The organism is Leifsonia sp. Root4, from assembly GCF_001425085.1.
Taxonomy (GTDB): Bacteria; Actinomycetota; Actinomycetes; order Actinomycetales; family Microbacteriaceae; genus Microterricola.
Window position 1 is genome coordinate 57,049 of sequence record NZ_LMDN01000005.1, and the last position, 112,530, is coordinate 169,578.

Genomic DNA, 112,530 nt, shown 5'->3' on the forward strand with positions numbered 1-112,530 from the left:
GCTGGCTCTGCGCGTCGTTCCTGCTCGTGCCGCTGGCCTGGCTGATCGAGCGCGTCTCGTGGCGGCGGGCTCTCGCCGAATGGCGACTGCACGCGGTGCAGTCCGCGCTCGGCCTGGTCGGATTCACCCTGTTCATCTACTGGGCGCTGGGCTTCACGACCCCGATCAGCGCTGCCGTGATCAGCGCGACGAATCCGGCCGTGATCGCCCTGGCCGCCGCACTGTTCCTCGGAGACCGCCTGTCGGGCAGTCGCATCCTGGGGCTCGTGCTCTCATTCGCCGGCGTGCTCGTCGTGCTGAGCGGCGGCAGCCTCGCGCGGATCCTCGAGAGCGGCTTCAATCCCGGCGATCTGCTGGTCGTCGCCGCCATTCTGGTCTGGACCGCGTACTCGCTCATCGGCCGGCGTGTGACGACGCCGCCCGTCACCGCCACCGCCGTGCAGGCGGTGTTCGCGATCGTGCTGATGCTGCCGTTCGTGCTGGCGTTCGGGCTGCAGCTGCCGACGGATGCCGCCGGCTTCACCGGTCTGGCCTACATCATCCTGTTCCCCTCCGTCGCGTCGTACGCGCTCTGGAACATCGGGGCCGGGCGCATCGGGCCGGCACGCGCCGGGATCTTCCTCAACCTGTTGCCGGTGTTCACCGTGCTCATCTCGGTGCTGCTCGGCGCCGAACTGAGCCCTGCACACATCATCGGAGGCGCGCTCGTGCTCGCCGGCGTCTACCTGACGAGCAGGCGGAGGCCTCCGCCGACGGAGTCACCGACGCCCGCCGTCGCGCAGGCGACTCCCTAGTCGCGGGCGGGCGGATTGTCGAGCGCGGCGGCCTGGCCGAGGTAGTCCCGAATGGCGTCGTCCTGCAAGTCATCCGCCGAGGTGAGCTTCAGGTGCCGGGTGTTGAACCCCGTTCCTTCCAGCAACCAGTGCTCGTCGGTGAAGGAGGCGCCGCGCTCGAACAGGACGGTCAGATGAGTGGGGGTCGCGCTGACGGTCGCGAGGATCCGGTGACCCTGCCAGGCGGGGGAGCCGCCGCTGATCACCTCGTGCGCGGTCGGGACAGTCTCCTCGACGATCCGCCGCAGCGTCTCGAAGATCTCCCGCTGCTCGGGTGTGAGCCGGGCCTCGGCGAAGACATCGACGTCTTTGTTGCGCATGGTTGCCTCTCCTGCTTCCGCTGGCGCGGGTTGTGTGAGGTTACTGCGCGGCATCCGCGGGCGTCAATCATTCCCGCAGGGAAGTGCGGCGGCAAAAGGTAGACTGTCCCACCGTGGCTCTTACAATTGGAATCGTTGGTCTGCCCAACGTCGGCAAGTCAACCCTTTTCAACGCTCTGACGAAGAACCAGGTTCTCGCGGCGAACTACCCGTTCGCCACGATCGAGCCCAACATCGGCGTCGTCAACCTCCCGGATTCCCGGCTCGACACGCTCGCCGAGATCTTCGGCAGCGAGCGCATCCTGCCCGCAGCGGTGTCGTTCGTCGACATCGCCGGCATCGTGCGCGGCGCCAGCGAGGGTGAGGGTCTCGGCAACAAGTTCCTCGCGAACATCCGCGAGGCCGACGCCATCGCGCAGGTCGTGCGCGGCTTCGCCGACTCCGACGTCGTGCACGTCGACGGCAAGGTCAACCCGGCCGGCGACATGGAGACCATCAACACCGAGCTGATCCTCGCCGACCTGGAGACCCTCGAGAAGGCGATCCCGCGCTTCGAGAAGGAGATCAAGGGCAAGAAGCTCGGCCCGGAGGTCCTCGTGGCCGCCACCGAGGCGCGTGACGTGCTGAACGCCGGGACTCCGCTGTCGGCGGCATCCGTCGACCTCGAGCCCATCAAGGAGCTCGGCCTGCTCACCGCGAAGCCCTTCATCTACGTCTTCAACGTCGACGAGGCCGTGCTGCAGGATGACGCCAAGCTCGCCGAACTGGCGGCGCTCGTCGCCCCGGCCAAGGCGATCTTCCTCGACGCCAAGCTCGAGTCCGAGCTCATCGACCTGGACGATGAGGATGCCGCTGAGATGCTCGCATCCACCGGCCAGACGGAGTCCGGTCTCAACCAGCTCGCCCGCATCGGTTTCGACACCCTTGGTCTGCAGACCTATCTCACGGCCGGCCCGAAAGAGACCCGCGCGTGGACCATCCCGCAGGGTGCCAAGGCCCCGCAGGCGGCCGGCGTCATCCACACCGACTTCGAGCGCGGCTTCATCAAGGCCGAGGTCATCTCCTTCGACGACCTCGTCGAGACCGGCTCCGTCGCCGAGGCCCGTTCCAAGGGCAAGGCCCGCATGGAGGGCAAGGACTACACCATGCAGGACGGCGACGTCGTGGAGTTCCGCTTCAACGTCTAGGTCTTTGAGGCGATGTGATGTCAGGTGATCGGCAGATCTCGAGCCGCGCGTGTTCGAGTTCACGTTTCAAAGCAACTGACGTTTCCGCCCTCGCCGCCGCATTCGGTCACGTCCACCGCGTGCGAGTCGAAACGATGGATGTCACCGTCCGCCTCCCGTCGCTGGCCGCAACGCGGTAGCCTGCAACATGGGCAATGGCGAGCGACGGTCATCCGCGAACGAAGCCGGGCGTCGGGTGCGCAAGCGTCTACCGCGGCGGAGTTTGGCCGAGCTGGTCCTTCCCGTCGACCGGGATCCCCTCGGCATCCTTGAGGAACAGCACGCGTCGAGACTGAAGGACCTCGTGCCTGTGCGGGTTGGACGGATGCTGCAATCCCCGTTCTCGTTCTATCGGGGCACGGCGGCGGTCATGGCGGCCGACCTGCGTGGGGCACCTACCACCGACCTCGAGGTCGTCTCCTGCGGGGACGCCCACATCTCAAACTTCGGCTTCTTCGCCTCGCCCGAACGCGCGCTCGTCTTCGACCTCAACGACTTCGACGAGGGCGGTGTCGCGCCGTGGGAGTGGGACGTGCGCCGGCTCACCGCGAGCGTGTACATCAGCGGACGCGATATCGGCTTGAGCGAGGACGCATGTCGCGCCGCGGCCTTCGCCTCGGCCGACGCCTATCGCGAGACGTTGCGGGCATACTGCCGCCTCTCGACCCGGGAGCGCTACTACACCCGGGTCGACACGTCCTCGGTCGCTCGCCACCTCGGGGAGAGAGGAGAACGAACGGTTCACAAAGCGACCAAGAAGGCCCGCGCACGCACCTCCGAACGGCTCTTGCATCGCCTGACGACCATTTCGGTCGACGGCGGCATTCGCATAGTCGATCAACCTCCCGTCCTGCGCCACGTCGACCACGCGACCTTGGGTGAGGTCACCGATCTCTTCACCCAATACCGCGCGACCCTGCGCGAAGATATCGCGTTCCTATTGGAGCAGTACCGCGTTGTCGACTTCGCCCTGCGGGTCGTGGGTGTCGGCAGCGTCGGCACCCGCTGCTACCTCATCGCCGTCGAAGGCCCCACTGGCGACATCCTTTTCCTCCAGGCCAAAGAGGCTCCGCCCTCCGTCTTGGCGACTTATGGGGGCCGCCGGTCGATCATCCCGGGTCGCCCCGGCGTGACGGACTTCATCGAGGGTCACCGCGTCGTCGCCGCCCAGCGGATACTGCAGGCCAATTCCGACCTTTTCGTCGGTTGGATGCGCGGCTGGGCCGGTGACTCCGCGGACCGGTACCGGGTGGACTACTACTGGAGGCAGTTCCGCGATATGAAGGGGTCGATCGAGCCGGCCACGCTCGACGCCGACCAGTTCTGTTCATACGGTTCGCTGTGTGCCGCGCTCCTGGCTCGGGCGCACGGGCAGTCCCCTGCCTCGGCCGCGGTCGTGGGCTACCTTGGCCGATCCGAGGAGTTCGCCGAGGCGACGGCGGCATGGTCGGCCGCCTACGCCGATATCGCCGAGGCCGATTTCGAGCAGCTACGTCGGGCCGTCGCGTCCGGACGCCTCCAGGCGGAGACCGGCGTCTGACCCGGACCCGGGTGGCGGTGGCGCAGTACTTCAAGCACGATGGCGACGTGGTGGAGTTCCGCTTCAACGTCTAGCCTCATTCCGTTTCAACGTCTCGGTCTTGAGTTGTGAACGCGTCGCCCGGTCATTCATGAGGGAGAGTGAGAGATGAGCGGTGACACTGGGCCCAACTTCGTCTGCTTGGCCTCGAACCGACTGTTTTGGAGAGTTGGGGATCCCTACGTCTACCCGTATGCGGTGGATATCGATTTTAGGGAGACCCCACCCGCCATCTGGGTTTCGGAAGGCGTGACATTCAGCGCGGTCGGCGCGAAGCTCACCGTTGCGGAAGCGCTAGCCCCCGCGTGGGAGCTGCATTTTGGGAACGCTGAGGCAGAGTGGCTGCGCCCCTACCTGACGCGTATGTCCCAGGGCGAAACTGTCGCGGAGGAGGAGCTGGTCACACATTTCCTTCACCTGCACGGTCGAGCCCCCGAGACGATTGCGTGATTCAGCTCGCACAACAACGCCGCTCAGTCGATCGAATTCGACGGAGTGGCGTTGTTCATATCTGCACAACAGTGAGCCGATTACTCGTCCGCGACGGTGCCCACCTGTTTCGCCGGCACCCCAACGACGATCGCCCGCGCCGGCACATCCTTGATGACGACGGCTCCCGCGCCCACCACGGCCCCATCTCCGATGTTCACGCCCGGGAGCACCGTCACATTGGCCCCGAACCAGACGCCCCGCCCGATCACGACGCGGGCCGGGTGCATGTCGGCCCGTCGGCTCGGCGCCATGTCGTGATTCAACGTCGTGATGACGGCGTTGTGGCCGATGAGGGAGCCGTCGCCGATCTCGACTCCGCCCTGGTCTTGGAAGCGGCAGCCACTGTTGACGAACACATTCTCCCCAAAACGGATGTTTTTGCCGAAGTCGGCGCTGAAGGGCGGGAAGAGCTGAAAGGACTCGGGGACCTCGTGCCCGGTCAGCTCACTCATCAGCGCGCGCACCTCGGTCGGGGAATGATAGCGGCCGTTGAGCTCGGCGGTGATGCGCAGCGATTCCTGGCTCGCGGCGTGCATGGCCTCGTGATGCGGCGAACCTCCGGGGATCGTCTCTCCGGCGTTCAGCGCGGTCAGGAGGGCATCGAGTCCTTGAATATCGGCCATGGGTAAACGCTAGCGCGCGGTCGCCGGACAGGCACCCTTGCTACATTTATCTTGATGTCAAGATAAATGGGAAGGGGGTGGGGCATGAAGCTCCATCATGTCCAAGTCTCCATGCCGCGCGGTCAGGAAGATGAGGCGCGTCGCTTCTATGGCGAAGCACTCGGCCTGCACGAGGTCCAGAAGCCGCCATCCTTGGTCGGCCGCGGTGGCTGCTGGTTCCGTGCTTTCGACGGCGAAGTCGTCGTTGCGGAGATCCATCTCGGCATCGACGATCCGTTCGTCCCTGCCGCAAAGGCCCATCCAGGCCTCGTCTGTGCATCGCTCGGTGAGCTGGAGGCGACGGCAGACCGCATCACCCTCGGCGGGTACGAGCTCTCCTGGGCGGAACGCGATACGTTCGAGGGGTACATCCGCTTCCATGCGCGTGACGGTTTCGGGAATCGCGTTGAAGTGATGACCCCTCTAGCGAGGTAGGGGCCCTGCCGTTCAGCCCAGTTCACGGTCTAGCCCTAGCGTGGACGCCGTACGGCGGTGATGAGTCCTTGCTTGCGTACCCCGGGATCGGAGCGTGTGTGGGTTCCGGTGACTGCGAATCCGCACGCCTCAACGCGCGCGGACAAGAGCTCCAGTGGCCAGTAGTACGCCGTCGTGACGGCGTGGTCGAACGGGATGAGTTCAGGCCCCTCGAAGAAGCCGAGCGCTAGGCTGCCGCCCGACCGAAGGCACCGCGCGAACTCGGTCAGGGCGGAGTCGATGAGCTCTGGATCGGTGTGAATGAGGGAGTACCACGAGAGGATGCCGCCGAGGCTTTCGTCATCGATGTCGAGGCGCTCGGCCCGTCCGATCCGGAAACGAATGCCGGGATATCGACGCTGCGCGGCGGCGATGAACTCCGGAGTGGGATCGATGCCCTCGATCTGGAGGTCGTGCTCGGACAGAAAGTGCGTCCATTGCCCCGGGCCGCAACCAACATCGATGATCGGTCCGGTGAGTCCGCGCGCCCAGGCGAGAACACCTTTCCGGTCTGCTTCGGCGGCGGCGTCGATCCTGCCGAACAGCTCGATGTACTCCGCAGATCGCGCACCGTACGCGTCGCTCACCTTCGAAACGGTCATGGTGACCACCCTTCCGGGACCAGGTCTAGCCGTTCGCCCCGTTGAAGCAATGAACGCACATCTGGCGCCGAATCTCCTGTTTTCAGGGCCATTTGTGCGTTTGGTTCGAGCGGAGTCTCAGACGAGCTCGTCGATGAAGCCGCGCACCGTCTCGACGACCAGACGCGCGACCGTCGGGGCGTCGAGCGGTGATGACTTCAGCACCGTCATCGAATGATCGGCGCCGGGCACAGCGGTCACGCGGATGTCGCGGGTAGCGGCCGGATCGCTGGCACGCGTGGCCTCGACGATCGCCGCTGACACCTCCTCCGCGTTGCCGAAGGTGTCCCGCTCGCCCTGCAGCACCAGCACCGGAACGGTCGGCTGAAGCAGTTCGTCGATCCGGGACTTCTCTGGCCGTCCCGGCGGGTGGAGCGGGAACGCGAGGCAGACCACGGCGACGGCGCCGACGTCACCCGCCGTCCGGCAGGCGACGCGAGCACCTGCGCTGCGGCCACCGACGATGAGGGGGAGTCCTGCGGCGATCTCGGCGACCTGTGGCGCCGCGGCCATCCAGCCCACGTCGAGTGCGGCGGGCCGGGGAGCGACACTGCGCCCGGCCAAACGCCATGGCTGCTCGAAGCGCACCACGGTGATGCCGAGACCGGGCAGGGCGGCCGCGAGCGCGAGCGTGTCGGCAGCGTCCTTCCTGCCACCTGCGCCATGACCGATCCAGAGCACCGCGCGCGGTTCGTCTGCGGCGTCGATGACGAGCCGTCCTGGTCCAAGCGGTGTTGGGACGTCGAGATCCATGTCTTCGACGGTACCCGAGTCGCGGCCGTTCGGTGATGACGAAATGGGGCGGCCGGCTGACACGGGGACCTCAAGCTCCCTGATCGGAGTCTCGCGGAACGCCTACCGGGGCATTGCCCGATGAGCATTCCGCGAGACGGTACCAATCTCTAGAGGTAGGGCCTGGTGATGAGTTCGATGGCGTGCCCTGAAGGGTCCTTGAAATAGACCCCGCGTCCGCCGTGTTCGGTGTTCGTCTCTCCTGAACGGGTCATCTGCGGGTCTGCCCAGTGGGACACACCCCAGTCGACCAGGCGCGAGTATGCGCGATCGAAGAGTTCGTCATCGACCAGGAATGCATAGTGCTGCATCTGGATCTCGACGGGCGGCTCCGCGAACTGCAACATCACGCCATCCTCGAGCGTGATGTTGGTGAACGGGCCCCAGGATGGGGCTTCCGTCGCTTCGATGAGTTCCCGGTAGAACCTGGCGGACTCGTGACGATCCGTCGAAGCGATGATGGTGTGGTTGAACGATGCTGACACGGTGATTCTCCTGTTCTCTGGCTCTTTCTGACGCGTCGCTGGTGTCGTTCGATGCGTGGGCATCCGAACGACACGCCAGATGGCGGTGCCCGCGAGCGACGAAACGAGGGCTCGAGCGGGGAGAATCGTTGCCGCGGTCGGGACGACCGGCGACCCGTCAGAGAACTACCGGTTTGCCCAACTGTGCATGGCATCGAGCCGATCCGGTAATCACGGTCTCATGGTATCGGAGAAGTTCCGTTGCAGGACGAGTGGAGACCTCTCAGCTGAGTGCTTGGGCAAGCCCGACGAGGATGCCCTCCGGCCCGCGCACGTAGCAGAGCCGGTATGAGTCTTCGTACTGGACGACGTCGTTGCTGACGAGCTCCGCGCCGTTCTCGCGCAGGCGCTCGAGCGTGGCATCGATGTCGTCGACCGCGAACATCACGCGCAGGTAGCCCAGGGCGTTCACGGGGGCGTTGCGGTGATCGGCGATGATGGCCGGCTCGAGGAAGCGTGAGAGCTCGATTCGGCTGTGGCCGTCAGGCGTGCGCAGCATCGCGATCTCGACGCGCTGATGCCCCAAGCCCGTCACGCGCCCGGCCCACTCGCCCTCCACGATCGTCTGCCCCTCGAGTTCGAGTCCGATCTCGCGGAAGAAATCGATCGCCGCGGCGAGATCCTCGACGACGATGCCGACGTTGTCCATCCTCACAGTCATGGCGCCATCCTAGGATGCTGTTGCTCCGACTGCTACGGTGGGCCCGCATGGGGAGAGTTCGCGTGTTCGGCCTCGCTGCGGTGCTGCTGCTGATGAGTCCGGCGCTGTCGGGGTGCGCCGTGGCCTGCCCCGCCATCGGCTGGGTGAACGCCGTCAACGTCGAACTCGGCGGGAACGCGGATGACGCGGCAGCTGTTCAGCTGTGCGTCGACGGCGTCTGCGCCGAGTCGGCTCCCGTGCTCCCTGTGACCGACGAGCCGCTGCGCCTGTCGACGGCCCTCCCGGACCTTGCGACGACCGCTCCGTCGGAGAGCCCGCTGCTCTTGTCCACCGCGCACCTCGACGAGCGCACCTGGCGGATCACCTTCACGACGGAGGCGCCTGACTCGATCACCATTCGCGCCGTCACCGCAGCCGGCGACGTCCTCGCCGAGCGGGACGCGACACTCCAGTGGCAGCGCGTAGGCGGGAGCGAGCGGTGCGCCGGCCCGCTCGAAGCCACGCCGATCGGCCTCGACATCCCGTCCTGAGCTCGGGAGTGCGCTCGCCGCATCGGTCACCGAGGAATGCTGGATGCCGCGCGTGAGGCGAGATCCGCTCTGCGCGAGGAAGCCTGGCCGATCTGCGACAATCGGCACATGACCGCGACGCCCCTCTCCGATCTCGCCGTGCACTCGTGCGTGCTGCTGACGACCTTTCGACGCAACGGTGAGGGCGTGTCAACTCCGGTCTGGGTTGCGCCGGATGGCGAGCGACTACTGATCACGACCGATCCAGGCTCAGGCAAGGCGAAGCGCCTGCGGCACACAGGGCGAGTGCAACTCGTGGCGTGCTCGGCGAGCGGAGCCGTGCGCGAAGGAGCGTTGCCTGTCACGGCCGTCGCCGCCGTGCACGACGACGAGGAAACGCTCGCTGTGCTGGACAAGGCCCTGCTCAGCAAGTACGGCCTGCAGTACCGGCTGATTCGCGCGGGCAAGAAGTTGCGCCGCAGAGCCGCGGCCTCCGTCGCCGTCGTGGTGACCGCCGCCTGAACGGACGGCGGCGCTCGCGGCGGGCGGTCGGATTCACGCTGGCCAAGGGGATGGAGGTGCCGGAGGAGTTGGCGCCGCACTTCACATTCGCCCGTCAGGAGTCGACGTTGGCCAGGCGTCATCCGCGGCTCCTGCTTCGTGATCAAGGGCGAGTACTGATCCTCCTCGCCCACTTTCAGCGAATGTGTGGCATCCGTGCAAGATGCGCGGCGGATGTGACACATTCATGGTGTGAAGACTGACAGCGCCGCAGCCGCCCCCGACGCGACCGAGGGGGAGACCCCGAGCGACGGCGCCGCCGAGCACCAGACCGCTGAGCCCGTGCTGACCGATGTCGGTGAGAACCCTGCAGCCGCCGATGCGGCGTGGTTCACGGCGGAGGTGCACGCGAATTCCACCGCGCTGGTGCGCTACTTCGCCCGCCGCGGCCCCCGCCAGGACGCCGAAGACCTCGCCGCCGAGGTCTTCGCTGTCGCCTGGCGTCGCCGCGACGACGTGCCACGGGATGCCGTTCTGCCCTGGCTCTATCGCACCGCCGGTTTCACGCTGGCCAATCATCGCCGCAAGCACGTCGACCTGCCCGTCGACATCGTGCCGGAGACGGGCACCCCACGGGTGAGCGATGACCCGGAGCTCAGCGCGCTGTTCGATGCCGAACTCCGTGGCGCGCTGGAGAGCGTCGGGGAGCGCGACCGCCAGATCCTGCTCCTGCACGCCTGGGAGGGCCTGGACGGCGACGAACTCGGCGCGGTGCTCGGCATCTCGCGGTCCGGGGCGGATGCCGCCCTCTCCCGTGCCCGCAAACGCCTGCGCGAGGCGTGGCAGGAGCGGCTCGCCTTCTAGCGCGCCGGCCCGGGTCACCGGTCGCAGCTCGGCTCCGCGGCGTTCGGTTCCATCGCCCGTGCAAGGTTCCGCCCGCCCGGCACACATACATCAGTGAAGCCCCTTCACGTGAGGAAGATCGACATGAACGACGACAACGAACTCGACCCGCTGGCGCGACTGCGCGCCGCCGACCCGGCAGCCGGCGTCGAACCCCGCGCGGGATTCGCGGATGACGTCGTCGCCCGGGCGATGGCCGAGGAGCCCGCCGAGGAGCCCGCCGCGACCGCCGCAACCGCAGGGGCGCCGGCCGTGCAGTCCGACGCCGCCGTGACCGACTTGGGCACCGAGCGCGCCCGCCGCCGCCCGCGCTGGCTTCCCTTCGCCGCCGTCGCGGCCTCACTGGCGATCGTCGGCAGCGCCGGATACGGAATCGGCGCAACAGCCGGGGGAGGCACGAGCACCATCGCCGACGGCGCCGCCCCGCCCATCTCGCTGCAGTCCGGCGAAGGGCTCGGGGCTCCGGCTCCGGATGGTGGCGCGGCGCAGGAGGGGCCGACGGGAATTGCCGAGATGCAGTCGAAGATGTCGGCGGGCGGGGTCTCCGACATGATGTACCCCGTCTTCGGGCGCAACGTCTTCAGCTCCTCCGGCCTGTCGACGGCCGCGGGGTCGGCGGCCGCGTACACCTACGACGCCCGTGCGGCATCGAACGCCGAGGACGTCGCGGCACTCGGAGCGGCGCTCGGCATCGAGGGCACGCCCGTGCTCAAGGACGGTTCGTGGCAACTCGGACCCCAGGACGGCAGCGCGTCGTACCTTTCGGTGAGCGTCGACGGCACGCTGAGCTTCTACTACAACGACCCACTCATCAACCCCTGGCTGTGCGCGGATGGCGCAGACAGTTGCGCACCTCCGGCAGATCTTCCCAGTGCGGATGCCGCGATCGAGGCCTTGCGCTCCCTGATCACCTCGGTCGGGCGCGATCCCGGGTCCTTCGAGTACACCTCGGAGACGTGGGAGGGATCGTTCACCCGCCCCGCCCAGGCCTGGCCCGTCGTGAATGGCCAGCGCCTTGACCAGTCCTGGAACCTGGAGCTCACGGCATCCGCTGTCGTCAGCGCCTCCGGCAGCCTCGCAGACATCGTCGCGCTCGGCGACTACCCGATCGTCAGCGAGCAGGAGGCGTTCGAGCGGCTCTCCGATCCGCGCTTCGGCGCGCAGATGACGGCGATGCCGATCGCGTTCCGTGAGGCAGAGGCCACCACCTCCACCGAGTGGGTGCCCCCGACAGAGCCGCCCGCGACGCCGACTGCGGGCGCGATGGTCTCCTGGCCGGTGAACATGGTCGACATTCTCAGCGCACGCCTCGGCCTCTCGAGCCAGTGGCAGCCGGACGGCAGCGTGCTGGTCGTCCCTGCCTACGAGTTCACGGATTCCGACGGCGGCACCTGGTCGGTCATCGCCGTCGCCGACTCCATGCTGGACTTCGCGAGCGAGTAGCCGCGACCCATCGTCGGGCACGCGTGCGGGGGCGCGCGTGCCCGATGGCCCTCGGGCCGAGAGCCCTGCGTCTGGGCGGCCGCCCACCTTCAAATACGGCGGAAGGCGTTCGGCGCCGCTCAGCGCTCCACAGCGGCGAGGATCATCGCACCCAGTTCGTCCGGCTTCGTGAACTGCGGCCAGTGCCCCGTCGGCAGGTCGACGTACTCGGCATTCTTGAGTCGGGCGAGCTCCGCCACGAACGGCAGGCCGGCTCCCACCCAGTCGCTGAGCTGGGCCGCGGTGAACTCGCACGCGATGACCGTCGTCGGCACGTCGAGGCGGCGCTCGTCGTGCAGCTCCATGGCGTCGTAGGCGACCCCGCGCGGCTCCGGGATTGCGCGGGTGCGGAAGGCGGCGCGCAGATCGTCGTCGAGGTCGACGAGATCGGCATCGTCGAAGAACTCCCACGGTGGCAACGGAATATCGTCGCCTTCGTAGGGCAGGTTGTCGTTGATGGACTCCCCGGGCCCGAGCGGGCCGGAGTCGACGTAGATCGCACGTGCGATGCGGTCGGGCCTGGCATCGGTGACCCCGTAGATGACGGCGCCGCCGCCGGAATGGCCGACCAACACCACCGGCCCATCGATCCCGTCGACGACGGCCGTGACCGCGTCGATCTGTTGCCGCAGCCCGATTCCGGCGCGCGGGGCGTCGGCCGACTCGAGCCCCGGCGGGGTGAGCGGATGCACGCGGTGCCCCGCCTCGATGAGGGGCGGAAGAATCTCCGTCCACGATGACGCGTCTAGCCAGAAACCGGGAACGAGCACGATGTCCATGACGGCAGACTACCGAGCACGGCCGAACCCGGCCAGCACCCGGCCCGATACCCTAGAGCGGTGACTGATTCCCTGCCGCTCTGCCCCGAATGCTCCAGCGAACACGCCTACGAGATGGGCGCGCTGCTGGTCTGCCCGATGTGTGGGCACGAGTGGGCCGCCGGCTCCGATGACACGGATGCCGAGGCTCCCGCCGCCGTCATCAAGGACGCCGTCGGCAACGTGCTCGCCGACGGTGACACCGTCACGGTGATCAAGGATCTCAAGGTCAAGGGCAGCTCAACCGTGATCAAGGTCGGCACCAAGGTGCGCGGCATCCGCTTGCTGCAGGGCGTCGGCGACCATGACATCGACTGCAAGGTCGACGGCGTCGGGCCGACGCAGCTCAAGTCGAGCGTCGTCAAGAAGGTCTAGCCGGGGCTCGCCGCCACGATACGGCGGCGCAGCCGAGCATCGCTAGGGTTGTCGGATGCCAGAAACTGCCAGCACCCCGGGCCGCGCCGTCGCGTGGGAGCGCCACGAACTCGCCGTCGGCGACGTGACGATCAGCTATCTGCTGGGCGCAGCGGACGCGGAGGAGCCGGGCGCTCAAGCCCGGCCGACCGTCGTGTTCCTGCACGGCCTCGCCGGCAGCGCGGAGGAGTTCGTGCCGAGCGCGGAGGCGATCGGGCCTGGCTACCGCGTCGCGCTGATCGATCTGCGCGGGCACGGCCACAGCACGCGGCATCCGGATGACGCATCGCGCGAGGCCTATGTGCGCGACGTCATCGCGGTGATCGAGCAGCTGGAGGCCCCGGAAGGCGTCGCCCTGATCGGGCACTCGATGGGGGCGCACACCGCCATGCTCGTCGCCGCCGCGCGCCCGGAGCTCGTGCGCATGCTCGTGATGCTCGAGGGCGGGGTACAGGGCGCACCGCCCGAGGCGTCCGAGGGCATCGGCGCATACTTCGGCTCCTGGCCGGTTCCGTTCGCGGATGCCGACGCCGCCGGCCGCTTCCTCGGTGACGGCCCGATCGCGCTCGCGTGGGCCGCGGACCTCGAGCAGCGGGCAGACGGCCTCTGGCCGCGCTTCGACCCGGCATTCCTGCAGGCCTCCATCGCCGCCGTGCACGCGCACCCGCGCTGGGAGGAGTGGGAGGCGCTCGAGCCCGCGACCGCGCTCGTGTTCGCGCCATCCGGCATGTTCGATGCCGATGGCAAGGACGCACTCATCGAGGCGCGCCCGGCGACTCTCCGCGTCGACCTCGGCGACGGCAGCCACGACGCCCACCTCGATGCCACGGCGGAGTGGACGGCCGTGCTGCGCGATCTTCTCGGTCGGCTGGGGGATGGCCCGGTGCGCTGGGACTGGTGAAGGGCACGGGCCCTGCCTAGGCTGGCCGCATGAAATTCACACTCACCGTTGACATCGACGCGCTCGCCGGTGACCCGCAGGAGGAGCTCGCCCGGATCCTGCGGTACTGGGCCGGCAACCTCAAGCACTACGAGGTCGCCGAGGGATCCGCGGAGACCATCAGGGACTCGGCGTACACGGCGGTCGGCAGCTGGCAGTTCGCGCCGGCATCCGGCTGAGCACCCGCCCGAGCGGTGATCAGGCCCAGGCGAGGTAGTGGGGCAGCACGGTGCCGTCGGGCAGCTCGAGCAGCACCCGGTACTCGCTGAGCCCGGCGTCATCGCCGGCGCCCACCGAATCGAGTGCGCGCAGCTGCGGACGAGTGGTGTCGGCGGTGAGGGTGCCGCCCATCCCGGCCACGGGAACGCTCGGGTAGCTGACCCCGGTGATCCCGGCGATGAGCCCCGCGAGGCGTCGCTGCGGCACATCGGCCGGAGTCTGCCCGTGATTGTCGACGGTGAAGCGCGGCACGTCGGCAGCGGGAGGCGGCAGGAGTTTTGCGGTGGGGTCGAGCGCGACCAGGTTGAAGCTCGCCGTCTCACCGAGCCGGATGGGCACGCCGCAGCATGCCTGCTCCCAGCCGTCGACCACCACTTCGATGCGCACGCGCTCAGGGCCCCGCCGGCACGGCTGTCGGTGCGTCATCCGCCCGCGAGCGATCGGCCGCGCGCAGGCCGAAGCCGAAGGCGAGCGCGATGAAGAACATCAGCACACCGTAGACGGCGGCGGGCAGCGAGAGCTCGATGCTGTCGAGCACGGTCTGGGCGATGACGATCGCGAGGGTCGCATTGTGGATGCCGATCTCGAAGGCGCTGGCGACCGACTGGCGTCGCTCCACCCGGAACAGGCGCGGCACGAAGAAACCGATGCTGAGGCTGAGCAGGCAGAACAGCGTCGTGATGAGCGCGAGCTGGCCGAGGTTGGCCAGCAGGATCTCCCGGTTCGAGATGATCGCGCCGACGATCACGACGATCAAGATCACGATGGACGCGATGCGCACGGGCTTGTCCATCGCGTCGGCGAAACGTGTGCGCCAGCCACGCACCAGCATGCCGAGCGCGACGGGGGCCAGCACGATCACGAACACCTCGACGGTCTTTGACAGCTGCAGACCGAGCGACGCATCGCCGGGCAGGAAGTAGGCGATCGCGAGGTTCGTGATGAGCGGCAGCGTCACCACGGCAATCACCGAGTTGATGGCGGTGAGCGAGATGTTCAGTGCCACGTCGCCGCGGAACAGGTGGCTGTAGAGATTGGCCGTCGTGCCGCCGGGGGAGGCGGCGAGCAGCATCATGCCGACCGCGAGCACGGGCGGCAGCTGGAAGGCGAGCACCAACCCGAAGCACACGAGGGGTAAGACGAGCAGCTGGCAGACCAAGGCGATGAAGACAGCCCTCGGGTGCTTCGCCACGCGTGTGAAGTCGCGGGGCGTCAGGCTCAGACCGAGGCCGAACATGATGATGCCGAGCGCGACGGGCAATCCGATGGTGGTCAACGTTGATCCCATCGCATCAGTATGGCCGATACCCAGCCAGCGGGCGTGAGCCTCGCTCTAGACTCCATCAGGTGGACGATGAGCAGAGGCGGGCGGCGGCGGCCATCATCGACGCAGCGCTCGCGGACGCCGTTCTGCAGCTGACAGCGGCGGGTTCCCGCACGGAGGCCATCGCCCGTTTCGAGCCGGCGCGGCGGCGGGCGCTGTTGTTCACCGCGGAACCGCGGATGGTGCCCCTCGGCCGTGTGTGGCGCCTCGGCGTCTTCCTGCTCGGCATCGACGGGCAGCTCTACGCGACCGGGCACACGACGCGGGCCGTCGATCCACGCCATCCCGGCTACCAATCGGTGTCGGCCGAGGAGCGCCGTGGTTACCGGGCGGCGGCCTTCCGCGGACCGTTCGAACGCGGCGAGACCGTGAACTTCGACGCCGAGCGGATCGCACTCGGCGAGGAGCCGACATCCGCCGCATCGCCCCTCGTCGTGCGAGACGGGCAGCCGTTCGTGCGCTGGAGCGCAACGGCATCCGATGACGCGCTGCGCCCATTCGCCGACTATCTGGCAGAACGCGTCGAGCTGCTGCGAGGATGAGGGCACCGCACCTCACGCGGTTCGAGAGAGGGGCCGCGGATGTCGAGAGCTGAAGTCGAGCACTACCTGAGCGCGCTGCAGCACCCGCTCGCCGGCGTGCTCACCGAGCTCTGCACGCTCGTGCGGCAGAGCGACCCGCGAGTCGACGAGACGATCAAGTGGAATGCGCCGAGCTTCTTCATCAGCGACCACTTCGCGACGACCGGGGTGGTGCCGAAGGGTGGGATCCGCCTCGTGCTGCACACCGGCGCGAAGAAGCGCGCGGTTCCGCTGGTGGTCACGATCGACGGCGCGGACGGGCTCCTGGAGTGGAAGGGCACGGATCGGGCGGTCGTCAGCTTCGACGGCGACGAGCAGTTCGAGGCATGCCGGGAGCGCCTCGCCGCGGTGCTGCCGCAGTGGATCGCCCAGACCCAGCTGCGGGACTAGGCGGCGCGCGTTCAGACCGCGAGGAACGGTTCGAGCGCCTCGAGGATCGGGCGGCGGCCGAGTTCGATGTGGGCGTAGGCCTGCGCCGCCGCGAGCTCAGCCTTGCCGCCGACGATCGCATCGAGGAGCTGGCGGTGCTCGAGCGAGTGTTCGCTCTCGCCGCGGGCTTCGTGGGTCAGCCGGAAGATCCACTCCATGCGGCCGAGCATGGGCTCGAGGCTGCGCACCAACAGACTGTTGCCGGAGAGCCGCACCATCTCGGCGTGGAATTGCACATTCGACTCGATGCCCTCCGCCGTCTCGCCCGCCGCGAGGTGCCGCTCCGAGCGAGCGAGGAGTTCGGCGAGACGTGCGGCGGAGGCGAGCCCGGCGTGCACGCGGAGCGCGGCCTGCCGGGTCGCGAACGGCTCGATGCAGAGCCGTGCGTCGAAGAGTTCCGCGATGTCGTCGGCCGTCACGGACCTCACCACCGCGCCACGGTGCGGTTCCGTCACCACGAAGCCCTCGGATTCCAAACGCTGCAGCGCCTGGCGCACGGGAACGCGGGAGACCTCGAACCGTTCGGAGAGTTCGCGCTCCTTCAGCCGCGCACCCGGAGCGGGTTCGCCGGAGATGATGGAGCGCAGCAGCGCGCGGTAGACGCCGTCCGCGAGCCCCTCGCGGTCGGTGCCCTCGCCCTGCGTCGTGTGGTCCTGCTGCATCGCTGCTCCCTGCGCTCCGGCATCACGTGCGCTCGCGCGCTCGCGCGCTCCGCTTCTGGTATTCCAAATCTACCGCATGGCCAGAATCTGGGAACGAAGTGTCGCATCATTACAGTGAAGTTCTGAGGCTCACAGAAGCAAGAAATTGCTTTGGTATACAATTATGTGGATACTCGTGCGGCGAAAGGACGATCATCCATGCTCATTCAGGACGTACGACCGTGGGGCGGGCCAGCCGTCGATGTCATCGTCAGCGACGGCAGGATCAGCGAGCTGCGCCCGCGTGGCGCGGGCGGATCCGCCGACACCGGGGCGGCGGCATCCGCACGCCCCGATGCCGCACAGGCCCTCGAGCACGAGATCGTCGACGGGCGCGGGCGACTGCTGCTTCCCGCCTTCAGTGACGTGCACGTGCACCTCGACTCGAGCAGAATCGGGCTGCCGTTCCGTGAGCACACCGGGGCGCCCGGGGTCTGGGCGATGATGCTGAACGACCGGAACAACTGGCGCGACGCCGAGGTCGGACTCCCTGAGCGAGTCGCGGGCACGCTCGAACGGATGATCGCCAGGGGCACGACCCGCGTGCGCAGCTACGCCCAGGTCGACGTCGACTGCAGGCTGGAGAAGCTCGACGCGGTGCTCGCGGCCAAGCAGACCTTCGCGCAGCACGCGGACGTGCAGATCATGATCTTCCCCCAGGCCGGAATTCTGCGGGAGGCCGGGACGGTGGAGGTGTTGGAGGAGGCACTGAAGCAGGGCGCGGACGTCATGGGCGGCATCGACCCCAGCCAACTCGATCGCGACCCGGCACGTCACCTCGACATCGTCTTCGGCTTGGCCGAGAAGTACCAGGTCGAGGTCGACATTCACCTGCACGAGCCGGGCGAGCTGGGGGTGTTCAGCACGGAGCTCATCCTCGAGCGCACGCGCGCTCTGGGCATGCAGGGTAAGGTCACGCTCTCGCACGCCTACGAACTCGGGGCGGTCTCGGATGCCGTCAGCCGACGCCTCATCGACGACTTCGCCGAGCTCGACATCGCCATGGCGACCGTCGCGCCGGCGGCGCGGAACCAGTTGTCACTGCTCCAGCTGGTTGAGGCCGGGGTGCGCGTCGGACTCGGTGAGGACGGTCAGCGCGATTACTGGAGCCCGTACGGCAACTGCGACATGCTCGATCGCACGTGGCAGTTGGCGTTCACGAACGGCTTCAGGCGGGACGATCACGTCGAACTCGCGCTCGCCGTCGCGACGATGGGCGGCGCGAGCATCATGTCGCACGAGTCCCCGCGCCTGAGCGGCCTCGGCGATCGGCCCGGCATCGCGGTGGGGGATCGCGCCGACCTCGTGCTCGTCGACGGTGAGACCCCGACGAGCGCCGTGATGGACCGCGGGCTCGACCGCACCGTCATCCACGATGGCCGTGTCGTCGCCGACGGGCTGCATGTCCTCGGACACTGAGCCTCGTACCGCCAGCCGCACGCGCAGCCGCTCGACCCGCAGACGCTCTGCCCGAAGCTACGGTTCCGCCATCGGCCTCGCCGCGGCGCTGCTCGTCGGCATCAACCTGCGGCCGGCGATCACCTCGGTCGCCGCTCTGCTCGATGAGGCGAGCGCACACTTCGGGCTGAGCGCGGAGCTCTCGAGCGTGCTCGTGACCTTGCCTGTGATCGCCTTCGGCCTCACGGCTCCGATCGGGCCGTGGCTGGCGCGGCGCACCGGTGTCGCCGGGGCGCTCGGCTGGGCGATGGTCGCCCTCGCTGTGGCTCTCGCGCTGCGCGTTCTCGCGCCGGCCCTGCTGCTGCCGGGCACGTTCCTGGCCGGAGCCGCAATCATGGCGGCCGGCACCCTGCTGCCGCAGTACCTCAAGTCGTTGAACGCGAGCGGTCTCTGGATCGGGCTCAGCAGCATGTCGTTCGGCGTCGGCGCCGCGCTCGGCGCCGGTCTCGTCGTGCCGATCCACCGCGCGACGGGCGAGAGCGTCCCCGTGGCGCTCGGACTCTGGTCGGCGCTCGCCGTCGTCGCGGCCGTGGCGATCATCCTCGTGGCGCGCCGGGGCGATACCTCCAGGAATCATCACCGACCACGCCTGGCGATTCCCGCCGGTGGCGGCGGAACGATCTCGCTCGTGACCGCGGTGTTCGGCTTGCAGGCCCTGCTCTACTTCGCGGTGACGGCGTGGATGCCGCAGTTCCTGGCCGATCGCGGCGTCGCGGCCGAGGAGCGCGGCTGGCTGCTCGCCTGGTTCAGCGTCGCGGGATTCCTGCCGACGCTGCTCACGCCGATGATCGCGCGCAGACCCGCGGTGCTCCGCTGGTTCGGCCCCGGCCTGGGCGTCGCCGTGCTGCTCGGGCTCGGCTGGCTCGCCGTCGCGAGCACTGGGCAGTACGTCTGGGTGGTCGGTGTGCTCGGTGCCGTGCAGAGCGCGGCGTTCGGGCTCGCGATCAGTCTCATCGTCGGTCTGTCGGCGAACCCTCCGACGGCCGGTGTGATGTCCGCGGTCGGGCAGGGCGCTGGATACGCCGTCGCGGGGACCGGGTCGCTGCTGATCGGCGTCGTGCACGCGGCATCCGGAGGCTGGGCGCTGAGCTTCGCACTCATGAGCGGGCTCGCCGCCCTGCTGAGCCTCGCGGTCGCGCTGGTCATCAGGCGGAAGCCGGTAGACCTCCTCGATCACGCCTCCGCGCGGCCCGAAGCGGCGGAGCGCCCGACCCACCCGGCATAGGGTTGACGGGTGACTGCAACACTCGTGGCCCAGGGCCTTGCCGGCGGATACGCCCACCGCACCCTTTTCGAAGCGCTCGACCTCACGGTCGCTCCCGGGGACGTGGTCGGCGTGGTCGGCGCCAACGGCGCGGGCAAGTCGACGCTGCTGCGCATCCTCGGTGGCGAGCTCGAGCCACAGGCTGGAACGGTGAGCCTCTCGCCCCGCGACGCCTTCGTCGGCTGGCTGCCGCAGGAGCACGAGCGAGTCGCCGGCGAGAGCATCGCCGCCTACATCGGCCGTCGCACGGGGTGCACGGTGGCGACGGAGCAGATGGATGCCGCAGCGGCCGCCCTCGGCGATCCAACGCTCGCGGCTCCGGGAACCGACCCGTCCGACGTCTATTCGGTCGCGCTAGAGCGCTGGCTGGCCAGCGGAGCTGCCGACCTCGACGAGCGGCTGCCCGTCGTGCTGGCCGAGCTCGGCATGAGCATGAGTGCGGGCGCCGGCAACGACGATGCCGCTCAGACGGAGCACACGCTGAGCCCCGAGTCGCTGATGACCTCCCTCTCCGGTGGGCAGGCGGCCCGCGTCGGCCTCGCCGCCCTGCTGCTCTCCCGCTTCGACATCGTGCTGCTCGACGAGCCGACGAACGACCTCGATCTGGATGGACTGGAACGGCTGGAGGCCTTCGTCAGCGGAATCCGGGGCGGCGTCGTACTCGTCAGCCACGACCGTGAGTTCCTCGCCCGCAGCGTCACGAAGGTGCTTGAGCTCGACCTCGCGCAGAACGCCAACCGCATCTTCGGCGGCGGCTACGACTCCTACCTGGAGGAGCGTGAGACGGCCAGGCGACACAAGCGTGAGGACTACGAGGAGTTCGCAGCCAAGAAGGCCGACCTCGTCGGGCGGGCCCGCACCCAGCGCGAATGGTCGAGCCAGGGCGTGCGCAACGCGATGAAGAAGTCGCCGGACAATGACAAGATCCGCCGCAAGGCCTCGGTGGAGTCCAGCGAGAAGCAGGCGCAGAAGGTGCGCCAGATGGAGAGCCGCATCGCGCGCCTCGACGAGGTCGACGAGCCGCGCAAGGAGTGGCAGCTCGAGTTCACGATCGGTGCGGCGCCGCGCTCCAGCTCGGTGGTCAGCACCCTGAACGCCGCCGTCATCCAGCAGGGCGACTTCACCCTCGGCCCCGTCTCACTGCAGGTGAACGCCGGCGAGCGCATCGGCATCACCGGGCCGAACGGGGCGGGCAAGTCCACCCTGCTGCGTGCGCTGCTCGGGCGTCAGACGCCGGATGCCGGCAGCGCCAGCCTCGGTGCGAACGTCGCCATCGGCGAGGTCGACCAAGCGCGCAGCCAGTTCACCGGCAGCGCGCCGCTGGCCGAGGCCTTCGAGGCGCTCGTGCCGGAGATGGCGGCCGCAGACGTGCGCACACTGCTGGCCAAGTTCGGGCTGAAGGCCGACCACGTGCTGCGCCCGGTCGAGGCGCTCTCGCCGGGCGAGCGAACCAGGGCCGGGCTGGCCCTGCTACAGGCGCGCGGCGTGAACGTTCTCGTGCTCGATGAACCGACGAACCACCTCGACCTGGCCGCGATCGAGCAGCTGGAGCAGGCGCTGGAGAGCTACGAGGGCACGCTCCTGCTCGTCACGCACGACCGGCGCATGCTCGACACCGTGCGGATCGAGCGGCGCTGGCACGTGGAATCCGGAACGGTGACGGAGCTCTAGCCCGCCGCCCCGCGCGACGCTCGTCGACCTGCGCTGCAGAAACTACACGTTCGCGCCCGAACTACCCACCGCGAAACAGCGGTTTCTGTAGCGCGAGGCGCTCGGCGTCTAGCGGGACTGGCGCTTCTTGTACGGAAGCGGCTCGCCCTTCACCCGGGGAGCGCGGCCCTTGCCCTTGTTGGCCTTGGCCTTGCCGCCGGCCTTGGGCGCCGGTGGCTTGTTCGCCGCTTCGTAGGCCGCGATCTCGTCGTTCGCGGTCACGAGGAAGAGTTCGCCGGCGTCGGTCAGGCTCATCGTGCTGGTGGCGCGGTTGACGAGGTGGGCGCCGACGAGGGCCTCCACCTGGTTGAGCGATCCGCTGAGCGTGGCGTGAGAGACGCCGAGCTCGGTTGCGGCCTTGGCGAGGTCGAGCTCATGCGCCACGACGACGTAGTGACGGAGCAGGGAGATGTCCACGGGTGCCTTTCGATGAGCCGCACAGTTGCGCGGTCGACCCCAGCGTACGCGCTCGCCCTGTGTGCGGGCCGCCTACGCGGTCCCGAAGCGCACCGCGGCGCGCGCCTGGGCCTTGGCCGCCTCGACCTCGCGGTTCTTCGGCGGGGCTGCACTCACGAGGTCCTCGAGCAGATGCCGCGTGATGTGGGCGATCTCGGCGACGGCGCGCTCGAACGCCGCCTCGTTCGCCTGCGACGGCTTGGTGGAACCGCTGATCTTGCGCACATACTGCAGGGCGGCGGCGTACACCTCATCATCGGTGGCTGCCGGTTCGAAGTTGTGCAGGGTATGGATGTTTCGGCACATGCTTCAACGCTAGCCACCGGCATCCGGCCCCGAAACCCCCTTACTTCCTCACAGTCCGTTGAGAGCGGTCAAATGGCCACTTCCGGAGCACCAAAGCGGCCATTTGGCCGCTCTCAATGGAATCGAGAGGAGGGGGGAGCGGCGCGTAAGCTGGAGTGTCGTCCGCCGGAGCGGTGCGGCCGCAGTGGGATCGACAGGGCTTGTCCGAATCCGTGACAAGAAAGGCGCTGTCGGCGTGAGCATTCACAGTGCAGAGCACGAGAAACACCTCGCACGACGGGGGACCATCGGCGCCGCAACGCAACTCGGCACCGAGGTGAGCATCAACCTCGGCTCGGCGCTCGCCGGCGTGGTCATGCCCGTCGTCGGGGCGACCGTCGTCGTTGCCGTTCGACAGATCGTGATGACGCTGGTGCTGCTGCCGGTGTACCGCCCGAAGCGCGCCGAACTCAGCTGGGCCCGGCTCTGGCCGGCCGTCGCACTCGGCGTCGTGCTCGCCGTGATGAATCTCAGCTTCTACGCCTCCGTGCACATCATCGGGCTGGGCCTCGCGGCGACGATCGAGTTCCTCGGCCCGCTCGCCCTGGCGCTCGCCGTGAGCAGGCGGCTGCTCGACGTGCTCTGTGCGCTGGCCGCCGGCGTCGGCGTGGTGCTGCTCACCGGCCTCGACGGCACGGTCGACCCGTGGGGCATCGCGCTCGCCCTCATCGCGGGAGCGGCCTGGGCCGGCTACATTCTGCTGACCCGCACGGTGGCACTCGGGCTGCCGGGCCTGGAAGGTCTGACCGTTGCGAGCATCGTGAGCCTCGTGCTGCTGATCCCGGCCGCGGCGTTCGCCTTCGACCCCTCGGTGCTGACCCTCGGTGTCGTCGGGCTGTTGATCGCGATCGGGGTGCTCTCGTCCGCGCTGCCGTACAGCCTGGACACGTTCATCCTGCGCCGGGTCGACACCCGCGTCTACGCGATCATCACCGCCTGCGGCCCGGCCGTCGCCGCGCTGTTCGGCTGGATGATCCTCGACGAGCAGTTCAGCGGCATGCAGATCTTCGCCATCGCCCTCGTCTGCGCCGCGGCCGCGACGGCCGTCGCCACGCAGCGTCGCCGCCCGGCCTCCGAGCTCGAGCGCACCGCCGAAGCACAGCACTAGCCAGCCGGCGTCGCAGCGGGAACGACAAACGGCCGGCACTGAATGCTCAGCGCCGGCCGTCGTCGTACTCAGTACAGTCAGTGCCCGTGCGGGGCGCCGCCCTCCATGTCGGCGGGCTTCTTCACGAAGAAGGCACCGACGATGGCGAGGAGCGAGATGATCGCCCCGACGGTGAACGCCGCCTGTGTTCCGCCGGCGGCTGCGACGTCCTCGGACGCCCCGCCTGCCACGAGCTGCGCGGTCTGGGTGGCGAGCACCGTGATGAACAGCGCGGTTCCCGCCGCTCCGGCCAGCTGCTGCAGGGTGGAGAGCATCGCGCTCGCGTGCGAGTAGTAGCGCGGCGTCACGGCGCCGAGAGCCGAGGTGAACAGCGGCGTGAAGATGAGCGCCAGGCCGAGGCTCATCACGATGTGTGCCGCGAGCAGGAACCAGACCGAGGTGTTCTCATTGACGGTCGTCAGCACCCACAGCACGGCGCTGACCAGAATGCTTCCCGGCACGAGCAGCGGGCGCGGGCCGAAGCGGTCGAAGAGTCGGCCGACGAACGGTGCGATGACACCCATGAGGATGCCGCCGGGCAGCAGGATCAGGCCGGCCGTGACGGGGTCCAGGTGCAGCACACCGAGCATGAACAGCGGCAGCACGATGATGACGCCGAACAGCGACGCCATCATGACGAGCATCATGCTGAGTGAGATCGTGAACTGCGGGAAGCGGAAGGTGCGCAGATCGAGCAGCGCCTTGTCCTGGCGCTGCAGGTATAGCTGCCGCAGCACAAAGAACAGCAGCGCGATGCCGCCACCCACGAGGCCGATCGACGCGAGGTTGACCGCGCTGTCGTACTGTTCCCCGACCACACTGAGGCCGTAGATGAGGCCACCGAAGCCGAGCGCGGAGAGCACAACCGAGAGGATGTCGAGCGGCACCTTCTTCGGCTCGCTGACGTTCTGCACCTTGCGCATCCCGTAGAAGAGCATGGCCAGTCCGATCGGCAGCATGACGCCGAAGATCCCGCGCCAGCCGAAGCTGTTGAGCATCAGACCGGAGAAGGTCGGGCCGATCGCGGGGGCGACCGACATGACGATCGAGACGTTGCCCATCATCTTGCCGCGGTGGTGCGGCGGAACGAGCGTCATCAGCGTCGTCATTAACAACGGCATCATGATCGCCGTTCCGGATGCCTGCACGACCCGGGCGAGCAGCAGAATGCCGAAGCTCGGAGCGATGAAGGCGATCGCGGTTCCGATCGTGAACAGCGTCATGGCGGCGATGTAGATCGGGCGGGTGTTGAAGCGCTGCAGCAGGTAGCCGGTGATCGGGATGACGACGGCCATCGTCAGGAGGAACGCGGTGGTCAGCCACTGGCCGGCGCGCTCGTCGACACCCAGGTCGTCCATGATCGGACGGAGGGCGACGCCCATCGTCGTCTCGTTGAGGAAGACGACGAAGGTGGAGGCGACGAGCAGCCAGATCACCTTGTTGTTGCGGCGTTCGGTTGCGGGATCGAGTTGCAGGGGAACCGAGCTCGTGTCGAGAGCCTCGGCGTCGGATGTAGTGCGTTCAGTCACAGTCAGTTTTCGTTTCGGTGAAGGTAGAGAGGGCGTAATGCACGATGCGGCACCGTGTCTGAGACGGTCGGCGGACTCGGCAGAGGAGCCGCTAGGGACGAGGTCGACGTCTCAGGGGCGTCAATGGATGCCAGGCCAATGGATGCCGGAGTCGAGATCGCTCCTGCCACCCAGATCTGGTGGAAAGCACGATCCGACGGAGCGCACCATCGCTCAGCACACGGTCGGTCAGCAAACAACGGTCTGTCTGCAAACGAGCTGCATGCAAACAACGGTCTGTCAGCGAATACAGACCTGACAGATCAGCTCAGCGCTGACGGGAACGAATATATTCCCGACCACCGACAGAAGATTTCGGGGGCGATGAACTGCTGTGGCGAACCCGGATGTGCGGATGCGCCGTCAACGGCGGGGCTCAGGGAGCGGGTGCCGGGCCATCGGTCGGAGTCGGCGTGGGCAGCCACCCCTTGAGGATCGACTCTTCCGGCGCAAGAAACTCCTCGTCCGAGAGGTCGTGGTCATCTCGGCCCGTGTGCGATTCAGGAGTGCTCATGCGTTCACCCTATCGAGCATCCCAGCGGAGGTAAACCTCGATTCCCGCCCGGTTGCTCTCATTCGGAGCGGTTGCCGTGGCTGCCGCCGTGCTCGTACGGAGTCGTGATGCCGCGGTAGCGCATGGCCATCATCATGCCCTCCGCCGCGTGGTCGAGGTTGTGGCAATGGTCCATCCAGATGCCGGGGTTGTCGGCCACCACGGCCACCACCCAGACCTCGCCCGGCCGCACGTCGAATGTGTCGAGCCAGCTTTGCGCACCGCTCGCGGCCACGCCGTTGCGTGAGAGCACCAGCACATGGTGGCCGTGAACGTGCATCGGGTGCGTCTCCCAGCCCCGATTGGCGACGGTGAGTTCGACGACGTCGCCCTCGTTCACGGTGATGCTCGGGATCCGCGGGTACACCGCCCCATTCACGGTGTAGCCGTTGACCGGCACGCCCTGCAGGAAACGGGGGTTGCGATCGAGCACCATCTCGGCGCGCACGAGCGGCCCGTCCGGCAGCACCGCTGCAGGCCCGCCGCCGTAGCCCAGAAGATCCAGTTCGGGCTCATCGGAGCGGTCAGGTGGGCGCTCCGTCGTCCCCACGGATGCCGCGGCGCCCGGGCTGAACGCGAGCCACGCCGTCCTGCTGGCATCCGTGGTCAGATACACCGGTCCATCCGGCATGGTGAACGCCAGGTCGATGCGCCCGCCGGCCGGAATACGGATTGCCTGCTCCCGCACCTCCGGCGGGGCGGCGAGCTCGTGACCGTCTGCGGCGACGACGGCGAACGGGGTGCCGTCAAGATGGAAGGTGCTCGGAAGCCCATCGGTGTTCATCAGCCGCAGCCGCACGGTCTCTCCAGCCGGGATGGCCGTCGCCGTCGGCAGATCGCTGGCGCCGAGCAGCACGGAGCCGCCGATGCTGTGCAGCGGAACGACCACGTCGTGCTGCTCGGCGATGCCCCCGCTCGGTTCGACGATGAGGGTGCCGTAGAGGCCGCGCTGCACGCCGCGGGAGGCGCTCTGGTGGGTGTGGTACCAGTAGCTGCCCGGCTGATCGGCGACAAAGCGGTAGTCGAAGCCCTCGCCGGGCAGCACCGAATCCTGCGTCACGCCGGCGACGCCGTCCTCACCGTTGGGTACGTCGTAGCCGTGCCAGTGGATCGTCACGCCGGCCGCGACGTCGACATTCTCCAGGCGCACCTCGACCACGTCACCCTGCTGCACCCGCAGCTCGGGGCCGGGCAGGGAGCCGTAGTTCCAGCTCTGCACGGTGTCGCCGGAGGCGAGGGTCACGCTCTCCGTCGCCGCACGCAGCGTGAACTGCCGGCGCGGGCCCGGCACGTCCTCTGGCGTGCGGAGATCGTCGACGGAAACGGCCGCCGCAGCGGTGCCGGCGGCGAGGTCCGCGTCGATGCCGGGCGAGGCGGCCGCAGCGAGCGCGCTGTCATGACCGCCCGTGTGCGCCGCCTGTGCTCCGGCAAAGTCGGGCGGGGCCATGCTCGTCATCCACGACAGGGCGACGGATGCCACGAGCACGAGCGTCCCGAGTGCGGAGAAGCCGACGACCAAGCGGCGGCCGGCCCGCGCGAACAGGGCGTAGCCGAGGCCCGTCGCGAGCACCGCGAGCAGGGTGAGCACGGCGGCGGCGGCGAGTTCGAGCGGGTAACCGATCAGCGTGCCGGCAACGACGGACGCGACGGCCGCACTGGTGGCAGCGAGGAGCGCGGTCGGCACGCGAGCGGGTAGCCGCCGCGTGGTTGCGGCAGCTGGCAGGGCAGCCCCGCGAGCAGCCGGCCGGGACGGCGGACCGGGTTCGGCGGCATCCGACGACACCGACAGGGCCCTGGCCTGCCGGAGCAGCGGCGGGGCGGCTATGAGCGTGACGACCACAGCGGCGGTCAGCTGCATCGGCAGCGCGAACAGTAGCTTCTCCTGCGCGAACCACCAGCCCTGGCCGAGGAGCATGAGCACGAGAGGCAGCTGGGCGAGGGTGGCGAGCGCAGCACCGCCCGCGAAGATCAGCGCCCGTCGTGCCCTGGTTGCGGTGATCGGGCCCGCGGCGATGATCGTGGCGGCGCACCACAACCCCGCACCGATGATGGTCAGCGCGAGGTTGATGGCGAGCAGAGCGGCCGTGCTCACCGGCCGCGAACCAGTGCGCGAGGTGACCGCCCTGGCTGCGGTGCGGAGGGTGCGGTGGTGCGCATGTCACTCACGACGACCATGTCAGAGCCGGGCGGAGACGTTCTCGTCGGAGGCGTTTCCGACGGGAGCCTGCCTCGGCGCGGTGCCCTGTCCGCGGGCCAGTCGCCAGCCCTTCTGCGCGAGGTAGAGGCTCACCAGGATGATGGCGAGTCCGTTCAGCGCGTGCAGCGAAACGAAGAGTGTCGCGGCCAGTGGGGGGCTCTCGTGCGAGTCGGGACCGACGCCGAAGAGCACACCGGTCAGCACGAAGATGCCGGTCTGCAGCAGGATCAGCACGAGCGGCAGTGCGCTCAACCAGATCATCCGCTTGCCAAGGCGGGCGATGGCGGCGCAGATGAGGGTGAGCAGGGCGAGGATCGGCAGAACGATTCGGCCGTTCATGCCGTGCACCGCGAAGAGTTCGTCGTCGGGGTTGCTGAAGACTCCGACCGCTGCAAAGTACAGCTGGAGCATGACGGATGCCGTCAACAATGACGCTACAACGGCGTAAAGCGTGCGCATGAGGGATGAGTTCCTTTCGGTCCGCTCGGGAAGGCGGGTAACCCGACTGTGCCCGGGTGGCGGATGCGACGGCATCCGTGTCACCACCGAGAGTGCACCGGCAGTGCCCCTGAACCCGTTCTCCGGGCGTAGCGCAGGCGCGGGTGTTGCTTCAGCGCCGCGCGATGCCGGCCACGGCGGCCACCGAGGCCGTGACGGCTGCTGCCGCCACGCTCAACTGCTCGGCACTCGTTCTGCTGGACAGCGAGAAACGCACGGCCGTCTGCGCGAGCTCTGCGGGCACGCCGATCGCCGTGAGCACGGGGGATGCCTCGTCGGATCCGGCCGCGCAGGCGGATCCGCTGGAGCAGATCACGCCGCGCCGCTCAAGCTCGAGGAGCACCGCTTCGCCGCTCGTGCCGGCGAAGACGAAGGAGGCGGAGCCGGGCAGCCGCGCGCTCGGGTGCCCGGTGAGGCGCGCCTCGGGAACGGAGCCCAGCACGCCGGCGATGAACTCGTCGCGCAGCGCGCTCGTGGCTTCGGCAGCCCCGGCGAGGCGTTCGGCCTCTGCCAGCCGCAGTGCGGTCGCGAGCGCGACGGCTCCCGCGACGTTCTCGGTTCCACTGCGGTGGCCGCGCTCCTGTCCTCCGCCGTGCAGCAGAGGCTCCAGCGGCAGCCGCCCGCGCACGAACAGCGCGCCGATACCCTTGGGGGCGCCGACCTTGTGGCCGGAAATGCTGAGCGCATCGACGCCGAGCTCGGTGACGTTCAGCGGCAACGAACCCGCGGCCTGCACGGCATCCGTGTGTAACGGGACTCCGCCGGCCCGTGCCACGGCGGCGAGCCGCTGCAGGGGTTGCACGGTGCCGATCTCATTGTTGGCGTAGTGCACCGAGACGAGTGCGGTGTCCGGGCGCAGCCGCGCGGCCAGCTCGTCCGGGTCGAGAAGGCCTGCGGCATCCGGGCTCAGCAGCTCGATCTCGAAGCCGTGCAGGCGACGCAGGTAGTCCAGCGATTCGAGCACGGCCTCGTGCTCGAGCGGCGAGCTGATGATGTGCCTGCCGCGGGCGGATGCCAGTGCGATGCCCTTGACCGCGAGGTTGTCGGCCTCGGTGCCACCGGCCGTGAACACCACCTCGCCCGCTCGGCAGCTCAGCACGGCCGCCACCTCGCGGCGGGCCTGCTGGATGGCCACCGCCGCTGCCTCGCCGGCGCGGTGGTGGCTGGATGGGTTGCCGAACTCGCCGCCGGGGCCGCCGAGCCACGGCCACATGGCCTGCAACGCCTCCGGACGCACCGGGGTGCTCGCCGCATTGTCGAGATAAATCGCGTCGAGATAAGTCGCGTCGTGGTTACCGGCGTCGTTGTTCTGGCTCATGGCTGGTCCGCCGTGCTTCAGGGCGTGGCAGCGGTGACGTCGACGCTGATGTCGAGGCCGAGGTCGAGTGCGCGCACGCTGTGGGTGAGAGCGCCGACCGAGATCACATCGACGCCGGTCTCGGCGATCGCCCTGACGGTGCCGAGGCTCACGCCGCCGCTGGCCTCAACCACGGAGCGTCCCGCGATGTGGGCGACGCCGGCGCGCAGCTGCTCCGGCGTGAAGTTGTCGAGCATGATCGTGTCGACGCCGGCAGCGAGCACGGCGTCGATCTGGTCGATCCGATCGACCTCGACCTCGATGTGGGTGGTGTGCGGCAGCCGGGCGCGGAGGCTGAGCAGCGCATCGGTCACCGAGATGCCGTTCGCGGTGAGCACGGCGAGGTGGTTGTCCTTGGCCATCACGGCGTCGCTCAGGCTGAAGCGGTGGTTGTGGCCGCCGCCGTCGCGCACGGCCTGGCGTTCCAGGGCGCGCAGGCCGGGGGTCGTCTTGCGGGTGTCGGCGATGCGGGCGCGCGTTCCGGCGGTCTCGGCCACGTACTCGGCGGTGAGTGCGGCGATGCCGCTCATGCGCTGCACCAGGTTGAGGGCGACGCGTTCGGCCTGCAGGATGCCGCGGGCCGAGCCGCTGACACGGGCGAGCACGTCGCCGGCGGCGAAGGGGGCGGCATCCGCGACCAGCAACTCGACCGTCACCGAGGGGTCGGTGAGCGCGAAGGCGGCGCGGAACACGGCGCCGCCGCTGAACACGGCGTGCTCGCGTGCGACCAGCTCGGCCGTGGCCATCGCCTCGGCGGGGATCAGCAGCTCGGAGGTGATGTCACCCCAGGGGGCGTCTTCGTGCAGGGCCGCCGAGACGACGGCGGTGATGGTGGCGGTGGTCAGCATGCGAGGGCATCCTCTCGAGTGGTTGCAATTGTTCCAGTGCCGTCGGCTGCCGGGAAGTCGCTGCGGAAATGTGCGCCGACCGACTCCGTCCTGGCGCTCGCCGCGGCCACGAGCAGGCGGGCGAGGTCGAGCAGATTGGCGTCTTCGATGTCGCGGCGGCTCGCGCCGGGCGTCGTGCTCGGCCGGGGGAGTGCGGCGAGCTCCGATGCGGCCGCCTCGAGCGTCGCGCCGTCGCGCTCAAGCCCGGCGGCGTTCCACAGGAGGGTCTGCACGGTCGTGCGGAGATCGGGCGTTCGGAGCGGGGCATTCAGTGCTTCGTCAGAGCTGCGCGGCACGCCATCGCGTAGCTGGTTCGCGGATGCGGCAGGCGACACGCCGACAGCGCGGGCGTCAGCCGCGGCGTGTCGCGGAGCATCTCCGCTGACCGGCATATGTGGCGCGTCGGTTGCGGGCCGGGCGGGGGCGGATGCCGCATCCGCGCTCAGCGCCTGCACGGCCCGTTCGGCGAACACCGCCGCCTCCAGCAGCGAGTTCGAGGCCAGCCGGTTGGCGCCGTGCACGCCGGTGCAGGCGGCCTCGCCGACGGCGAAGAGCCCCGGCAGCGATGTGCGGCCCCAGAGATCGGTGGCGACGCCGCCCATCCAGTAGTGCGCGGCGGGCGTCACGGGCACCGGCTCGAGCGCCCAGTCGTGGCCGGAGGCCTCGCACGCGGCCGTGATCGTGGGGAAGCGGGCGGCGAGCATGGCCCGGTTCGCGGCGGGATCCTGTGCGAGCGCGGTCGCGTCCAACAGCACGGGCGCTCCGCCCTGCGCCGCCATCTCGCGGGCGATCTCACGGGCGACGACGTCGCGTGGAGCGAGCTCGGCCTCTGGATGCCGCTCGAGCATGAATCGCTCGCCGGAACGGTTCCGCAGCACGGCGCCCTCGCCGCGCACCGCCTCGGACACGAGCGGGGTGCCGGGGACGGCCAGCGCGGTCGGGTGGAACTGCACGAACTCCAGATCCGCCAGTCGGGCTCCGGCCCGCCAGGCCGCTGCTACTCCGTCTCCGGTGGCGATCGCGGGGTTCGTGGTGTGCAGGAAGAGCTGCCCCGCGCCACCGGTGGCGAGCACCACGGCGTCGGTGAGCACCCGCTCGCGGCCGCCGTTCGGCAGGGCCAGCTCGGCGCCGATGACGCGGGGTGCGGTATCCGCCCCCGAGCTCGGGCCGGCGGTCGGCGCAGCGGAGTCGGCGGCGGGCTCGGTGAGCAGCTCCACCAGCATCGTCTGCTCGCGCACCGTGATCGGGCGGCGGGCGAGGGCATCGAGCATGGCGCGTTCGATCTCGGCGCCGGTGGCATCGCCGCCGGCGTGCAGCACTCGGGCACGGACGTGGGCGGCCTCGAGGCCGCGGGCGAGCCCGGACTCGTCGCGGTCGAAGTGCGCGCCGAAGCGGATCAGGTCGCGTACCCGGGCCGGGCCGTCGTCGCAGAGCACCTGCGCGGCGGCGGGATCGCTCCGGCCGGCGCCGGCACGGAGGGTGTCGAGCAGGTGGGCGTTGGGGGAGTCATCGGGGAAGAGCGATGCGGCGATGCCGCCCTGCGCGTGGCTGGTGTTGCTCTCGGCCAGCCCGCCCTTCGTCACCAGCGTCACCGTGTGCCCGGCATCGGCGGCCCGCACGGCAGAGAACAGGCCGGCCAGGCCGCTGCCGATCACCAGCACGCTCGCCATGTCAGGCTCCCGTGGGAACGGCGGCCGGTACAGCGCGGGGCGCAGTGGGTGCTGTACCGCCGCCGTTGGCGGGCGGCTTGGCTGCCAGCATCCGCTCGAGGGCGAGGCGGGCGGGAACGGCCACGTCGGCGCTGACCGAGATCTGGTTGACGACCTCGCCGGCCACGAGCGACTCGAGCACCCAGGCGAGGTAGCCGGGGTGGATGCGGTACATCGTCGAGCACGGGCAGACGACGGGGTCGAGGCAGAAGATCGTGTGCTGCGGGTACTGCGCGGCGAGGCGCTGCACGAGGTTGATCTCGGTGCCGATGGCGAAGGTCGATCCGGCCGGGGCCGCCGCGATCGCCTTCGTGATGTAGTCGGTGGAGCCGTACTCGTCGGCCGCATCCACGACGGGCATCGGGCACTCGGGGTGCACGATCACGCGCACGCCGGGGTGGCTGACGCGCGCCTGCTCGATCTGATCGACGGTGAAGCGCTTGTGCACGCTGCAGAAACCGTGCCAGAGGATCACCTGGGCGTCGTGCAGCTCGGCCTCGCTCGAACCACCGAGGGGCTTGCGCGGGTTCCACATCGGCATCCGGTCGAGCGGAACGCCCATCGCCTTGGCCGTGTTGCGGCCGAGGTGCTGGTCGGGGAAGAACAGCACGCGCTGGCCGCGCTCGAACGCCCACTCCAGAACGGTCTCCGCATTCGAGGACGTGCAGACGATGCCGCCGCGCTCGCCGCAGAAGCCCTTCAACGCAGCGGAGGAGTTCATGTAGGTGACGGGGATGACGGGCACTCGGCCGTCGGCGTCCGGCTCGGTGCCGTAGAGCTCCTCGAGCGCCTCCCAGCACTCGGTGACCGAGTCGATGTCGGCCATGTCGGCCATCGAGCAGCCGGCGGCGAGGTTCGGCAGGATGACGGCCTGCTCCGGTGTCGAGAGCAGATCGGCGGTCTCGGCCATGAAGTGCACGCCGCAGAAGACGATCGCCTCGGCATCCGGGCGGGACTTCGCGGCACCGGCCAGCTGGAAGGAGTCGCCGATGTAGTCGGCGTGTGCCACGACCTCGTCGCGCTGGTAGAAGTGGCCGAGCACGAGCACCCGGTCGCCGAGCGTGGCCTTGGCGGCGCGGACGCGGGCGTCGAGCTCCTCGTCGCTGGCGGTCTTGTACTCGCTCGGCAGCGTGCCCTGCCGCGGCGAGCCGGTGGGGATCACGTCGCCCATCGAGGAACCGGGGCCGTAGGCGGTGGGGCCGGCGTCGAACTCCCACGGGCCCTTGGCGAGCTCGGGCGAACAGCTCGAGCCGGTGGATTCGCCGCTGGCGATCAGCTGGATGACACGGTCGACGGATGCCGGGGTCGCAGTGTGGTTCGAGGCGGTGGGGTTGGAGATGGTGCTCATGATGCCTTCCCAGGGGTGGCGCGGCCGAGAGGGCCGAGGTCTGCGGGGTCGATGGTGGAATCGAAACGGTAGAGGCGGGGCGGCCGGTGCGGCGTGCCCGCGAGGTACTCATCGGTGGCGATCACCGTCTTGGACGCCTCGATCGTGCGGCGGAAGTTCGCCGGGTCCAGTGGGCGCTGCAGCACGGCCTCGTGCACCTCGCGGAGCTGGGCGAGGGTGAATGTCTCGCCGAGGAAGGCGTGTGCGATGCGGGAGTACTCGAGCTTGGTGCGCAGCCGCCACAGGGCGTAGTCGACGATGAGGTTGTGATCGAAGGCGAGCTCCGGCAGATCGTCGGCCGGGAACCATTGCACGTTCTCGCCAACCGCGGCGCGCGCGGCCTCGTCGGACTGCACGAGCGCCCAGTAGACGACCGAGACCACCCGGCGCCCCGGCGAGCGGTCGACCGCGCCGAAGCTGTAGAGCTGTTCGAGGTACTTCGGGGTGAGCCCGGTCGTCTCGTGCAGGGTGCGCGCGGCGGCCTTGCCGAGTTCCTCGTCGACGGGCAGCCATCCGCCGGGCAGGGCCCATTGGCCTTCGAACGGCTCCCGGGTGCGCCGAACGAGCGGCAGCCAGAGCGATGGCAGCTCGGTTTCGGCATCCGCCCGCAGCGCGAAGATCACCGTCGACACGGCGAGTTCTGCGCTCGCTGGCTGCTCGGCTGCCATGGCGTCTCCGTTCGATGCTCGCGACTAAGAGTCAGTGTGACTTTAAGTCTGCGCCCATCTTATGGTCAATCTGACCAGAAGGCGAATTCGTGACGTCGCGCTGCCCGCGCTGGTCGGGTGATGGCGGAGGGCGCATCGGCGTCCGCCGGGCGGCACGATGGCGCGGTATGCTGGCAGCGCGCTCTGCTCACGGGTGGGGCGCGTGCAGTGAACTGAATATCGGGCCACATGGTCGACGCGGGAGAGCCGGGCGTTTTCGAACGTATCGGCACCGAAGGAGCAATCCTCCCCGACAATCTCTCAGGTATATGTACCGCGTCGAGCTGGCCGCTCTGGAAAGTGGATTTTGCGAAGCAAGATCCAGATCGAGCCTGTCGAGATCTCTCGCCCTGCCTGGTCTGGACTACGCGAAATCCCGCCCAAGGTGAAAGCCGCACGCATCCGTCGATCGACGGAGCAGCGGTGAAACTCTCAGGCCGGATGACAGAGGGGGAGTTCCGAGACGGTCAAGCGACCGTCCAGAATCTCGCCCGGCCTCGGCCGGTTCGACGTGAGGAACTCCGCGCCAATGAATGACGTAACGACTGACAACGCCAGCTCGGCCACCGACGGCGCCATCACCGCGCGCTTCTCGCCGCTGCACGACATTCACGTGGAAGCCGGCGCCAGCTTCACCGATTTCGGCGGTTGGCAGATGCCCGTGCGCTACTCGAGCGACCTCGCCGAGCACCACGCCGTGCGCGCCGCCGCCGGCATCTTCGACATCTCGCACATGGCAGAGATCCTCGTCGAAGGTCCGGGTGCCCCGGCATTCCTTGACTACGCCCTCGCCGGCAAGCTCTCGGCGATCAAGTACGGCCAGGCGAAGTACAGCCTGCTGCTGAACGAGCACGGCGGCATCATCGACGACCTCGTCGTCTACCGCCTCGGCGACGAGAAGTTCCTCGTGGTTGCCAACGCCGGCAACCGCTTCGCCGTCGTCCCGGCCCTCGCCGAGCGCGCGGCCGGCTTCGACGTCACCGTCACCGACCAGAGCGACGACCTCGCGCTGATCGCCGTGCAGGGCCCGGTCTCCCGTGCCATCCTCGAGGCGACCCCCGGCATCACGGACCTCGGCATCCCGCTCTCCGAGCTCAAGTACTACTGGTCGACCGATGCCTTCTTCGACGGAGCCCCGCTGCTCGTCGCCCGCACCGGCTACACCGGTGAGGACGGCTTCGAGCTGTACATCCAGACCGAGAAAGCGGCCGAGCTCTGGGGCGCCCTCACCGCCGCCGGCGCGGAGCACGGCCTCGTTCCCTGCGGCCTCGCCAGCCGCGACACCCTCCGACTTGAGGCGGGCATGCCGCTCTACGGCCACGAGCTCGGCGTCGACGTCTTCCCGGCCCAGGCCGGTCTCGGCCGCGTCGTCGCACTCGCCAAGGAGGGCGAGTTCGTCGGTCGTGCCGCCAGCGAGCGGGGCCCGGCAGCGGGCGCCCGCGTCCTCGTCGGCATCGCGGCGGAGGGCCGCCGCGCCGGTCGTGCCGACTACGAGCTGTTCGCCAGTGCCAATGCGAACGACGATGCGGACGCCGCGGCGCCGGCCATCGGCGTGATCACGAGCGGCGCGCTCTCGCCGACCCTCGGCCACCCGATCGCGATGGCCTTCGTCGACCCCGGCCACTCCGAGCTCGGCAGCGAACTCTTCATCGACGTGCGCGGAACGCGGGTGCCGGCATCCGTCGTCGCACTGCCGTTCTACAAGCGCGCGCAGTAAGCGCACGCGCCTCACTCAGCACGTCACGTCTCAGCACACACACACACTCAACACCCATCGCGAAGGAGCCATCATGGCCGACACCTCCACCCTCAAGTACACCGCCGAGCACGAGTGGCTCCTGATCGACGGCAACACCGCCGTCGTCGGCATCACCGCCTACGCCGCCGAGAAGCTCGGTGACGTGGTCTTCGTCGACCTGCCCGACTCCGGCGACGAGATCACCGCCGGCACCGTCGTCGGCGAGATCGAGTCGACCAAGTCCGTGGGAGAGCTCTTCGCCCCGGCCAACGGCACCGTGCTCGAGATCAACCAGGCCATGGTCGACAGCCCCGAGCTCGTCAACTCCGACCCCTTCGGCGAGGGCTGGCTCATCAAGATCAGCTTCACCGAGCTGCCGGCACTGTTGAGCTTCGACGAGTACAGCGCGCTCATCGCCGAATAGGCGCAGCACGCACCACGCCTGACGACCACCACTTCGCACCAGCCCGCATCCCCGCCAGCACACATCCCCGCCAGCACAGAGAATCTCGAGAGCAATGACCTCCAGTCAGTCAGTCCCCACCTCGTCTGCAACTCCATCTGCAGCCATCTCATCGGCGTTCGGAGCCGACGCCTTCGGCCGCCGCCACATCGGCGTCGGCGTGAACGAGCAGCAGCAGATGCTGTCGACGCTCGGCTACGACAGCCTGGAGGCCCTGCTCGGCGCCGCAGTGCCCGAGTCGATTCGTGTTGGCGAGATTCTCAACTCGGCGATTCCGGATGCCGCTACCGAGCGTGAGGCGCTGGCCGAACTGCGGGGCATCGCAGACCAGAACACCCTGCGCACCTCGATGATCGGCCTCGGCTACTACGGCACCATCACGCCGTCGGTGATCAAGCGCAACGTGCTCGAGAACCCGAGCTGGTACACGGCGTACACGCCGTACCAGCCGGAGATCTCGCAGGGGCGCCTCGAGGCGCTGATCAACTTCCAGACGATGGTCACCGACCTCACCGGGCTCGACACGGCCAATGCGTCCATGCTGGACGAGGGTACGGCCGTCGTGGAGGGCATGCTCCTAGCCCGCCGTGCATCGAAGCTGAAGACGAACCGCTTCGTCGTGGACGCAGACGTGTTCCCGCAGACGCTGGCGTTGCTGCAGTCGCGCGCCGAGGCGCTGGACATCGAGCTCGTCGTCGCCGAGCTGCGCGCGGATTCCGATGTCGCCGCGCTCGGCGAGCACTTCGGCCTGTTCGTGCAGTACCCCGGCGCCTCCGGACGCGTCTGGAACCCCGCGGCCGTCATCGCCGCGAGCAAGGCGCAGGGCGCCCTCGTCGTCGTGGCCGCCGATCTGCTGGCCCTCGCGCTGATCACCTCTCCCGGCGAGCTCGGCGCAGATGTCGCCGTGGGCACCAGCCAGCGCTTCGGTGTTCCGATGGGCTTCGGCGGACCGCACGCCGGGTACATGGCCGTACGTGCTGGCCTCGAGCGCCAGATGCCCGGCCGCCTCGTCGGCGTGTCCAAGGATGCCGTCGGCCACCCCGCCTACCGCCTCACCCTGCAGGTGCGCGAGCAGCACATCCGCCGCGAGAAGGCGACGTCGAACATCTGCACCGCACAGGTGCTGCTGGCCGTCATGGCGAGCATGTTCGCCGTCTACCACGGCCCGGCCGGCATCCGCCACATCGCCGTCGGCACCGCGCAGAAGGCGCGCGCCCTCGCCGATGTGCTCACCGGCTACGGCCTGACGCTGGTCAGCGACGACTTCTTCGACACGATCCGCGTGCACGTCCCCGGCCTGGCCTCCACGGTCATCGAGCGTGCTCGCAACCGCGGCTACAACCTATGGGAGGTCAGCGAGGCCACCATCGCGATCTCGGTCGACGAGACCACCACCGAGGCCGACCTCTCGCTCATCGCCGAGGCATTCGGCCTGCCCGAGCGCACGCCCGTCACCGTCGACCCTTCCGCGCTGCCGGCCATTGCCGCCGGCGAGTTGCGCCGCACGAGCAGCTATCTCGATCACCCGGTGTTCAACTCGCACCACTCCGAGACGCAGATGATGCGCTACCTCAAGACGCTCGCCGACCGCGACTACGCCCTCGACCGCGGCATGATCCCGCTCGGCTCCTGCACCATGAAGCTCAACGCGGCCACCGAGATGGAGGCCGTCACCTGGCCCGAATTCGCAGGGCTCCACCCCTTCGCCCCCGAGGCCGATGTGCGCGGCTCGCTCGCGCTGATCGAGCAGCTTGAGACGTGGCTCGCCGAGGTCACCGGATACGACTCCGTGTCGCTGCAGCCGAACGCCGGCAGTCAGGGTGAGCTCGCCGGACTCCTCGCGATCCGCGGCTACCACCGCTCCAACGGTGAGTTCGAGCGCACAGTCTGCCTCATCCCGTCCAGCGCCCACGGCACGAACGCGGCATCCGCCGTGCTCGCCGGCATGAAGGTCGTCGTGGTCGCCTGTGACGAGCTCGGCAACGTCGACCTCGACGACCTGCGCGCCAAGATCGCGCTGCACGCCGAGGTGCTCTCTGCCCTGATGATCACGTACCCGTCGACGCACGGCGTCTACGAGCACGAGGTCACCGCCATCACCCAGGCCGTTCACGATGCCGGCGGCCAGGTCTACGTCGACGGCGCCAACCTGAACGCGCTGCTCGGTTTCGCCCGCTTCGGCGATTTCGGCGGCGACGTGTCGCACCTGAACCTGCACAAGACCTTCTGCATCCCGCACGGCGGCGGCGGCCCCGGCGTCGGCCCGGTCGCGGCCAAGGCGCACCTCGCCCCGTTCCTGCCCGGCCACCCGCTGGCCCAGCGCGCCGACCACGGCCCGTTCGTGCACGCCGGCGGCCCGGTCTCTGCCGCGCCGTACGGCAGCCCGAGCATTCTCCCGATCACGTGGGCGTACATCCGCATGATGGGCGCCGAGGGCCTCAAGCAGGCCACCGGTGCTGCCGTGCTGAGCGCCAACTACATCGCGGCGCGCCTCCGTGAGCACTACCCGGTGCTCTACACGGGCGACAACGGTCTGGTCGCACACGAGTGCATCCTCGACCTGCGCCCGCTCACCGAGGAGACCGGCGTGACCGTCGACGACGTGGCCAAGCGCCTCGTCGACTACGGCTTCCACGCGCCGACGATGTCGTTCCCCGTTGCCGGCACCCTCATGGTCGAGCCGACCGAGTCGGAAGACCTCGGCGAGATCGAGCGCTTCATCGAGGCCATGATCTCGATCAAGGCTGAGGCGGATGCCGTCGCCGCCGGCGTCTGGCCGGCCGACGACAACCCGCTGCGCAACGCCCCGCACACCGCACAGGCGGTCGTGACCGGAGATGACGGCTCTGGCGAGTGGACCCACCCGTACACCCGCGAAACCGCCGTCTACCCCGTGCGTTCGCTCATCCGCAACAAGTACTGGGCGCCGGTGCGCCGCATCGATCAGGCCTACGGTGACCGCAACCTCGTGTGCGCCTGCCCGCCGCCCGAAGCGTTCGCCTAAGCGGCAGCGCCCCGTCACGACAGAGACCGCGCCTCCGAGTGCATCCGGCCCACCAGGGGCGGATCGCAGCCGGATGCGCGGTCTCTGTCTGTCTGCCGGAGCGGGCGTCATGCCCGGCGAGGAGGGGCTGGCGAGGGCCGAGACGCGGGAGTAATCTGAGGGCAACTCATCTATGGAGGAGGCTCTCATGCTTCTGGCAGATCTTCTCTGGGCAGGTGCGGGACTGAGCGTGATCGGCACGCTGGCCGCTGCGGTCGCTCTGATTCCCGATGCCATCGATGCCCGCGCCGATCGGCTGCAACACAGCGATCCCGGTACGGCGGCCGCGCTGCGCCGGGCCCGTGCGATGACCGAGTTCGGCAGCAGCGAGGGGCTGCTGTTCGACGGCTCGCTCGTGGCGTGCACGCCGACGCGTCGCAGCGGGATCACGCTGCGCGTGCTCGGTGACGACGAGGAATCGAATCACGCCATCGCCGTTCGTGCAGCCGCAAGCCAGGCGCCGGTCGAGGCGCCGAGGGCAGACGTCGTCAGCCGGCCGCGAAGAGTGCCGGCCACCACATCACGGCGAGTGGGTAGCCGACGAACGAGGCGACGTCCAGAACCCAGTGTGCGATGACGAGTGGCATTGTGCGGCCCCACTTCTCGTAGCACCATCCGAACAGGACGCCCATCGCACAGTTGCCGGCGAACGGGCCGAAGCCCTGGTAGAGGTGGTAGCTCCCGCGCAGCGTCGCGCTGGCGACGATGATCGCCCAACGATTCCAACCCAGTTGCCGCAGCCGGGTGAACAGGTACCCGACGACGATGATCTCCTCACTCAACGCCGCATTCGCGGCCGAGAGCAACAGAATCGGGATCGTCCACCAGAATGTCTCCAGGGGTGAGGCGTTGATCGCCACGGTGATGCCGAGCGCCCGGCCGCCCAGATAGAGGGCAATGCCCGGGATGCCGATGACGGCGGCCAACGCGAGGCCGGCGCCGAGGTCGCGCCCCGGGCGGGTCAGGTCGAAGCCGATCCGCCGGAACGGGCTCTGGCCCGGCCTCCACAGCAGGTAGAGCACGAGTGCCACCGCGAAGAGCGCGAAGAAGATATTCAGGAACTGGTAGGTGAAGTCGAGCCATTCGCGGCTCGACTGCGAGGTGTTCAGCGCCGTGCTCTGCTGACCGAGCGGTTTCTCGGCGGTGAGCTTCGCGACGAGCGACACGACCGAGTAGACGGCGGACGCCCCGAGCGAGAGCCCGAGCACGATCGCCAATTCGATCCACAGCCTCGTGCGCTCCGGCCGGGTGATGCTCTGAGCCGGGGGAGGGGGAGGGAGCCGCAGTGCCGAGCGCACGCCGGACGCCCTCGTCGACGCTGCCGAGGTCGTGTCGATCACTGTTGCCCGACCCGGCATGCCGGCGTTCCCCCGGGCAGCGCGTAGCGGTAGCGCGCCACGAGCGCATAGCCGGCGGCGGCCAACCACGAGAACGGCGGAAGCAGCATGAGATGGCCGGCGAAGCGCAGAATTGCGCGGGGCTGATGGGTGAGCAGGGCGGCGACCGCGCGGTGCCCACCGTGGCGGTGACCATCGGCGACCAACCACACGCGGGCCGCGGCATCCGCCTCGCGCAGGCCGTAGTGCTCGAGGTCGGTCCACTGGTACGGGGAGGCCTCTGGCATGGCGGGAAGCGCACGTCGAAGCCATGAAACGCTGCTCGTGCAGAAGCCGCAATCGCCGTCGAAAATCAGCAGCACGGATGGGGTTTCGGATGCCGAGGCCATGCCGCCATTCAACCACGCCCAGGGCGCGCAAGATCCTGCGAAATCGCACGCAACATATGAGCGATTTGTAAGATCCTGCAAGAAAGCCGCGAATCTTGTTTCCTGTTTGTAACGGTTCCGTACTGAAGTTGCACAAGACCCGCGCGCTGCATACTCTCGGGGGTACTTGGCGCGGCGGTGCGGCAACGTTTTCGTGCTGCCGTTGCCCACTTTGCACAGGAGGAAAACTTGAAGATCAAGAAGCTAGGCCTCGTTGCCGTCGCTCTTGCTGCCGCCAGCGCTTTGGCGCTGAGCGGTTGCGCCAGCGACACAGGCAGTGGCAGTGGAAGCACCGAAGGCGCATCCAGCTCGTCGGCCATCATCACCACGAACGGCTCGGAGCCGCAGAACCCGCTGCTTCCCGCCAACACCACCGAGACCGGTGGCGGAAAGATCGTCACGTCGATCTTCGCCGGCCTGGTGTCCTACACCGCTGACGGCGAGATCGAGAACGAGGTCGCGAAGTCGATCGAGTCTGACGATGCACAGCACTGGACCGTCACGCTGAACGACGGCTGGACCTTCACCAACGACGAGCCCGTCACGGCCAACTCCTTCGTTGACGCGTGGAACTACGCAGCCCTCCTGAGCAACGCCCAGGGCGCTTCGTACTTCTTCGACAACATCGAGGGCTTCTCCTACGACGCCGACTCCGAGCTGACCGGCCTCAAGGTCGTCGACGACCTGACCTTCACGGTTGACCTTGCTGCTCCCGAGGCCGACTGGCCGCTGCGTCTGGGCTACTCGGCATACATGCCGCTGCCCGAGGCCGGCCTTGCCGACATGGAAGCATTCGGCGAGAACCCGATCGGAAACGGCCCGTACATGCTGGCTTCCGACTCGGCATGGGTCCACAACGAGAAGATCGACCTGATCACCAACCCTGACTACAAGGGTGTTCGCACCCCGGTCAACGGTGGCCTCACGATCACCTTCTACGCGACGCAGGATGCGGCTTACGCCGATGTCCAGGGTGGCAACCTCGACGTTCTCGACGGTGTCCCCGACTCCGCGTTCTCGACCTACGAGGACGAGTTCGGTGACCGCGCGGTCAACCAGGCTGCAGCCATCTTCCAGGGCTTCAACATCCCGGGCTACCTCGCACACTTCGGTATGGATGAGGAAGGCGAGCTTCGCCGTCACGCCATCTCGATGGCGATCAACCGCGACGAGATCACTGACGTGATCTTCGAAGGCACCCGCACCCCCGCCACCGACTTCACCTCCCCGGTGATCGCTGGTTGGACCGACAAGCTCGAGGGCGCCGAGTACCTGGAGTACAACCCGGAGGAGGCCAAGAAGCTCTGGGCCGAGGCCGACGCCATCTCGCCCTACACCGGTACCTTCGACATCGCGTACAACGCTGATGGCGGACACCAGGCCTGGGTCGAGGCTGTCACCAACAGCATCGCCAACACCCTCGGCATTCAGGCCGTCGGCAAGTCCTACCCGACCTTCGCCGCCGCGCTGGACGACCGTGAGCAGCAGAAGCTGACCGGTGGAACGCGTGCCGGATGGCAGGGCGACTACCCCTCGATGTACAACTTCCTCGCCCCGCTCTACCAGACCGGTGCAGGCAGCAACTACGAGGGTTACAGCAACCCGGAGTTCGACTCGCTGCTCGCTGAGGGTTCTGTTGCACAGACCGTCGAGGATGCAACGGCGAAGTACCAGGCTGCTCAGGAGGTCCTGCTCAAGGACATGGCCACCGTTCCGCTCTGGTACTCCAACGTGAACGGTGTCTCGTCTGAGGCCGTTGACAATGTCGTATTCGGTTGGGACTCCGTCCCGCTGTACTTCCAGATCACGAAGGAATAGTTCTCCGTAACTAACCTCCCTTCCTAGTTCGACCGGCTGTCCGAGGCGTTTCGCCTCGGACAGCCGGCCGACTAAGCTCATCCAGTGATTGTGATCTCAATGCTTCTTCCATCGAACGGAGGATGCTGATGCTGTGGTACACAGGCAGACGTATTCTTCAGATGATCCCCGTTTTCTTCGGCGCGACGTTCCTCATCTACTTCATGGTGTTCTCCCTCCCGGGTGACCCGATTGCCGCTCTGTACGGCGACCGTCCTCCGGCCCCTGAAGTGATCGAACAGATTCGGGCGCAGTACAACCTCGACCAGCCGTTCATCGTTCAGTACCTGCTCTACATCGGCGGGCTGTTCCAGGGTGACTTCGGTACGACCTACTCCGGCCGCCCGGTCTCCGAGGTCATGGCTCAGGCGTTCCCGATCACCCTCCGCCTCGCCATGCTGGCCCTCTTCTTCGAGGCCGTTGCCGGCATCACGATCGGCCTCATCGCCGGTCTTCGCAAGGGCAAGATCTTCGACGCGAGTGCTCTCGTCGTCAGCCTCCTGCTGATCTCCGTGCCGACATTCGTCGTCGGTTTCGTTCTGCAGTACGTCTTCGGTGTGCAACTCGGCTGGGCACGTACGACAGTCAGCGGTGATGCGCCGTTCAACGAGCTGATTCTGCCCGCCATCGTGCTGGCATCCGTCTCGTTCGCCTACATCGTGCGCCTGACTCGGGCGAGCGTCGCAGACAACCTGAACGCCGACTTCGTGCGCACCGCGACGGCCAAGGGCCTCTCGCGCAATCGCGTCGTTCGCGTGCACGTGCTCCGCAACTCGCTCGTTCCCGTCGTGACCTTCCTCGGCGTCGACCTGGGTGCGCTCATGGTCGGTGCGATCGTCACGGAGGGAATCTTCAACATCAACGGCGTCGGCGGTACCGTCTACCGCGCCGTTCAGCTCGGAGAAAGTCCGACGGTCGTGTCGTTCGTCGCGATGATGGTCATCATCTTCGTCGTGGCGAACCTGCTCGTCGACCTGCTCTACGCATTGCTCGACCCGAGGATTCGCTATGCAAAATAAGAATTTCCAGCCGCAAGAGCACTACGTTGCGCCGATCGAAGACACCCCGATCGCCCCTGTCGACCGCCTCGACGAATCAGAGAAGGCCAGGAGCACCTGGGCAGACGCGTGGGATTCCATGCGTCGCCGCCCCTCCTTCTGGATCTCCTCGATTCTCATCGTGTTGATCCTGATCGTCGCCGCGTTCCCCGGTCTGTTCACCTCGGTGTCGCCGAACCTGAACTGCCAGCTGGCAGACAGCAACGGAGCTCCGGAGGCCGGGCACCCCCTCGGCTTCACCCGTCAGGGCTGTGACGTCTACGCGCGCATCATCTTCGGCGCACAGGCATCCGTAACCGTCGGCGTGCTGGCAACGCTGCTCGTGACGCTCTCCGGCATCATCGTCGGTTCGCTGGCCGGCTACTACGGCGGCTTCCTCGATTCCTTCGTCTCCCGTGTCGGCGACATCTTCTTCGCGATCCCCACCGTCCTCGGTGCGATCGTGCTGATGTCGGTCCTGCCCGAGCGCACACCCGCCACGGTGGCTCTCGTGTTGGCGATCTTCGCGTGGCCGCAGATTGCGCGCATCATGCGCGGTGCTGTGCTCTCCGCGCGGAACTCCGACTACGTGACCGCGTCGACCGCCCTCGGTGTGTCGAAGTTCCGGATCCTGATCCGGCACGTCATCCCGAACTCGATCGCCCCGGTGATCGTGGTCGCGACGATCTCGCTCGGAACGTTCATCGTCGCCGAGGCGACCCTGTCGTTCCTCGGTATCGGCCTGCCGCCGAACGTCATGTCCTGGGGTAACGACATCGCCCAGGCGCAGACGTCGATCCGCACCAACCCCCAGGTGCTGCTTCTGCCCTCCGCCGCACTGTCGATCACCGTGCTGTCGTTCCTGATGCTCGGTGATGTGGTTCGCGACGCACTCGACCCGGCAGCGAGGGCACGTCGATGACCCCGGCCATGAACGAAAACGAGAGTCAGAACATCGATACCTCGATCACGCCCCTGCTCCAGATCCGCAACCTCGAGGTGGGATTCCGCACTCAGCGCGGTCTCGTGCCCGCAGTGCGCGGTGTCGACCTGACGCTCTACCAGGGTCAGACCCTCGCCATCGTGGGGGAGTCCGGCTCCGGCAAGACGACGACCGCGCAGTCGATCATCGACCTGCTCCCCGGAACAGGCGAGGTCACCGGTGGCGAGATCCTGTTCGAGGGTCGCGACCTGACCAAAATGTCTCCGAAGGAGATCCAGGGCGTTCGAGGCAACCTCATCGGCTACGTTCCCCAGGACCCGATGTCCAACCTCAACCCGGTGTGGAACATCGGCTTCCAGGTTGAGGAGGCCATCAAGGCCAACGGCGTCGCCCAGGGCAAGGAAGCGAAGCTCCGCGCCATCCAGGTGCTGGAGGAGGCCGGCCTCGGCGATGCCTCAGAGCGTCTCAAGCAGTACCCGCACCAGTTCTCCGGCGGTATGCGTCAGCGCGTGCTCATCGGCATCGGCCTGTCGTCTCGCCCGAAGCTGCTGATCGCCGACGAGCCGACCTCGGCCCTCGACGTCACGGTGCAGCGTCAGATCCTTGACCACCTCGGCACGCTGACCCGCGACTACGGCACCTCCGTGCTGTTCATCACGCACGACCTCGGCCTCGCCGCCGAACGTGCGGAGCAGCTCGTGGTCATGTACCGCGGCAAGGTCGTCGAGTCCGGCTCGTCCAAGGAGATCCTGGCCAACCCGCAGCACCCGTACACGCAGCGCCTGGTCTCGGCCGCGCCGAGCCTCGCATCGCGCCGCATCCAGTCGGCCAAGCACGCCGACGCGGCGGCACCGGAGATCTTCTCCGGTGACTCCCTCGACGCGACACTGATCGCCCGTGCTGCCGAGCGCGAGCAGGCGGCGCCGGCCAAGGACCTGATCTCGGTGCAGGACGTCTCCAAGACGTACCGCATCCGTCAGCAGGGGTTCAAGTACAAGGAACTCCAGGCCGTTGACGGCGTGAGCTTCGGTGTGCAGCGGGGAACGACCACCGCGATCGTCGGTGAGTCCGGATCCGGCAAGTCGACCGTCGCCAAGCTGCTGCTGCAGCTGGAGACGATCACGAGCGGCAAGATCGAGTTCGACGGCCAGGACGTCGCCGCGCTGAAGGGGGCGGAGCTGCTCAAGTTCCGTCGCCGCGTTCAGCCGGTGTTCCAGGACCCGTACGGATCGCTCGACCCGCAGTACAGCGTGGGCAACACGATCGCCGAGCCGCTGCTCGCGCACAAGGTCGGCACGGCCAAGGAACGGCAGGCCCGCGTTCTGGAGCTGCTCGACCAGGTGTCGCTGCCCGCTGCGACCCGGTACCGCTACCCGAGCGAGCTCTCCGGCGGTCAGCGCCAGCGCATCGCCGTTGCGCGTGCGCTCGCGCTGAAGCCCGATGTGCTCGTGCTCGACGAGGCCGTCTCGGCTCTCGACGTGCTCGTGCAGGGTCAGATCCTGAACCTGCTCACCGAGCTGCAGACCGAGCTCGGCCTGACCTACCTCTTCATCACGCACGACCTCGCGGTCGTGCGACTGATCGCCGACAACGTCTGCGTCATGAAGAAGGGGCGGATCATCGAGGCGGCGACGACCGACGAGGTCTTCGACAACCCCCGCGAGCGCTACACGCAGGATCTGCTGGCCGCCATTCCCGGCGGAAACTTCGTGTTCGGCCGCTAGCCGGCCGCCGCACGACGGCACATTCACGATCGGCCCAGCACCCCTCATCCGGGTGCTGGGCCGATTTTCATGCAACTCAGGGTAAACTGATCGCATAGGGTACCAGCGAACATTGATTTCGCAACCGCAAGACCGTCCCTATCGCGCGCTTCATCAGTGCTCTTCTCAGCCTGATCCCGTCGAGCAGGGTGCTCGCCGCGAGGCGCAATTCAACCCACAGCAGACCAAGGACAAACTTTTATGGCACTCGCCACGCGCGATAACCTCCGAAATGTGGCGATTGTCGCCCACGTTGACCACGGCAAGACGACTCTGGTTGACGCCATGCTGCGCCAGACCGACTCCTTCGCCGAGCACGCTCACCTCGAAGAGCGCGCCATGGACTCCAACGAGCTGGAGCGCGAAAAGGGCATCACGATTCTCGCCAAGAACACGGCAGTCTCGTACAAGGGCAAGCACGCCACCGACGGCCCCATCGTCATCAACGTCATCGACACCCCCGGCCACGCCGACTTCGGTGGAGAGGTCGAGCGCGGTCTTTCCATGGTTGACGGCGTTGTACTGCTCGTCGACGCCAGCGAGGGCCCGCTCCCGCAGACCCGCTTCGTGCTGCGCAAGGCGCTCGAGGCCAAGCTCCCCGTCATCCTGTTGGTCAACAAGACCGACCGCCCCGACGCCCGCATCGACGAGGTCGTCGCCGAGAGCCAGGACCTGCTCCTCGGTCTCGCCAGCGACATGGCCGACGATGTTCCCGACCTCGACCTCGACGCGATCCTCGACGTTCCCGTCGTGTACGCATCGGGCCGTAACGGCGCAGCCAGCCTGAACAAGCCGGAGAACGGCGCACTGCCGGACAACGACGACCTCGAGCCGCTCTTCGAGGCGATCCTCAAGCACGTGCCGGCTCCCGTCTACGACGACGAGCACCCGCTGCAGGCCTGGGTCACGAACCTCGACTCCTCGCCGTTCCTCGGCCGCCTCGCGCTGCTGCGCATCTTCCAGGGCACCATCAAGAAGGGCCAGACCGTGGCCTGGGTCAAGCACGACGGCACCGTCTCGAACGTGCGCGTGACCGAGCTCTTCATCACGAAGGCTCTTGACCGCTTCCCCGCCGAGAGCGCAGGCCCCGGTGACATCGTCGCCGTCGCCGGCTTCGAAGACATCTTCATCGGTGAGACCCTCGCTGATGTCAACGACGTGCGCCCGTTGCCGACCATCACGGTCGACGACCCCGCCATCTCGATGACCATCGGAACCAACACCTCGCCGATCATCGGCAAGGTCAAGGGCCACAAGCTCACCGCGCGCATGGTCAAGGACCGCCTCGACCGCGAGCTCGTCGGTAACGTCTCGCTCAAGCTCGTCGACATCGGCCGCCCGGATGCCTGGGAGGTTCAGGGCCGTGGAGAGCTCGCTCTCGCCATCCTCGTCGAGCAGATGCGTCGCGAAGGCTTCGAGCTCACCGTCGGCAAGCCGCAGGTGGTTCTGAAGAAGATCGACGGCAAGACCCACGAGCCGTTCGAGCACCTCACCATCGATGCCCCCGAGGAGTTCCTCGGTGCCATCACTCAGCTGCTCGCCGCCCGCAAGGGCCGCATGGAGGGCATGTCGAACCACGGCACCGGCTGGGTTCGCATGGAGTTCATCGTTCCCTCGCGCGGCCTCATCGGCTTCCGCACCGAGTTCATGACGATCACCCGCGGTGCGGGCATCGCGAACGCCGTCTCGCACGGCTACGAGCCCTGGGCCGGCGAGATCGTCACCCGCACGAACGGCTCCATCGTGGCCGACCGTGCCGGTGTCGCCACCCCGTTCGCCATGGTGGCTCTGCAGGAGCGCATGTCGTTCTTCGTCGAGCCCACCCAGGAGGTGTACGAGGGCATGGTCGTCGGCGAGAACTCTCGCGCCGATGACATGGACGTGAACATCACCAAGGAGAAGCAGCTGACCAACATGCGTCAGTCCACCTCCGACTCCTTCGAGCGCATGACCCCGTCGCGCAAGCTGACGCTGGAAGAGGCTCTCGAGTTCGCCCGCGAGGACGAGTGCGTCGAGGTCACGCCCGAGTTCGTGCGCATCCGCAAGGTTGAGCTCGACTCGACCGCGCGTGCACGCACCTACTCGCGCATGAAGAAGCAGAACCAGGGCTAAGTCCCGATCGAAGACGGCCACCGCGCACCGCGCGGTGGCCGTTTTCTTGCGCCGGGCCGCTTCGGTGGGCACCCAGCGCTTTGTGAGCTTCTCTCAGGAGTCTTGCGGCACTTGCACCCTGACCGCCCAGAACAGCGTTCTAGGCTCGTCGGATTGCTTGCGTCACGATTCGCGTGGTGCGTTCCCCACGAGATTGTGTACAGCACCCCTCTGCCTTTATGAGTTTCTTCCTTTCACACCGTTCCCCGTCAGCCCGCCCTGCCTCTCGCCTGCTTCGAACCGCGCTCAGCGCCGTTGCCATGGCCACCGTGCTCAGCTTCACCGCCATGCCGGCCGTCGCCGCCAACGCGGTCGTCTTCTCTGAGTCGACGAGCGAGGTCGGCGCCTCGAGCTTCAGCAGCGCCCTCTCCGGCGAGACGCAGTCGGTGGTGAGCCCCTCGGAGGCCACCTCGACGATCGACCACGAGGAGTACAGCGCAGAGGCGCCAGCGCCGGCGCCGGTTCCTGCCGCCGTCGCGCAGGCAGCGGCCCCCGTCGCCGTGGCTGGCGGGGTCGTCTGGCCATACTCCTTCGAGGCGCGCATCAACGGCGGCTTCGGCCCGCGCGATGCGCCCTGCGGCGGGTGCTCCACGTTCCACGACGGTGTGGACTTCGGTGGCGGGGACGGCACGCCGATCCAGTCGATCGCCGACGGTGTCGTCGTTGTGGCGACCAACGACGGTGGCGGCCTCGGCACCCACGTCGAGATCCAGCATGTCGTCGGTGGTAGAACCATCACCAGCTCGTACTCGCACATGCAGTACGGATCGCTCGGCATGTCGGTCGGCGACGCCGTCGTGGCCGGACAGTTCATCGGCCTGACCGGCACGACCGGCCAGTCGACCGGGCCTCACCTGCACTTCGAGCTGTTCTACGAGGATGGCGTGCGGATCGACGGCTATGCCTGGCTGGCTGAGAACGCCGGCTGAGTGACCCCGTAGAATTCGTCTGTGAGGCGGGCGTTCGCCCGGACGACAGTGTGATGGAGACGACTCTGATGAAGACCATTCGAACCCGCCTAGCCGTGCCAGTGGCCATTGTCGCTGCGCTGTTGCTCGCCCCGGCTCTCAGCGCCTGCTCGTCGGTCTCCGGCATCGTCAACGGGGCAGTCGAGGATGCATCCGGCGGCAACGTCAGCGTCGGCGCACTTCCGAGCGGCTGGCCGGACGAGGTGCCCGTCATCGAGGGCGACGTCGTCGGCGGCGGCAAGAACCCGGATGGCGCCGGCTGGATCGCGATCATCAAGTCCGAGGCCACCGACCCGATCGCCGACGCGCAGACTCAGCTTGAGGCGGCCGGCTTCTCCACACCGGAGGGCGTCTCGGCCGAGAACATCCCCGGTCTCGAAGGTCTGGCGAACGGCGCCTACTTCGCGCAGAACGCGAACTACGCCGTTGTCGTCGCAGGCAGTGACCAGGGCGTGCTGTACACGGTCGTGCCGATCACGCAGTAACGGGATGCGCAGCATCCCGAAAGGCGGCAGCCAATAATCAGGCAAACTCAGGGACCGTCACCGCTATTGAAACGGTTTCGACAGCTCAATCTGCTGGTGCGGTTTCGACAGGCTCAACCAGCGGATCCGGCGACACTGCGCCCGGCCGGAGCGGCCCGATCCGGTCAGGCGTTCAGGGCTTCGGGGGCGGCCTCGTTCCTCTGCTGCTCCCTCGAGCCAGCGTGCAGATGCGCGTGGAGTCCGCTGTGATGCGGGCCGAGATCAGCCGCTCAGGCGAACAGCGGCTCGCCGATGTAGCCGCCCTGGCTGGCTCCGGGCGGAACGGCGAACAGCGCCGATCCCACGTGCCGGATGTACTCGTTGAGTGCGTCGTTCTTGGCCAACTGGGACTGCACGGTGATGAATTGTTCGGGGGAGCGCTGGTAGCTGAGGAAGAACAACCCGGCGTTCAGCCTGCCCAGCTCGTCGTTGCCATCGACGAAGTTGTAGCCGCGGCGCAGCATCGCCGCGCCGCCGTTCGAGGTGGGGTGCGAGAGTCGCACATGCGCCGTCTCGGCGATCAGCGGCTGGTCGGCCCGACCGGTTGCCTCGAAGTCGGGTTCGGTGAACTCGCTACCGCCGGAGAGCGGGGCGCCCTCGCCCTTCGTGCGGCCGATGACCGCCTCCTGTTCGCGCAGGATCGTACGATCCCAGGTCTCAATTGTCATGCGGATCCGCCGGGCGACGAGATAGCTCCCGCCGCTCATCCACGCCGGACCGTCCGAGGAATTCACCCAGATCTGCTTGTCGACCGTCGCGGTCTCCTCCGCCTTGACATTGGCGGTGCCGTCTTTGAAGCCGAACAGGTTGCGCGGTGTTGCCTGGGTGGTGCTCGTCGATGAGGTGCGGCCGAAGCCGAGCTGTGACCAGCGCAGGCTCGCCCGGCCGAAGGCGATGCGTGTGAGGTTGCGAATGGCGTGCACGGCCACCTGGGGATCATCCGCGCAGGCCTGAATGCACAGATCGCCGTCGGAGGCCGCGGGGTCGAGCATGTCCCCGGGGAAGTGCGGCAGCGGGTGGAGGGCCGGCGGCTGCTTGCCGGCGAGGCCGAAGCGGTCGGCATCCGCCGCCCCGCGAAAGAGACTCGGACCGAAGCCGAATGTGATGGTGAGCCCGCTGGCAGGCAGGCCCTGCGCCTCGCCCGTGTCCGACGGCGGTGCGTCGTAGTTGCCGCCGACGGCGCCGAACTCGCCGATGTCCTGCCCGGCAGTCATCGCGGCGGCCGCGACGGTCCAGTCCTGCAGCAGCTCGATCAGATCGGCGCGTGTCGCGTCGCCGGCCATGTCGAACGCGGCGAAGTGCAGGCGGTCTTGGGCGGGCGTCACGATGCCGGCCTGGTGGGCGCCGTAGAAGGCGTAGCTGCGCGTGGCGGGGGAGGATGCCGAGCCGGATGCCGCGCTCACGGCGCGGTCCGCCCCGATGCCGATCCCGATGCCCGCGACGGTCGCGCCGGCCAGCCCGAGCAGGCCGCGGCGCGAGATCCCCTGGCGCGCCGGCGCGTCGGGTGTGGGGGCGGATCCGGCCGCGGCGGCTCCCTCGGCGGGAACGCCGGGGGAGCCATCGTGTGAAGTGCTCATGACTCCGAGGTTAGTTCAGCACGAGCGTCGCGGTGAGCTGGTTGAGCGGCTCACCGAGGGCGTTCACCTGGTCGGAGAATGCCCGGACCTCGGCGGGGCTGAGCTCGGTGTACAGACGGAAGCCATCGCCGACGCGCTGGGCGTCGAGCAGGGTCTGCAGCGCCGCGAACTCCTCGTCGAGGGTTGCGGCCAGTTCGGCGTCCTTGGCCAGCAGGATGTCGCGCACGCCGCCGTAGAGCACGGTCGCGCCGTCGACGTTGGCCTGGAAGTCCCAGAGGTCGGTGTGCGACCAGAACTCCTCCTCGCCTGTGACCTTGCCGCTGGCGACCTCGTCCATCAGGCCGATCGCTCCGTTGGTCTGCATGTCGAGCGTGAACTCGAGATCCTGCACCTTCTCGTTCAGCGTCGCCGTGTCCTCGACGAGCTTGTCGGCGAGGGCCTGACGCTGCTCAGGGGTGTACGCGGCGAAGCCGGCCTCGGCCTCTGCCGGCCACAGGTCCTTCTCGATGGCGTGCCATCCGGTCCATTCCTGGCCCTCCTCGAGGTCGGCCTCGCGGAGGTCGAGCATCGGGTCGAGGTCGCCGAAGGACTCGGCGACGGTCTCGACGCGCTCCCAGTGCACGCGGGTGGGGGCGTACAGGGCACGGGCCTCGTCGTCGTTGCCTGCGATGTATGCGGCCGCGAATGCGTCGGTCCCGCTCACCAGCTGGGCGATCTGGTCCTTGACGTACGCGGCGTAGTTGACGTTCGCCGCGTCGACCTGGGCGGTCAGATCGGCATCGGCCTCGAAGTCGTGGCCGGAGTCAGTGACGGTGAACGCCGCCTTGCCGATGCCCGCACCGATCATGCCGGGCTTGCAGACGGTGAAGTAGTCGCCGGGCCGTGCCTGCACGACGAGGTCGCGGCTGATGCCGGGTCCGATGTTCTCGACCTCTCCGACGATGCGCAGGCCGTCCTCGGCGAGCAGGTAGAACTCGGTCACCTGCGTGCCCGAGTTGCTCACCGTGAACTGCACGTTGCCGCTCGGGGCGGTTGCCGCGGCAACGGCGCAGTCCGAGGCGCTGCTGTCCACGGTGATGGCGGTGTGGTCGGCATCCGCTGTGGAGGTGTTGGCGACGCAGCCGGAGAGCAACAGGAGGGCGGCGCCGGCTGCTGCGGAGGCGATGGCGGGACGAACTAGGCGTGACACAGGTGTCTCCTCAGAGTGGGGTGTGCGGGAGTGCGGGGGTCTAGGCGCGAGCGAGCGGGGCGGATGCCGCGGCCACCGGCTGGGCGACGGGGCGTTTGCCCGTGCGGCTCTTCACGATGAACAGCGTGAGGGTCGGCACGACGTAGGCGAGCCAGACGATGGCCTCCAGCCAAGTCGTCGCCGGTGAGAAGTTGAGAGTGCCCTTGAGCAGTGTTCCGTACCAGCTGTCCGGCGGGATCGAGGCGCTGACGTCGAAGGCGAGGTTGTGCAGCCCCGGCAGGATGCCGGCCTCCTGCAGGTCGTGCACGCCGTATGCGAGCACTCCGCCGGCGACGATGATGAGCGCGGCACCCGTCCAGGTGAAGAAGCGGGAGAGGTTGATGCGCAGCATGCCGGCGTAGATGAGCCAGCCGAGGCCGACGGCGGTGAGGATGCCGAGGCTTGCGCCCAGGATCGGCATCGTCGTCTCGCCCGTCGCCTGCACGGCCGCCCAGATGAAGAGGGCGGTCTCGATGCCCTCGCGACCGACGGCGAGGAACGCAACGAGCACGAGCCCCCAGCCGGTGCCGTCGAGGTGCCTGTCGACGTTGCTGTGCAGCGCGCCCTTCATGTCGCGCGCGGTGCGCAGCATCCAGAACACCATCCAGGTGACGAAGCCCGTCGCGATGATCGAGAGCGTTCCGCCGATCGCCTCCTGTGCCTCGAAGCTCAGCCCGTAGGTGCCGAAGGTCAGGATGGCGCCGATTCCGAGCGCGAGCAAGACGGCCAGGCCGATGCCGAGCCAGATGCGGCCGAGCAGATCGCGGCGATCGATCTTGACGATGTATGCGATCAGGATCGTGACGATCAGTGCCGCTTCGAGACCTTCGCGCAGGCCGATCAGGTAATTAGCGAACATGGGTCTTCCGTGGCTGGGAGCAAGACTGACGAAGTCTGAGAGTTTGGTAAGGCTACCCTTATGGCAAAGCCGTCCGGAGGTCGAGCGTAGACCTGAGGAAGGCTCCTGTCCAGTCGGGGAATCGTTAGGATGACTGACGACCGAGCTTGCTGAGCGAAATGGGTGCCACGTGGTGTTGAGCGGACGAGACGAGCGCGTGCTCCTCGTGTTTCCCCGGGGCCGTGACGCACTGGCCCTGGCCGGCGGCACCATCGCCAGACTCGTTGATTCCGGTTCGAGCGCCGCTGTGCTCACCGGTGATGCCGACGCCGCCGCCGAGGGCGGTCTCTGGGCAATGGGGGCGCGCAGCCAGGCCATGACCGGCGCCGACGCCCGGGCCGCCGTCTCGGCGGCTTTCGACGCTCAGGAGGCCACGGCGATCATCGTGCCGGCACTCGGGCCCGGCCAGGAGAGCGGCGGGGCTGGCGCCATCGTCGCGGCGGCCGTTGCCGAGGCATCCGCGCGCCACCTGCCCGTCTACCTGGCGGTGACGGGGCGGATGCCGGCAGGCAAGCGTCTCATCGCCGTCGATGTCTCCGACCAGCTCGACGCCAAGGGCGACGCACTGGCAGCGCTTCCGGGAGCGAGCGTGCGGGAGCGCACCGTGAGTTTCGATGATCAGGAGCCGCGTCTGCTCGGCGCCACCGAACAATTCGTGATGATCGGTGGCGGGCACGCCGAGGTGGAGCAGCCGCCGAGCACCGCAAATCGCATCGGCGCCGCCGTGCTCGGCTTCGTTGTCGGTGTGATCTTTGCCGGAATGGGCACGGTCGCGCACCAGTCAACGGTGCAGCTCGGCCCGCTCGATGTCCCCTGGGGCCTGATCCTCGGCCTGCTGGGCATCACCGCGTTGTTGGTCGGGCTCCGCCTGGTTCTGCATGACCGCGTCACGGTGCTGTTCACCGCACTCGGCATGCTCCTCACAATCTTCGTTCTCTCGCTGCGGAGCACCGGCGGATCCGTGTTGATCCCCGAGGGCGCGCTCGGCCTGGCCTGGACGATGGGCCCGGCGATCATTGCCGCGATCGTCATCGCCTGGCCGCGTCTGCCCGCTCGCCCGGAGCCGCGCGCGTAGGCTGGACGCAGTGCCTGCCTCAAGCGTGGGCGCTGTCGGGCGAGTCGTTTGTCACGCGCGTAGAACCGGACGCAGCGCTTGCCGTGAGGAGTGGCGCTGTCGGGCGAGTCGTTTGTCTCGCGCGTAGAACCGGACGCAGCGCTTGCCTTGAGGAGTGGCGCTGTCGGGCGAGTCGTTTGTCACGCGCGTAGACTGGACGCAACGCTTGAAATGGCGTGCTCGTGAAGGGAATCTGAACACCGTGACCTATGTCATCGCTCTTCCGTGCGTCGACGTCAAAGACCGTGCTTGCATCGACGAGTGCCCGGTTGACTGCATCTACGAGGGTGAGCGTTCGCTCTACATTCACCCCGACGAGTGCGTCGACTGCGGTGCCTGTGAGCCGGTCTGCCCCGTCGAGGCGATCTACTACGAAGACGATCTCCCCGAGCAGTGGGCCGACTACTACAAGGCCAACGTCGAATTCTTCGATGACATCGGCTCCCCGGGCGGCGCGGCCAAGGTCGGCGTCATCGCCAAGGACCACCCGGTGATCGCGGTTCTTCCGCCTCAGGCTCACTGAGCCCGGGCGCCTCGTGCTGAGAGAGCTTCCGGAGTACCCGTGGGACCAGATGGTGCCGTTCGCCGAACGGGCGCGTCGGCATCCGGGCGGAATCGTCGACCTGTCGATCGGTTCGCCCGTTGACCCGACCCCGGCACTGATCCGCGACGCCCTCGCTCAGGCGACCGACGCGCACGCCTACCCGCAGACGGCGGGAACGCCGGAACTGCGTCGCGCCATCGTCGACTGGTTCGAACGCCGTCGCGGCGTGACCGGGCTCGCCGAGCGCAACGTGCTGCCGACGATCGGCTCCAAGGAACTCGTGGCCCTGCTGCCATTCGTGCTCGGTGTCGGCGAGGGCGACGTGATCGTGCACCCGCGCGCCGCCTACCCCACGTACGCCATCGGTGCCGCGATCGCCGGGGCCGAGAGCCTCGCCTCCGATGACCCGGCCGAATGGCCCGCGAACACCGCGCTCATCTGGCTGAACAGTCCCGGCAACCCCGACGGCCGCGTGCTGAGCGTCGATGAGCTCCGCAGCGCGCGCGAGCGTGCACGGGAACTCGGCGCCGTCATCGTCAGCGATGAGTGTTACGCCGAGCTCGGCTGGGACGCGCCGTGGGATGCCGAACGCATTCCGAGCATCCTCGACCCCCGCGTCGTCGGCGACGACCGCTCGAATGTGCTGGCCGTCTACTCGCTGAGCAAGCAGTCGAACATGGCCGGATACCGTGCCGCATTCGCCGCAGGCTGCGGGGGAGTGATCCAGCGGCTGCTGACCGTGCGCAAGCACGCCGGCCTCATGTTGCCTGCCCCGCTGCAGGAGGCCATGGTCGTGGCCCTGGGCGATGACGCGCACGTCGACGCCCAGCGCGAGATCTACCGTGCCCGGCGGGCGGTGTTGTTGCCGGCGCTGCTGGATGCCGGTTTCACGATCGATCACAGCGAGGCCGGGCTCTACCTCTGGGGCAGCGAGGGGCAGGGCGCCTGGGAGACGATCGACCGGCTGGCCGAGCTCGGCATCCTGGCCGGCCCTGGCCCCTTCTACGGCGACTTCTACCCGCAGCACGTGCGATTCTCGCTCACCGCGAGCGACGAGCGCATCGCGGAGGCCGCAGCGCGCCTGCGCTCCTGAGCTGCACTGCGCTGTTCCGCGCCGCTTCGCTGGTCGAGTAGCGAGGAACGAGCGTATCGAGACCTCACGGGGTCGAGTTTTGGCGAGTGTCAGGGTCTCGATACGGCCGTAGACGGCCTACTCGACCAGCGGTACCTTCCCGCTGATCGGGCCTGTGCTCCCGCTGATTGAGCCCGTGCTCCCGCTGATCGGGCCTGTGCTCCCGCTGATTGAGCCTGTCGAAATCAGGGCAGCTCGATGCGGGCGAGCGCGGACTCGCCGCCTGGGCTGGGGATGACCGCCACGAGCACGCCAGGGGCGACCCACACCGCGCTCCTGGCGCGACGCAACGCCAGCGACGAGCCGAGCGGCGGGTCCGCCGCGGTGTCGTACACGGCGAGCCCGGGCGCCAGCGGCCCGGCGCCGGAGCCGTCGGCGAATTCCCGGAACCGGGCAGAGCCACCCGTGATGTGCACGGGGGCCTCCGCACCCGTCTCCTCCGCGACGGGCAGCACGATCGAACCCCCGTCATCGGCGTCGATGGGCCTCACCCGATAGCCCGGTCCGTACTCCAGCGCGGCGCGGTGCGGGGAAACGGGCGGGAGCGCCCCGTCGATCGCACGCGCCGTCCCGTCGGCCGTGATCTGGAACACGCCGTGCTCGGTTCCAACGACGACGCCACGCGGGTCACCGGCCGACACGTCGATGGATTCGGCAGCCAGCGCTCGGCCGCGCAGCTGCTCGCCGTCCTCGGGCTGGGTGATCACCGCCTCCACCGGTGCGCCGGGCCCCGCCGAGCCCGCTGCACCGGCCAGGGTCTCGAGATCGCCGTTCCGCGTCATCCGCCGAACCACATAGGCGCCCGAATTCTCCTCGTGCACATCGACCCGCTCCACGAAGACGAGCAGGCCGTCCGGATCGACGTCGATACTCGTGATCGGGCCGAGGGGCGACTCGACCGACGCGGGTCCGTCCGCGGTGAACGGCAGCGCCGCCTTCGGGCTGGTCCGCACGCGCTGGCCTGTGAGGACAGCTTCCGAGGCGCGCGTCGCGGTATCGAAGAGTTCCACCGTCGTGTTCAGCACTCCGCTGCCGAGCGGGCGGAGCACGTAGAGCATCGTCTCGTTGAGTGCGGCGATGTCGAGCGCGGTCGGGCCGTACCTCGCCTCCTCAGTGAAGCGGGTGATCGAACCGTCCGCAGCGACGCCGAGCCAGGAGCCGGCCGATTCCGTCCACACCCCGCCGGCTGTGTCGTCGCTGATGTTCCAGACTCCGAAGGTGATATCCCCCTCCTCGCCGGAGGCGCCGTCACCGACCGTGAGCGGACTGAGCTGCCAGCTGCCGGGAGCCGGAGTCGTGCATCCGGCAAGCAGCAGCGTCACGGCAGCGGCGATGCCGAAGCACGCGAGCCCCCGCCTCGTGGTCATACGGCGATCATAGTGTTCGCGCGGGTGAGGCGAATCAGGAGCTTATCTCCAATGGAATCCCACATTCTTGAGCGGATGCAACAGTAGGCTGCGACGCGGATTAGGCTGTAACTCGGACTGCGCGCTAACCGTGTGCCCGTCCATCATCTTTCTTCCCCTTCCACCATCCAGGATTCAGGAGGCGCCGTGGGCGACGTCGAGCAGGCACAGGCCGAAACAACCGAGGCCGAAGTGGCAACCACCCCGGCACAGCCGGTGATGGCCACGCTGAGCTACCCGGGCGGCACCGCCGAGTTCCCGATCCTTCAGGGAGTCGACGGGCCGGCCAGCCTGGACGTGTCGACCCTCACCAAGCAGACGGGCCTCACAGCCCTCGACTACGGCTTCGTGAACACGGCGTCGACCAAGTCGGCGATCACGTACATCGATGGCGCGCAGGGCATCCTCCGCTACCGCGGCTATCCGATTGAGCAGATCGCCGAGCACTCGACCTTCCTCGAGACGGCCTGGCTGCTGATATACGGCGAATTGCCGAGCGCGAGCGAGCTCGCCGATTTCGACGACAAGATCCGCCGCCACACTCTGCTGCACGAAGACCTCAAGAAGTTCTTCGGTGCGCTGCCGCACGACGCCCACCCCATGTCGGTGCTGAGCGCCGGTGTCTCGGCGCTGTCGACCTACTACCAGGGCGACCTCACCTCCAAGGACCCGGAAGACATCGAGCTGGCCACCATCCGCCTCCTCGCCAAGCTCCCGGTCATGGCCGCATACGCGCACAAGAAGAGCATCGGCCAGGCCTTCCTGTACCCGGACAACTCGCTGAGCTTCGTGGACAACTTCCTCAAGCTCAACTTCGGCAACATGGCCGAGCAGTACGTGCCGAACCCGGCCGTCTCGCGGGCGCTCGAGCGTCTGCTGATGCTGCACGAAGACCACGAGCAGAACGCGTCGACCTCGACCGTGCGTCTCGTCGGCTCCACGGACGCCAACCTCTTCGCGTCGGTATCCGCCGGCATCCAGGCGCTCTCCGGCCCGCTGCACGGCGGGGCCAACGAGGCCGTTCTCGCGATGCTCGCCGAGATCCGCGACTCGGGTGAGGGCGTTGCCCGCTACGTCGAGCGCGTCAAGAACAAGGAACACGGCGTCAAGCTCATGGGCTTCGGGCACCGCGTCTACAAGAACTACGACCCGCGCGCGAAGCTCGTCAAGGAGAGCGCCCACGAGGTGCTCGACGCTCTCGGCGTCAAGGACGAGCTGCTCGACATCGCCATGGAACTCGAGCAGATCGCCCTCGAGGACGACTACTTCAAGTCGCGTCGCCTGTACCCGAACGTCGACTTCTACACCGGCGTGATCTACAAGGCCATGGGCTTCCCGACGCACATGTTCACCGTGCTGTTCGCGATCGGCCGCCTCCCCGGCTGGATTGCCCACTGGCGTGAGATGAACCAGGACGCGCAGACGAAGATCGGTCGCCCGCAGCAGCTCTACACGGGATCTCCCGCGCGCGACTTCCCTCAGCGCTAGCGTGCAGCGAAACGGCCGGCCACACCTCGAGTGCCCGGCCGTTTCCGCGTTAACGGGAGCGGGGCTCAGCGGGGTTGCGGGGTGTCGAGTTATGGGGCTGTGCTCCGGGCCCCACCGTCAGGTTCAACGCGATCGGTCCCGGAAAATGGGGCCCGGAGCACAGCCCCATTGTTTGAGCTGAGGAGCAACCCCGCTGAGCCCCGCATGCACGGGCGGGAGTTCCCCCGGCCCCGCTCAGGGCTTCGGTCGCTGGCGCTCCCTCAGCCGCCGAGCGGCGCCGGGTGAAGCTGCAGGATGTCGCGTGAGGCCGTGCGCACGGCATCCGGGGTGAACGCCCACTGGCGGGTCTTGTGCTGCTGCCAGAGCGGCGTCTGGTCGGCGTAGTGCGGGTTGAATGCGTGCCCGGATGCACCGGTGAGGTTCACCCAGGTCGACTCGTCGAAGTCGGCGAGGCTGATCACCTGGCGCATCGACGGCACCCAGTCGACGGCGTAGCCCGCCGTGGCGTCCCAGCCGACGGCATTGACGACGGAGGAACCGCCGGCGACCGGGTACGGTCCCCGGTTGAACAACCACTCGATCGGGGCGATGCCGGATTCGCCGAAGCTCGCGTTCGTCAGCGTGAGCGTGTGCAGCTCACCCCATTCCCAGCGCGTCGGATCGGAGCCGAGCTTCTGCTCGCCCTCCTCCCACGCCTGCTCCGCCGCGTAGCTGAGCATCGCGTCCATTCCGGAGATGCCGAGTTCCTCGTTCGTCCACCAGGGGGAGTCCGGCTGGCCGAGCAGTGTGCCGACGACGCTGAACCAGCGGTCGCCGCCCACCGGCTCCGTGCCATCGGGCAGCTTCTCGTCGAACATCGCGCTGAGCAGATGGCGCCACGTCATGTTGAAGTACGCGGATGCCGCAGAGTCGGCGTCATCCCAGTAGTCCCAGTCCGTGAGCAGACGCTGCGCCTTCGCGGCATCCCCGCTGACCGTGAGCCCCGCGAGCACGGGCGCCAGCTGCGCGGCGATGGCGTTGAAGTTGTCGGCCTGCACGGAGGCCATGTCGTCGACGGTGAGCTTCTCGCCGGCCGCCACGAGCTCGGCGAGGCGCGTGTTGATCTGCTGGGCCCGGTAGCCGAGATCCCAATCCACGGTGATGAGGTTCGGGTAGTCCGGGCCCACCGCGGCGTTGTTGGCGGTGACGATGAGGCCGCTCGCCGGGTTGGCGACACTCGGCAGCTGCTCGAAGGGGATCGCCCCGGCCCAGCCGTACCCGCTGCTCCAGCCGGGCACCGGCACGGTGCCGTCGCCGCTCAGTCGGATCGGCACGATTCCGGGGGCCTGGTAGCCGATGTTGCCGGCGGTGTCGGCGTAGATCAGGTTCTGCGATGGCACCTCGAAGAGGCGTGCCCCCGCGCGGAACTCGTCCCAGTTGCTGGCCTTGTTGATGGCGAAGATCGATGACGGCGTGTGGCCGGGAGTCAGCGCCGTCCACTGCAGGGAGAGGGCGTAGTCGCCGGCCGGCTCCCCGGAGGCCTCCGGATACTCGTCCGCGATCTCCGTGAATCCGGGCGTGATGTCGGTCACGATCGGGCCGCGGCCCGTCGAGCGCACCTCGAGCTCAACAGGTTCGGCGCCGGCGACTCGGATCGTCTCGGTGCGCACGGTGAATGGACGCACGGTGCCGTCGAGCTCGTAGCCGTCGTCGGTCACCCGCTCGAGGTAGAGGTCGGCGACATCCGGGCCCAGGTTGGTCAGCCCCCAGGCGATCGAGGTGTTGTGGCCGATGACGATGCCGGGGAGCCCGGAGAAGCTGTAACCGGCCACATCGAATGGGCAGCTCGGGCTCACCTCGCTGCAGCGCAGGCCCATCTGGTACCAGACCGAGGGCATGACGGCACCGAGATGCGGGTCGTTGGCGAGGATCGGGGCGCCGGTGTCGGTCAGCGTGCCCGCCGCCACCCAGGAGTTGGAGCCGATCTCGTTACCGGCCGGGCCGAGCAGTTCCGGCAGAGCCGCGAGGCTCGCCTGCAGGCTGCTGAGCGCTTCGACCGTCGCGGGAGCGGCCAAGGCCGGATCGGGATCCGTGGCGATCGGCTCGGCGGAGAGCCCCGCCGGTGCCGTAACAGGCCCCCCGACGATCGTCGGGTGCGCGGAGTACGGGTATGTCGGATGCAGCAGCGCCACATCCTCCGGCGACAGCGCCGTCGAGAGCAACGCCCTGTCGATCTCCTCGTCGAGGTTGCTGCGCAGATCCCACGCCATCGCCTTCAACCAGGCGACGGAGTCGGCCGGCGTCCACAGCTCCGGTTGGTACTGCGCATTCTGCAGCCCGAGCACGGCGTACTCGAGCGAGAGCTCCGCACCGCTGCGGGAGCCGAGGTAGGCGTTCACGCCGTCGGCGTAGGCTTGGTAGTAGGCGAGCGTCTCGCTGTCGAGCATGGCCACCTCGGCCTCGGCGACCGTGCGCCAGCCGAGGGTGCGGATGAAGGAATCGGTCGCCACCTGCGACGGGCCGAACATCTCGGCCAGGCGCCCCGCCGTGACGTGGCGCCGGAAGTCCATCTCCCAGAAGCGGTCCTGCGAGTGCACGAAGCCCTGGGCATAGAAGAGGTCGTGGGCGCTGTCAGCCGTGATCTGCGGGATGCCGGCGTCGTCTCTGGCGACGGTGACCGTCGCGTCGAGCCCAGGGACATCGAGCTCGCCGCTGGTGGTCGGGAACGAGCGCTGCACGGTCCACACGCCGACCCCGGCCGCCACAAGCACGAGCACGAGGAGTGTGGTCAGGAGGCCGATGAGTACACGGATTCCCCTGTGGCGTGTCGTGCGTGGTGCGTCCGTTCCCAATGCAACTCCCTCGTCGCTCTTCCCTCGTCACAGCGACCCTATATCGCCGGGGGAGAATCGACGCGCGACCGCGCGGATGCAGGGAGCGCCGACCGCTGGCCGCGCGCGCTACCGCACACGGCCGCGGGGCGCGATCAGGCGTGCAGGGCCTCGTTCAGCTGGATGCCGCTGCCGTTGCGCGCGAGAACCTCGACGGCGCCGCTCAGGGAGTTGCGGCGGAACAGCAGGCTCGGCACGCCGGAGAGCTCGCTGGCCTTGACGGTGCGCACGGGCGAGCCGGGGGCCGCCGACGGGTCGATGACGACGACCTTCGTTCCGGCCGTCACATACAGCCCGGCCTCGACGACGGTATCGTCGCCGATGGAGATGCCGATGCCCGAGTTGGCTCCGAGCAGCGCGCGCTCACCGATGGAGATGCGCTGCGTGCCGCCGCCGGAGAGGGTGCCCATGATCGATGCCCCGCCGCCGATGTCGGAACCGTCGCCGACGACGACGCCCTGCGAGATGCGGCCCTCCACCATCGAGGCTCCGAGGGTGCCGGCATTGAAGTTGACGAAGCCCTCGTGCATCACGGTGGTGCCCGGCGCGAGGTGGGCGCCGAGGCGCACCCGGGAGGCGTCGGCGACGCGCACGCGCTCCGGCGTGACGTAGTCGAGCAGTCGCGGGAACTTGTCGAGCCCGGTGACGTGGATCCCTGCACGCTGCAACTGCGGGCGCAGGCGGGTGAGGTCGCCAGGCGACATCGGGCCGGCGTTGGTCCACGCGACGTTCGGCAGGTGGCCGAAGATGCCGTCGAGGTTGATCGTGTTGGGGCGCACCAGCAGGTGGGAGAGCAGGTGCAGGCGCAGGTAGGCGTCTGCGGTGCTCGCCGGGGCCGCGGACAGCTCGATCTCCACGGTCACGAAGTCCACGCGCACCGCGCGGCGCTCGTCGGCGCCGAGCAGGGCCTCCAGCTCGCTCGGGGCGATCCAGCGGTCGCGTCCGGCCGGGAACTCGCCCAGCGCCGGCGACGGGAACCAGGCGTCGAGTACCGTGTCATCGGCCGCGATCGTGGCGAGGCCTTCACCCCACGCGTGCGTTGCAGAGAGAGCGGGCGCGGAGTCACTGAGGGTGGTTGCAGGCATGCTTCCAGCGTAGCGGCGCCCCGCGCACATGACGGTGCGGATGCCGCAGCCGCCGGCATCCGGAACCCTAAACTGGGAGGCATGCCAGCCACAGACGCCCCCACCGATGCCGTGAACACTCCGGAGCGACTCACCCTCAGCGCCAGCGCGATTGAGATCACGCGCGAGATCTGCGACATCGAGTCGGTCTCCGGCAACGAGCGTCGGCTGGCCGACGCGATCGAGGCGACCCTCGCAGACGCCGCGCACCTCGAGGTGATCCGCCACGGCAACTGCGTCGTTGCTCGCACCGATCTGGGCCGCGCCCAGCGGGTGATCATCGCCGGCCACATCGACACGGTGCCCGTGAACGGCAATCTGCCGACCCGTTTCGAGACGATCGACGGCCACGAATACCTCTGGGGGCGCGGCACCGTCGACATGAAGGCCGGCGTCGCGGTGCAGCTCAAGCTCGCCGCCGAACTCAGTGCACCCCGGGTCGACGTGACGTGGATGTGGTACGACAACGAGGAGGTCTCCTCCGAGCTGAACGGCCTCGGCCTGCTGGCCGCCGACCGTCCCGACCTCTTCGAGGGCGATTTCGCCATCCTCGGCGAACCGAGCAACGGCCAGGTCGAGGGCGGCTGCAACGGCACGCTGCGCTTCGAGCTGCGCACCCGCGGGGTGCGGGCCCACTCCGCGCGGGCGTGGGTCGGCGACAACGCCATCCACAAGCTCGGCGCCGTGCTCGAACTCCTGGCCGCATACACACCGCGCGAGGTCGAGGTCGAGGGCCTCGTCTACCGCGAGGGCCTGAACGCGATCGGGATCAGCGGGGGAGTCGCCGGCAATGTGATCCCCGACGAGGCGATGGTGCACATCAACTACCGCTTCGCGCCGAGCAGCAGCGTCGCCGAGGCGATCGCGCACATGGAGGAACTCTTCGCCGGCTACGAGATCCTCGTCGTCGACGCGGCCGAGGGTGCCAGGCCGGGGCTCGATGCCACGATCGCGCGCAACTTCGTCGCGGCCGTCGGTGCCGAGCCGCGACCGAAGTACGGCTGGACGGACGTCGCGCGGTTCAGCGCACTCGGCATCCCCGCGGTCAACTTCGGGCCGGGCAACCCGCTGAAGGCCCACGCCGACGATGAGCGCGTGGCCACCGCCCAGATCATCGACGGCGAGCGGGCGCTGCGCGCGTGGCTCAGCGGCAACTAGCGGCTACCGCCGCAGGGCCGCGCTCGCCGGTCCGTGCAGCGCTGACCGCCGTGCGCGTGCGCTACCGGCTGACTCCGTGGTGGGCGCGGGTGGTCGCCGTCTTCGTGCTCTCCCGGCTGGTGACGACGAGCCTCGTACTGATTCTGGCCAGTGTGCAGGGCCCGAACCCGTGGACGGGTGCGTCGCCCGATTACTTCAGCTTCGCCTCGATGTGGGACGGCCGCTGGTACGAGATCATCGCCAGTTGGGGTTACCCGAGCGAACTTCCGGTCGATGCGGAAGGCCACATCGGCGAGAACGCCTGGGCCTTCATGCCGGTCTACCCGCTGCTCGTGAAGATGCTGATGAACGTCAGCGGGCTGCCGTGGGCGCCCGCGGCCGTCTTCATCTCGGTGGCAGCTGCCCTCGGCACCGCGCTGCTGTTCTACCGCATCATGATCAGGGTTCTGGATGCCGGCAGCGCACTCTTCGCGGTGGCCCTGTTCTGCTTCGCCCCGCTCTCGCCGCTGATGCAATTCGCCTACGCAGAGTCGCTCTACCTCTTCCTGCTCGCGCTGGCACTGCTGCTCCTGATGGAGCGCCGCTACGCGCTGCTGTTCCCCGTGATCGCCGTGATGGCGGTGACCAGGCCGAGCGGCCTCGCCTTCGCGCTCGCGCTCGGGCTGCACGTGCTCCACCGCTGGTTCACCCGCAGCCGGGACCCGTTTCCGGTGCGCGAGCTCGTCGTGGCGGCATCCGTCGCCCTCTTCAGCGCAGTGATGGGCGTCGCCTGGTTGCTGGCCGCTGCTGTGGCGACCGGTGACCTGATGGCGTACACCGACACCGAGCTGGCCTGGCGCTCCGCGTACATCGGGCATCAGGAGCTGTTGCCGTTCACCCCGTGGTTCCAGAGCGCGCTCTGGTGGATCGGACCGGAGCACGGGCCGTGGCTCGGCCCGCTCGTCGTGATCCTGCTCGTCGGCGGGTTCACCGCGCTGATGTTCACGCCGGCGGTCAGGCGGCTCGGCGTCGACCTGCGACTCTGGATCGCCAGCTACGCGCTCTACCTGCTGGCCGTGTTCTTCCCGCAGTCGAGCACCTTCCGTCTGCTGATGCCGCTGTTTCCCCTGCTCGGAGCCCTGGCTGTGCCGCGCTCACGTGTCTATCGGGCGTCGCTGCTGATCGTCGGCGTCGTGCTGCAATGGGGCTGGCTGCTCATCGGCTGGGGCGTCGATGGGCGGGACTGGACGCCGCCGTGACCGACAGGGAGCGCCGTCTGCTCGGCTTCATGACGACCCTGATTTTTCTCTGTCGTCGCGATACGAGATAATGAACACAGTCTTGCCACGAAAGGGGAAGCCATGGCAGCCATGAAGCCACGGACCGGAGACGGTCCTATGGAAGCAGTCAAAGAGGGGCGCCTCATCATTGTGCGCGTTCCGCTCGAAGGCGGGGGTCGCCTGGTTGTTTCGGTGAACGACGCCGAAGCGAAGGAACTTCACGACGCTCTTGCGAACGTCGTCGCTCCGGCATAGTCGCCACGGAGCGTTTCGCGTAAAAAGCCCTGCGGCTGCCATCGGCAGCCGCAGGGCTTTTGTGTGTCTGGTTCGCGGGTCAGACGCCGCGCTTGGTGAGCTGCAGCAGGCCGTCTCCGGCGGGGGAGAGGGCGCTGACGACGGCACCGGATGCCGCGATCTCGGTGATCAGCGTGCGGAAGCCCGTCGCGATGTCGTCACGCTTGACGGGATCGGCCACGCGGCCGCGCCAGAGCGCGTGCGGTACGAGCACGGTGCCACCCGGGCGGGCGAGACGCAGACCGTGTTCGACGTACTCGATCACGCTGGCGGCATCCGCATCGATCAGCACGATGTCATAACTGTTCTCGTTCATACGCGGCAGCACATCGAGGGCGCGGCCCGGGATGAGACGCACGCGGTTGGCCGGGATGCCGGCCTCGGCGAAGTTCGCCTTGGCGTGCAGCTGGTGGTCAAGCTCTGTGTCGATCGAGGTGAGCGTCGCACCGGGGGCGCCGGCGAACAACCACATGCCGGAGACACCGACGCCTGTGCCGATCTCGACGATGTTGTTGGCCCCGGTGGCTGCGGCGATGACGGCGATCTGGGCTCCGGTTGCCGGGGAGATCGGGTCGATGCCGAGCTCCAACGACTGCTGTCTGGCCTTGCTCAGGGCATCGGATTCGGTGACGACGTCGTCGGCGTACTTCCAGTTCAGGTCATTGTCAGACACGTTGTAGCTCCCGGTGATGTGTGAATTACAGAGTACGGGCGTTGCCTCGTTGCGGGGGGGAGCCTCGCCGCAGGTTATTCTGAAGACATGTTCGGGCTGACGATGGAAAAGGTGCTGATTATCGGCGTCCTCGCCGTCTTTCTGCTCGGTCCGGAGCGGCTGCCCCACTACGCGGCGCAGCTGGGACGCCTCGTGCGCTCGCTGCGCGACATGGCCAATGGCGCCAAGGATCGCATGCGCGATGAGATGGGCCCGGAATTCGACGATGTCGACTGGAAGAAGCTCGACCCCCGCCAGTACGACCCGCGGCGGATCATCCGTGAGGCGCTGACAGATGACACCCCGGATGCCGTGGCAGCTGCCGCTGCCGCGCCGACCCTGACGCGGGCGGCGAAGCCCTCGGTGACGCTCAGCCGTCCGACTCCGCTCGGTGTCGGCGAGCCCGCCCCGTTCGACTCCGAAGCCACCTAGACGCTCATACCGCAGCCGCAGCCGCGCTTCGTTTCCGGCGAGGGCTCAGGGCTTCGCGTGCGTCGCTGCTCCTTCGTCGCGGCGCCGCTCGCTCAAGCCGGCGTGGGCAGTGCGCCTCTCACGCCGGCTCGAGGCGCCCGCGTATTCTCCCGCGGGCTCGAGGGAGCAGCCGAGGAACGAGGCCGCCCCCGAAGCCCTGACACATCCGAAAACGCCGGCCGATCCGTCAGCGGCTGAGGAGGAGGGCGTCTCCCTGTCCGCCGCCGCCGCAGAGCGCGACCGCGGCGCGGCCGGAACCGCGTCGCGAGAGCTCCAGCGCGGCGTGCAGCGCCAAGCGCGCACCGGATGCGCCGATCGGGTGGCCGAGTGCGATCGCCCCGCCGTGGATGTTCACGATTGCGGCGTCGACGCCCAGATCGCGGGTCGACTGGATGCCGACCGCGGCGAAGGCCTCGTTGATCTCGATGAGGTCGAGCGATGCGGCATCCCACCCCTGTCGGCCGAGCGCTGCGGTGATGGCGTTGGACGGCTGCGAGTGCAAGGAGTTGTCCGGCCCGGCGACGTGGCCACTGGACTCGACGACGGCGAGCCAGGCGTGACCGTTCGCCTCGGCCCACGCCCTGCTGGCCAGCACGAGCGCGCTGGCGCCATCGCTCAGCGGGGAGGAGTTACCCGCCGTGATCGAGCCGTCGACGTCGAACGCCGGGCGGAGCGCCCCGAGCGTCTCGGCGGTGCTGCTGGGGCGCACGCCCTCGTCCCCGGTCACCACTACGGGCTCGCCCCGGCGCTGCGGGATCTCGACGGGAACGATCTCGTCTGCGAAGAGGCCGGATTCCGCGGCAGCCCCGGCGCGCCGATGGGAGGACGCCGCGAACTCGTCCTGCTCGACGCGTTCGAGGCCGAGCACGGCGATCGAGCGCTCGGTGGAGAGTCCCATCGAGAGCCCGTCGAATGCATCGGTCAGACCGTCGTGGGCGGCGTGGTCGAGCATCTCGACGCTGCCGTACGGCCAGCCGCGGCGGGAGCCTGGCAGCAGGTGCGGCGCGTTCGTCATCGACTCCTGACCACCGGCGACGACGACATCCGCCTCGCCCAGCCGGATCAAGCGGGCGGCGTCGACCACGGCCGCGAGGCCGGAGAGGCACACCTTGTTCAGGGTGATCGCGTTCACCGACCACGGGACACCGGCCGCGATCGCACTCTGCCTGGCCGGGTTCTGGCCGGCACCCGCCTGCAGCACCTGGCCCATGATCACGGCCTGCACCGCCGAGGCGTCGACCCCGGCCCGCTGCAGGGCGCCGCGGATCGCGTGCGTGCCGAGCTGCACCGCACTGAGGCTCGCGAGCTGACCGTTGATGCGCCCCTGCGGGGTGCGGGCCCCCGCCAGGATGACGACCTCGACGGTGCCGGATGCGGCCTGCGTGCTGTTGCTCATGATGACTCCTTCGTCTGGCCGGGATCCACGGCGGCGCTCAGCGCGCGCAACTCGGCCGGAATCCTTGACACTCTCTGCACTCCATCGTACTTTTCAGACAGAGGGCTGGGGCGGCGTCGCCCCGCGAGAGGACGGTTTCCCTGTGACCATCGACAAAGTCATCGGCTCCGCCGCCGCCGCCATTGCAGACATTCCGGATGGCGCATCGATCGCGGTCGGCGGGTTCGGTCTCTGCGGCAACCCGATGGTGTTGATCACGGCCCTGCTCGACGCGGGCGCGAATGATCTGTCCGTCGTCAGCAACAACTGCGGTGTCGATGACTGGGGGCTCGGGCTGCTGCTCGCCGCCGGCCGCATCCGCAAGATGACCTCCTCCTACGTCGGCGAGAACAAGGAGTTCGAGCGGCGCTACCTGAGCGGCGAGCTTGAACTCGAGCTGACGCCGCAAGGCTCCCTCGCCGAGAAGCTGCGTGCCGGCGGCAGTGGCATCGCCGGGTTCTTCACGCAGACCGGCGTGGGAACCCAGGTGGCGGAGGGCGGGCTCCCGCAGCGCTACAACCCCGACGGCACGATCGCCCAGGCCTCACCGGCCAAGCAGACCCAACAGTTCGAGGTGCACGGCGTGCTCAAGGAGTTCGTGCTCGAGCCGGCGATCAGCACCGACTTCGCGATCGTGCACGCGCTCCGTGGCGACCGGCACGGCAACCTCGTCTTCAATAAGTCGGCCCGCAACTTCTCGCCTCTCGCTGCGATGGCCGGCCGTATCTGCATCGCCGAGGTCGAAGAACTCGTCGAGCCGGGGGCGATCGATCCGGATGCCGTGCACCTTCCCGGCGTCTACGTGCACCGCGTCGTCGAGGTCGGAACCGCGATGCCGAAACGTATCGAGCGGCGCACCGTGCGCGCCTCCGAGAACGCAGGGGGGAACTGAGATGGCGCTCAGCAGAGAACAGATGGCGGCGCGCGCCGCGGCAGAGCTCGTCGACGGCTCCTACGTGAACCTCGGCATCGGCCTGCCGACGCTCGTGCCCAACTACGTGCCCGATGGCGTCACGGTCGTGCTGCAGAGCGAGAACGGCATCCTCGGTGTCGGCCCGTACCCGACGGAGGATCAGGTCGACCCCGATCTGATCAACGCGGGCAAGGAGACGGTGACCCTGCTGCCGGGCAGCGCGTTCTTCGACTCGGCGACGAGCTTCGGCATGATCCGCGGCGGCAAGATCCAGGCCGCCATCCTCGGCGCCATGCAGGTGTCCGCATCCGGCGACCTCGCCAACTGGATGATCCCGGGCAAGATGGTCAAGGGCCCTGGCGGCGCGATGGACCTCGTGCACGGGGCCGAACGAGTGATCGTGCTGATGGAGCACGTCGCCCGCGACGGCTCGGCCAAGATCGTGAACGAGTGCTCGCTGCCGCTGACCGGTCGCGGCGTCGTGAACCGCATCATCACCGACCTCGCCGTGATCGATGTGACGCCGGAGGGGCTCGTGCTCGTGGAGACGGCGCCGGGCGTCAGCGTCGACGAGGTGATCGCTGCCACCGAGCCGCCGCTCATTGTCGCTATCGACTCGTGACCATCACGCTCAGCGGGGAGCGGGCCGAGACGCCGTAGGCTGCGGGGAGCGGGCGTCTCGGCACGCTGAGCGAGGGGGGATTGGATGTCGCGACGTCAGAGAGTCGGGCAGCTTCTGCTCGGGTCGTTCATCATCGCCGGACTGATCACGGGGTGCACCGCGTCCCAGCCGGGAGCGACACAGGCACCGACGTCGTCGGACGCCGTTCCGGTTCCCTCACCCTCCCCGTCGGAGACCGCACCGAGTGCCGATCCGTTGTCGACGGTGACCGCGCTGGTTGCTCGGCCGGAGGCGCTTGAGCTGCAGGACGAAAGCGGCGCCGTGGTTCAGGCCTTCGATTACCGATCCGACGTCACGGAGGCGCTCGGTGTGCTGACCGCGGTGCTCGGTGAGCCGCCGATCGACACCGATTATCCAGGCGGCAGCCATGACGCGCCGAGCACCGCGCACCGCTGGGGTGCGTTCGAGCTCTGGGAGGCGCGCTACGTCGACAACTGGGAGGGCCTCGGTGAACCGCGAACCTTCTACATGCCGAGCTTTCGCACCCGCTTCACCGGTGCAGAATCGGCCGGGATCACCCTGACGACGCTCGAGCAGATCAGCGCCGGAAGTTCGTGGTCAGAACTCAGCGCCACGCCCGAGCTCCAGACGAATCCCTCAGGGTGTTCCGGTCCGTACCTCGACTATGTCGAGTACCAAGAGACCGACGCGGACGGCAATACATACGTGCAGAAGGTCTCCGTCGACTTCCGGCCCACGGACGACGGAGCGACCGTCGGAGAGGTACGTGCTCCCGTGCCCGTCTATGAGGAGGGCTGCGCATGATCTGCCTGCGCGCGAGCAGCGCGCACGGTGCGGCTCAGCTTGCTCCGAGTCATCACGCGTAAGCTGGGCTGGTGGCTGCAATAAATTTGGGAATGCCCAAGGTCCCCGAGGTTCTCGCTCCGAGGCGTAAGTCTCGTCAGATCAAGGTCGGCAAGGTCCTCGTCGGCGGTGACGCTCAGGTGAGCGTGCAGTCGATGACGACGACACCGACGCCGAACATCAACGCGACCCTGCAACAGATCGCCGAGCTGACGGCATCCGGATGCGACATCGTGCGCGTCGCGGTGCCGAGCCGTGATGACGCAGAGGCGCTGCCGATCATCGCCAAGAAGAGCCAGATCCCGGTGATCGCCGACATCCACTTCCAGCCGAACTACGTCTACGCCGCGATCGACGCCGGCTGCGCCGCCGTGCGTGTGAATCCGGGCAACATCCGCAAGTTCGACGACCAGGTCGGCAAGATCGCCGCGGCCGCGAAGGCGGCAGGCGTCTCGCTCCGCATCGGCGTCAACGCCGGGTCACTCGAGCCGAGCCTGCTGCAGAAGTACGGCAAGCCGACGGCGGAGGCGCTCGTGGAGAGCGCCGTCTGGGAGGCCAGCCTCTTCGAGGAGCACGACTTCCACGACTTCAAGATCTCGGTCAAGCACAACGACCCGATCGTCATGGTCAAGGCGTACCGCCTTCTCGCCGAACGCGGCGACTGGCCGCTGCACCTCGGTGTGACCGAGGCCGGCCCGTCGTTCCAGGGCACCATCAAGAGCGCGACGGCCTTCGGCATCCTGCTCTCCGAGGGCATCGGCGACACCATCCGCGTCTCGCTCTCCGCGCCGCCTGTCGAGGAGATCAAGGTCGGCCTGCAGATCCTGCAGTCGCTCAACCTGCGCGAGCGCAAGCTCGAGATCGTCTCCTGCCCGAGCTGTGGCCGGGCCCAGGTCGACGTCTACAAGCTCGCGAACGACGTCACCGACGGTCTCGAGGGCATGACGGTTCCGCTGCGCGTCGCCGTGATGGGCTGCGTCGTGAACGGACCGGGTGAGGCCCGCGAGGCCGACCTCGGCGTTGCGTCCGGCAACGGCAAGGGCCAGATCTTCGTCAAGGGTGAGGTCATCAAGACCGTCCCGGAGTCCGAGATCGTTGCCACCCTGATCGAGGAGGCCAACCGCCTCGCCGCCGAAATGCCGGCGAGCGACACCTCGACCGGAGCCCCGACCGTCACCGTCGGCGCCAACTGAGGCAGCGCGGTATCCGCCCGCCAACCGGCGCCGCCGCTCGGCGTTGCCGGGTACGCTGACGCCATGACGGAGAACGAGTCGAAGCCGGCGCGTTGGTTCGACACGCCGCTGCGCTGGTGGAACACGGCGCTCGCGCTTGTGATGGAGCTCAAGCCGGTGCGGGCCTTCACCCGTTACGCGGAGTCCAACGCGCCGCTGCTCGCCGCCGGGATGTCGTACCAGGCGCTCTTCGCGGTCTTCGCCGGCGTCTACCTCGGCTTCACGCTCGCCGGGCTCTGGCTCGCAGCGAACCCCGCGGTGTGGGACGCGCTGATCGATCTGATCAACGGCTTCATCCCCGGGCTGCTCAGCACCGACGGCTCCGATGACGCCCTGGTCGATCCGGATGACATCGTGCAACCGTTGACGCTCGGAATCTCCGGGCTGATCGCGCTCATCGGACTCGTCTTCACCGCCATCGGGTGGATCGGCTCGACCCGCGGTGCCGTGCGGCAGATCTTCCGGCTGCCGGGGGACTCGACGTTCTTCCTGCTGCTCCAACTCAAGGATCTGGGGCTTGCCCTGGCGCTCGGCATCGGACTCGTGATTGCCGCGGTCGTCAGCGTCTTCAGCACCTCAGCCCTCGGCCTGCTCGCCGAGAGCGTCGGCGCGTCGACGGACTCCGCCGCGTTCGGGCTGCTCAGTCAATCGCTCGGCGTGCTGATCATCTTTGTCATCGACACCCTGACCCTCGTCGTGCTGTTCCGTGTCGTTGCCGGCATCCGGATCCGGGCCGGCATCCTCTGGCGCGGTGCGCTCCTCGGCGGCGGCGCGATGACCGCGCTGCAGCTGCTCGGCGGGACGTTGCTCGGCGGAGCGGCCAATAATCCGCTGCTCGCCTCGTTCACGGCGCTCATCGGTGTGTTGATCTGGTTCAACCTGATCAGCCAATTGATCCTCATCGTCGCGGCCTGGGTCGCGACGGGCGTCGATGATGCCAGGAGTGCAATCACTGCTAGCGTGTCTATGCGCTCACTGGCCGAGCGCCGGGTACTCCGCGCACAAGCGCGCGTGCAGAAAGCCCAGCAGGAATTGGCCTCCGCAACGACCATCGCGGCCGCTCTCACCCCTGAACACCCCAGCACTGACGGTGCTGGCCAGCCCGGCGACCCCGGGCGCTCGGTGTAATGCGATTCCAACTCGGGATACGCTCAATCTTCGTGCCTCTTACGAAAGTGACTCTTCGATGACGACCACCCTTGACCCGAAAATCCAGCCGATCTTTGATCAGGTTCTGCGCCGCAACGCCGGTGAGCCGGAGTTCCACCAGGCGGCACGCGAGGTCTTCGAGTCCCTGGGTCGCGTGATCGAGCGCCACCCGCACTATGCAGAGGGTTCCGTGCTGGAGCGCATCTGCGAGCCGGAACGTCAGATCATCTTCCGGGTGCCGTGGACGGATGACGCCGGCCGCGTGCACATCAACCGCGGTTTCCGCGTCGAGTTCAACTCGGCTCTCGGCCCGTACAAGGGTGGCCTGCGTTTCCACCCGACGGTCACCCTCGGCACCGTCAAGTTCCTCGGCTTCGAGCAGATCTTCAAGAACGCCCTCACCGGCATGCCGATCGGTGGCGGCAAGGGCGGCAGCGACTTCGACCCCAAGGGTCGTTCGGATGCCGAGATCATGCGCTTCTGCCAGAGCTTCATGACCGAGCTCTACCGCCACATCGGCGAGTACACCGACGTGCCCGCCGGTGACATCGGCGTCGGCGGCCGCGAGATCGGCTACCTCTTCGGCCAGTACAAGCGCATCACCAACCGGTACGAGTCCGGCGTGCTCACCGGCAAGGGCATCGGCTGGGGCGGATCGCTCGTGCGCACCGAGGCCACCGGCTACGGCACCGTGTTCTTCGCAGAGCAGATGCTCGCCACCCGCGGCAAGACCTTCGAGGGCGCCCGCGTGCTCGTGTCAGGATCGGGCAACGTCGCGCTCTACGCGATCGAGAAGGTGCACCAGCTCGGCGGCCTCGTCGTGGCCTGCTCCGACTCGACCGGCGTCGTCTACGACCACGAGGGCGTCGACCTTGAGCTGCTGCGGGAGGTCAAGGAGGTCAAGCGCGGCCGACTGAGCGACTACGCGGAACTGCGCGGATCGGCATCCGAGTACCGCCCGAACGGCTCCATCTGGTCGATTGCAGCCGAGACCCGCATCGACGTCGCACTGCCGTGCGCCACCCAGAACGAGCTCGACGAGGCTGCGGCCGCCGTGCTCGTCGCCAGCGGCGTGAGCGCCGTTGCCGAGGGTGCCAACATGCCATGCACCCCCGGCGCCGTGCGCGTCTTCGCCGAGGCCGGTGTGCTCTTCGCCCCGGGCAAGGCTGCCAACGCCGGTGGCGTCGCCACCTCGGCCCTGGAGATGCAGCAGAACGCGAGCCGCGACTCCTGGAGCTTCGAGCACACCGAGGAGCGCCTCGCGGTGATCATGCGCGGAATCCACGAGCGTTGCGCCGAGACCGCCGACGAGTACGGCGAGCCGGGCAACTACGTGCTCGGTGCGAACATCGCAGGCTTTTCCCGCGTGGCCGACGCCATGCTCGCGCTCGGCGTCGTCTAGATCGCACCAGCTTCAACCCGGCCGGGCCGGCTCGCACCTCGCGAGCCGGCCCGTCCTCGTCTGTCGGGGGCGCGGAGCGGGCGTGCACTAGCCTGAGCCAGTGAGTTCACCCCAGCCCGATCCCCAGCTCTCCCTGCAGCCGGACCCGGCCACGCACCATCCCCGGCACGCGGCCGTGCAGCGCCCGCCTGCTGCGCAGACCGCCGCGACGCATGCGGTGTGGTCGGGGGCACCGGCGGCCCGCGGCTCCGGAACCGGTTTCGTCTTCGGGATCATCGGCATCGTGATCGGCGCGGCATTGCTGTTGCTCGTGATCGGCTACTTCACGGCCTCATTCGGCGCCGGCGCCGTCGTGGTCAGCGCGCTCGTCGCGCTGCTCCCGCTGCTCGGAGTGCTCTTCGCGGTGCGCTGGATCGACCGCTGGGAGCCGGAGCCGCGCTTCGCCCTCGCGTTCGCGCTGCTCTGGGGTGCCGGAGTCGCGGTCGCCATCGCGCTGCTCGTCGACCTCTTCGTGCAGATCACGCTCGCCATCGGCGGCGGCGGAACGAGCGAGGCGAGTGAGGCACTCTCGGTCGCCGTGCAGGCTCCCGTCGTCGAGGAGATCGCCAAGGGACTCGGTGTGTTGCTGCTCGTCTGGATTGCCCGGAAGAGTTTCGACGGACCGGTGGATGGCCTCGTCTACGCCGCGGTCGTCGCGGCCGGCTTCGCGTTCACCGAGAACATCCTCTACTTCGGAGAGGCCCTCATCGAGGGCGGCACGGTCGACCTCGGAGCGACCTTCGTGATGCGCGGGCTCTTCTCGCCGTTCGCCCACGTCATGTTCACGGCGTGCACGGGCATCGCGATCGGCTTCGGCGTCACACGCACCCGCGGCGCAAGCATCCTCGGCTACGTCGCACTCGGGCTCGTCTTCGCGATCGGACTGCACGCGCTCTGGAACGGCTCGCTGCTGGTCGTCACCGACTTCTTCGGCTACTACTTCCTCGTCCAGGTGCCGCTCTTCGCCTTCGCCATCGTGCTCGTCGTGTTGCTGCGGCGTGCAGAGCAGCGCGCCACCCGGGTGCGCCTGCAGGAGTATGCGGATGCCGGCTGGTTCGCCGAGGGCGAGGTGCACATGCTCGCCACCGCGCAGGGGCGTCGGGCCGCCAGGCGCTGGGCTCGCGCGCTGCCGGGGGAGAAGGGCGCGGCCATGAAGCAGTTCACCGCGGATGCCACGCGGCTGGCGCTCGTGCGTCAGCGCATCCTCTCGGGCCGCGGGGGCCTCGAGGTGATCGGCGAGGAGCGTGCGCTGCTCGACGCGATCACCCGCGATCGCGCGGCGCTGCTTGCCCCCACTGGGCCGGCCTTTTAAAGACCTATCGCCCGGTGGTGCGGCAATGCCTGCTACTCGCCCGGGCGATAAGTTGATCTGTTCTCATCTTCTCTCCCCGCTGTGTCGAGCGCAAGAGTTACCCCGAAATTCACGGCCCGCACGCAGCCGGCGTGCAAAGTCGCCCGGAATCGGCTTGGATGGTTGCATGACTGAATCCACCAACAGCAAGCCAGAGATCGAATTCCCTGAGGGTCCCGCCCCCGAGGTTCTCGTTATCGAAGACATCGTCATCGGCGACGGCGCGGAGGCCACCCCCGGCGCCACCGTCGACGTGCACTACCTCGGCGTCGAGTACGAGTCCGGCGACGAGTTCGACTCCTCCTGGGGTCGCGGCCAGTCGATCAACTTCCCGCTGAACCGTCTGATCGCCGGCTGGCAGGAAGGCATTCCCGGTATGAAGGTCGGCGGCCGTCGCAAGCTCGTCGTCCCGCCGCACCAGGCATACGGCCCCGTCGGCGGAGGACACCAGCTCTCCGGCAAGACCCTGATCTTCGTGATCGACCTGCTCGGCGTCAGCTAAGCAGCGCCGCTCTCGACAACGGCCCCGATCCCCGCTCGCGCGGATCGGGGCCGTTGTGCGTTTCGGCGACGTTTGTGCGGATGTGCGTCAGCGTGGCGGGTGCCGCGGCATCCGTCGTCTAGCGTTAAGAGGTGACCTCCGAAAACGCCGCCCCCAGCACGCCACCCGCCACACCGACCGCGTCGGGCGAGCTCAAGCGCCTGCTGACCGAGATTCCCGACTTCCCGAAGCCGGGAATCCTGTTCCGCGATGTCGCACCGGTCTTCGCCGACGGCCCGGCGTTCCGCGTGATCGTGGACGAGATCGTCACTCGCTTCGCCGGCCGTTTCGACGCCGTCGCCGGTGTCGAGGCCCGCGGCTTCGTACTGGCCGCCGCCGCGGCATACGCCACGGGCACCGGCCTGCTCGTCGTGCGCAAGGCAGGCAAGCTGCCCGGCGAGGTGATCGCCGAGAGCTACGACCTCGAGTACGGCACCGCCACTCTTGAGCTCGAGCCGAATCAGCTCGCACCGGGCGCCCGGGTGCTCGTGCTCGACGACATCCTGGCAACGGGTGGAACGCTGCGTGCCGCCGCGAGCCTCATCGAGCGTGCTGGCTACACGGTCGCCGGCATCGGCGTGCTGTTCGAGCTCGCCGAGCTGGAGGGGCGCGCGAAGCTCGCCGGATACGACACCGAGGTGCTGCTGGCCGAATGATCCGGCGCGTCGCGGCCCACCGCAACGGGCGGGCCGCCCGCACTCGGCAGAATGAGCAGATGACACCGATGTCGATTCCCCACGCCGCGCTCGAGCCCACAGCCGCGAAGACGCTCGGCCCCCGCCGTTCTTTCGCACCGTTCGTCGTGGTGTCCGTGCTGCATCTGGTGTTCCAGCTTGCAGAGCTCCAGGCTCTGACCACCATCTCGAAGTGGATGCTCATGCCCGCGCTCGCGCTGGCGGTGATCGCCTCGACCCCTGCCAGGCGCTCGAGCGCGACGGCGCTGTTACTGGCGGCGATCACCCTGTCGTGGTTCGGCGACATCACCCCGCTCTACGCGAGCGACTGGTTCTTCGTGCTCGGGCTGAGCTTCTTCCTCCTGGCGCACATCGCCTATCTCGCGCTCTTCGTGCGTGGCCTCGGCTACCGCAGGCCGCGCCCGATCGCGCTCGTCTACGTGCTCTGGTGGCTGGCTTTCGTGGCCCTGCTCGGCCCGTGGCTGGGCGCACTGCTGGTCCCGGTCGCCGCCTACGGCGCCGTGCTCGGCGCCATGGCGGCCTTCGCCACTCGGGGCACCATGCCGATCGCCATCGGCGGTGCGCTCTTCCTGATCTCCGACACGCTCCTCGGCAGCGACCGATTCCTGCCGGGCCTTGATCTCTGGCAATCGGGCTTCCTGATCATGATCACCTACCTCGGCGGTCAGGGCCTGATCGCCTGGGGCGTCATCGCCCTCCAGCGCGAGGGTCATCGGGGCCGGGCCCTTCAGCAGCAGGTCCTGTAGGGCCGCTCCCGTCAGAAGTGGGGAATCGGCGCGCGGGCTCCGGCTTCGCGTTCAACTGCACCCGGGTGACGAGTTCACGCCACGGCCCCTCGAGTTGCGGTTCGCTGAGCGTCGCACTGCGCTGAGCGCAGCGGATGCTGTAGATGTATCGGTCCGGCTCCGGCGGTGCCGGTCTGACCTCACTCCACGGTAGCTCGGCGATCAGCGCCAGCCACTCCTCGGCGTCCGGCCGCTCATCCAACTGCACCTGCCAGGTGAGTCGGATGCCGGCGAAGCCACCGCTCCGCGAGACGATCACCTTCACTTCCCTGCCCTCCTCACGCTACTGCCCCTGTGGCTGCCCCTGTGGCTGCGCCAGGCCCGCCGGCTGGTGCTCCGTCGGCCGGCGCCTCGTCCGCCGGAATCCCGACGGTGCGCCAGCCTTCCGCGACCGCACGCCACTCCGCCGAGCCCCGGCCGTAGAGGGACTCCGCCGCCGCGAGGGTGACCTCGGCGAAGCGGGCGAAGTCGGCATCCGGTGTCAGGTCGCCGCTGGTCAGAGCGTCGTACCAGATGCGCCCGGCCCGCTCCCACGCGTCACCGCCGATCGCGAGTGCTGTGAGGGCGAATGCCCGGTTCGGGATGCCCGAGTTGAGGTGCACGCCGCCGTTGTCCTCCTCGGTGACGATGTAGTCGCGCATGTGCGCCGGCTGCGGGTCGCGCCCGAGCACATCGTCGTCGTAGGCGGTGCCGGGGTGGAGCATGTCGCGCAGCGCCCGCCCCTGCACGGCGTCGGTGAAGATCTCAGCGCCGATCAGCCAGCTCGCCTGTGCGGCACTCTGACCGTGTGCGAACTGCTCCGTCAGGGCACCGAAGACATCGGAGACATGCTCGTTGAGGGCCCCAGACTGGCCCTGGTAGCGCAGCCCGGCGGTGTGCTCGGTCACGCCGTGGGTCAGCTCGTGCCCGACCACGCTGAGCGAGGAGGTGAAGTCATGGAACACCTCGCCGTCCCCGTCGCCGAAGACCATGCGCTCCCCGTTCCAGAACGCGTTGTCGTAGTCGCGGCCGTAGTGGACGGTGGCGTCCAGCGGCAGATTCGCGCCGTCGATGGAGTCGCGCTGAAACGCCTCCCAGAACAGTTCATAGGTGCTGCCGAGCCCGTCATAGGCCTCGTTCACGCTCTGGTCGGCGGTCGGCGGCTGTCCCTCCTCGCGCACGAGCACGCCGGGGAGTCGCGTCGTGCCGCGGGCGTCGGCGATGAAGCGGCGGGGGCTGCCCGGCGTCTCGCCGACGGTCTCGCCGATCGTCTCTGAGAGTGTCTCGCGAAGCCCGCGAGTCTGCTCCACGAGTCCGGTCGCGGCGATCGGAGCGAGAAGTTCGGTGCCGCCCGGCAGCTCCGCTTCGGGGTCCGCTCGCCACTGCCGCAGCGGTTCATCGCGGGCCAGCGAGCTTCTGGCCGCCTCCGCGGCCACGGGGAATCGTTCGTCGCCGGCCCGGGCGACCGCCTCGAGGAGATAGGGCGGAACGATGAAACACTGCGGTGAGTTGTGCGCCATGCGGTGAGCATAGCGCCGCGCACCGACCCGGGGTAGTGCCTCGCAGCGTCGCCTCTGGCGGGGCGGATGCCGGCCGCGCCGACCGTGTGCAATGCTGAACGCGTGCAGCCTGCATCCGTCGCCCCGTCACCGTCCGGCGGCGATGTGCGCGCTGCGCTCTCGTGGAAGCTGCTGCCCGCCATCCTCGTCTGCGGATCCGCCGTGCTGCTGTTCGGCGTGCAGATCGCACTCGCAGGATACGCCGTGCTGCTGCTCGGTCTGGGAGTGGGATGGTTCGTCGACCGCCAACTCTTCCGCGACCTGCTGCTCATCGCCGTCGGCCTCGTGATCATCAGCACGATCTCGCTCGAAGCCAACATCGACTACCCCAACATGGTGTTGTTCGCCGTCGTGCTCTCATCTGCCGTGGCGGTGCCGTTCCTCATCCACCGTTTCGTTTTCCGTGAGCGCGTCATCGCCTTCCCCTGGCGGGGGCGCGGCCGCTGGACGCGTGCGCAATGGATCTACATCGGTGCCGTCGTGGTGATGGCGATCGTGCTGTTGCCGTTCTACTTCATCTCAAGCGGTGCCTACCAGAACTGGCCGGCCGTGCACGAGCCGGATGCCGTCATCCGGCTGTTCATCGGGGTCAACGCCGTCGGCATCTGGGACGAGCTGTTCTTCATCTGCACGGTGTTCACGCTGCTATGCCGGCACTTCCCGGTGTGGCTGGCGAACCTGCTGCAGGCGACCGTGTTCGTGTCGTTCCTCTGGGAGCTCGGCTACCAGAGCTGGGGCCCGCTGCTCACCATCCCGTTCGCGCTCGTGCAGGGGGCGATCTTCCGCATGACGCGTTCGCTCAGCTATGTGGTGACCGTGCACCTGTTGTTCGACCTCGTGGTGTTCCTCGTGATCGTCTACGCCCACAACCCGGAGTGGTTCGGCGCCGCCGGGTGAGCCGCTCCCGCTGGTTGAGCCGCTCCCGTTGGTTGAGCCTGTCGAAACCCGCTCCCGTTGGTTGAGCCTGTCGAAACCCGCTCCCGTTGGTTGAGCTTGTCGAAACCCGCTCCGTTGGTTGAGCCTGTCGAAACGCGCTCTGACGATCAGTCCGGTCGGCGCATGTCGAAGCGACCGTCGGCCAGCAACTCGAAGTAGGCGGTCGGGCCGCCCCCGCGCAGCACGGGGTAAGCGAGCGCGGTCTGGTAGACGCCGTCCTGCAGCAGAGCCTCGTCGATGTGCACGCCGACGACCTCGCCGATCGTGAGAACACCCGGCGATTCGCGCCCGTCGGCGCCGCGGAGCGGCACGATCTGGCTGACCCGACACTCGAAGCTCACCGGGGAAGCGGCGACGCGCGGTGCCTCGATCTCCAGGGATGCCGCGGCATCCAGCCCCGCGGCCTCGAACTCATCCACCTCGCCCGTTGTTGACGTGGCGTTCATCTGCTCCGCGAGCACACGGGTAACGAGGTTCCACGTGAACTCGCCACTCAGCTCGGCGTTGCGGGCGCTGTGTTTGAGGCTCGTGCTCGAGAAGCCGACGAGCGGCGGCGTGTACGAGAAGACGTTGAAGAAGCTGTACGGCGCGAGATTGCGCACACCGCTGGGGGAGAGGGTGCCGATCCAGCCGATCGGTCGCGGCGCGATGATGGCGTTGAGTGGATCGTGCGCCAGGCGGTGTCCCTCGGCTGGGCGATAGAAGTGCGTCGGCATGCGCCCAGTCAAGCAGCTGTGACCGCTGGCACGGGCCAGCTCGCGGCATCCGTGTAACGAAGGGCCGCAAGTCGCCCTCTAAACAGCTGCCCAGATGCCGGAGCGCTAGACGTCGGTGAAGCTGCGGGTGTCGTCGGGAGCCGGGCCCAGCTCGAAGCGTCGACCGGTGATCTCGACAGGGTCGATTCGAACCCAGACATGCTTCTCGGTCGGAACAAGCGGCTGCAGCACGAGTTGTTCCGCGGCCTCGATCTCGGCGGCCGTCTGCAGAATGCGAGCGGTGCCCTTGACGACGACGCTCCAACCCTGTTCACGCCCCACGCCATCGATCTCGAAGGCGACGTGGTCGTTGATCGTGAGTTCGAGCAGCTTGGTGCCCTCGGAGGTACGAATCGTGAGCACACCGTCGTGCGCAACGTAGTTGACGGGGTAGATGTCGATCACGCCACGGACGGTCAATGCCAGCCTGCCGAGGCTCTCGGAGAGCAGGAGCTCCCAACATTCGTCGGGCGAGAGTGTGATGAGCGGTGATCCACCGGTGTCCATGACCTCATCCTGACACGCGGAGGCCGAATCCGCACCGCCCAATCTGGCCACGAATGGCCCCGGCGAGACTCAGCTGGTTGAGCTTGTCGAAACCCCGCGAAACCGCCCCGTCCCGCTGGTCGAGCCTGTCGAACCCGTCGGCATCGCTCGCGATTCCTGAGGTTGCCTGACTGGGCTGCCGCCTTTCGCGAGGCTCTGCGTCGCGCTGGTTGAGCCTGTCGAAACCCCTGCTGGTTGAGCCTGTCGAAACCACCCGACTCTCGCCCCATCCCGCTGGTCGAGTGGCGCGACGCGCAGCGTCGCGAAAGGCGGCAGCCCTTCCTTCGGCAACCCCGGGAACCGCCACCGATGCTGGTGCGGCTTCACTTCGCGACCACCTCTCCTCCACAGGCACCGATTCCCGGAAACTTATCCACATCAGGCCTTTTTCCTAGGTGAACCTGCCTTGTCGGGGTAAAATTGGACCCATGGGAACCCCAACGGAGTCACTCGCAGAAGCACAGCAACTGCTGCTGGATGCCCTCGCCGGTTCCGACGAACGTTTGTTCCACCCCGACGCCCTGTTGGAGTTCACCGCCTCCGCCGAAGCCGTCGGCCGCCTCGCCGACGCCCTCCGCGTCCGGGCCGCCGGTGAGGTGGCGTTCCACTCCCGGCCCGAGCTCGGCGAGGACCGGCTCTCGGCGAAGAGGGGCTGCCGGAACGGTGTCGAGCTCCTCGCCCGCATCACGCTGGCCTCGGAGCGCACGCTGACGCAGCGGATGCGGCTCGGCGAAGCCACCCGGCCGCGGATGGCGCTCAGCGGGGAGAGGATGCCGGCCCGCTTCGACCACGTCGCCGAGGCCCTCGGTACCGGCACGCTCGGCTACGACAGTGCGACCGCGATCATCGGCACCCTGGAACCGATCCGGGGCCGAGTCGGTGACTTGAACGTCGAACACGCCGAAACCGCCCTCGTCGCCGCCGCCACGGGGCCGACCGTGGAGTCGCCGTTGCCGTTCGCCGCCGACGAGGTCCGCGGCCAGGCCCACGTCTGGGAGAGTGTCCTCGATGAGGACGGGGTGGTCCCGGCCGAAGAGCGGGCGATGCAGGCGCGGGGTATCAGTGCCGGGTTTACCCGGGACGGGGTGGTGCACCGGAAGATGACGTTGCTGCCGGAGATTGACGCGAAGTTCGAAACGTTGATGAACGCGTATCTGAACCCGCGCAGCAAACCCTCCTTCAACGATGCCGACCCGGAGCAACCCAAGGACCCGCGGGCGACCGCGCAGGCCCGGCACGACGTCTTCGCCAGTCTCATCGACGGGGCCGCCCGCAGTGCGGACAGTCCCAGCATCGGTGGGGCGGCGCCGACCGTGCTGGTCTCGGTCCGGCAGGTCGACCTGGATGCCGGCACCGTGTCTGGGTTCATTGAGGGCTGCGAGGCGCCGATCTCGATGCGGGCGGTGGAGCAGTTCATCTGCGCCGGCGGGCAACAACACGTGGTGATCGGCCCGGATGGCACCATCAATGCGATCGGCAACAATGACCGTCTCTTCAACGCCACGCAGCGGCGGGCGATCAGCCTCCGCGACGGCGGTTGCATCATCCCGGGCTGTTCCATCCCGGCCGCGTGGAGCGAGATCCACCACGTCAAGGAACACCAGATTGGTGGCGAAACGGAAACGTGCAACGGTGTCCTCCTCTGTTGGTTCCACCACCACACGATCGAGACCAGCGGGTGGCAGATCATGATGATCGGCGGCGTCCCGTATGTGAAACCGCCGCCCTGGCTCCGCGGCGGCCGCTCCGACGCCGACACCCCGTGGCGCAGGTCGACGAAGTCCCGCACCCAACAAGCCGACCTCCTGCAGCTCTCTGCGCTGCTAGTCGAGTAGCGCGAGGCGAAGCCTCGCGAAAGGCGGCAGCCCCCACCCAGGCAACCTCAGGAACCGCAACCGATGCTGGTGCTGCGGCGGGCGACCCGATCCGGTCAGACGCTCAGGGCTTCGGTCACTGGCGCTCCCTCAAGCCAGCGTGAGAAAGCACGCTGGCTCGAGCGAGCGGCGCCGCGATGAAGGAGCAGCGACGCACGCGAAGCCCCGAGCGCGTGCCCGACACTGCAGCCACGACACCCACGCTGGTCGAACTGCAGCCGCGACACCCACGCTGGTCGAGTAGGCCGGCCGCGGCCGTATCGAGACCCGGGCGACCCGATCCGGTCAGGCGCTCAGGGCTTCGGTCGCTGGCGCTCCCTCAAGCCAGCGTGGAAATCTACGAGGTCCCGAGCGGATCCGCCGACACCGCAGCCCAGTCATCCGCGGCGCTCCCTTGAGCCGGCGTGGAGGCGTGCGCAGCGCTTCGAGTCGCGCATTACTCTGCTAAACTCTTGAGGTTGCCGTCTGAACGGCCGCGGATAAAGAGAGCCCAGGCATCCTGCCCCGGGCACCGCGCAATGAGAGAAAAGGGGATCAATTTATGGCACTCGAAGCAGATGTCAAGAAGGCGATCATCGAAGAGTACGCGACCCACCCCGGTGACACCGGATCCCCCGAGGTTCAGGTTGCGATGCTGACGCGTCGCATCAAGGACCTCACGGAGCACCTCAAGGAGCACAAGCACGACCACCACTCGCGTCGTGGACTGCTTCTCCTGGTCGGCCAGCGTCGTCGTCTGCTCGGATACCTCTCCGACGTCGACATCAACCGTTACCGCTCGCTCATCGAGCGTCTCGGACTGCGCCGCTAGTCGCAGCCGAAACGGTGGATCTTCGCTGATACGCGAACTTCTTACGAAACGGGCCGTCACCTTCGGGTGGCGGCCCGTTTTGTGTGCGTTGCACGGCACCGCTGCGCAACGCCGTGTATCTCGACGGTCGCTGTGCGCTCGCCCCCGTAGGCTCGCCTCATGCGCTTTGGAATTGTGATCCTTCCCCAGCACGACTGGCCGGATGCCGCCCGCTACTGGCGCGGTGCGGAACAGCTCGGCTTCGACCACGCCTGGACCTATGACCACCTGTCGTGGCGCAGCCTTGCCGATGAACCGTGGCATGCGACCGTGCCGACGCTGACGGCTGCTGCGATGGTGACGGAGACGATCCGGCTCGGCACCTTCGTCGCCTCGCCGAATTTCCGGCATCCGGTGCCCTTCGCCAAAGACCTGGCGACGCTGGACCAGATCTCCGGAGGGCGCTTCACGCTCGGCCTCGGCTCCGGTGGGACGGGCTTCGACGCGTTCGTGCTCGGTCAGGAAACGTTCACGCCGCGCCAACGGTTCGACCGCTTCGCCGCGTTCGCCGAGGGCCTCGACCTGTTGCTGCGCGGCGAATCTGGCCCGGGGGAGGCGCCGGCCGAGACTGGCGCACCGGACGGAATCTCGTTCTCCGACGAGTGGTACACGGCGCATGGCGCTCGCATGGTGGGGGAGCCGACGCAACGGCCACGGATGCCGTTCCTGATGGCCGCGAATGGGCCGCGCAGCATGCGGCTTGCGGCCCGCCTCGGCCAGGGCTGGGTCACGACCGGGCCCGACGGTCTGGTCGGCGAGGAGTGGTGGCAGGGTGTCGCCGCGCTGAGCGAGCGCATGACCGAGGCGTGCGAGGCGGCCGGCATCGACGCGAGCGGCTTCGACCGCAGCCTGTCGCTCGATTCCGGTGGCCACTTCGCGCTGGAGAGCATCGGCAGCTTCGAGGACAGCGTCGGCCGGGCGGCCGAGCTCGGCTTCACAGACGTGATGGTGCACTGGCCCCGCGCGGACGGCATCTACGCGGGCTCGGAGAGCGTGCTGGAAGAAGCCGCCGCGCGGCTGCCCACGCTGCGCTGAGTTACTCGGCGGGCGGACCCTCCTGGGCAGCCTGCTCGTCCATCCACATGATCTCCCAGATGTGGCCGTCCGGGTCGGCGTACGCGCGGCTGTACATGAAGCCCATGTCCTGCGCGTCGCGCGTTTCGGTGCCGCCTGCGGCGACCGCCTTGTCGACGTGGGCATCGACCTCGGCGCGGCTGGGTTCGTCGAGCGCGTTCAGCACCTGCACGCTGTTCTGCGCATCGATGAGCTCCTTCGTCGTGAACGTCTTGAAGAAGTCCGGCTTGAGCAGCATCGCGTAGATGGCATCACTGATCACCACGCAGATTGCGTTCTCATCGGAAAAGTTCTCGTTGATGCCGTAGCCGAGCGCGCTGTAGAAGTCGCGCGATCGCTGCAGGTCGTCAACGGCCAGGTTCACGAAGATCATGCTGGGCATTGCTTGGCTCGCTTTCTCATGGAGTCGCCTGCGTGGGAGCAGGCGAGTCGAAACAGACTCAACGCTGCACTGCGGCCGCGGCATCCGCAAGCCCCCGTCTGTCGACCGCGGCGGGAGAGTCAAGATATTCTCAGGTCTATGTCCATATGGCGCACCAAGAGCATCGAGGCCTCGCTGGCCGACTCCCACCTCGAGCATCGCAGCCTCAAACGCTCGCTGGGAACGTTCGACCTGATGATCATGGGTGTGGCCGTCGCGGTCGGCGCGGGAATCTTCTCGGTCGGCGCCAAAGCGGCGGGCCAGTACGCCGGGCCCTCCGTGACCGTCGCCTTCGTGCTCGCCGCGATCACGTGCGCCCTCGCGATCATGTGCTACGCCGAATTCGCCTCCACGATCCCCGTCGCGGGATCGGCATACACCTACACCTATGCGACGCTCGGCGAGCTGCTGGCCTGGATCATCGGATGGGATCTGATCCTCGAGATGCTCACCGCCGGGGCTGTGATCGCCAAGTACTGGGGCATCTACCTCAGCAACGTGTTCGAACTCTGGAACTGGGACGTTCCGTCGACGATCCCCGTGCTCGGCCTCGACGTCAGCTGGGGCGCGTTCATCATCGTGGCGATCTTCACCGCCTTGCTCGTGCTCGGAACCAAGCTCAGCTCGCGCGTCGGTGCGGTGTTCACGATCATCAAGGTCGCGATCGTGCTCTTCGTCATCGTGGTCGGAGCCTTCTTCATCAACCCCGCCAACTACACCCCGTTCATCCCGCCGAGCGTGCCGAGCGCGCCGGGGGAGGGTGACGCCTGGGCACAGTCGCTGTTCTCGTTCATGACCGGGGCCGCCCCCGCCCAGTACGGAATCTTCGGGCTCCTCGCCGGGGCATCCATCGTGTTCTTCGCCTTCATCGGTTTCGACGTCGTCGCCACCTCGGCCGAGGAGGTGAAGAACCCGCAGCGCACCCTGCCGCGCGGCATCTTCGGCGGCCTCGCCATCGTCAGCGTGCTCTACATCGGTGTCAGCCTCGTGCTGACCGGGATGGTTCCGTACACGGTGCTCGCGGATGCCGACGACCCCAGCCTCGCGACCGCCTTCGTCGCGGTCGGCGCCGGGTGGGCGGCCCAGGTCATCTCCATCGGCATCCTCGCCGGCCTCACCACGGTGATCATGGTGCTGTTGCTCGGCCTGGCCCGCGTGCTCTTCGCCATGAGCCGCGACGGACTGCTGCCGCAATGGATGAGCCGCACCTCCGACAAGCGCCACACCCCGGCCCGTGTGCAGATCCTCGTCGGAGCGATGGTCGCGCTTCTGGCCGGGCTCACCGACGTGTCGGTGCTCGAGGAGATGATCAACATCGGAACGCTCTCCGCCTTCGTGCTGGTGAGCATCGCCGTCGTGGTGCTGCGCAAGAAGCGCCCCGATCTGCCGCGCGCATACAAGGTGCCGTGGTCGCCCGTGCTTCCGATCCTCTCCGCCGTGCTCTGCGTCTGGCTGATGCTCAACCTGACGACGCTCACCTGGGTGCGTTTCCTCGTCTGGCTCGCCCTCGGCCTCATCGTCTACTTCGGTTACAGCAAGCGGCATTCCCTGCTCGGCAAGCAGCAGGCAGCCGAGAAGGCCGCGGCCACGCAGCAACGCGCGAGCGAGTAGTGTCTGAGCGCGGCCGGGGCAGTATTTCCGGCCGCCATTGGGCCGTTGAGAAACGGATGCCGGCGCGCGGGAATACCGCGGCGCCGGCATCCGTTATCTCAACTACATGCAAACGCATGGATCGATTTGTACTCGCACCACGCGAGAGAAGGAGCGGGCGTTCGCCATGCAGTTCGGACTCTTCACCGTCAGTGACATCACCCAGGACCCCACAACGGGCAAGACCGCGAGTGAGAACGAGCGCATCAAGGCGACCGTCGCCATCGCCAAGCACGCCGAAGAAGTCGGACTCGACGTCTTCGCTCTCGGCGAGCACCACAACCCGCCCTTCTACTCCTCCTCGCCGACCACCACATTGGCCTCGATTGCCGCGCAGACCACGACCCTGACGCTCTCGACCGCGACCACCCTGATCACCACGAACGACCCGGTGAAGATCGCGGAAGACTTCGCGATGCTGCAGCACCTGGCCGACGGTCGCGTCGACCTCACGCTCGGCCGTGGCAACACCGGCCCGGTCTACCCGTGGTTCGGCAAGGACATCCGTCAGGGCATCGAACTCGCGCTCGAGAACTACGCGCTGCTGCGCCGGCTCTGGCGCGAGGACTTCGTCGACTGGAGCGGCCAGTTCCGTACCCCGCTGCAGGGGTTCCAGTCCACGCCGCGCCCGCTGGATGACGTGCCACCGTTCGTCTGGCACGGCTCGATCCGCAGCCCCGAGATCGCCGAGCAGGCCGCCTTCTACGGCGACGGCTTCTTCGCCAACCACATCTTCTGGCCGGCATCCCACACGCAGAAGATGGTGGCGTTCTACCGCCAGCGCTTCGAACACCACGGCCACGGCACCGCCGACCAGGCGATCGTCGGTCTCGGCGGTCAGATCTTTATCGGCAAGACCTCGCAGGAGGCCAAGTCGGCCTTCCGCCCCTACTTCGACAACGCGCCGGTCTACGGTCACGGCCCGAGCCTCGAAGAGTTCACCAGCCAGACGCCTCTGGCCGTCGGCAGCCCGCAGGAGATCATCGACAAGACGCTGGGCTTCCGCGACTACGTGGGCGACTACCAGCGCCAGCTGTTCCTGATGGACCACGCCGGACTGCCGCTGAAGACCGTGCTCGAACAGCTCGACCTGCTCGGCAGTGAGGTGTTGCCCGTGCTGCGTGCCGAGTTCGCTGCCCGCCGTGCGCCGGGAGTGCCAGACGCTCCGACCCACGCCTCGCTGCTGGCCACCAAGAATGCAGCCAACAGCGCGGCACCGGATGCCGTGCCGGCCGCCTCCGGAGCCGCATTCGGCCTCGGCGCCTCCACCACAACCTCGACGGGAGCCTAGTCATGACCGTTCGTAAACTGGCCGTCATCTCGGCCGGCCTCAGCCAGCCGTCGTCGACGCGCATGCTCGCAGACCACCTCGCAGCGGCAACGAGCTCGCGCCTGCGTGAGCAGGGCTTCGAGGTGGAGGTGACCACGGTCGAGCTGCGTGATGTCGCGAGCGACATCATGAACAACATGCTCACCGGCTTCCCGAGCCCCAAGCTCGAGGCCGTGATCGACGCCGTCACCGGCGCCGACGGCCTTATCGCCGTGACGCCGATCTTCACGACCAGCTACAGCGGGCTGTTCAAATCGTTCTTCGACGTGATCGACAACCAGTCCCTCACCGACATGCCCGTGGTCATCGGTGCGACCGCCGGCACGCCGCGGCACTCGCTCGCCCTCGACTACGCGCTGCGCCCGATGTTCACCTATCTGCACGCGAACGTTGCCACGACCGGTGTGTTCGCCGCCACGGGTGACTGGGGCGAGAGCGCAGACTCGGTCAAGACGCTGCCGAACCGCATCGAGCGGGCGGCCGGCGAGCTGGCCGCGCTGATGCACGACTCCGACCGCTCCTCGCAGATCCGCGACCCGTTCGGGTTCGACTCGGTGATGAGCGGAGTGGGTGGCTTCCAACCCAGCTAGACACCACGGGATCCGTTGCCGCCAACGCGGTCTCGATCTGGCGCCCCGCTCACCGAACTGCGGACAGCAGCTGGCGAGCGAGGCGCCAAGCGTCGTCGGAGGCTCCGAGCGTGACATTGCCGACCCGGTTGAGCTTCTTGCGCGCGAGGGACTTCTCGAGCGTCGTGGCGGGAAGGGCCAGGCCCGTCGCCGTGCTGGTCGCCTTCACTTCTGCTCGCCAGTTCTTCCACGCTTCCTTGCAGGACTTCCACGAATTGGCGACTCCCTGTGCGCCCTTGACGGTCGAGACTCCCTGTTTCGCCAGGTCAAGGACGTCATCGGTGCCGAGCAGCTCGGAGGCATCTTCGGCAAGCATGGACGCTTCGTAGACGGCGGTCGTGCAGAGCTTCAGTACGGTTGTGCGCAGGAATCCCAACACCACCGAGCCTGCGGCGTCCTCTACGCTCTTCGCGATGACGTCGGCTCGCCAGTATGCGACCGTCAGCAAGACATCGGGGGCGAAGGACCACCCGTAGAGGACGGGCTTGACCGCCAATGCTGAATGCGGGGCGACGAGCACGGTGTTGGACTCAATCTCAGCGACCCCGAGTCGGAAGAGCTCCTGCACCGGGCTCTCGTCGGTCCAATCGGGAATCGTCGTTTCGTAGCTTGTCCCCGGCGGCGCGTAGACGCGCCAGGCGACATCGGTGTTGTTCTCGACGTAGACGTAGTCGTCACCGGTGCTACATGTGATGAAATCCGGATCCTGGCCTGCAGGAAAATCGCCCGTGTAGTCTGCGAAAGAAAGCTCGGCGCACCGCTCCGTCGTGCCCCAAGCCGGTGCCGACACGGACGTGAGCGCTACCGCGAATCCTGCCCACATTGCGATGAGGGTCCGGGTGAGCATGTGAACCTCGATTCTCAGCAGCCGCCCGTTCAAGCGGTGCTGATGCGCTGTCGCCCACAGCGTAGTGCGCGCGCTCCAGCCAGGGACCGGGGGTGTCCCCGATCCTGTCCAAGGGCCGCCGCCCGCTGCTCAGCGAGCCGAATGCACGATGCCCCGCCCTCGAGATCGAGGGCGGGGCATCGTTGTCGTGATGTGAGGCTGGATCAGCCGCTCTTGCGGCGGAATTCGCGCTGGTGGGAGGCCGGGCCCTGGCTGCGGTTTGCCGCACCCTGACCGTCGAGGTGGGACTCGCCCTTACCCCGGCTGGCCGCCTTCTGCTTGCGCTCCAACGCCTCACGGAACTTGCGCTTGGTCTCTTCTGCCGCGCTGGTGGCGTTCTGTTCTTCGGAACTCATGTGCTCAGTCTGCCACGCACTCGTGCGCGTTGGCCCCATTCGGCCGCTGGCGCACCGCGCAGTGACCCGGCTGCCGTTCCGCGGCCATCACTGCCGGGCAGACCGTCTGGCGGCGGCGATCATCACGCTGCCGAGTAGCAACAGGGCGAGGACGGCCCCCGCGAGGGGCGCCGGATCGCTGCCCGTGCTGGCCAGCGCGGTCGTGGCGGGCGTGGGCGACGTGGTCGGTCCCGCCGGGGAACCGGCCGGCGTGGGCGTCGTCGGCGTGACGGGCGGCACTGTCGTGGGCGGGGCGGTGGGCGGCGTGGTCGCCGGTGGGATCGTCTCCTCGGGAGTCGGAGTCGGAGTCGGAGTCGGAGTCGGAGTCGGAGTCGGCGTGACGGCCGCGCCCGCACTGTTCTGCAGGCTGACCTCGACGGTCGACCCGGCCGCGATCGTGAGCGTCGCCGATGCGCCCAGCACACTCACGTCGCTGCCGCCGAAGATCGGGGCTCCCCAGACGACTCCGGCCTGCGCCGCCGGCTCGCGCTCGCTCAGCGTGACGACGGTTCCGTCCGGCAGTTCCGAGACTCCGGCGCGCCCGCCCGCCCGCACCGTCAGAGAGCCAGTCACGATCTCCCCGTCGAGCGTGTAGCGGTAGTCGACGATGTACCCCGTCGACGCGTCAACGGATGCCGCGGCGGCCCCGTTCACGGTCTTGCTCACGGTGAAGCCGCCCAGGTCGGGGATCGGCGTTCCTCCGCCGTCGCCGCCGGCCTTCACGAACTCGACCGGCCACGACTGGAGCTGCGCATCGTTCGCCGTGAGGCTGTTCTCGAAGACGTCACCGGACTTCGCGTCATCCGGAAGCGTCGTCGTGTAGCTGAACGCGTACATCCGCTCGGCGTCGAAGACGGGACTGTTCACGGTGAAGGTGAACGAGTTGTTGGCGGGGTCATCGATCAGCGTGTACCCGCCTGGACCGGGGGAGAGCTCGGTGTAGTGCGGGCTGTTCCACTCGGACGCGAGGATCCACGATGCCCGGAACGAGTCGGCATCGAAGCGCAGGCGTGGATCGTAGCTGTCGGTGAGCACGACGGGTTCGGTGCCGTCACCGCGCAGGTCCTCGGCCGGGATGAAGATCTGCCAGGTCAGGCTGACCCCATCGCTGTTCAACCAGCCCCATTTGACGGGCTCCGTCGGCGCCGTTCCCGGCTCGCCGACTACGATCCCGCCTCCGGGCACGCTGACCGGGATCGTCACCCCGGTTCCGGAGACGAAGGTGAGGCTGCCGGAGGAGTCCTCCTCTGATGACTGGGCGAAGAAGTACAACGAGCCGGCGACGTCGCGGTGGGTCTCCACGTAGTCGTTGAGCGTGCAGGTGAAGGAGTTCTGGCCGACGACGCAGCTGCCGACCGCGATCTCATCCTCGTCCAGCAGATCGAAGGTCGATTCGAAGCCGATCACCGGGCCGGGGAAGGCCAGGCTGAAGGTGTCGCCCCGCTGGGCGCCCGGCGGGGCGCTCCACTCGGCGTTCACGGTGAACTGCTCCCAGACCTTCAGGGCGACAGTCGTATCGTGACTCTCAATACTGACGCTGCTGATCGCATCGAGCTCGGCGGCCTGGGCGCTGCCGGCGACGGCGATCGCGGGCACCAGGCCGATGAGCGCGGCGAGTGCAACGGACACGCGGGCGGAACCGGCGCGGCGGCGCCGGCCCGCGCTGGGGGTGGACGGGGACGGGAGCATCGGGTTCTCCTTTGACAAGGGACAAGTTGAATCGGGCGAGCTCGGCACCGGAACGGGGTAAGCGTCTCGGTGTCTTCGCTCTCGGTGTCTTCACTGTGGAGACGCGCCAACGAGTGCTTCATGACGCGACGTCGGAAGATCCGTTGCGCGCCGCAACGCGTACGGCGGAGTTCTGGCGCAGCTGTGCGCGTTCCGGGAGCGCGCCCTGAGCCATGTCGTGCCGGGGAATGTCGGCGTAGCATCGCACGGTGAGGCACTGCTCAGGCATGGAGGCCAGCCATGAAATGGATCACTCCGGGCGTCGAAGAGTATGACGACTCGCGCGCCCTGTTCAATGCAATGATCGACAGCCGACCAGCGGTCATCGCCGCCTGTTCCGATCCCACCGACGTCGCCGAGGCGCTCGCGTGGGCCTCCGCGCACGGACTCCCCGTCGCGGTCAGGTCCGGCGGGCACTCGGTCGCCGGCATGTCGACGATCGACGACGGACTCGTCATCGACGTGCGCCCAATGAAGGGCACCCTGGTCGACCCGGCCGCGCGCACCGCAACGGTCGGCGCCGGCCTCACCTGGGGTGAGTTCGACCGCGCAACACAGCAGCACGGACTCGCCACGACGGGCGGCCGCGTGTCGACAACGGGCGTGAGCGGGCTCACCCTCGGAGGTGGATCCGGCTGGCTCGAACGTTCATACGGCCTGGCCTGCGACAGCCTCCTGGCGGTTGACCTCGTCACGGCCGGCGGCGAACGGGTGCACGCCAGCGCAGAGGAGAACCCTGATCTGTTCTGGGCGCTGCACGGCGGTGGCGGCAACTTCGGCGTCGTGACCTCTCTCACTTTCGCGCTGCACGAGCTCGGGCCGCTCGTCCTGGCCGGCCTGATGCTGTGGCCGGAGAGCGAGGGGCGGGCGGTCACCCGCGCCTACCGCGACTTCGCCGTCGACGCCCCTGACGCGCTGGGGTCCGCCCTGATCTGCCTCACCGCTCCGCCGGAGGAGTTCGTCCCAGAACACCTCCGGGGCAAGCCCGCTGTCTCGGTCGGGCTCGTCTATGCCGGCCCCGTCGATGAGGGCATCGAGGTGATCCGGCCGCTGCGCGAACTGCGACCGGTGGTCGACCTCGTCGACGCGATGGGCTACGCCGACTTCCAGTGCATGGTCGATGACCCGCCTGGCCTGTACAACTACTGGACGGCCGACTACCACGATGCGTTCCCGGATGCCGCCATCGACGCCTTCCTCGAATCCGGGCACAATCGCCGATCCGAGAGCTCGCAGCAACTGCTCGTTCCATGGGGCGGCGCCATCGCGCGCGTCGCGGGCGGCGAGACACCGTTGGCCAATCGTAGTGCTCGCTGGGTTTCCCACCCTTTCGCGATGTGGGAAGGGCCGGAGGGCACGGAGGAGAACATCGCCTGGGCGCGTGAATTCCGGCGGAACATCGCTCCGCACACGAACGGCGGCGTCTACCTGAACTTCATCGGGAACGAGGGGCAGGATCGCATCCGCGCAGCGTTCGGCGAGGAGAACTACGCCCGTCTGGCGCGGATCAAGGGGGAGTTCGATCCCGGCAACGTCTTTCAGGGCAATCAGAACATCGTCCCGGCGGGCTGACCCCGGCGCCGCGGCATCCGGGGCCGACACAGGCCGCTCTGCTAGAGTGAGCGAGGATGTCGTGTGCCTCTGGGTGCAGGGCATTCTCAACTGAATAGAGCACCAACGGAGCAGGCTGGCAGGATGCTGGTCCCCTGTGGTGGTATTCCGAGCACAACACTGCGCATGTCAGCAGGTACGTGCACGGCGTATTTCTACTGGTGGCCAGTGCAAGCACATTCACTCGAACGCGCTGAAATCTGTCTGTTCCCCTGCTCCGATGTTCTACTCGCGCGCCACACGGGCGAGCGAGGCTAAACAAAGGAGATAGACCTCTTGGAAGGTCCAGAAATCACGTTCGCCGAAACCGTTATTGACAACGGCAAGTTCGGAACGCGCACCATCCGCTTCGAGACCGGCCGTCTCGCTCAGCAGGCTCAGGGTTCTGCAGCCGCATACATCGACGAAGAGACCATGCTTCTCTCGGCGACCTCTGTCAGCAAGCAGCCGAAGGACAACTTCGACTTCTTCCCGCTCACCATCGACGTCGAAGAGCGTATGTACGCCGCGGGCCGCATCCCGGGCTCCTTCTTCCGTCGCGAGGGCCGCCCCTCCACCGAGGCGATCCTCACCTGCCGTCTGATCGACCGGCCGCTGCGTCCGTCGTTCGTCGACGGTCTCCGCAACGAGATCCAGGTTGTCGTCACCGTTCTGGCCATCGCGCCGGACGAGCTGTACGACGTGCTCGCGATCAACGCGGCCTCGATGTCGACCCAGATCGCCGGTCTGCCGTTCTCCGGCCCGATCGGTGGCGTTCGCGTCGCCCTCGTTCCGACCGAGGCTGGCGCAGGCCAGTGGATCGCCTTCCCGAAGCACTCGCAGCTGACGGATGCCGTGTTCAGCATGGTCGTCGCCGGCCGTGTCGTCACCGACGCCGATGGCAAGGAAGACGTCGCGATCATGATGATCGAGGCCGAGGCCACCGACAACGCCTGGGACCTCATCCAGGGCGGAGCCATCAAGCCGAACGAGCAGGTCATCGCCGAGGGCATCGAGGCATCGAAGCCGTTCATCAAGCAGCTCGTCGAGGCTCAGGCCTCCGTCGCGGCCCGTGCCTCCAAGCCGACCGCCGACTTCAAGCTGTTCCCGCCCTACTCCGACGTGGTCTACGAGGCCGTTTCGGCCCTCGCCCTCGAGGAGCTCAAGGGCATCTACCTGATCGCCGACAAGGTCGAGCGTCAGAACGCCGATGACGAGCTCAAGGGCCGCGTCAAGGAAGCCATCGCCGCCAAGGTTGAGGCCGGAGAGCTCGACGCTTCCGCCCTGAACCAGGTCGGTGCCGCCTACAAGTCGGTCACCAAGAACGTTGTGCGCACCCGTGTGCTCAACGAGGGTGTTCGCATCGACGGCCGTGGCCTGGCAGACATCCGTCCGCTGGACGCCGAGGTTGCTGTCATCCCGCGCGTGCACGGTTCGGCGATCTTCCAGCGCGGCGAGACCCAGATCCTGGGTGTCACCACGCTGAACATGCTGAAGCTCGAGCAGTCGATCGACTCCCTGAGCCCGGTCACCAAGAAGCGCTACATGCACAACTACAACTTCCCGCCCTACTCGACCGGTGAGACCGGCCGTGTTGGAACGCCGAAGCGTCGCGAGATCGGGCACGGCGCACTCGCCGAGCGCGCCCTCGTGCCGGTTCTGCCGACCCGCGAGGAGTTCCCCTACGCGATCCGTCAGGTGTCTGAGGCTCTCAGCTCCAACGGCTCGACGTCGATGGGCTCCGTCTGCGCCTCGACCCTGTCGCTGCTGAACGCCGGTGTGCCCCTCAAGGCCCCCGTCGCCGGTATCGCCATGGGCCTCATCTCCGACACCATCGACGGCCAGACCCGCTACGCGGCTCTCACCGACATCCTCGGTGCCGAAGATGCCCTCGGCGACATGGACTTCAAGGTTGCCGGAACCAGCGAGTTCGTCACCGCGATCCAGCTCGACACCAAGCTCGACGGCATCCCCGCCTCGGTGCTCGCTGCCGCTCTGACGCAGGCGAAGGATGCCCGCAACACGATCCTCTCGGTGATGACCTCGGCCATCGACGTTCCCGACGAGATGGCACCGACCGCGCCTCGCGTGATCTCGGTCCAGATCCCCGTCGACAAGATCGGCGAGCTGATCGGCCCGAAGGGCAAGACGATCAACGCCATCCAGGACGAGACCGGCGCCGACATCTCCATCGAGGAAGACGGCACCGTGTACATCGGCGCCGTCGACGGCCCCTCGGCAGAGGCTGCGCGCGCGCAGGTCAACGCCATCGCGAACCCGACCAACCCCGAGGTTGGCGAGCAGTTCCTCGGAACCGTCGTGAAGATCGCCACCTTCGGTGCGTTCGTCTCGCTGCTCCCCGGCAAGGACGGCCTGCTGCACATCTCTGAGGTGCGCAAGCTCGCCGGTGGCAAGCGTGTCGAGAACGTCGAAGACGTGCTCGGCGTCGGCCAGAAGATCCTCGTCGAGATCACCAAGATCGATGACCGCGGCAAGCTCTCGCTGGCCCCGGTTGTCGTCGAGGACGCCGCCGACAGCGAAGGCCGTGGCCACGAGACCGCGCACGCCGAGGCTCCGGCCGAAGGCGCTGCCGAGTAGTTCAGCACTGCTTCACGCACCATCGCGGTAACGCGGATGCCCGTCTCCCTCGTGGAGGCGGGCATCCGTCGTTTCCGGGCGCGGCCGCCGCACCCGCCTGGGGCGCGAAACCGCTTGCCGTGCCTCCGGCGGGCGGAGTACTGTGCGCCCATGTCGACAAATCCTCAGTTTCGCGTGCGGTTCCTGTCGCGCCTCGGCGCCCTCTCTCTGATCACCATCGGATTGGTCGCGGGCATTGCCGCGGCTCCAGCCACCGCGCTGCAGGGCGCAACCCTGCAGGCCACAACACTGCAGGCCACAACACTGCAAGGCACGGCCGCGACGGCGGTGCCGAGTTCGGGATGGTCGCCCCCGGCCTCCTCGAGCTACGTTGCACTCGGCGACTCGTTCACCGCGGGTCAGGGCGCTCCGCCGTACAAGGCCGGAGCATGCCTGCAGAGCAAGTACGCGAGCTATCCGAGCATCGCGGCCGCGTTCAGCCGGCTCCGGTTGATCGAGAACAAGGCGTGCTCGGGAGCGACGGTCGCCGATGTCGGGGCTCAGCTCGTCGGCGTGAGCGCGTCCACGAAGATTGTCACCCTCACGGTGGGGGCGATCGATGCCGGCTCGAATGACGTGCTCGCCGCCTGCGCTCCCGACCCGGCGTCGCCGCTCTGTGCCGCCGCGATCGCCGCCAGCACCGCGAAGCTGCAGGCGCTCGGCCCCCAGCTCGCCGGGCTCTACGCCACGATCGCCGCGACCCTGCCGGAAGCGCACGTCGTCGTGCTGAACTACCCGAAGCTGTTCAACCCGGGCGTCGCGCCGTTGGGCGACCTCGTCAACACCGCCACCGACGCCTTGAACGCCGTCATCCAGGGCGCCGTCGCGGCGACCGCCAACCCGCGGATCATCCACGTCGATGTGACGCAGGAGTTCGCGGGCCACGGCATCGGCGCCCGGCTGCCGTACATCAGCTTCGATCAGGCCAATCTGCTCGCGCCGGCGAATTTCCACCCGAATGCACTGGGCAACGCGCTCGGCTACACCCGGGCACTCGCCAACGATGGGGTGCTCCGCCGCTGACGCGCCCACAATGTGGCGCGCAGCGGGTGGGGCGCTATCGCCGGGACGTGCCCAAGCGGCGACGCAGCAACGGCTCCAAGCGGAACGGGATCAGTTCGCCCATCGAGAGCGAGGTCTGGGTGCGCTTGACGCCGCGGCAGGCGAGGATCAGGGCGTCGATGCGGAACAGGTCCTCAGCGTCGAGGCAGACGACGCGTACGAGCAGGTCGCTGCGGCCGCTCAGGCCGTGGGCCTGCACGACCTCCGGTACGGCGGCCAACTCCCGCACAATCGACGAGACGCGTTTCTGCTTCACGTGCACCTCGATGAAGGCCGTCAGCGGGTAGCCGAGCGCCGCGCTGTTGATCCGGCGCTCGAAGGAATCGAAGAGCCCGGCCGACTCCAGTTTCGCCATTCTGGCTTGCACGGTGTTGCGGCTGAGCCCGAGCTGTTCGGCCAGTGCGACGGTCGTGGATCGCGGTTCGGCGGAGAGCGCCAGGAGGAGCTCGACATCGCTCGCGTCAAGAGTGTGCATAATGCGCAAAAATAGCAGCGGCTGGCCGCGTTGTACAGGGCAACATGCTCAAGGGAATCCGCGGTGATTGTGCTTGATGTGCAGGCGGCGTAGCCTCGCAGTAGCACCGGCAGCGTGGCCGGATGCCGGGTCGAGGGCGCCACAAGCGTGATCGACTGTCGCCGTGACCGAACGGAGTTCGCGTGATGATCAAGACGCAGATACCGACCCCGATGCCAGGCCAGACGATGGCAGCCCCAAGCCCATCCGAAGCGGGCTCGTCCGAACCGGGCTCCCCGGCATCGAGCTCCCCGGCATCGAGCTCGCCGGAACAGGACGCGGCCACCCGGTCCGATACGGCGCCGGCGATCGCCGACGACGACACCGCCGCCCGACTTCTCACTGCCGCGGGCGAGCGAGTTCCCAATGCCGAGCTTGAGCCGTGGGCCAGCGAACTCGACGCAGAGGCCATCGGCGGGCTCTACCGCGACATGGTGGTCGTGCGCCGACTCGACGCGGAGGGCATCGCGCTGCAGCGTCAGGGCCAGCTCGGCCTGTGGCCGCCGCTGCTCGGCCAGGAGGCCGCCCAGATCGGCTCGGCCAGGGCACTGCGGGCAGACGACTTCGTCTTCTCCAGCTACCGCGAAATGGCCGTCGCCTGGGTGCGCGGCGCCCGCCCGGAGGGGCTCACCCGCGCGTGGCGGGGCATCTCGGCATCCGGATGGGACCCGTTCACCGTGAACATGGCCCCGATGCAGGTGATCATCGGTGCGCAGTCGCTGCACGCGACGGGCTACGCGCTCGGCATTCAGAACGACGGCGACGACGCCGTCGCCGTCGCCTACTTCGGCGACGGCGCGACGAGCGAGGGCGATGTGAACGAGGCGATGGTGTTCGCCGCGAGCTTCCAGGCGCCGGTGATCTTCTTCTGCCAGAACAACCACTGGGCCATCTCTGAGCCCGTCGGTCTGCAGGCGCACCGGGCCATCTCCGACCGGGCCCCCGGCTTCGGGATCCCGAGCATGCGCGTGGACGGCAACGACGTGCTCGCGGTGTTCGCCGCCATGCGGAGCGCACTCGACCGCGCACGGAACGGAGGCGGCCCGACCTTCATCGAGGCCGTGACCTACCGCATGGGCCCGCACACGACCGCCGACGACCCCACCCGCTACCGCGACCCGGCCGAGCTGGAGCTCTGGGCCGGCCGCGACCCGATCCGCCGCGTCGAGGCACTGCTGCGCGAGATGGGAGCGTTCACGCCCGAGTTCGAGCAGCAGGTCGCGGATGCCGCTGACACCGCGGCCGCCGAGCTGCGCGCCGTCACCATCGCGCTGCCGGATCCCGCGCCGCTCAGCGTGTTCGACCACGTCTACGCCGAGCCGCACAGCGCCCTGGAGCGGGAGCGCGAGCAGTACCGGATCTACCTGGAGCAGTTCGAGCCGGCCGCGGGAGAAAGCACAGCTGGAGCCAGCACACCGGGAGCCAGCACGCCGGGAGCCAGCTCAGGCCCTGCAGAATCCACGAGCCCAGACAATGGAGGTGCACGATGACCGTGATGACACTCGGTGGCGCGATCAACGCCGGACTGCGTGCCGCACTCGCCGGCGACGACAAGGTCATGCTGATGGGCGAGGACATCGGTGCGCTCGGCGGTGTCTACCGGATCACCGACAAACTGCAGGCGGAATTCGGCCCGCGCCGCGTCGTCGACACCCCGCTGGCGGAAGCCGGCATCCTCGGCACCGCCGTCGGCCTCGCGTTCCGGGGCTACCGCCCGGTCGTCGAGATCCAGTTCGACGGCTTCATCTACCCGGCGTTCGACCAGATCGTGAGCCAGGTGTCGCGGATGCACGCACGCACGGAGGGCGCCGTGACGCTGCCCATAACGATCCGGGTGCCCTTCGGAGGCGGTATCGGCTCCGCCGAGCACCACTCCGAGTCGCCGGAGGCGTACTTCGCGCACACACCCGGTCTGCGGGTCATCAGCCCGTCGACGCCCCAGGATGCGTTCACCATGATCCAGCAGGCGATCGCCAGCTCCGACCCCGTGCTGTTCTTCGAGCCGAAGCGGCGCTATCACGTGAAGGGTGAGGTCGACATCGATCGCCCGCTCGCCGACGCGGCACCGATGGGGGGGCGCCCACGTCGTCGTTCCCGGCACCGACGTCACGCTCGTCGCCTACGGGCCGCTCGTGGCCACGGCCAGAGACGCGGCCACCGCGGCGCTGGCCGAAGGCGTGTCGATCGAGGTCGTCGATCTGCGCTCGCTCGCCCCGCTCGACCTCGAGACCCTCGCGGCATCCGTGCAGAAGACGGGCCGTCTCGTCATCACCCACGAGGCGTCCGGCGCGGGCGGGCTCGGCGCGGAGGTCGCCGCGAGCATCACGGAGCGCTGCTTCGAGTATCTGGAGCACGCTCCCGTGCGGGTGACCGGATTCGGGGTTCCGTACCCGCCGGCCAAGCTCGAACGGCACTATCTGCCGGACCTCGACCGCATCCTCGATGGCGTCGACCGCGCGCTCGGCCGCGCGGGCTCTGCAAACACCGTGCTCGACGCGGGGGTGACGCGATGAGTGAGATTCGTGCGTTCCGCTTGCCCGACCTCGGTGAGGGTCTGACCGAGTCGGAGGTCGTCAACTGGCGCGTCGCCGTCGGTGACACGGTCACGCTCAACCAGATCATCGCCGAGGTGGAGACCGCCAAGGCCATCGTCGAGCTTCCGGCTCCCTACGCGGGCACGATCACGCGCATCTACGCCGAGCCTGGCGTCACCGTGAACGTCGGCGAGCCGCTGATCGACTTCGAGGTGCCGGATGCCGGCGGCAACGGCAGCAGCGATGCGCCGACGACACCGATCGCTCAGGCCGGAGGAGCGGAAGCCGTGACGCCGAACCTCGTCGGCTACGGTGCGCCGCCCGAGTCCGGTGACGGCCCCGCGCGCCGGGCCCGTCGTCGATTGGAGACGCAGGCGATCCCGATCGTGCGCGGCCAGGACGCCGGTGCGGACGTCGCGGGCGGAACCGGAACCGTTGCCACCGCCACGGGAACGGGGCCGGTGGGCACCACGACAGGCGGCATGGCGGCGCGAGCGCGCTCGACGCCGCCCGTGCGCAAGCTCGCACACGATCTCGGCATCGATCTCGAACAGCTGCATGGCAGCGGCACCGGGGGAGCCGTGACCCGCGACGACGTGGAGGCCGCCTTCGCCGAGCGCTTCGGCGGTGGCACCGCGACATCCGCCACTCAGGCATCCCCAGCGACCACAGCTCCCGCCGAGGCACCCAGCGCGGCGCAGGCGACGGGGCGCCCGAGTGTGCCGGCCCCCGACGAGGACGGCGTGACCCGCATCCCCATCCACGGTGTGCGCAAGCACACGGCGGCCGCGATGGTGCAGAGCGCCTTCACCGCGCCGCACGTGAGCTGCTTCCTCACCGTCGACGTCGGGCGGAGCGTCGAGCTCCTCGCGGAACTGCGGGCAGAGCGCACGGCCGACGGCCCCAAGATCGGTATCCTCGCGCTCGTCGCCCAGGCCGTGTGCCTGGCTGCACGGCGCACGCCGGAGTTGAACGCGCACTGGGACGAGGCCGCCCAGCAGATCGTGCAGTACCGCTCCGTGCACCTCGGCATCGCCGCGGCCACCCCGCGCGGACTGATGGTTCCGGTGATCGCCGACGCGCAGGCGATGGGACTCGCCGAGCTCGCCACCGCCATCGCCGGGCTCAGCGAGGCGGCCAGGGCGGGGACCACGACTCCGCAGGCCCTCCGCGGCGGCACCTTCAGCATCAGCAACATCGGTGTCTTCGGTGTCGATGCCGGCACGCCGATCCTGAACCCGGGGGAGGCCGGCATCCTGGCCATCGGGGCCTTGCGCCGGGAGCCGCGCGAGTGGCAGGGCGAGATCGCGCTGCGCGATGTGCTCACGCTCAGCCTCAGCTTCGACCACCGGGTCGTCGACGGCGAGCAGGGGGCCCACTTCCTTCGCGATGTCGGAATGATCCTGAACAATCCCGGCCGTGTTCTGAGCATGCTGTGAGCCGTCGGCTGACTAGGGTGGGATCACGTTCCGCCGGGGTGACGTCCGGCCGCGAAGCAGCGGGGAGGCCTCGATGAGCGCTCTGTTCGACACCGCCGGGGCCCGAGCGGGCACGACGACCCCATCGGGCACGACAACACTGACTGGCACGACAACACTGCGGAGCGCGATCGATCCGGATTCCGCGCCGTTCCTCGCCAACGACTCCGCGCAGCGCGGCCTCGTGGCCGAGCTCAACGAGCTGTTGGCGACGGCGGCCAGAGGCGGGCCGGAGCAATCGCGCCTCCGGCACACGGGGCGCGGCAAGCTGCTGCCCCGCGATCGCGTGGACCGCCTGCTCGATCCGGGCAGTCCCTTCCTCGAGATCGCGCCGCTCGCCGCTCATGGGCTCTACGATTCGGAGGCGCCGGCCGCCGGGGTCATCGCCGGCATCGGGCTGGTGCACGGGCGACACGTCATGGTGATCTGCAACGACGCCACCGTGAAGGGCGGCACCTACTTCCCGCTGACGGTGAAGAAACACCTCCGTGCCCAGGAGATCGCCCTGGAGAATCGGATCCCGTGCATCGCGCTCGTCGATTCCGGTGGCGCCTACCTGCCGATGCAGGACGAGGTGTTCCCCGACCGTGAGCACTTCGGGCGGATCTTCTACAACCAGGCGCGGATGTCGGCGGCCCGCATCCCACAGATCGCGGCCGTGCTCGGCTCCTGCACAGCCGGCGGCGCCTACGTGCCCGCGATGAGTGACGAGACGGTAATCGTGCGCGGACAGGGCACGATCTTCCTCGGCGGACCACCGCTGGTCAAGGCGGCCATCGGCGAGGTCGTCACGGCCGAGGAGCTCGGCGGCGGGGAACTGCACTCCCAGGTCTCCGGTGTCACCGACCACCTGGCCGAGAACGACGCACACGCCCTGGAGATCGTGCGGGACATCGTCGCAACGCTCCCGCCGCCGGCCGCACCGGCCTGGGCCGTCGCGGAGAGCAGCGAGCCGCACGCGGTTCAGGGCGAGCTCTACGGCATCGTGCCGCTGGACGTGCAGGCCGACTACGACGTGCGCGAGGTGATCGCCCGCCTCGTCGACGACAGCGCCATGCACGAGTTCAAGCGGGAGTACGGCACGACACTCGTGACCGGCTTCGCGCACATCCACGGCCACCCGGTCGGCATCGTCGCCAACAATGGCGTGCTCTTCAGCGAGTCGGCCGAGAAGGGCGCGCACTTCATCGAACTCTGCGACCAGCGCGGCATCCCGCTGCTGTTCCTGCAGAACATCTCTGGCTTCATGGTCGGCCGCGAGGCAGAGGCCGGCGGCATCGCCAAACACGGCGCCAAGATGGTGACGGCCGTCGCGACGACGCGGGTGCCGAAGCTCACCGTCGTCATCGGCGGGTCATTCGGCGCCGGCAACTATTCGATGTGCGGTCGTGCATACTCGCCCCGCTTCCTCTGGATGTGGCCGGGTGCCCGCATCTCGGTGATGGGCGGGGAGCAGGCGGCCTCCGTTCTCGCCACCGTCAAGCGCGACCAGTACGAGGCGCGCGGCGAGGAGTGGGCGGCGCCGAACGAGGAGGCGTTCCGTGCCCCGATCAGGGACCGCTACGAGAGTCAGGGCAGCCCGTACTACTCGACGGCGCGGCTCTGGGACGACGGCGTGATCGACCCGGCCGACACCCGCAGGGTGCTCGGCCTCGCCCTCGACGTCTGCAGCAGGACCCCGCTGCCCGAGCCGGCCTTCGGCCTCTTCCGGATGTGATGCGCGCCATGCCAGCCCCCGAAATGACTGATCAACATCGCCCCTCGGCGTCGACGGCGCCCTTCGACCGGGTGCTCGTCGCGAACCGCGGCGAGATCGCCTGCCGCATCATCCGGACGCTGCGCCGCCTCGGCATCGTCTCCATCGCCGTGTACAGCGACGCCGACCGGGATGCCAAGCACGTCGGCCTCGCCGACGTCGCCATGCGCATCGGTCCGGCCGCCGCGAGCGAGAGCTACCTCGATGTCGCCGCGGTCATGGCCGCCGCCGTCGCAAGCGGTGCGGATGCCGTCCACCCCGGTTACGGCTTCCTCTCGGAGAGCCCGCTCCTGGCCGCCGCATGCGAGCAGGCCGGGATCGCCTTCGTCGGACCGAGTGAGAATGCACTGAGCGTGATGGGCGACAAGATCCGCTCGAAGCGCCACGTCGCCGCGTACGGGGTACCGGTGACGCCCGGCAGCGAATCGAGCGGAAACGAGTCCGGCGCGGACAGCAGCGACGCCGCGTTGACGGCATCCGCGACCGCCATCGGCTATCCGGTGCTCGTCAAACCCTCCGCGGGCGGCGGGGGCAAGGGCATGCAGGTGGTGCGGAGCGCAGAGGAGCTACCGGCGGCGCTCGCCACGGCCAGGCGCGTCGCGCGTGCGGCCTTCGGCGACGACACGCTCTTCCTCGAGAAGTTGATCGAGCGGCCCCGGCACATCGAGGTGCAGCTGCTGGCCGACCGCGCAGGCAACACCGTGCACCTGGGGGAGCGCGAGTGCTCACTGCAGCGCCGGCACCAGAAGGTGATCGAAGAGGCACCGTCGCCGCTGCTGGACGCCGGCACGCGGGCGCGCATCGGCGAGGCGGCGTGCGCCGTGGCCCGCAGCGTCGGCTACGAGGGGGCGGGAACCGTGGAGTTCCTCGTCTCGGATGCCGCCCCGGAGGAGTTCTTCTTCATGGAGATGAACACACGCCTCCAGGTAGAACACCCGGTGACGGAGCAGGTGACGGGCATCGACATCGTCGAGTGGCAGCTGCGCACGGCGGCGGGGGAGTTGCTGCCGTGGCGCCAGGACGAGATCGCGCTGACAGGGCACTCGGTCGAGGCCCGGATCTACGCCGAGGACCCTGCTCACGACTTCCTGCCCACCAGTGGACGGATCGCGGCGCTCGCCGAAGCGTCCGCGCCGTGGCTGCGTGTCGATAGCGCGATGGTGGCCGGTGGAGAGGTCGGCACCCACTACGACCCGATGCTCGGCAAAGTGATCGCCTGGGGTCCCGACCGGGCCAGCGCACTCGCCCGCCTCGACGCCGCACTCGCCGACACGGTGATCCTCGGGCTCGGCACCAACGTCGACTTCCTGCGTGGCCTGCTCAGCGATCCCGCGGTGCGGGCCGGGCAGCTGGACACTGGACTCATCGAGCGGCACCTCGCCGCCGAGGGTGCCGACGGGCAGCAAAGCGGCTCGACCGCTGGCAGCCCGGACACGGTCAGCCGTGCCGAGATGCTCGCCGTCGCGGCCGTCGTGCTCTGCCCGCCCAGCCCTGCTCCCGGCGCGGCCTCCGCGCTCTGGCGCGACGGCGCCGGATGGCGCTCGGGTGGCGCCACCGCGGCCCGCCCGATCAGCACCCGTGTACTTCCGGGTGGCGACGACTCGCCACCGTCCGGCTCAGACCAGTCCGGTGCGGCGGTTGATCTCAGTGCGCGCCGAGACGGCTGCGGGTTCACCGTGACGGAGACCACGCCGGGCGCGAACGGCTCCGACGAAAGCTCCGAGCACAGCGTGAGCGTGTCGGGCGATGGGCCGGGTGGGCCGTTCGAGCCCAGTGGAATCCGGGTCGGCATCGCCGTGGACGGCGTGCAGCGCCGCTGGAGTTGGGCCCTCGATGGCGATGAACTCTGGCTCAGCGTCGCAGGGCAGGGCGCCCGATTCACCGTGCAGAGCAGGGAGGAGGCGCTCCAACAGGGGCTCGCCCGGATCCGCGCCGATCGTGCGCTCCTCGCCGGTGGTGTTGCCGCGAGCCCGGAGCTGCGCACCCCGATGCCGGGAACCGTGGTGGCGCTGCACGCGGCATCCGGCGACCGGGTCGCGATCGGCGATGCGATCGGCACGGTCGAGGCGATGAAGATGGAACACCTGCTGACGGCGAGCGTCGCCGGCATCCTGCGGCTGCATGTGCGGCTCGGCGAGGCGCTGCGGCGCGAACAGCTCGTCGCATCGATCGATGCGGATGCCGCGGCGCCCGATGCGGGAAGCAGCGACGTAGCGCGTGAGGGGAATCGGCCATGACAGACGACATCGGGCAGACGGCCCAGACTCCACAGGCACAGACCCCGCCCACAGAGGCGCCGTTCACGTCCATCGTGCAGCGCGGTCTCTTCTACGAGGAGTTCGATCTCACCGCTCGCTACATGCACCGCCCCGGCCGCACCATCACCGAGGCCGACAACGTGCTGTTCAGCACCATGACGATGAACCCACAGTCGCTGCACCTCGACGCCGCGTTCGCCGCCGGGCAGCCGTTCGGCCAGCGCCTGGTCAACTCGATGCTCACGCTGTCGACACTCGTCGGGGCCTCCGTCGCCCAACTCACCCAGGGCACGCTCGTCGCCAACCTCGGCTTCGGCGCGATCGCGTTCCCGCTGCCGCTCTTCCACGGCGACACGCTGTACTCGGAGACCGTCGTCAGCGCCAAACGCCTCTCGGCCTCGCGCCCCGGTCAGGGGATCGTCACGCTCGAGCACACCGGGCGCAACCAGCACGGTGACATCGTGGCGACGGCGAGCCGCACGACCCTCGTGTGGTGCATCGACTCCGCACCCGCCGGCGCAGACGACGCGAGAGACGTATGAGCGCGGCAGCCGGCGTAGTGCGGTCCGGCGGCATCGACGTCGGCTCCACCGGCCCCGCGCTGCTGTTCTGCCCGGCCGATCGCCCCGACCGCTTCGGCAAGGCGGCCGAGCGGGCGGATGCCGTCATCCTCGACCTCGAAGACGCCGTCGACCCCGCTGCCCGCCCGGCCGCGCGGCAAGCACTTCTCGCGCAGCGACTCGATCCACGCCGCACCATGGTGCGGGTGAACCCGTTCGGCTCAAGCGACCACGTCGCCGACGTCGAGGCCGCATTCAGCGCCGGTTACCGCACGCTCATGCTTGCCAAGACCGAGTCGGTCGCCGCGGTGCACTCCGTCAACGCGCTCGCCGCGGCATCCGGCGTCCGCGCGGGTATCGTCGCACTCTGCGAGACGGCGGCCGGAGTGCTGGCCGCGCCGCAGATCGCCGCAGAATCCGCCGTGGTCGCGCTGATGTGGGGAGCAGAGGACCTCGTGGCCTCGCTCGGGGGCAGCTCCAGTCGCTTCGACGACGGCCGCTATCGGGCCGTCGCGCTGCACGCCCGCTCCGCGGTGCTCCTGGCCGCCGGGGCGCACGGCACCGCCGCCATCGACACGGTGTACCTGGACATCGCCGATGAGGCAGGGCTGGCCGCGGAGGCGAGGGATGCCGCCGCGTGCGGTTTCGCGGCTACGGCGTGCATCCATCCGAGCCAGGTCGCCGTCATCCGCGCCGCGTACCGCCCGGACGAGCGCGCAGTGCAGGCCGCCCGCGATCTACTGGCGGCCGCGGCCGGGCAACCGGGCGTCTTCCGCCACGATGGCCGCATGGTCGACGAGCCCGTGCTGCGCCACGCGCGGGCCCTGCTCGCCCGCGCCTGACGCGCCGACGGCTCGGCGCACGCCGGAGCGGGAGTGTCGCAGCGCGGCGCCCGGCTCCCGGCCGGCGACGGCCAGGTTGTACCGCAGCCGTGGCGGCCCGGACCTCAGGCTTCTGAGCCACTCCGCCGATGCGGCCGCAAGGGGAAAGATGGTGACCAGCCGCATCGGGATCCGGGTGTCGAGCCCGTCACGCACGCCGTAGACGAGCGCGGCCGCCCCCGTTGCCGCCGTGACGACCCGGGTGCGTGCGAACACCGTGTCGTCCCACTCGTCCACCCACGCCGCCGCCTCGGCGCAGCTGGCCCCGGGCACCTCGCCGAGCCAGGGGAGCGCGGCATCGGTCACCCGCTGCAGCAGGCTCTCGCTTTCGTGCACCGGCACGGTCCATGGTGAGAAGTGCTTCGGGGGCAGGTCGAGGGCGGCAGCCAGACCGCCGCCCGTCCAGCGCTCGCGCTTGTACCCGAACGGCGTCTCCTCCTCGCTGAACAGGTAGCCATAGACGTGCAGCAGGCCGGCATTGCCGACGGGCCATGCCGCGCGGATGCCGGCCAGCTCGTGCAGCAGATCGAACAGCGCCCGCTCCACCACCGCGGTGCCACTGTGCTCGTCGATCACGGTCGACTCTGCCCAGAGCGCGAAGCGGCCCGCAGCGGCATCTGCCGCCACCTGGGCGGCCAGCCACGGGGTGGACTGCGCCGTCACTGCGGCGGGATCGTCACCGGATGCGATCGCTGCGGACGCGCGGAGCACGGCATCAAGCGACGCCCTGGGTGAGGCGGGCTCGCGGTCCGCTGCCGCCGCGGAGCCGAGGGTGGAGAGCGGTTCTGTTGGCTGCACACGGGCAATGCTAGGCCGCCGGGACACCGGGCAGACCGAGTCGTTGCGCACCGTTCACGGGCCGTTCACCCACCAGTGGTCATTGCGTCGAGAAAGCCTGCCTACCATGGACGCATCGTCCCGGGCATCCGGCTCGATCACCGCCACAACAGCCACATTCTCAAGGAGTCGAGTGTCCCAACAGCAACGCGTCATGGTCTGGGACTTTGACGGCACGGTCGCCCTCGGCAGCGGGCCGGTGCTCGCCTACGCCAACGCCGTGGCCGCCGAGCTGGCCGCCCCCGCCGCACGGCAGCTCCGTGACACCGTCGAATCCGCGCTCGAGCAACACCCGTCCGGGCGTCTGCCTGGCAGCGGCGCGATCGACGGCTACGACCTCGTGCGGGTGCTCGCCGGGCGGTGGGGCACGGATGCCGCAGTGCTCGGCCGCGCGTACCGGCAGAGCCGCGAACTGCTCGCCACCCCATCCGCCCCGATTCACCCCGTGCCCGGACTGGCCGACTTCCTCGCCACCGCCCGCGAGAGCGCTGTGCTCGTCCTCGCGACGAATGCACCGGACATCCGGCTCGAGGCGGCGCTGCAGCAGCTCGGCCTCGACGCCGCGTTCGACATCGTGCGCCACTCTGTCGGTAAGCCGCGCGGCATGTCGCCACTGCTCGACGAGCTCGCCGGGCCCGGCCTCGCGGCCGGCACCGTGCTGAGCATCGGCGACGTCTGGGCGAACGACCTGCAGCCGGTGCACGCCCGCGGCGGCATGACGGCCCTCGTCGGCCCTGTAGACCCGCTCGCCACGCCAAGCATGCGGGCGGAGACGCTCGACGAGCTGTTTCCAGCCTTCAGCGACTGGCTCTCCCTCCCTCATTCCCCTCCGATTCCCGCCCACCCCATCGAAGTCCGTACAACAGAACCCCAGAAAAGGTAGATCGTGAACACTCGCAAGCACCTCCCGCTCATCGGCGTCGCTGCCCTCGCCGCCATTGCACTCGCCGGCTGCGCGCCCAGTGCAACCGTCGGTGCCGAGACGGCACCCGCGGCCGACCCGACGTCGCTCACCCTCGCACTCGTGCCGTCGCAGGATCAGTCCGGTCTCGTCGACACCGCTGCACCGCTCACCGAGATGCTCACCGAAGCGCTCGGGATCCCGGTCACCGGCGTCGTCTCGAAGGACTACCAGGCCGCCGTCGAGGCAATGGGTGCCGGCCAGGCGCAGATCGGCTTCCTGCCGTCGCTGCAGCTGTGGCAGGCCAGCGACATGTACGACGCCAACGTCGTGCTCCAGACCGAGCGCAACGGCAACATCACTTACCCGGCCCAGTTCATGACGAACAATCCAGACAAATACTGCGAGGACACCCCGGTCGAACGCGACGGCAAGCTGTTCTGCAACGGCGCCGACGCCCTGCAGGGCCCCGCCGGACTCGATTCAATCGCCAAGGTCGCCGGTTCCAAGGTCGCACTGCTCGGCCCCGGCTCGCCCGCCGGCTACATCTACCCGGTGCTGGCGCTGCAGGAGGCCGGTCTCGACACGGACGCCGACATTGAGCAGCTTCCCGTGACAGCCAATGACGCGAGCGTGCTTGCCGTCTACAACGGTGACGCAGAGGTGGGCTTCAGCTTCTGGGACGCCCGCGACATCGTGAAGAAGGATGTTCCGGATGTGGGACAGAAGGTCGTCGTCTTCGCCCTCAGCGAAGAGATCCCGAACGACGGCGTCGCCGTCACCAACGATCTCTCCCCGGAACTCCAGGAGAAGATCTCCACCGCGCTGCTCGAGTACTCGAACACGGCGGAGGGCGCGGAGACGTTGACCTCCATCTACTCCATCACCAAGCTCGCGCCGGCCGACAGCTCCTCGCTCGACGTGGTCGCCCGTGCGGCCGCGAAGCTCGGCCTGCAGTAACCATGAGCACTCAGAACGCCGTCGCAGCGGTCGGGGTCACCACCCCGGCCGCTGCGCCGTGGTCGATCCGCATGCACGAGCTCACCGTGCGCTACCCGACCGGGGTCGTCGCCCTCGATGGGGTGAGCCTCAGCATCGAGGCCGGCGAGATGGTCTCCGTCGTCGGGCTGTCCGGCTCTGGCAAGTCCAGCCTGATCCGCACGATCAACGGGCTGGTCCCCGTCACCAGCGGCACTCTCGAGGTCGGTGGATTCCGGCTCGACACCGCCGGAGCCGGGGAGCTGCGCCAGCTGCGCGGGCAGATCGGCATGATCTTCCAGGGATTCAACCTGGCCGGCCGCACGAGTGTGCTGAACAACGTGCTCGTCGGCCGTCTCGCGCACACGAGCACCTGGCGCACCCTGCTCGGCGTGCCGACATCCGCTGACAAGCAGATCGCATTCGAGGCGCTCGACCGAGTCGACATCCTCGCCAAGGCCTGGGATCGGGCCTCGTCGCTCTCCGGCGGCCAGCAGCAGCGGGTCGCCATCGCCAGGGCCCTCGCCCAGGAACCCAAACTCGTCTTGGCCGATGAGCCCGTCGCGAGCCTCGACCCACCCACCGCACACGGGGTCATGCGGGATCTCCGCCGGATCAACCAGGAGCTCGGAATCACGGTGCTCACGAATCTGCACCTGATGGATCTGGCCAGGCAGTACGGCACACGGATGATCGGTCTGCGGGCCGGGCGCATCGTCTACGACGGCCCGGCCGCCACGGCGACGGATGCCGACTTCGAAGCCATCTACGGCCGCTCAATCGAGGCGGAAGACCGGCTCGGCTCGTGACGCAACTCCTCGCGGCACCGCCCGCCGTGCGCAGCATCGCGCCGCCGCCGCGCCCGGCCGGCCGCTGGAAGCCGTGGCTCGCGGCGGCCATCGTGCTGCTGATCACCATCATCACCATGTTGCCGGGCATCGGGGTCGGTTTCAGCCTCGATGCGATCCTCCGCAACTGGCAGAATGGAGCGGAGAAGATCCTCCAGCTCCTGCAGCCGGACTGGGCATTCTTCCCGCGCACCATCGCGCCACTCGTGGAGACGCTGCAGATGGCGGTGATTGCCACGGCCATCGGCGCGGCGATCTCGC

General features: G+C 68.4%; 106 protein-coding genes, 3 pseudogenes and 2 riboswitches (2 of these 111 cut by a window edge). Of the genes and pseudogenes, 68 read left to right on the top strand and 41 right to left on the bottom strand.

Annotated features, from left to right (window positions below; all coding sequences use genetic code 11):
* A protein-coding gene (locus ASC66_RS16045; protein WP_055841957.1) for a DMT family transporter crosses the window boundary here: on the top strand, positions 1–794 show its 3' portion. Its footprint begins 118 nt before the window's first position; the window shows 794 of its 912 coding nt (coding positions 119–912); its start codon lies beyond the left edge, outside the window; it ends in the stop codon at positions 792–794.
* Here the strand turns inward: ASC66_RS16045 and ASC66_RS16050 are convergent.
* A complete protein-coding gene (locus ASC66_RS16050) occupies positions 791–1,153 on the bottom strand; it encodes a DUF1801 domain-containing protein (RefSeq protein ID WP_055841961.1) in 363 nt (120 codons plus the stop codon). The two genes, ASC66_RS16045 and ASC66_RS16050, sit on opposite strands and share 4 nt — an antisense overlap.
* Positions 1,154–1,266: 113 nt before the next feature.
* On the opposite strand from ASC66_RS16050, the gene ychF reads away from it, so the two are divergent.
* The 3 genes from ychF (at position 1,267) to ASC66_RS16065 (ending at position 4,408) form a co-directional block, all read left to right on the top strand.
* A complete protein-coding gene (gene ychF / locus ASC66_RS16055) occupies positions 1,267–2,340 on the top strand; it encodes a redox-regulated ATPase YchF (protein WP_055841963.1) in 1,074 nt (357 codons plus the stop codon).
* Between the two features lie 187 nt (positions 2,341–2,527).
* Complete coding sequence (locus ASC66_RS16060; protein ID WP_055841966.1) at positions 2,528–3,919, top strand: DUF2252 domain-containing protein; 1,392 nt, start codon at positions 2,528–2,530, stop codon at positions 3,917–3,919.
* Positions 3,920–4,066: 147 nt separating this feature from the next.
* Positions 4,067–4,408 carry a hypothetical protein gene (locus tag ASC66_RS16065; RefSeq protein WP_055841969.1) on the top strand — a complete coding sequence of 114 codons (342 nt, stop codon included), beginning with the start codon at positions 4,067–4,069 and terminating at the stop codon, positions 4,406–4,408.
* A gap of 80 nt (positions 4,409–4,488) precedes the next feature.
* Here the strand turns inward: ASC66_RS16065 and ASC66_RS16070 are convergent, their stop codons facing one another.
* Positions 4,489–5,073, bottom strand: a complete 585-nt coding sequence (locus tag ASC66_RS16070) for a DapH/DapD/GlmU-related protein (protein ID WP_055841972.1) — start codon at positions 5,071–5,073, stop codon at positions 4,489–4,491.
* 84 nt (positions 5,074–5,157) lie between these two features.
* Between ASC66_RS16070 and ASC66_RS16075 the strand changes: the two genes are divergently transcribed.
* A complete protein-coding gene (locus ASC66_RS16075; protein WP_055841974.1) occupies positions 5,158–5,547 on the top strand; it encodes a VOC family protein in 390 nt (129 codons plus the stop codon).
* Between the two features lie 35 nt (positions 5,548–5,582).
* On the opposite strand, the gene ASC66_RS16080 is transcribed toward ASC66_RS16075, so the two are convergent.
* From ASC66_RS16080 to ASC66_RS16095, 4 genes are all read right to left on the bottom strand, one after another.
* Positions 5,583–6,173, bottom strand: a complete 591-nt coding sequence (locus ASC66_RS16080) for a class I SAM-dependent methyltransferase (RefSeq protein ID WP_235496974.1) — start codon at positions 6,171–6,173, stop codon at positions 5,583–5,585.
* A gap of 132 nt (positions 6,174–6,305) precedes the next feature.
* On the bottom strand, positions 6,306–6,980 hold the full coding sequence (locus ASC66_RS16085; protein WP_055841977.1) for an alpha/beta hydrolase family protein: 675 nt from the start codon (positions 6,978–6,980) through the stop codon (positions 6,306–6,308).
* Positions 6,981–7,129: 149 nt separating this feature from the next.
* Positions 7,130–7,504 (bottom strand): VOC family protein, encoded by a 375-nt coding sequence (locus ASC66_RS16090; protein ID WP_055841978.1) that lies wholly within the window; start codon positions 7,502–7,504, stop codon positions 7,130–7,132.
* Between the two features lie 262 nt (positions 7,505–7,766).
* Positions 7,767–8,204, bottom strand: a complete 438-nt coding sequence (locus ASC66_RS16095) for a VOC family protein (protein WP_082492433.1) — start codon at positions 8,202–8,204, stop codon at positions 7,767–7,769.
* Positions 8,205–8,251: 47 nt separating this feature from the next.
* Here ASC66_RS16095 and ASC66_RS16100 point away from each other — a divergent pair, with 47 nt between their 5' ends.
* The 5 genes and pseudogenes from ASC66_RS16100 to ASC66_RS16115 all read left to right on the top strand — a co-directional run bounded on the left by ASC66_RS16100 (position 8,252) and on the right by ASC66_RS16115 (position 11,560).
* Positions 8,252–8,734: a hypothetical protein gene (locus ASC66_RS16100; protein WP_157509831.1), complete on the top strand. Its 483-nt coding sequence runs from the start codon at positions 8,252–8,254 to the stop codon at positions 8,732–8,734.
* A 108-nt stretch (positions 8,735–8,842) separates the two neighbouring features.
* On the top strand, positions 8,843–9,235 hold the full coding sequence (locus tag ASC66_RS16105) for a PPOX class F420-dependent oxidoreductase (RefSeq protein WP_055842384.1): 393 nt from the start codon (positions 8,843–8,845) through the stop codon (positions 9,233–9,235).
* A gap of 17 nt (positions 9,236–9,252) precedes the next feature.
* Positions 9,253–9,394 (top strand): annotated as a pseudogene (locus tag ASC66_RS18500) (DUF8821 family protein); the annotation flags it as partial.
* Positions 9,395–9,466: 72 nt separating this feature from the next.
* Positions 9,467–10,078: an RNA polymerase sigma factor gene (locus ASC66_RS16110; protein WP_235496975.1), complete on the top strand. Its 612-nt coding sequence runs from the start codon at positions 9,467–9,469 to the stop codon at positions 10,076–10,078.
* A 123-nt stretch (positions 10,079–10,201) separates the two neighbouring features.
* The gene (locus ASC66_RS16115; protein WP_055841987.1) at positions 10,202–11,560 is read left to right on the top strand and encodes a hypothetical protein; all 1,359 of its coding nucleotides are present in this window, start codon (positions 10,202–10,204) and stop codon (positions 11,558–11,560) included.
* A gap of 119 nt (positions 11,561–11,679) precedes the next feature.
* On the opposite strand, the gene ASC66_RS16120 is transcribed toward ASC66_RS16115, so the two are convergent.
* On the bottom strand, positions 11,680–12,378 hold the full coding sequence (locus ASC66_RS16120) for an alpha/beta fold hydrolase (RefSeq protein ID WP_055841990.1): 699 nt from the start codon (positions 12,376–12,378) through the stop codon (positions 11,680–11,682).
* A gap of 60 nt (positions 12,379–12,438) precedes the next feature.
* Here ASC66_RS16120 and ASC66_RS16125 point away from each other — a divergent pair, with 60 nt between their 5' ends.
* Genes ASC66_RS16125 through ASC66_RS16135 form a run of 3 tightly spaced genes read left to right on the top strand, consistent with a single transcriptional unit; the run spans position 12,439 to position 13,950 of the window.
* A complete protein-coding gene (locus tag ASC66_RS16125; protein ID WP_055841993.1) occupies positions 12,439–12,792 on the top strand; it encodes a zinc ribbon domain-containing protein YjdM in 354 nt (117 codons plus the stop codon).
* A gap of 55 nt (positions 12,793–12,847) precedes the next feature.
* Positions 12,848–13,732, top strand: a complete 885-nt coding sequence (locus ASC66_RS16130; RefSeq protein WP_055841996.1) for an alpha/beta fold hydrolase — start codon at positions 12,848–12,850, stop codon at positions 13,730–13,732.
* Between the two features lie 29 nt (positions 13,733–13,761).
* Complete coding sequence (locus ASC66_RS16135; protein WP_055841999.1) at positions 13,762–13,950, top strand: hypothetical protein; 189 nt, start codon at positions 13,762–13,764, stop codon at positions 13,948–13,950.
* A 19-nt stretch (positions 13,951–13,969) separates the two neighbouring features.
* On the opposite strand, the gene ASC66_RS16140 is transcribed toward ASC66_RS16135, so the two are convergent.
* Complete coding sequence (locus ASC66_RS16140; protein ID WP_157509832.1) at positions 13,970–14,377, bottom strand: DUF6578 domain-containing protein; 408 nt, start codon at positions 14,375–14,377, stop codon at positions 13,970–13,972.
* 4 nt (positions 14,378–14,381) lie between these two features.
* Positions 14,382–15,278: a bile acid:sodium symporter family protein gene (locus tag ASC66_RS16145; protein ID WP_055842006.1), complete on the bottom strand. Its 897-nt coding sequence runs from the start codon at positions 15,276–15,278 to the stop codon at positions 14,382–14,384.
* Between the two features lie 59 nt (positions 15,279–15,337).
* Here ASC66_RS16145 and ASC66_RS16150 point away from each other — a divergent pair, with 59 nt between their 5' ends.
* Both ASC66_RS16150 and ASC66_RS16155 read left to right on the top strand, forming a co-directional pair.
* Positions 15,338–15,856, top strand: a complete 519-nt coding sequence (locus ASC66_RS16150) for a hypothetical protein (RefSeq protein ID WP_055842008.1) — start codon at positions 15,338–15,340, stop codon at positions 15,854–15,856.
* Between the two features lie 39 nt (positions 15,857–15,895).
* Positions 15,896–16,285 (top strand): DUF1801 domain-containing protein, encoded by a 390-nt coding sequence (locus ASC66_RS16155; protein WP_055842012.1) that lies wholly within the window; start codon positions 15,896–15,898, stop codon positions 16,283–16,285.
* Positions 16,286–16,296: 11 nt separating this feature from the next.
* Here ASC66_RS16155 and ASC66_RS16160 read toward each other — a convergent pair whose 3' ends face one another.
* Positions 16,297–16,986: a GntR family transcriptional regulator gene (locus ASC66_RS16160; RefSeq protein ID WP_082492434.1), complete on the bottom strand. Its 690-nt coding sequence runs from the start codon at positions 16,984–16,986 to the stop codon at positions 16,297–16,299.
* A gap of 198 nt (positions 16,987–17,184) precedes the next feature.
* Here ASC66_RS16160 and ASC66_RS16165 point away from each other — a divergent pair, with 198 nt between their 5' ends.
* Genes ASC66_RS16165 through ASC66_RS16175 form a run of 3 tightly spaced genes read left to right on the top strand, consistent with a single transcriptional unit; the run spans position 17,185 to position 21,418 of the window.
* Positions 17,185–18,444 carry an amidohydrolase family protein gene (locus ASC66_RS16165; RefSeq protein ID WP_055842015.1) on the top strand — a complete coding sequence of 420 codons (1,260 nt, stop codon included), beginning with the start codon at positions 17,185–17,187 and terminating at the stop codon, positions 18,442–18,444.
* Positions 18,428–19,708 (top strand): MFS transporter, encoded by a 1,281-nt coding sequence (locus ASC66_RS16170; protein WP_055842019.1) that lies wholly within the window; start codon positions 18,428–18,430, stop codon positions 19,706–19,708. Before ASC66_RS16165 ends, ASC66_RS16170 begins: the two co-directional genes overlap by 17 nt.
* A gap of 9 nt (positions 19,709–19,717) precedes the next feature.
* Positions 19,718–21,418: an ABC-F family ATP-binding cassette domain-containing protein gene (locus tag ASC66_RS16175; RefSeq protein WP_055842022.1), complete on the top strand. Its 1,701-nt coding sequence runs from the start codon at positions 19,718–19,720 to the stop codon at positions 21,416–21,418.
* 108 nt (positions 21,419–21,526) lie between these two features.
* Here ASC66_RS16175 and ASC66_RS16180 read toward each other — a convergent pair whose 3' ends face one another.
* Together ASC66_RS16180 and ASC66_RS16185 are read right to left on the bottom strand one after the other, a co-directional pair.
* Positions 21,527–21,874: a LysR family transcriptional regulator gene (locus ASC66_RS16180; RefSeq protein WP_055842025.1), complete on the bottom strand. Its 348-nt coding sequence runs from the start codon at positions 21,872–21,874 to the stop codon at positions 21,527–21,529.
* Between the two features lie 72 nt (positions 21,875–21,946).
* Positions 21,947–22,219, bottom strand: a complete 273-nt coding sequence (locus ASC66_RS16185; RefSeq protein ID WP_055842028.1) for a DUF2277 domain-containing protein — start codon at positions 22,217–22,219, stop codon at positions 21,947–21,949.
* A gap of 235 nt (positions 22,220–22,454) precedes the next feature.
* Here ASC66_RS16185 and ASC66_RS16190 point away from each other — a divergent pair, with 235 nt between their 5' ends.
* Entirely contained in the window at positions 22,455–23,366 is a 912-nt protein-coding gene (locus tag ASC66_RS16190; protein WP_235496976.1) for an EamA family transporter, read from the top strand.
* Between the two features lie 77 nt (positions 23,367–23,443).
* Here ASC66_RS16190 and ASC66_RS16195 read toward each other — a convergent pair whose 3' ends face one another.
* From ASC66_RS16195 to ASC66_RS16230, 9 genes are all read right to left on the bottom strand, one after another.
* On the bottom strand, positions 23,444–24,934 hold the full coding sequence (locus tag ASC66_RS16195) for an MDR family MFS transporter (protein WP_235496977.1): 1,491 nt from the start codon (positions 24,932–24,934) through the stop codon (positions 23,444–23,446).
* Between the two features lie 415 nt (positions 24,935–25,349).
* On the bottom strand, positions 25,350–25,487 hold the full coding sequence (locus tag ASC66_RS18365) for a hypothetical protein (protein ID WP_200944842.1): 138 nt from the start codon (positions 25,485–25,487) through the stop codon (positions 25,350–25,352).
* Positions 25,488–25,545: 58 nt separating this feature from the next.
* Entirely contained in the window at positions 25,546–27,618 is a 2,073-nt protein-coding gene (locus ASC66_RS16200) for a multicopper oxidase family protein (protein ID WP_055842031.1), read from the bottom strand.
* Between the two features lie 84 nt (positions 27,619–27,702).
* Positions 27,703–28,182: a DUF6220 domain-containing protein gene (locus tag ASC66_RS16205; protein ID WP_055842033.1), complete on the bottom strand. Its 480-nt coding sequence runs from the start codon at positions 28,180–28,182 to the stop codon at positions 27,703–27,705.
* Positions 28,183–28,333: 151 nt separating this feature from the next.
* Complete coding sequence (locus tag ASC66_RS16210; protein WP_055842036.1) at positions 28,334–29,539, bottom strand: cysteine desulfurase family protein; 1,206 nt, start codon at positions 29,537–29,539, stop codon at positions 28,334–28,336.
* A 17-nt stretch (positions 29,540–29,556) separates the two neighbouring features.
* Positions 29,557–30,426: a carboxylating nicotinate-nucleotide diphosphorylase gene (gene nadC / locus ASC66_RS16215; RefSeq protein WP_055842040.1), complete on the bottom strand. Its 870-nt coding sequence runs from the start codon at positions 30,424–30,426 to the stop codon at positions 29,557–29,559.
* Positions 30,420–32,135: an L-aspartate oxidase gene (locus ASC66_RS16220; protein WP_055842042.1), complete on the bottom strand. Its 1,716-nt coding sequence runs from the start codon at positions 32,133–32,135 to the stop codon at positions 30,420–30,422. The genes nadC and ASC66_RS16220 overlap by 7 nt, the downstream gene beginning before the upstream one ends.
* 1 nt (position 32,136) lies before the next feature.
* A complete protein-coding gene (nadA, locus tag ASC66_RS16225; protein ID WP_055842045.1) occupies positions 32,137–33,522 on the bottom strand; it encodes a quinolinate synthase NadA in 1,386 nt (461 codons plus the stop codon).
* Positions 33,519–34,229 carry an NUDIX hydrolase gene (locus tag ASC66_RS16230; RefSeq protein WP_055842048.1) on the bottom strand — a complete coding sequence of 237 codons (711 nt, stop codon included), beginning with the start codon at positions 34,227–34,229 and terminating at the stop codon, positions 33,519–33,521. Before ASC66_RS16230 ends, nadA begins: the two co-directional genes overlap by 4 nt.
* Positions 34,230–34,457: 228 nt before the next feature.
* Positions 34,458–34,555, top strand: a riboswitch (glycine riboswitch).
* A gap of 1 nt (position 34,556) precedes the next feature.
* A riboswitch (glycine riboswitch) is annotated at positions 34,557–34,723 on the top strand.
* Positions 34,724–34,797: 74 nt separating this feature from the next.
* Here ASC66_RS16230 and gcvT point away from each other — a divergent pair.
* From gcvT to gcvP, 3 genes are all read left to right on the top strand, one after another.
* The gene (gcvT, locus tag ASC66_RS16235) at positions 34,798–35,985 is read left to right on the top strand and encodes a glycine cleavage system aminomethyltransferase GcvT (protein ID WP_055842051.1); all 1,188 of its coding nucleotides are present in this window, start codon (positions 34,798–34,800) and stop codon (positions 35,983–35,985) included.
* A 73-nt stretch (positions 35,986–36,058) separates the two neighbouring features.
* Positions 36,059–36,430: a glycine cleavage system protein GcvH gene (gene gcvH / locus ASC66_RS16240; RefSeq protein WP_055842054.1), complete on the top strand. Its 372-nt coding sequence runs from the start codon at positions 36,059–36,061 to the stop codon at positions 36,428–36,430.
* Between the two features lie 94 nt (positions 36,431–36,524).
* Positions 36,525–39,473 (top strand): aminomethyl-transferring glycine dehydrogenase, encoded by a 2,949-nt coding sequence (gene gcvP / locus ASC66_RS16245; RefSeq protein WP_055842058.1) that lies wholly within the window; start codon positions 36,525–36,527, stop codon positions 39,471–39,473.
* A 527-nt stretch (positions 39,474–40,000) separates the two neighbouring features.
* On the opposite strand, the gene ASC66_RS16255 is transcribed toward gcvP, so the two are convergent.
* Together ASC66_RS16255 and ASC66_RS16260 are read right to left on the bottom strand one after the other, a co-directional pair.
* The gene (locus ASC66_RS16255; protein WP_055842400.1) at positions 40,001–40,810 is read right to left on the bottom strand and encodes a CPBP family intramembrane glutamic endopeptidase; all 810 of its coding nucleotides are present in this window, start codon (positions 40,808–40,810) and stop codon (positions 40,001–40,003) included.
* Between the two features lie 38 nt (positions 40,811–40,848).
* Positions 40,849–41,238, bottom strand: a complete 390-nt coding sequence (locus tag ASC66_RS16260; RefSeq protein ID WP_055842063.1) for a thiol-disulfide oxidoreductase DCC family protein — start codon at positions 41,236–41,238, stop codon at positions 40,849–40,851.
* A 228-nt stretch (positions 41,239–41,466) separates the two neighbouring features.
* Here ASC66_RS16260 and ASC66_RS16265 point away from each other — a divergent pair, with 228 nt between their 5' ends.
* The 7 genes from ASC66_RS16265 to ASC66_RS16295 all read left to right on the top strand — a co-directional run bounded on the left by ASC66_RS16265 (position 41,467) and on the right by ASC66_RS16295 (position 50,481).
* A complete protein-coding gene (locus tag ASC66_RS16265; RefSeq protein ID WP_055842065.1) occupies positions 41,467–43,095 on the top strand; it encodes a peptide ABC transporter substrate-binding protein in 1,629 nt (542 codons plus the stop codon).
* Between the two features lie 128 nt (positions 43,096–43,223).
* Positions 43,224–44,153: an ABC transporter permease gene (locus tag ASC66_RS16270; RefSeq protein ID WP_055842402.1), complete on the top strand. Its 930-nt coding sequence runs from the start codon at positions 43,224–43,226 to the stop codon at positions 44,151–44,153.
* A complete protein-coding gene (locus tag ASC66_RS16275) occupies positions 44,143–45,093 on the top strand; it encodes an ABC transporter permease (RefSeq protein WP_055842068.1) in 951 nt (316 codons plus the stop codon). Before ASC66_RS16270 ends, ASC66_RS16275 begins: the two co-directional genes overlap by 11 nt.
* Before the next feature lie 8 nt (positions 45,094–45,101).
* The gene (locus tag ASC66_RS16280) at positions 45,102–46,838 is read left to right on the top strand and encodes a dipeptide ABC transporter ATP-binding protein (RefSeq protein ID WP_055842406.1); all 1,737 of its coding nucleotides are present in this window, start codon (positions 45,102–45,104) and stop codon (positions 46,836–46,838) included.
* Positions 46,839–47,078: 240 nt separating this feature from the next.
* Positions 47,079–48,989, top strand: coding sequence for a translational GTPase TypA (gene typA / locus ASC66_RS16285; RefSeq protein WP_055842071.1), 1,911 nt, complete (start codon positions 47,079–47,081; stop codon positions 48,987–48,989).
* Positions 48,990–49,288: 299 nt separating this feature from the next.
* Positions 49,289–49,957, top strand: a complete 669-nt coding sequence (locus tag ASC66_RS16290) for a M23 family metallopeptidase (RefSeq protein ID WP_055842074.1) — start codon at positions 49,289–49,291, stop codon at positions 49,955–49,957.
* A 68-nt stretch (positions 49,958–50,025) separates the two neighbouring features.
* Positions 50,026–50,481: a hypothetical protein gene (locus ASC66_RS16295; protein ID WP_157509834.1), complete on the top strand. Its 456-nt coding sequence runs from the start codon at positions 50,026–50,028 to the stop codon at positions 50,479–50,481.
* Positions 50,482–50,750: 269 nt separating this feature from the next.
* Here the strand turns inward: ASC66_RS16295 and efeB are convergent, their stop codons facing one another.
* Genes efeB through efeU form a run of 3 tightly spaced genes read right to left on the bottom strand, consistent with a single transcriptional unit; the run spans position 50,751 to position 54,184 of the window.
* Positions 50,751–52,097 carry an iron uptake transporter deferrochelatase/peroxidase subunit gene (gene efeB / locus ASC66_RS16300; RefSeq protein ID WP_055842080.1) on the bottom strand — a complete coding sequence of 449 codons (1,347 nt, stop codon included), beginning with the start codon at positions 52,095–52,097 and terminating at the stop codon, positions 50,751–50,753.
* A gap of 10 nt (positions 52,098–52,107) precedes the next feature.
* Entirely contained in the window at positions 52,108–53,286 is a 1,179-nt protein-coding gene (gene efeO / locus ASC66_RS16305; RefSeq protein ID WP_055842082.1) for an iron uptake system protein EfeO, read from the bottom strand.
* Between the two features lie 40 nt (positions 53,287–53,326).
* Positions 53,327–54,184 (bottom strand): iron uptake transporter permease EfeU, encoded by an 858-nt coding sequence (efeU, locus tag ASC66_RS16310; RefSeq protein WP_055842085.1) that lies wholly within the window; start codon positions 54,182–54,184, stop codon positions 53,327–53,329.
* A gap of 196 nt (positions 54,185–54,380) precedes the next feature.
* On the opposite strand from efeU, the gene ASC66_RS18505 reads away from it, so the two are divergent.
* From ASC66_RS18505 to dapC, 3 genes are all read left to right on the top strand, one after another.
* Positions 54,381–55,298 (top strand): hypothetical protein, encoded by a 918-nt coding sequence (locus tag ASC66_RS18505; RefSeq protein ID WP_235496978.1) that lies wholly within the window; start codon positions 54,381–54,383, stop codon positions 55,296–55,298.
* A gap of 241 nt (positions 55,299–55,539) precedes the next feature.
* The gene (gene fdxA, locus ASC66_RS16320) at positions 55,540–55,860 is read left to right on the top strand and encodes a ferredoxin (protein WP_055842089.1); all 321 of its coding nucleotides are present in this window, start codon (positions 55,540–55,542) and stop codon (positions 55,858–55,860) included.
* A gap of 13 nt (positions 55,861–55,873) precedes the next feature.
* Positions 55,874–56,974 carry a succinyldiaminopimelate transaminase gene (gene dapC, locus ASC66_RS16325; RefSeq protein ID WP_286145601.1) on the top strand — a complete coding sequence of 367 codons (1,101 nt, stop codon included), beginning with the start codon at positions 55,874–55,876 and terminating at the stop codon, positions 56,972–56,974.
* Between the two features lie 224 nt (positions 56,975–57,198).
* Here dapC and ASC66_RS16330 read toward each other — a convergent pair whose 3' ends face one another.
* Positions 57,199–58,380, bottom strand: coding sequence for a hypothetical protein (locus ASC66_RS16330; protein ID WP_055842091.1), 1,182 nt, complete (start codon positions 58,378–58,380; stop codon positions 57,199–57,201).
* A 258-nt stretch (positions 58,381–58,638) separates the two neighbouring features.
* Here ASC66_RS16330 and ASC66_RS16335 point away from each other — a divergent pair, with 258 nt between their 5' ends.
* The gene (locus ASC66_RS16335; RefSeq protein ID WP_055842414.1) at positions 58,639–59,907 is read left to right on the top strand and encodes a citrate synthase; all 1,269 of its coding nucleotides are present in this window, start codon (positions 58,639–58,641) and stop codon (positions 59,905–59,907) included.
* Between the two features lie 260 nt (positions 59,908–60,167).
* On the opposite strand, the gene ASC66_RS16340 is transcribed toward ASC66_RS16335, so the two are convergent.
* Positions 60,168–62,738, bottom strand: a complete 2,571-nt coding sequence (locus ASC66_RS16340) for a penicillin acylase family protein (protein ID WP_055842094.1) — start codon at positions 62,736–62,738, stop codon at positions 60,168–60,170.
* 134 nt (positions 62,739–62,872) lie between these two features.
* Complete coding sequence (gene dapD / locus ASC66_RS16345; RefSeq protein ID WP_055842097.1) at positions 62,873–63,862, bottom strand: 2,3,4,5-tetrahydropyridine-2,6-dicarboxylate N-succinyltransferase; 990 nt, start codon at positions 63,860–63,862, stop codon at positions 62,873–62,875.
* Positions 63,863–63,943: 81 nt separating this feature from the next.
* Here dapD and dapE point away from each other — a divergent pair, with 81 nt between their 5' ends.
* The 3 genes from dapE (at position 63,944) to ASC66_RS17915 (ending at position 66,573) form a co-directional block, all read left to right on the top strand.
* Complete coding sequence (gene dapE, locus ASC66_RS16350) at positions 63,944–65,059, top strand: succinyl-diaminopimelate desuccinylase (protein ID WP_055842100.1); 1,116 nt, start codon at positions 63,944–63,946, stop codon at positions 65,057–65,059.
* Positions 65,041–66,297 carry a hypothetical protein gene (locus ASC66_RS16355; protein WP_235496979.1) on the top strand — a complete coding sequence of 419 codons (1,257 nt, stop codon included), beginning with the start codon at positions 65,041–65,043 and terminating at the stop codon, positions 66,295–66,297. Before dapE ends, ASC66_RS16355 begins: the two co-directional genes overlap by 19 nt.
* Before the next feature lie 102 nt (positions 66,298–66,399).
* Complete coding sequence (locus tag ASC66_RS17915) at positions 66,400–66,573, top strand: DUF3117 domain-containing protein (RefSeq protein ID WP_082492438.1); 174 nt, start codon at positions 66,400–66,402, stop codon at positions 66,571–66,573.
* A gap of 79 nt (positions 66,574–66,652) precedes the next feature.
* Here ASC66_RS17915 and ASC66_RS16360 read toward each other — a convergent pair whose 3' ends face one another.
* Positions 66,653–67,285, bottom strand: coding sequence for an O-methyltransferase (locus tag ASC66_RS16360; RefSeq protein WP_055842102.1), 633 nt, complete (start codon positions 67,283–67,285; stop codon positions 66,653–66,655).
* 87 nt (positions 67,286–67,372) lie between these two features.
* Between ASC66_RS16360 and ASC66_RS16365 the strand changes: the two genes are divergently transcribed.
* Complete coding sequence (locus ASC66_RS16365) at positions 67,373–67,756, top strand: sec-independent translocase (protein ID WP_055842105.1); 384 nt, start codon at positions 67,373–67,375, stop codon at positions 67,754–67,756.
* 226 nt (positions 67,757–67,982) lie between these two features.
* Here the strand turns inward: ASC66_RS16365 and ASC66_RS16370 are convergent, their stop codons facing one another.
* Positions 67,983–69,191, bottom strand: coding sequence for an acetyl-CoA C-acetyltransferase (locus ASC66_RS16370; protein ID WP_055842109.1), 1,209 nt, complete (start codon positions 69,189–69,191; stop codon positions 67,983–67,985).
* A gap of 142 nt (positions 69,192–69,333) precedes the next feature.
* On the opposite strand from ASC66_RS16370, the gene ASC66_RS16375 reads away from it, so the two are divergent.
* From ASC66_RS16375 to ASC66_RS16420, 10 genes are all read left to right on the top strand, one after another.
* Positions 69,334–70,122, top strand: a complete 789-nt coding sequence (locus ASC66_RS16375; RefSeq protein WP_055842111.1) for a CoA transferase subunit A — start codon at positions 69,334–69,336, stop codon at positions 70,120–70,122.
* A gap of 1 nt (position 70,123) precedes the next feature.
* Positions 70,124–70,765 carry a CoA transferase subunit B gene (locus ASC66_RS16380; RefSeq protein WP_200944843.1) on the top strand — a complete coding sequence of 214 codons (642 nt, stop codon included), beginning with the start codon at positions 70,124–70,126 and terminating at the stop codon, positions 70,763–70,765.
* An 84-nt stretch (positions 70,766–70,849) separates the two neighbouring features.
* Positions 70,850–71,590: a hypothetical protein gene (locus ASC66_RS16385; RefSeq protein ID WP_055842114.1), complete on the top strand. Its 741-nt coding sequence runs from the start codon at positions 70,850–70,852 to the stop codon at positions 71,588–71,590.
* A gap of 71 nt (positions 71,591–71,661) precedes the next feature.
* Complete coding sequence (gene ispG, locus ASC66_RS16390; protein ID WP_200944844.1) at positions 71,662–72,822, top strand: flavodoxin-dependent (E)-4-hydroxy-3-methylbut-2-enyl-diphosphate synthase; 1,161 nt, start codon at positions 71,662–71,664, stop codon at positions 72,820–72,822.
* Between the two features lie 63 nt (positions 72,823–72,885).
* Entirely contained in the window at positions 72,886–73,989 is a 1,104-nt protein-coding gene (locus tag ASC66_RS16395) for a YihY/virulence factor BrkB family protein (RefSeq protein ID WP_055842120.1), read from the top strand.
* A 58-nt stretch (positions 73,990–74,047) separates the two neighbouring features.
* Complete coding sequence (gdhA, locus tag ASC66_RS16400; RefSeq protein ID WP_055842123.1) at positions 74,048–75,412, top strand: NADP-specific glutamate dehydrogenase; 1,365 nt, start codon at positions 74,048–74,050, stop codon at positions 75,410–75,412.
* A gap of 100 nt (positions 75,413–75,512) precedes the next feature.
* Complete coding sequence (locus ASC66_RS16405) at positions 75,513–76,763, top strand: PrsW family intramembrane metalloprotease (protein WP_082492440.1); 1,251 nt, start codon at positions 75,513–75,515, stop codon at positions 76,761–76,763.
* Between the two features lie 166 nt (positions 76,764–76,929).
* Positions 76,930–77,304: an FKBP-type peptidyl-prolyl cis-trans isomerase gene (locus ASC66_RS16410; protein WP_055842126.1), complete on the top strand. Its 375-nt coding sequence runs from the start codon at positions 76,930–76,932 to the stop codon at positions 77,302–77,304.
* A 131-nt stretch (positions 77,305–77,435) separates the two neighbouring features.
* Entirely contained in the window at positions 77,436–77,999 is a 564-nt protein-coding gene (locus ASC66_RS16415) for an adenine phosphoribosyltransferase (RefSeq protein ID WP_055842129.1), read from the top strand.
* Positions 78,000–78,058: 59 nt separating this feature from the next.
* Complete coding sequence (locus tag ASC66_RS16420; protein ID WP_162243522.1) at positions 78,059–78,784, top strand: lysoplasmalogenase; 726 nt, start codon at positions 78,059–78,061, stop codon at positions 78,782–78,784.
* Here ASC66_RS16420 and ASC66_RS18630 read toward each other — a convergent pair.
* Together ASC66_RS18630 and ASC66_RS16425 are read right to left on the bottom strand one after the other, a co-directional pair.
* Complete coding sequence (locus ASC66_RS18630; RefSeq protein WP_082492441.1) at positions 78,726–79,088, bottom strand: protealysin inhibitor emfourin; 363 nt, start codon at positions 79,086–79,088, stop codon at positions 78,726–78,728. The two genes, ASC66_RS16420 and ASC66_RS18630, sit on opposite strands and share 59 nt — an antisense overlap.
* Before the next feature lie 13 nt (positions 79,089–79,101).
* Complete coding sequence (locus tag ASC66_RS16425) at positions 79,102–80,322, bottom strand: M4 family metallopeptidase (protein ID WP_055842135.1); 1,221 nt, start codon at positions 80,320–80,322, stop codon at positions 79,102–79,104.
* 102 nt (positions 80,323–80,424) lie between these two features.
* Here ASC66_RS16425 and ASC66_RS16430 point away from each other — a divergent pair, with 102 nt between their 5' ends.
* A complete protein-coding gene (locus ASC66_RS16430; protein ID WP_235496980.1) occupies positions 80,425–81,258 on the top strand; it encodes a CPBP family glutamic-type intramembrane protease in 834 nt (277 codons plus the stop codon).
* Between the two features lie 146 nt (positions 81,259–81,404).
* Here the strand turns inward: ASC66_RS16430 and ASC66_RS16435 are convergent, their stop codons facing one another.
* Together ASC66_RS16435 and ASC66_RS16440 are read right to left on the bottom strand one after the other, a co-directional pair.
* A complete protein-coding gene (locus tag ASC66_RS16435; protein ID WP_055842143.1) occupies positions 81,405–82,013 on the bottom strand; it encodes a flavin reductase family protein in 609 nt (202 codons plus the stop codon).
* A gap of 105 nt (positions 82,014–82,118) precedes the next feature.
* On the bottom strand, positions 82,119–82,559 hold the full coding sequence (locus ASC66_RS16440; protein WP_055842146.1) for a pyridoxamine 5'-phosphate oxidase family protein: 441 nt from the start codon (positions 82,557–82,559) through the stop codon (positions 82,119–82,121).
* 467 nt (positions 82,560–83,026) lie between these two features.
* Between ASC66_RS16440 and ASC66_RS16445 the strand changes: the two genes are divergently transcribed.
* From ASC66_RS16445 to ASC66_RS16455, 3 genes are all read left to right on the top strand, one after another.
* On the top strand, positions 83,027–84,433 hold the full coding sequence (locus ASC66_RS16445; RefSeq protein WP_055842149.1) for an HNH endonuclease signature motif containing protein: 1,407 nt from the start codon (positions 83,027–83,029) through the stop codon (positions 84,431–84,433).
* 580 nt (positions 84,434–85,013) lie between these two features.
* A complete protein-coding gene (gene rpsO / locus ASC66_RS16450; RefSeq protein ID WP_055842152.1) occupies positions 85,014–85,283 on the top strand; it encodes a 30S ribosomal protein S15 in 270 nt (89 codons plus the stop codon).
* Between the two features lie 159 nt (positions 85,284–85,442).
* Positions 85,443–86,357 carry an LLM class flavin-dependent oxidoreductase gene (locus ASC66_RS16455; RefSeq protein ID WP_055842155.1) on the top strand — a complete coding sequence of 305 codons (915 nt, stop codon included), beginning with the start codon at positions 85,443–85,445 and terminating at the stop codon, positions 86,355–86,357.
* Position 86,358: 1 nt separating this feature from the next.
* Here the strand turns inward: ASC66_RS16455 and ASC66_RS16460 are convergent, their stop codons facing one another.
* Positions 86,359–86,778: a VOC family protein gene (locus tag ASC66_RS16460; protein ID WP_055842158.1), complete on the bottom strand. Its 420-nt coding sequence runs from the start codon at positions 86,776–86,778 to the stop codon at positions 86,359–86,361.
* A 138-nt stretch (positions 86,779–86,916) separates the two neighbouring features.
* On the opposite strand from ASC66_RS16460, the gene ASC66_RS16465 reads away from it, so the two are divergent.
* From ASC66_RS16465 to ASC66_RS16475, 3 genes are all read left to right on the top strand, one after another.
* Positions 86,917–88,428: an amino acid permease gene (locus ASC66_RS16465; protein WP_055842161.1), complete on the top strand. Its 1,512-nt coding sequence runs from the start codon at positions 86,917–86,919 to the stop codon at positions 88,426–88,428.
* A 166-nt stretch (positions 88,429–88,594) separates the two neighbouring features.
* Positions 88,595–89,758, top strand: a complete 1,164-nt coding sequence (locus ASC66_RS16470; RefSeq protein ID WP_055842164.1) for an LLM class flavin-dependent oxidoreductase — start codon at positions 88,595–88,597, stop codon at positions 89,756–89,758.
* A gap of 2 nt (positions 89,759–89,760) precedes the next feature.
* The gene (locus ASC66_RS16475; protein ID WP_055842167.1) at positions 89,761–90,387 is read left to right on the top strand and encodes an FMN reductase; all 627 of its coding nucleotides are present in this window, start codon (positions 89,761–89,763) and stop codon (positions 90,385–90,387) included.
* A 49-nt stretch (positions 90,388–90,436) separates the two neighbouring features.
* On the opposite strand, the gene ASC66_RS16480 is transcribed toward ASC66_RS16475, so the two are convergent.
* The 3 genes from ASC66_RS16480 to ASC66_RS18225 form a co-directional block, all read right to left on the bottom strand.
* Complete coding sequence (locus tag ASC66_RS16480) at positions 90,437–91,273, bottom strand: hypothetical protein (RefSeq protein ID WP_055842170.1); 837 nt, start codon at positions 91,271–91,273, stop codon at positions 90,437–90,439.
* A gap of 203 nt (positions 91,274–91,476) precedes the next feature.
* Positions 91,477–91,668 (bottom strand): DUF5302 domain-containing protein, encoded by a 192-nt coding sequence (locus ASC66_RS16485; protein ID WP_055842172.1) that lies wholly within the window; start codon positions 91,666–91,668, stop codon positions 91,477–91,479.
* Positions 91,669–91,755: 87 nt separating this feature from the next.
* Positions 91,756–93,396 carry an Ig-like domain-containing protein gene (locus ASC66_RS18225; RefSeq protein ID WP_055842175.1) on the bottom strand — a complete coding sequence of 547 codons (1,641 nt, stop codon included), beginning with the start codon at positions 93,394–93,396 and terminating at the stop codon, positions 91,756–91,758.
* 279 nt (positions 93,397–93,675) lie between these two features.
* Between ASC66_RS18225 and ASC66_RS16495 the strand changes: the two genes are divergently transcribed.
* The 3 genes from ASC66_RS16495 (at position 93,676) to ASC66_RS16505 (ending at position 98,685) form a co-directional block, all read left to right on the top strand.
* The gene (locus ASC66_RS16495) at positions 93,676–95,007 is read left to right on the top strand and encodes an FAD-binding oxidoreductase (RefSeq protein ID WP_055842177.1); all 1,332 of its coding nucleotides are present in this window, start codon (positions 93,676–93,678) and stop codon (positions 95,005–95,007) included.
* 315 nt (positions 95,008–95,322) lie between these two features.
* A complete protein-coding gene (locus ASC66_RS16500; RefSeq protein ID WP_055842180.1) occupies positions 95,323–97,623 on the top strand; it encodes a polyribonucleotide nucleotidyltransferase in 2,301 nt (766 codons plus the stop codon).
* Positions 97,624–97,773: 150 nt separating this feature from the next.
* Positions 97,774–98,685 carry an SGNH/GDSL hydrolase family protein gene (locus ASC66_RS16505; RefSeq protein ID WP_055842183.1) on the top strand — a complete coding sequence of 304 codons (912 nt, stop codon included), beginning with the start codon at positions 97,774–97,776 and terminating at the stop codon, positions 98,683–98,685.
* Positions 98,686–98,719: 34 nt separating this feature from the next.
* Here the strand turns inward: ASC66_RS16505 and ASC66_RS16510 are convergent, their stop codons facing one another.
* A complete protein-coding gene (locus tag ASC66_RS16510) occupies positions 98,720–99,199 on the bottom strand; it encodes an Lrp/AsnC family transcriptional regulator (RefSeq protein ID WP_055842186.1) in 480 nt (159 codons plus the stop codon).
* Positions 99,200–99,384: 185 nt separating this feature from the next.
* On the opposite strand from ASC66_RS16510, the gene pdhA reads away from it, so the two are divergent.
* From pdhA to ASC66_RS16545, 7 genes and pseudogenes are all read left to right on the top strand, one after another.
* Complete coding sequence (gene pdhA / locus ASC66_RS16515; RefSeq protein WP_235496981.1) at positions 99,385–100,728, top strand: pyruvate dehydrogenase (acetyl-transferring) E1 component subunit alpha; 1,344 nt, start codon at positions 99,385–99,387, stop codon at positions 100,726–100,728.
* Positions 100,725–101,751, top strand: a pseudogene (locus ASC66_RS16520) (alpha-ketoacid dehydrogenase subunit beta). The gene pdhA and the pseudogene ASC66_RS16520 overlap by 4 nt, the downstream one beginning before the upstream one ends.
* A gap of 26 nt (positions 101,752–101,777) precedes the next feature.
* Positions 101,778–103,211, top strand: a pseudogene (locus ASC66_RS16525) (dihydrolipoamide acetyltransferase family protein); the annotation flags it as partial.
* Between the two features lie 73 nt (positions 103,212–103,284).
* Entirely contained in the window at positions 103,285–104,967 is a 1,683-nt protein-coding gene (locus ASC66_RS16530; RefSeq protein WP_082492443.1) for a carboxyl transferase domain-containing protein, read from the top strand.
* Between the two features lie 23 nt (positions 104,968–104,990).
* Complete coding sequence (locus ASC66_RS16535) at positions 104,991–107,243, top strand: acetyl/propionyl/methylcrotonyl-CoA carboxylase subunit alpha (RefSeq protein ID WP_082492444.1); 2,253 nt, start codon at positions 104,991–104,993, stop codon at positions 107,241–107,243.
* A complete protein-coding gene (locus ASC66_RS16540) occupies positions 107,240–107,806 on the top strand; it encodes a MaoC family dehydratase (RefSeq protein ID WP_082492445.1) in 567 nt (188 codons plus the stop codon). The genes ASC66_RS16535 and ASC66_RS16540 overlap by 4 nt, the downstream gene beginning before the upstream one ends.
* Positions 107,803–108,666 (top strand): HpcH/HpaI aldolase/citrate lyase family protein, encoded by an 864-nt coding sequence (locus tag ASC66_RS16545; RefSeq protein WP_055842190.1) that lies wholly within the window; start codon positions 107,803–107,805, stop codon positions 108,664–108,666. Before ASC66_RS16540 ends, ASC66_RS16545 begins: the two co-directional genes overlap by 4 nt.
* Here ASC66_RS16545 and ASC66_RS16550 read toward each other — a convergent pair.
* Entirely contained in the window at positions 108,562–109,503 is a 942-nt protein-coding gene (locus ASC66_RS16550; RefSeq protein WP_200944845.1) for a hypothetical protein, read from the bottom strand. The genes ASC66_RS16545 and ASC66_RS16550 overlap by 105 nt on opposite strands.
* A gap of 172 nt (positions 109,504–109,675) precedes the next feature.
* On the opposite strand from ASC66_RS16550, the gene ASC66_RS16555 reads away from it, so the two are divergent.
* The 4 genes in view from ASC66_RS16555 to phnE are tightly spaced (at most 3 nt apart) and all read left to right on the top strand, a layout consistent with a single transcriptional unit that may run on beyond the window.
* Positions 109,676–110,425, top strand: a complete 750-nt coding sequence (locus ASC66_RS16555) for an HAD family hydrolase (RefSeq protein ID WP_200944846.1) — start codon at positions 109,676–109,678, stop codon at positions 110,423–110,425.
* A 3-nt stretch (positions 110,426–110,428) separates the two neighbouring features.
* Positions 110,429–111,403, top strand: a complete 975-nt coding sequence (phnD, locus tag ASC66_RS16560) for a phosphate/phosphite/phosphonate ABC transporter substrate-binding protein (protein ID WP_055842200.1) — start codon at positions 110,429–110,431, stop codon at positions 111,401–111,403.
* Positions 111,404–111,405: 2 nt separating this feature from the next.
* Entirely contained in the window at positions 111,406–112,230 is an 825-nt protein-coding gene (gene phnC / locus ASC66_RS16565) for a phosphonate ABC transporter ATP-binding protein (RefSeq protein ID WP_055842203.1), read from the top strand.
* Positions 112,227–112,530, top strand: partial view of a phosphonate ABC transporter, permease protein PhnE gene (gene phnE, locus ASC66_RS16570; protein ID WP_055842206.1) — the 5' portion only. 521 nt of this gene lie beyond the right edge of the window; 304 of the gene's 825 nt are visible here — the first part of the coding sequence; the start codon lies at positions 112,227–112,229; the stop codon falls past the right edge of the window. Before phnC ends, phnE begins: the two co-directional genes overlap by 4 nt.

Excerpts from the sequence above, each read along its gene's own strand:
- ASC66_RS16230 (WP_055842048.1), bottom strand. The coding sequence starts at position 34,229 with ATGGCAGCCGAGCAGCCAGCGAGCGCAGAACTCGCCGTGTCGACGGTG.
- ASC66_RS16380 (WP_200944843.1), top strand. The coding sequence starts at position 70,124 with ATGGCGCTCAGCAGAGAACAGATGGCGGCGCGCGCCGCGGCAGAGCTC.
- ASC66_RS16425 (WP_055842135.1), bottom strand. The coding sequence starts at position 80,322 with ATGGCGCACAACTCACCGCAGTGTTTCATCGTTCCGCCCTATCTCCTC.
- ASC66_RS16495 (WP_055842177.1), top strand. The coding sequence starts at position 93,676 with ATGAAATGGATCACTCCGGGCGTCGAAGAGTATGACGACTCGCGCGCC.
- ASC66_RS16365 (WP_055842105.1), top strand. The coding sequence starts at position 67,373 with ATGTTCGGGCTGACGATGGAAAAGGTGCTGATTATCGGCGTCCTCGCC.
- ASC66_RS16270 (WP_055842402.1), top strand. The coding sequence starts at position 43,224 with ATGCTGTGGTACACAGGCAGACGTATTCTTCAGATGATCCCCGTTTTC.
- ASC66_RS16105 (WP_055842384.1), top strand. The coding sequence starts at position 8,843 with ATGACCGCGACGCCCCTCTCCGATCTCGCCGTGCACTCGTGCGTGCTG.
- efeB (WP_055842080.1), bottom strand. The coding sequence starts at position 52,097 with ATGAGCACTTCACACGATGGCTCCCCCGGCGTTCCCGCCGAGGGAGCC.
- ASC66_RS16210 (WP_055842036.1), bottom strand. The coding sequence starts at position 29,539 with ATGAGCCAGAACAACGACGCCGGTAACCACGACGCGACTTATCTCGAC.
- ASC66_RS16410 (WP_055842126.1), top strand. The coding sequence starts at position 76,930 with ATGACTGAATCCACCAACAGCAAGCCAGAGATCGAATTCCCTGAGGGT.
- ASC66_RS16130 (WP_055841996.1), top strand. The coding sequence starts at position 12,848 with ATGCCAGAAACTGCCAGCACCCCGGGCCGCGCCGTCGCGTGGGAGCGC.
- rpsO (WP_055842152.1), top strand. The coding sequence starts at position 85,014 with ATGGCACTCGAAGCAGATGTCAAGAAGGCGATCATCGAAGAGTACGCG.
- ASC66_RS16385 (WP_055842114.1), top strand. The coding sequence starts at position 70,850 with ATGTCGCGACGTCAGAGAGTCGGGCAGCTTCTGCTCGGGTCGTTCATC.
- dapD (WP_055842097.1), bottom strand. The coding sequence starts at position 63,862 with ATGCCTGCAACCACCCTCAGTGACTCCGCGCCCGCTCTCTCTGCAACG.
- ASC66_RS16070 (WP_055841972.1), bottom strand. The coding sequence starts at position 5,073 with ATGGCCGATATTCAAGGACTCGATGCCCTCCTGACCGCGCTGAACGCC.
- ASC66_RS16050 (WP_055841961.1), bottom strand. The coding sequence starts at position 1,153 with ATGCGCAACAAAGACGTCGATGTCTTCGCCGAGGCCCGGCTCACACCC.
- ASC66_RS16160 (WP_082492434.1), bottom strand. The coding sequence starts at position 16,986 with ATGCAGCAGGACCACACGACGCAGGGCGAGGGCACCGACCGCGAGGGG.
- gcvH (WP_055842054.1), top strand. The coding sequence starts at position 36,059 with ATGGCCGACACCTCCACCCTCAAGTACACCGCCGAGCACGAGTGGCTC.
- ASC66_RS16115 (WP_055841987.1), top strand. The coding sequence starts at position 10,202 with ATGAACGACGACAACGAACTCGACCCGCTGGCGCGACTGCGCGCCGCC.
- ASC66_RS16420 (WP_162243522.1), top strand. The coding sequence starts at position 78,059 with ATGACACCGATGTCGATTCCCCACGCCGCGCTCGAGCCCACAGCCGCG.
- efeU (WP_055842085.1), bottom strand. The coding sequence starts at position 54,184 with ATGTTCGCTAATTACCTGATCGGCCTGCGCGAAGGTCTCGAAGCGGCA.
- ASC66_RS16145 (WP_055842006.1), bottom strand. The coding sequence starts at position 15,278 with ATGGGATCAACGTTGACCACCATCGGATTGCCCGTCGCGCTCGGCATC.
- ASC66_RS16120 (WP_055841990.1), bottom strand. The coding sequence starts at position 12,378 with ATGGACATCGTGCTCGTTCCCGGTTTCTGGCTAGACGCGTCATCGTGG.
- ASC66_RS16435 (WP_055842143.1), bottom strand. The coding sequence starts at position 82,013 with ATGCCGACGCACTTCTATCGCCCAGCCGAGGGACACCGCCTGGCGCAC.
- ASC66_RS16465 (WP_055842161.1), top strand. The coding sequence starts at position 86,917 with ATGTCCATATGGCGCACCAAGAGCATCGAGGCCTCGCTGGCCGACTCC.
- ASC66_RS16335 (WP_055842414.1), top strand. The coding sequence starts at position 58,639 with ATGGCCACGCTGAGCTACCCGGGCGGCACCGCCGAGTTCCCGATCCTT.
- typA (WP_055842071.1), top strand. The coding sequence starts at position 47,079 with ATGGCACTCGCCACGCGCGATAACCTCCGAAATGTGGCGATTGTCGCC.
- ASC66_RS16260 (WP_055842063.1), bottom strand. The coding sequence starts at position 41,238 with ATGGCCTCGGCATCCGAAACCCCATCCGTGCTGCTGATTTTCGACGGC.
- gcvP (WP_055842058.1), top strand. The coding sequence starts at position 36,525 with ATGACCTCCAGTCAGTCAGTCCCCACCTCGTCTGCAACTCCATCTGCA.
- ASC66_RS16205 (WP_055842033.1), bottom strand. The coding sequence starts at position 28,182 with ATGCGCACGCTTTACGCCGTTGTAGCGTCATTGTTGACGGCATCCGTC.
- ASC66_RS16530 (WP_082492443.1), top strand. The coding sequence starts at position 103,285 with ATGAGCGCTCTGTTCGACACCGCCGGGGCCCGAGCGGGCACGACGACC.
- pdhA (WP_235496981.1), top strand. The coding sequence starts at position 99,385 with ATGATCAAGACGCAGATACCGACCCCGATGCCAGGCCAGACGATGGCA.
- ASC66_RS16475 (WP_055842167.1), top strand. The coding sequence starts at position 89,761 with ATGACCGTTCGTAAACTGGCCGTCATCTCGGCCGGCCTCAGCCAGCCG.
- ASC66_RS16485 (WP_055842172.1), bottom strand. The coding sequence starts at position 91,668 with ATGAGTTCCGAAGAACAGAACGCCACCAGCGCGGCAGAAGAGACCAAG.
- ASC66_RS17915 (WP_082492438.1), top strand. The coding sequence starts at position 66,400 with ATGGCAGCCATGAAGCCACGGACCGGAGACGGTCCTATGGAAGCAGTC.
- ASC66_RS16220 (WP_055842042.1), bottom strand. The coding sequence starts at position 32,135 with ATGGCGAGCGTGCTGGTGATCGGCAGCGGCCTGGCCGGCCTGTTCTCT.
- ASC66_RS16290 (WP_055842074.1), top strand. The coding sequence starts at position 49,289 with ATGGCCACCGTGCTCAGCTTCACCGCCATGCCGGCCGTCGCCGCCAAC.
- ASC66_RS16510 (WP_055842186.1), bottom strand. The coding sequence starts at position 99,199 with ATGCACACTCTTGACGCGAGCGATGTCGAGCTCCTCCTGGCGCTCTCC.
- ASC66_RS16460 (WP_055842158.1), bottom strand. The coding sequence starts at position 86,778 with ATGCCCAGCATGATCTTCGTGAACCTGGCCGTTGACGACCTGCAGCGA.
- ASC66_RS16445 (WP_055842149.1), top strand. The coding sequence starts at position 83,027 with ATGGGAACCCCAACGGAGTCACTCGCAGAAGCACAGCAACTGCTGCTG.
- ASC66_RS16095 (WP_082492433.1), bottom strand. The coding sequence starts at position 8,204 with ATGACTGTGAGGATGGACAACGTCGGCATCGTCGTCGAGGATCTCGCC.
- ASC66_RS16060 (WP_055841966.1), top strand. The coding sequence starts at position 2,528 with ATGGGCAATGGCGAGCGACGGTCATCCGCGAACGAAGCCGGGCGTCGG.
- ASC66_RS16540 (WP_082492445.1), top strand. The coding sequence starts at position 107,240 with ATGACAGACGACATCGGGCAGACGGCCCAGACTCCACAGGCACAGACC.
- ASC66_RS16075 (WP_055841974.1), top strand. The coding sequence starts at position 5,158 with ATGAAGCTCCATCATGTCCAAGTCTCCATGCCGCGCGGTCAGGAAGAT.
- ASC66_RS16470 (WP_055842164.1), top strand. The coding sequence starts at position 88,595 with ATGCAGTTCGGACTCTTCACCGTCAGTGACATCACCCAGGACCCCACA.
- ASC66_RS16545 (WP_055842190.1), top strand. The coding sequence starts at position 107,803 with ATGAGCGCGGCAGCCGGCGTAGTGCGGTCCGGCGGCATCGACGTCGGC.
- ASC66_RS16100 (WP_157509831.1), top strand. The coding sequence starts at position 8,252 with ATGGGGAGAGTTCGCGTGTTCGGCCTCGCTGCGGTGCTGCTGCTGATG.
- gcvT (WP_055842051.1), top strand. The coding sequence starts at position 34,798 with ATGAATGACGTAACGACTGACAACGCCAGCTCGGCCACCGACGGCGCC.
- ASC66_RS16135 (WP_055841999.1), top strand. The coding sequence starts at position 13,762 with ATGAAATTCACACTCACCGTTGACATCGACGCGCTCGCCGGTGACCCG.
- ASC66_RS16165 (WP_055842015.1), top strand. The coding sequence starts at position 17,185 with ATGCTCATTCAGGACGTACGACCGTGGGGCGGGCCAGCCGTCGATGTC.
- ASC66_RS18225 (WP_055842175.1), bottom strand. The coding sequence starts at position 93,396 with ATGCTCCCGTCCCCGTCCACCCCCAGCGCGGGCCGGCGCCGCCGCGCC.
- dapE (WP_055842100.1), top strand. The coding sequence starts at position 63,944 with ATGCCAGCCACAGACGCCCCCACCGATGCCGTGAACACTCCGGAGCGA.
- ASC66_RS16155 (WP_055842012.1), top strand. The coding sequence starts at position 15,896 with ATGTCGAGAGCTGAAGTCGAGCACTACCTGAGCGCGCTGCAGCACCCG.
- ASC66_RS16535 (WP_082492444.1), top strand. The coding sequence starts at position 104,991 with ATGACTGATCAACATCGCCCCTCGGCGTCGACGGCGCCCTTCGACCGG.
- ASC66_RS16275 (WP_055842068.1), top strand. The coding sequence starts at position 44,143 with ATGCAAAATAAGAATTTCCAGCCGCAAGAGCACTACGTTGCGCCGATC.
- ASC66_RS16280 (WP_055842406.1), top strand. The coding sequence starts at position 45,102 with ATGAACGAAAACGAGAGTCAGAACATCGATACCTCGATCACGCCCCTG.
- nadC (WP_055842040.1), bottom strand. The coding sequence starts at position 30,426 with ATGCTGACCACCGCCACCATCACCGCCGTCGTCTCGGCGGCCCTGCAC.
- ASC66_RS16170 (WP_055842019.1), top strand. The coding sequence starts at position 18,428 with ATGTCCTCGGACACTGAGCCTCGTACCGCCAGCCGCACGCGCAGCCGC.
- nadA (WP_055842045.1), bottom strand. The coding sequence starts at position 33,522 with ATGAGCACCATCTCCAACCCCACCGCCTCGAACCACACTGCGACCCCG.
- ASC66_RS16370 (WP_055842109.1), bottom strand. The coding sequence starts at position 69,191 with ATGAGCAACAGCACGCAGGCCGCATCCGGCACCGTCGAGGTCGTCATC.
- ASC66_RS16505 (WP_055842183.1), top strand. The coding sequence starts at position 97,774 with ATGTCGACAAATCCTCAGTTTCGCGTGCGGTTCCTGTCGCGCCTCGGC.
- ASC66_RS16480 (WP_055842170.1), bottom strand. The coding sequence starts at position 91,273 with ATGCTCACCCGGACCCTCATCGCAATGTGGGCAGGATTCGCGGTAGCG.
- ASC66_RS18365 (WP_200944842.1), bottom strand. The coding sequence starts at position 25,487 with ATGAGCACTCCTGAATCGCACACGGGCCGAGATGACCACGACCTCTCG.
- ASC66_RS16065 (WP_055841969.1), top strand. The coding sequence starts at position 4,067 with ATGAGCGGTGACACTGGGCCCAACTTCGTCTGCTTGGCCTCGAACCGA.
- ASC66_RS16185 (WP_055842028.1), bottom strand. The coding sequence starts at position 22,219 with ATGTGCCGAAACATCCATACCCTGCACAACTTCGAACCGGCAGCCACC.
- ASC66_RS16085 (WP_055841977.1), bottom strand. The coding sequence starts at position 6,980 with ATGGATCTCGACGTCCCAACACCGCTTGGACCAGGACGGCTCGTCATC.
- ASC66_RS16455 (WP_055842155.1), top strand. The coding sequence starts at position 85,443 with ATGCGCTTTGGAATTGTGATCCTTCCCCAGCACGACTGGCCGGATGCC.
- gdhA (WP_055842123.1), top strand. The coding sequence starts at position 74,048 with ATGACGACCACCCTTGACCCGAAAATCCAGCCGATCTTTGATCAGGTT.
- ASC66_RS16395 (WP_055842120.1), top strand. The coding sequence starts at position 72,886 with ATGACGGAGAACGAGTCGAAGCCGGCGCGTTGGTTCGACACGCCGCTG.
- phnC (WP_055842203.1), top strand. The coding sequence starts at position 111,406 with ATGAGCACTCAGAACGCCGTCGCAGCGGTCGGGGTCACCACCCCGGCC.
- ASC66_RS16295 (WP_157509834.1), top strand. The coding sequence starts at position 50,026 with ATGAAGACCATTCGAACCCGCCTAGCCGTGCCAGTGGCCATTGTCGCT.
- ASC66_RS16440 (WP_055842146.1), bottom strand. The coding sequence starts at position 82,559 with ATGGACACCGGTGGATCACCGCTCATCACACTCTCGCCCGACGAATGT.
- ASC66_RS16330 (WP_055842091.1), bottom strand. The coding sequence starts at position 58,380 with ATGACCACGAGGCGGGGGCTCGCGTGCTTCGGCATCGCCGCTGCCGTG.